Origin of the sequence: Hyunsoonleella jejuensis (genome assembly GCF_900111025.1) — a bacterium.
Taxonomy (GTDB): Bacteria; Bacteroidota; Bacteroidia; order Flavobacteriales; family Flavobacteriaceae; genus Jejuia; species Jejuia jejuensis.
In genome coordinates, this window is record NZ_FOFN01000001.1 from 288,358 (window position 1) to 403,700 (window position 115,343).

At 35.4% G+C, this 115,343-nt stretch carries 95 protein-coding genes and 3 tRNA genes (2 of these 98 only partly in view); 62 read left to right on the forward strand and 36 right to left on the reverse strand.

The annotated features are described in order from the left end of the window. From BMY39_RS01255 to BMY39_RS01285, 8 genes are all read left to right on the forward strand, one after another. Positions 1-32, forward strand: the end of a protein-coding gene (locus tag BMY39_RS01255) for an AraC family transcriptional regulator (RefSeq protein ID WP_092574397.1). The gene continues 865 nt to the left of window position 1, outside the view; only the last 32 of its 897 coding nucleotides appear in the window; its start codon lies off the left edge, out of view; it ends in the stop codon at positions 30-32. Between the two features lie 51 nt (positions 33-83). Next, positions 84-239 carry a hypothetical protein gene (locus tag BMY39_RS15005; RefSeq protein ID WP_177176516.1) on the forward strand — a complete coding sequence of 52 codons (156 nt, stop codon included), beginning with the start codon at positions 84-86 and terminating at the stop codon, positions 237-239. A 147-nt stretch (positions 240-386) separates the two neighbouring features. Then, the gene (locus tag BMY39_RS01260) at positions 387-986 is read left to right on the forward strand and encodes a hypothetical protein (RefSeq protein ID WP_143064726.1); all 600 of its coding nucleotides are present in this window, start codon (positions 387-389) and stop codon (positions 984-986) included. A gap of 40 nt (positions 987-1,026) precedes the next feature. After that, positions 1,027-2,064: a ferrochelatase gene (gene hemH / locus BMY39_RS01265; RefSeq protein WP_092574401.1), complete on the forward strand. Its 1,038-nt coding sequence runs from the start codon at positions 1,027-1,029 to the stop codon at positions 2,062-2,064. Continuing rightward, positions 2,064-3,416, forward strand: coding sequence for an MATE family efflux transporter (locus BMY39_RS01270; protein WP_092574403.1), 1,353 nt, complete (start codon positions 2,064-2,066; stop codon positions 3,414-3,416). The genes hemH and BMY39_RS01270 overlap by 1 nt, the downstream gene beginning before the upstream one ends. A gap of 44 nt (positions 3,417-3,460) precedes the next feature. Further along, positions 3,461-4,006, forward strand: coding sequence for a CopD family protein (locus BMY39_RS01275; RefSeq protein ID WP_092574405.1), 546 nt, complete (start codon positions 3,461-3,463; stop codon positions 4,004-4,006). A gap of 184 nt (positions 4,007-4,190) precedes the next feature. Next, positions 4,191-5,654 carry a sensor histidine kinase gene (locus tag BMY39_RS01280; RefSeq protein WP_092574407.1) on the forward strand — a complete coding sequence of 488 codons (1,464 nt, stop codon included), beginning with the start codon at positions 4,191-4,193 and terminating at the stop codon, positions 5,652-5,654. A gap of 15 nt (positions 5,655-5,669) precedes the next feature. Continuing rightward, positions 5,670-6,449, forward strand: coding sequence for an enoyl-CoA hydratase/isomerase family protein (locus tag BMY39_RS01285; RefSeq protein WP_092574409.1), 780 nt, complete (start codon positions 5,670-5,672; stop codon positions 6,447-6,449). Between the two features lie 168 nt (positions 6,450-6,617). Here BMY39_RS01285 and BMY39_RS01290 read toward each other — a convergent pair whose 3' ends face one another. After that, a complete protein-coding gene (locus BMY39_RS01290) occupies positions 6,618-7,196 on the reverse strand; it encodes an outer membrane beta-barrel protein (RefSeq protein ID WP_092574411.1) in 579 nt (192 codons plus the stop codon). A 191-nt stretch (positions 7,197-7,387) separates the two neighbouring features. On the opposite strand from BMY39_RS01290, the gene BMY39_RS01295 reads away from it, so the two are divergent. Next, positions 7,388-8,461: a PA0069 family radical SAM protein gene (locus BMY39_RS01295; protein WP_092574413.1), complete on the forward strand. Its 1,074-nt coding sequence runs from the start codon at positions 7,388-7,390 to the stop codon at positions 8,459-8,461. 58 nt (positions 8,462-8,519) lie between these two features. Here the strand turns inward: BMY39_RS01295 and BMY39_RS01300 are convergent, their stop codons facing one another. Beyond that, a complete protein-coding gene (locus tag BMY39_RS01300; RefSeq protein WP_092574415.1) occupies positions 8,520-9,128 on the reverse strand; it encodes a hypothetical protein in 609 nt (202 codons plus the stop codon). A 207-nt stretch (positions 9,129-9,335) separates the two neighbouring features. On the opposite strand from BMY39_RS01300, the gene BMY39_RS01305 reads away from it, so the two are divergent. Next, positions 9,336-11,276, forward strand: a complete 1,941-nt coding sequence (locus tag BMY39_RS01305) for a YgiQ family radical SAM protein (protein ID WP_092574417.1) — start codon at positions 9,336-9,338, stop codon at positions 11,274-11,276. Between the two features lie 53 nt (positions 11,277-11,329). Here the strand turns inward: BMY39_RS01305 and BMY39_RS01310 are convergent, their stop codons facing one another. Beyond that, positions 11,330-12,484, reverse strand: a complete 1,155-nt coding sequence (locus BMY39_RS01310) for an iron-containing alcohol dehydrogenase (protein WP_092574419.1) — start codon at positions 12,482-12,484, stop codon at positions 11,330-11,332. 208 nt (positions 12,485-12,692) lie between these two features. Here BMY39_RS01310 and BMY39_RS01315 point away from each other — a divergent pair, with 208 nt between their 5' ends. Together BMY39_RS01315 and BMY39_RS01320 are read left to right on the forward strand one after the other, a co-directional pair. Further along, the gene (locus BMY39_RS01315) at positions 12,693-12,962 is read left to right on the forward strand and encodes a hypothetical protein (protein WP_092574421.1); all 270 of its coding nucleotides are present in this window, start codon (positions 12,693-12,695) and stop codon (positions 12,960-12,962) included. Positions 12,963-13,210: 248 nt separating this feature from the next. Then, complete coding sequence (locus BMY39_RS01320) at positions 13,211-13,735, forward strand: hypothetical protein (protein ID WP_092574423.1); 525 nt, start codon at positions 13,211-13,213, stop codon at positions 13,733-13,735. Positions 13,736-13,870: 135 nt separating this feature from the next. On the opposite strand, the gene BMY39_RS01325 is transcribed toward BMY39_RS01320, so the two are convergent. After that, the gene (locus tag BMY39_RS01325; RefSeq protein ID WP_092574425.1) at positions 13,871-14,884 is read right to left on the reverse strand and encodes a PliI family lysozyme inhibitor of I-type lysozyme; all 1,014 of its coding nucleotides are present in this window, start codon (positions 14,882-14,884) and stop codon (positions 13,871-13,873) included. 371 nt (positions 14,885-15,255) lie between these two features. Between BMY39_RS01325 and BMY39_RS01330 the strand changes: the two genes are divergently transcribed. Further along, positions 15,256-25,521, forward strand: a complete 10,266-nt coding sequence (locus tag BMY39_RS01330) for a DUF8202 domain-containing protein (RefSeq protein ID WP_092574427.1) — start codon at positions 15,256-15,258, stop codon at positions 25,519-25,521. A gap of 45 nt (positions 25,522-25,566) precedes the next feature. Here BMY39_RS01330 and polA read toward each other — a convergent pair whose 3' ends face one another. Next, positions 25,567-28,416 carry a DNA polymerase I gene (gene polA, locus BMY39_RS01335; RefSeq protein WP_092574429.1) on the reverse strand — a complete coding sequence of 950 codons (2,850 nt, stop codon included), beginning with the start codon at positions 28,414-28,416 and terminating at the stop codon, positions 25,567-25,569. 168 nt (positions 28,417-28,584) lie between these two features. Here polA and BMY39_RS01340 point away from each other — a divergent pair, with 168 nt between their 5' ends. Further along, positions 28,585-29,814 (forward strand): metallophosphoesterase, encoded by a 1,230-nt coding sequence (locus tag BMY39_RS01340; protein WP_092577506.1) that lies wholly within the window; start codon positions 28,585-28,587, stop codon positions 29,812-29,814. Positions 29,815-29,960: 146 nt separating this feature from the next. Beyond that, on the forward strand, positions 29,961-30,257 hold the full coding sequence (locus BMY39_RS01345; RefSeq protein ID WP_092574431.1) for a thioredoxin family protein: 297 nt from the start codon (positions 29,961-29,963) through the stop codon (positions 30,255-30,257). Here the strand turns inward: BMY39_RS01345 and BMY39_RS01350 are convergent. Both BMY39_RS01350 and BMY39_RS01355 read right to left on the reverse strand, forming a co-directional pair. Continuing rightward, on the reverse strand, positions 30,254-30,907 hold the full coding sequence (locus BMY39_RS01350; RefSeq protein WP_092574433.1) for a polysaccharide deacetylase family protein: 654 nt from the start codon (positions 30,905-30,907) through the stop codon (positions 30,254-30,256). The genes BMY39_RS01345 and BMY39_RS01350 overlap by 4 nt on opposite strands. A 12-nt stretch (positions 30,908-30,919) precedes the next feature. After that, positions 30,920-34,258 carry a DUF2723 domain-containing protein gene (locus BMY39_RS01355; protein ID WP_092574435.1) on the reverse strand — a complete coding sequence of 1,113 codons (3,339 nt, stop codon included), beginning with the start codon at positions 34,256-34,258 and terminating at the stop codon, positions 30,920-30,922. Positions 34,259-34,459: 201 nt separating this feature from the next. On the opposite strand from BMY39_RS01355, the gene BMY39_RS01360 reads away from it, so the two are divergent. From BMY39_RS01360 to BMY39_RS01420, 13 genes are all read left to right on the forward strand, one after another. Further along, positions 34,460-34,532 (forward strand) — tRNA-Gln (locus BMY39_RS01360). Between the two features lie 149 nt (positions 34,533-34,681). Then, complete coding sequence (locus tag BMY39_RS01365) at positions 34,682-35,641, forward strand: L-threonylcarbamoyladenylate synthase (protein WP_092574437.1); 960 nt, start codon at positions 34,682-34,684, stop codon at positions 35,639-35,641. Between the two features lie 205 nt (positions 35,642-35,846). After that, the gene (gene rplM / locus BMY39_RS01370; protein ID WP_092574438.1) at positions 35,847-36,302 is read left to right on the forward strand and encodes a 50S ribosomal protein L13; all 456 of its coding nucleotides are present in this window, start codon (positions 35,847-35,849) and stop codon (positions 36,300-36,302) included. After that, entirely contained in the window at positions 36,303-36,689 is a 387-nt protein-coding gene (rpsI, locus tag BMY39_RS01375; RefSeq protein WP_042245326.1) for a 30S ribosomal protein S9, read from the forward strand. It begins immediately after the preceding gene. A 221-nt stretch (positions 36,690-36,910) separates the two neighbouring features. Next, positions 36,911-37,684 carry a 30S ribosomal protein S2 gene (gene rpsB / locus BMY39_RS01380; protein WP_092574440.1) on the forward strand — a complete coding sequence of 258 codons (774 nt, stop codon included), beginning with the start codon at positions 36,911-36,913 and terminating at the stop codon, positions 37,682-37,684. 82 nt (positions 37,685-37,766) lie between these two features. Continuing rightward, a complete protein-coding gene (gene tsf, locus BMY39_RS01385) occupies positions 37,767-38,741 on the forward strand; it encodes a translation elongation factor Ts (protein ID WP_092574444.1) in 975 nt (324 codons plus the stop codon). Positions 38,742-38,873: 132 nt separating this feature from the next. Next, entirely contained in the window at positions 38,874-39,581 is a 708-nt protein-coding gene (pyrH, locus tag BMY39_RS01390; RefSeq protein ID WP_092574450.1) for a UMP kinase, read from the forward strand. A gap of 71 nt (positions 39,582-39,652) precedes the next feature. After that, complete coding sequence (gene frr, locus BMY39_RS01395; RefSeq protein WP_092574455.1) at positions 39,653-40,210, forward strand: ribosome recycling factor; 558 nt, start codon at positions 39,653-39,655, stop codon at positions 40,208-40,210. A 57-nt stretch (positions 40,211-40,267) separates the two neighbouring features. After that, the gene (locus BMY39_RS01400) at positions 40,268-41,536 is read left to right on the forward strand and encodes a hypothetical protein (RefSeq protein ID WP_245738123.1); all 1,269 of its coding nucleotides are present in this window, start codon (positions 40,268-40,270) and stop codon (positions 41,534-41,536) included. Between the two features lie 59 nt (positions 41,537-41,595). Then, positions 41,596-44,007 carry an efflux RND transporter permease subunit gene (locus BMY39_RS01405; protein WP_092574463.1) on the forward strand — a complete coding sequence of 804 codons (2,412 nt, stop codon included), beginning with the start codon at positions 41,596-41,598 and terminating at the stop codon, positions 44,005-44,007. A gap of 115 nt (positions 44,008-44,122) precedes the next feature. Next, positions 44,123-45,556, forward strand: coding sequence for an asparagine--tRNA ligase (gene asnS / locus BMY39_RS01410; RefSeq protein WP_092574466.1), 1,434 nt, complete (start codon positions 44,123-44,125; stop codon positions 45,554-45,556). Positions 45,557-45,635: 79 nt separating this feature from the next. Beyond that, complete coding sequence (gene rpoN, locus BMY39_RS01415) at positions 45,636-47,096, forward strand: RNA polymerase factor sigma-54 (protein WP_092574468.1); 1,461 nt, start codon at positions 45,636-45,638, stop codon at positions 47,094-47,096. Further along, complete coding sequence (locus BMY39_RS01420; protein WP_092574470.1) at positions 47,093-47,701, forward strand: hypothetical protein; 609 nt, start codon at positions 47,093-47,095, stop codon at positions 47,699-47,701. Before rpoN ends, BMY39_RS01420 begins: the two co-directional genes overlap by 4 nt. Here BMY39_RS01420 and BMY39_RS01425 read toward each other — a convergent pair. Together BMY39_RS01425 and BMY39_RS01430 are read right to left on the reverse strand one after the other, a co-directional pair. Next, positions 47,698-48,393 (reverse strand): porin family protein, encoded by a 696-nt coding sequence (locus BMY39_RS01425; protein WP_092574472.1) that lies wholly within the window; start codon positions 48,391-48,393, stop codon positions 47,698-47,700. The genes BMY39_RS01420 and BMY39_RS01425 overlap by 4 nt on opposite strands. 38 nt (positions 48,394-48,431) lie before the next feature. Continuing rightward, a complete protein-coding gene (locus tag BMY39_RS01430; RefSeq protein ID WP_092577508.1) occupies positions 48,432-49,199 on the reverse strand; it encodes an XRE family transcriptional regulator in 768 nt (255 codons plus the stop codon). 79 nt (positions 49,200-49,278) lie between these two features. Here BMY39_RS01430 and BMY39_RS01435 point away from each other — a divergent pair, with 79 nt between their 5' ends. Continuing rightward, positions 49,279-52,293, forward strand: coding sequence for a DNA polymerase III subunit alpha (locus BMY39_RS01435; RefSeq protein WP_092574474.1), 3,015 nt, complete (start codon positions 49,279-49,281; stop codon positions 52,291-52,293). Continuing rightward, positions 52,286-53,503 (forward strand): DNA polymerase IV, encoded by a 1,218-nt coding sequence (dinB, locus tag BMY39_RS01440; protein ID WP_092574476.1) that lies wholly within the window; start codon positions 52,286-52,288, stop codon positions 53,501-53,503. Before BMY39_RS01435 ends, dinB begins: the two co-directional genes overlap by 8 nt. A 132-nt stretch (positions 53,504-53,635) precedes the next feature. Here dinB and BMY39_RS01445 read toward each other — a convergent pair whose 3' ends face one another. The 4 genes from BMY39_RS01445 to BMY39_RS01460 are packed head-to-tail and all read right to left on the reverse strand — an operon-like array spanning position 53,636 to position 55,409. Next, entirely contained in the window at positions 53,636-54,076 is a 441-nt protein-coding gene (locus tag BMY39_RS01445) for a DUF3157 family protein (RefSeq protein WP_092574478.1), read from the reverse strand. 42 nt (positions 54,077-54,118) lie between these two features. After that, complete coding sequence (locus BMY39_RS01450; protein ID WP_092574480.1) at positions 54,119-54,325, reverse strand: helix-turn-helix domain-containing protein; 207 nt, start codon at positions 54,323-54,325, stop codon at positions 54,119-54,121. Between the two features lie 2 nt (positions 54,326-54,327). Beyond that, positions 54,328-54,903 (reverse strand): DUF2975 domain-containing protein, encoded by a 576-nt coding sequence (locus BMY39_RS01455; protein WP_092574482.1) that lies wholly within the window; start codon positions 54,901-54,903, stop codon positions 54,328-54,330. A gap of 2 nt (positions 54,904-54,905) precedes the next feature. Further along, positions 54,906-55,409 (reverse strand): DUF2975 domain-containing protein, encoded by a 504-nt coding sequence (locus BMY39_RS01460; RefSeq protein WP_092574484.1) that lies wholly within the window; start codon positions 55,407-55,409, stop codon positions 54,906-54,908. Between the two features lie 130 nt (positions 55,410-55,539). Between BMY39_RS01460 and BMY39_RS01465 the strand changes: the two genes are divergently transcribed. Beyond that, entirely contained in the window at positions 55,540-55,971 is a 432-nt protein-coding gene (locus BMY39_RS01465) for a hypothetical protein (RefSeq protein WP_092574486.1), read from the forward strand. An 18-nt stretch (positions 55,972-55,989) separates the two neighbouring features. Here the strand turns inward: BMY39_RS01465 and BMY39_RS01470 are convergent, their stop codons facing one another. Then, positions 55,990-57,483: an aminotransferase-like domain-containing protein gene (locus tag BMY39_RS01470; protein ID WP_092574488.1), complete on the reverse strand. Its 1,494-nt coding sequence runs from the start codon at positions 57,481-57,483 to the stop codon at positions 55,990-55,992. A gap of 73 nt (positions 57,484-57,556) precedes the next feature. Between BMY39_RS01470 and BMY39_RS01475 the strand changes: the two genes are divergently transcribed. The 3 genes from BMY39_RS01475 (at position 57,557) to BMY39_RS01485 (ending at position 61,022) form a co-directional block, all read left to right on the forward strand. Further along, complete coding sequence (locus BMY39_RS01475; protein ID WP_092574490.1) at positions 57,557-59,374, forward strand: TonB-dependent receptor plug domain-containing protein; 1,818 nt, start codon at positions 57,557-57,559, stop codon at positions 59,372-59,374. Between the two features lie 220 nt (positions 59,375-59,594). Beyond that, complete coding sequence (locus BMY39_RS01480; protein WP_092574492.1) at positions 59,595-60,455, forward strand: cupin-like domain-containing protein; 861 nt, start codon at positions 59,595-59,597, stop codon at positions 60,453-60,455. Between the two features lie 75 nt (positions 60,456-60,530). Further along, positions 60,531-61,022: a DUF6646 family protein gene (locus BMY39_RS01485; RefSeq protein WP_092574494.1), complete on the forward strand. Its 492-nt coding sequence runs from the start codon at positions 60,531-60,533 to the stop codon at positions 61,020-61,022. Between the two features lie 266 nt (positions 61,023-61,288). Here the strand turns inward: BMY39_RS01485 and BMY39_RS01490 are convergent, their stop codons facing one another. Next, positions 61,289-61,762, reverse strand: coding sequence for a regulatory protein RecX (locus tag BMY39_RS01490; protein WP_092574496.1), 474 nt, complete (start codon positions 61,760-61,762; stop codon positions 61,289-61,291). A 106-nt stretch (positions 61,763-61,868) separates the two neighbouring features. Here BMY39_RS01490 and BMY39_RS01495 point away from each other — a divergent pair, with 106 nt between their 5' ends. Continuing rightward, entirely contained in the window at positions 61,869-64,301 is a 2,433-nt protein-coding gene (locus BMY39_RS01495) for a T9SS type A sorting domain-containing protein (protein ID WP_177176518.1), read from the forward strand. Positions 64,302-64,366: 65 nt separating this feature from the next. Here the strand turns inward: BMY39_RS01495 and BMY39_RS01500 are convergent, their stop codons facing one another. From BMY39_RS01500 to gdhA, 4 genes are all read right to left on the reverse strand, one after another. Further along, complete coding sequence (locus BMY39_RS01500) at positions 64,367-66,778, reverse strand: TonB-dependent receptor plug domain-containing protein (RefSeq protein ID WP_177176519.1); 2,412 nt, start codon at positions 66,776-66,778, stop codon at positions 64,367-64,369. A 3-nt stretch (positions 66,779-66,781) separates the two neighbouring features. Beyond that, positions 66,782-67,501 carry a DNA repair protein RecO gene (gene recO, locus BMY39_RS15010; protein ID WP_177176520.1) on the reverse strand — a complete coding sequence of 240 codons (720 nt, stop codon included), beginning with the start codon at positions 67,499-67,501 and terminating at the stop codon, positions 66,782-66,784. Continuing rightward, positions 67,501-69,846 carry a type IX secretion system anionic LPS delivery protein PorZ gene (gene porZ / locus BMY39_RS01505; RefSeq protein ID WP_092574501.1) on the reverse strand — a complete coding sequence of 782 codons (2,346 nt, stop codon included), beginning with the start codon at positions 69,844-69,846 and terminating at the stop codon, positions 67,501-67,503. Before porZ ends, recO begins: the two co-directional genes overlap by 1 nt. Positions 69,847-69,965: 119 nt before the next feature. After that, the gene (gdhA, locus tag BMY39_RS01510; RefSeq protein ID WP_092574506.1) at positions 69,966-71,309 is read right to left on the reverse strand and encodes an NADP-specific glutamate dehydrogenase; all 1,344 of its coding nucleotides are present in this window, start codon (positions 71,307-71,309) and stop codon (positions 69,966-69,968) included. 193 nt (positions 71,310-71,502) lie between these two features. Here gdhA and BMY39_RS01515 point away from each other — a divergent pair, with 193 nt between their 5' ends. Then, the gene (locus tag BMY39_RS01515; protein WP_092574510.1) at positions 71,503-72,309 is read left to right on the forward strand and encodes a THC0290_0291 family protein; all 807 of its coding nucleotides are present in this window, start codon (positions 71,503-71,505) and stop codon (positions 72,307-72,309) included. Between the two features lie 42 nt (positions 72,310-72,351). Continuing rightward, positions 72,352-73,053: a DUF3298 and DUF4163 domain-containing protein gene (locus BMY39_RS01520; protein ID WP_245738125.1), complete on the forward strand. Its 702-nt coding sequence runs from the start codon at positions 72,352-72,354 to the stop codon at positions 73,051-73,053. On the opposite strand, the gene BMY39_RS01525 is transcribed toward BMY39_RS01520, so the two are convergent. Next, positions 73,033-73,497 (reverse strand): DinB family protein, encoded by a 465-nt coding sequence (locus BMY39_RS01525; RefSeq protein WP_092574519.1) that lies wholly within the window; start codon positions 73,495-73,497, stop codon positions 73,033-73,035. The two genes, BMY39_RS01520 and BMY39_RS01525, sit on opposite strands and share 21 nt — an antisense overlap. Before the next feature lie 57 nt (positions 73,498-73,554). Here BMY39_RS01525 and BMY39_RS01530 point away from each other — a divergent pair, with 57 nt between their 5' ends. Further along, positions 73,555-73,908 (forward strand): arsenate reductase family protein, encoded by a 354-nt coding sequence (locus tag BMY39_RS01530; protein WP_092577511.1) that lies wholly within the window; start codon positions 73,555-73,557, stop codon positions 73,906-73,908. Here BMY39_RS01530 and BMY39_RS01535 read toward each other — a convergent pair. The 3 genes from BMY39_RS01535 to rseP form a co-directional block, all read right to left on the reverse strand. Further along, positions 73,909-73,980 (reverse strand) — tRNA-Arg (locus BMY39_RS01535). Positions 73,981-74,019: 39 nt separating this feature from the next. After that, a tRNA-Asn gene (locus BMY39_RS01540) sits at positions 74,020-74,093 on the reverse strand. A 73-nt stretch (positions 74,094-74,166) separates the two neighbouring features. Next, positions 74,167-75,513, reverse strand: a complete 1,347-nt coding sequence (gene rseP, locus BMY39_RS01545) for an RIP metalloprotease RseP (protein WP_092574521.1) — start codon at positions 75,511-75,513, stop codon at positions 74,167-74,169. 172 nt (positions 75,514-75,685) lie between these two features. On the opposite strand from rseP, the gene BMY39_RS01550 reads away from it, so the two are divergent. The 7 genes from BMY39_RS01550 (at position 75,686) to BMY39_RS01580 (ending at position 85,094) form a co-directional block, all read left to right on the forward strand. Beyond that, on the forward strand, positions 75,686-76,357 hold the full coding sequence (locus BMY39_RS01550) for an SCO family protein (protein ID WP_092574524.1): 672 nt from the start codon (positions 75,686-75,688) through the stop codon (positions 76,355-76,357). 250 nt (positions 76,358-76,607) lie between these two features. Then, complete coding sequence (locus tag BMY39_RS01555) at positions 76,608-76,844, forward strand: FeoA family protein (protein WP_092574526.1); 237 nt, start codon at positions 76,608-76,610, stop codon at positions 76,842-76,844. Next, positions 76,837-78,936: a ferrous iron transport protein B gene (gene feoB / locus BMY39_RS01560; protein ID WP_092574528.1), complete on the forward strand. Its 2,100-nt coding sequence runs from the start codon at positions 76,837-76,839 to the stop codon at positions 78,934-78,936. Before BMY39_RS01555 ends, feoB begins: the two co-directional genes overlap by 8 nt. Further along, positions 78,937-79,074 carry a FeoB-associated Cys-rich membrane protein gene (locus BMY39_RS01565; RefSeq protein WP_092574530.1) on the forward strand — a complete coding sequence of 46 codons (138 nt, stop codon included), beginning with the start codon at positions 78,937-78,939 and terminating at the stop codon, positions 79,072-79,074. A 72-nt stretch (positions 79,075-79,146) separates the two neighbouring features. Beyond that, a complete protein-coding gene (locus tag BMY39_RS01570) occupies positions 79,147-79,545 on the forward strand; it encodes a hypothetical protein (RefSeq protein ID WP_092574532.1) in 399 nt (132 codons plus the stop codon). A gap of 73 nt (positions 79,546-79,618) precedes the next feature. Beyond that, positions 79,619-83,956 carry a CusA/CzcA family heavy metal efflux RND transporter gene (locus BMY39_RS01575; RefSeq protein WP_092574533.1) on the forward strand — a complete coding sequence of 1,446 codons (4,338 nt, stop codon included), beginning with the start codon at positions 79,619-79,621 and terminating at the stop codon, positions 83,954-83,956. Between the two features lie 10 nt (positions 83,957-83,966). Beyond that, complete coding sequence (locus tag BMY39_RS01580; protein WP_092574535.1) at positions 83,967-85,094, forward strand: efflux RND transporter periplasmic adaptor subunit; 1,128 nt, start codon at positions 83,967-83,969, stop codon at positions 85,092-85,094. Positions 85,095-85,184: 90 nt separating this feature from the next. On the opposite strand, the gene BMY39_RS01585 is transcribed toward BMY39_RS01580, so the two are convergent. Then, a complete protein-coding gene (locus tag BMY39_RS01585) occupies positions 85,185-85,838 on the reverse strand; it encodes a metal-dependent transcriptional regulator (protein WP_177176558.1) in 654 nt (217 codons plus the stop codon). Between the two features lie 104 nt (positions 85,839-85,942). Between BMY39_RS01585 and BMY39_RS01590 the strand changes: the two genes are divergently transcribed. The 6 genes from BMY39_RS01590 to BMY39_RS01615 all read left to right on the forward strand — a co-directional run bounded on the left by BMY39_RS01590 (position 85,943) and on the right by BMY39_RS01615 (position 92,988). Beyond that, positions 85,943-88,189, forward strand: coding sequence for a TonB-dependent receptor (locus BMY39_RS01590; RefSeq protein ID WP_092574539.1), 2,247 nt, complete (start codon positions 85,943-85,945; stop codon positions 88,187-88,189). Between the two features lie 26 nt (positions 88,190-88,215). Continuing rightward, a complete protein-coding gene (locus tag BMY39_RS01595; RefSeq protein WP_092574541.1) occupies positions 88,216-89,121 on the forward strand; it encodes a metal ABC transporter solute-binding protein, Zn/Mn family in 906 nt (301 codons plus the stop codon). A gap of 378 nt (positions 89,122-89,499) precedes the next feature. Further along, entirely contained in the window at positions 89,500-90,237 is a 738-nt protein-coding gene (locus BMY39_RS01600; RefSeq protein WP_092574543.1) for a metal ABC transporter ATP-binding protein, read from the forward strand. A 108-nt stretch (positions 90,238-90,345) separates the two neighbouring features. Continuing rightward, complete coding sequence (locus BMY39_RS01605) at positions 90,346-91,473, forward strand: metal ABC transporter permease (RefSeq protein ID WP_092574545.1); 1,128 nt, start codon at positions 90,346-90,348, stop codon at positions 91,471-91,473. Next, a complete protein-coding gene (locus BMY39_RS01610) occupies positions 91,466-92,626 on the forward strand; it encodes a metal ABC transporter permease (RefSeq protein ID WP_092574547.1) in 1,161 nt (386 codons plus the stop codon). Before BMY39_RS01605 ends, BMY39_RS01610 begins: the two co-directional genes overlap by 8 nt. A 2-nt stretch (positions 92,627-92,628) precedes the next feature. Then, positions 92,629-92,988, forward strand: coding sequence for a YraN family protein (locus BMY39_RS01615; protein ID WP_092574552.1), 360 nt, complete (start codon positions 92,629-92,631; stop codon positions 92,986-92,988). Between the two features lie 43 nt (positions 92,989-93,031). Here the strand turns inward: BMY39_RS01615 and BMY39_RS01620 are convergent, their stop codons facing one another. Continuing rightward, positions 93,032-94,399: a TlpA family protein disulfide reductase gene (locus tag BMY39_RS01620; RefSeq protein ID WP_092574557.1), complete on the reverse strand. Its 1,368-nt coding sequence runs from the start codon at positions 94,397-94,399 to the stop codon at positions 93,032-93,034. A gap of 87 nt (positions 94,400-94,486) precedes the next feature. Further along, positions 94,487-97,900, reverse strand: a complete 3,414-nt coding sequence (gene mfd, locus BMY39_RS01625) for a transcription-repair coupling factor (RefSeq protein ID WP_092574562.1) — start codon at positions 97,898-97,900, stop codon at positions 94,487-94,489. Between the two features lie 309 nt (positions 97,901-98,209). Here mfd and BMY39_RS01630 point away from each other — a divergent pair, with 309 nt between their 5' ends. From BMY39_RS01630 to BMY39_RS01640, 3 genes are all read left to right on the forward strand, one after another. Next, the gene (locus BMY39_RS01630) at positions 98,210-98,641 is read left to right on the forward strand and encodes a tellurite resistance TerB family protein (RefSeq protein WP_092574565.1); all 432 of its coding nucleotides are present in this window, start codon (positions 98,210-98,212) and stop codon (positions 98,639-98,641) included. Between the two features lie 142 nt (positions 98,642-98,783). Beyond that, a complete protein-coding gene (locus BMY39_RS01635) occupies positions 98,784-99,731 on the forward strand; it encodes an oxidoreductase family protein (protein ID WP_092574567.1) in 948 nt (315 codons plus the stop codon). After that, the gene (locus BMY39_RS01640) at positions 99,728-100,555 is read left to right on the forward strand and encodes a 3'(2'),5'-bisphosphate nucleotidase CysQ family protein (protein WP_245738127.1); all 828 of its coding nucleotides are present in this window, start codon (positions 99,728-99,730) and stop codon (positions 100,553-100,555) included. Before BMY39_RS01635 ends, BMY39_RS01640 begins: the two co-directional genes overlap by 4 nt. Before the next feature lie 50 nt (positions 100,556-100,605). Here the strand turns inward: BMY39_RS01640 and BMY39_RS15305 are convergent, their stop codons facing one another. Together BMY39_RS15305 and BMY39_RS01645 are read right to left on the reverse strand one after the other, a co-directional pair. Further along, the gene (locus BMY39_RS15305; RefSeq protein ID WP_262490326.1) at positions 100,606-100,731 is read right to left on the reverse strand and encodes a hypothetical protein; all 126 of its coding nucleotides are present in this window, start codon (positions 100,729-100,731) and stop codon (positions 100,606-100,608) included. Between the two features lie 197 nt (positions 100,732-100,928). Then, a complete protein-coding gene (locus BMY39_RS01645; protein ID WP_092574570.1) occupies positions 100,929-101,831 on the reverse strand; it encodes a histone deacetylase family protein in 903 nt (300 codons plus the stop codon). A gap of 100 nt (positions 101,832-101,931) precedes the next feature. On the opposite strand from BMY39_RS01645, the gene BMY39_RS01650 reads away from it, so the two are divergent. Further along, positions 101,932-102,405 carry a nuclear transport factor 2 family protein gene (locus BMY39_RS01650; protein WP_245738128.1) on the forward strand — a complete coding sequence of 158 codons (474 nt, stop codon included), beginning with the start codon at positions 101,932-101,934 and terminating at the stop codon, positions 102,403-102,405. 235 nt (positions 102,406-102,640) lie between these two features. Here BMY39_RS01650 and BMY39_RS01655 read toward each other — a convergent pair whose 3' ends face one another. The 7 genes from BMY39_RS01655 to metG form a co-directional block, all read right to left on the reverse strand. Next, a complete protein-coding gene (locus tag BMY39_RS01655) occupies positions 102,641-103,159 on the reverse strand; it encodes a ferritin (RefSeq protein WP_092574572.1) in 519 nt (172 codons plus the stop codon). 116 nt (positions 103,160-103,275) lie between these two features. Continuing rightward, positions 103,276-103,665 carry a hypothetical protein gene (locus BMY39_RS01660; protein ID WP_092574574.1) on the reverse strand — a complete coding sequence of 130 codons (390 nt, stop codon included), beginning with the start codon at positions 103,663-103,665 and terminating at the stop codon, positions 103,276-103,278. Positions 103,666-103,732: 67 nt separating this feature from the next. Then, the gene (locus BMY39_RS01665; RefSeq protein ID WP_092574575.1) at positions 103,733-104,281 is read right to left on the reverse strand and encodes a carboxymuconolactone decarboxylase family protein; all 549 of its coding nucleotides are present in this window, start codon (positions 104,279-104,281) and stop codon (positions 103,733-103,735) included. Between the two features lie 122 nt (positions 104,282-104,403). Next, a complete protein-coding gene (locus tag BMY39_RS15015; protein ID WP_177176521.1) occupies positions 104,404-104,580 on the reverse strand; it encodes a hypothetical protein in 177 nt (58 codons plus the stop codon). Between the two features lie 91 nt (positions 104,581-104,671). Further along, positions 104,672-105,514 carry an AraC family transcriptional regulator gene (locus BMY39_RS01670; RefSeq protein WP_092574577.1) on the reverse strand — a complete coding sequence of 281 codons (843 nt, stop codon included), beginning with the start codon at positions 105,512-105,514 and terminating at the stop codon, positions 104,672-104,674. Positions 105,515-105,587: 73 nt separating this feature from the next. Beyond that, positions 105,588-107,987 carry a hypothetical protein gene (locus tag BMY39_RS01675; protein WP_143064727.1) on the reverse strand — a complete coding sequence of 800 codons (2,400 nt, stop codon included), beginning with the start codon at positions 107,985-107,987 and terminating at the stop codon, positions 105,588-105,590. A gap of 84 nt (positions 107,988-108,071) precedes the next feature. Further along, positions 108,072-110,138 carry a methionine--tRNA ligase gene (gene metG / locus BMY39_RS01680; protein WP_092574581.1) on the reverse strand — a complete coding sequence of 689 codons (2,067 nt, stop codon included), beginning with the start codon at positions 110,136-110,138 and terminating at the stop codon, positions 108,072-108,074. Positions 110,139-110,279: 141 nt separating this feature from the next. Here metG and BMY39_RS01685 point away from each other — a divergent pair, with 141 nt between their 5' ends. From BMY39_RS01685 to BMY39_RS15020, 4 genes are all read left to right on the forward strand, one after another. Continuing rightward, positions 110,280-110,906, forward strand: a complete 627-nt coding sequence (locus BMY39_RS01685) for a hypothetical protein (protein ID WP_092574583.1) — start codon at positions 110,280-110,282, stop codon at positions 110,904-110,906. 58 nt (positions 110,907-110,964) lie between these two features. Beyond that, entirely contained in the window at positions 110,965-111,984 is a 1,020-nt protein-coding gene (locus BMY39_RS01690) for a S66 peptidase family protein (RefSeq protein ID WP_092574585.1), read from the forward strand. A gap of 158 nt (positions 111,985-112,142) precedes the next feature. Further along, positions 112,143-112,373: a hypothetical protein gene (locus BMY39_RS01695; protein ID WP_143064728.1), complete on the forward strand. Its 231-nt coding sequence runs from the start codon at positions 112,143-112,145 to the stop codon at positions 112,371-112,373. Between the two features lie 389 nt (positions 112,374-112,762). Continuing rightward, the gene (locus BMY39_RS15020) at positions 112,763-112,939 is read left to right on the forward strand and encodes a hypothetical protein (protein ID WP_177176522.1); all 177 of its coding nucleotides are present in this window, start codon (positions 112,763-112,765) and stop codon (positions 112,937-112,939) included. On the opposite strand, the gene BMY39_RS01700 is transcribed toward BMY39_RS15020, so the two are convergent. After that, positions 112,936-113,712 carry a TerB family tellurite resistance protein gene (locus tag BMY39_RS01700; RefSeq protein WP_092574590.1) on the reverse strand — a complete coding sequence of 259 codons (777 nt, stop codon included), beginning with the start codon at positions 113,710-113,712 and terminating at the stop codon, positions 112,936-112,938. The genes BMY39_RS15020 and BMY39_RS01700 overlap by 4 nt on opposite strands. 120 nt (positions 113,713-113,832) lie before the next feature. Here BMY39_RS01700 and BMY39_RS01705 point away from each other — a divergent pair, with 120 nt between their 5' ends. From BMY39_RS01705 to BMY39_RS01715, 3 genes are all read left to right on the forward strand, one after another. Next, positions 113,833-114,243 carry a BrxA/BrxB family bacilliredoxin gene (locus tag BMY39_RS01705; protein WP_092574592.1) on the forward strand — a complete coding sequence of 137 codons (411 nt, stop codon included), beginning with the start codon at positions 113,833-113,835 and terminating at the stop codon, positions 114,241-114,243. A gap of 123 nt (positions 114,244-114,366) precedes the next feature. Beyond that, a complete protein-coding gene (locus BMY39_RS01710; protein ID WP_092574594.1) occupies positions 114,367-115,104 on the forward strand; it encodes a lysophospholipid acyltransferase family protein in 738 nt (245 codons plus the stop codon). A 10-nt stretch (positions 115,105-115,114) separates the two neighbouring features. Beyond that, positions 115,115-115,343: the beginning of an acyl-ACP desaturase gene (locus tag BMY39_RS01715; RefSeq protein WP_092574596.1), read on the forward strand. It continues 767 nt past the right edge of the window; only the first 229 of its 996 coding nucleotides appear in the window; it begins with the start codon at positions 115,115-115,117; the stop codon falls past the right edge of the window.

Genomic DNA, 115,343 nt, shown 5'->3' on the forward strand with positions numbered 1-115,343 from the left:
CGCCTAAAAAATACGTGATGTCGCTAAATTAAAAATATTAATATTTATATTTTATTTTTGACTATACCCCAAAACTAGTAATTATGAAGTTTTTATCCCCAGAAATAGAAGCACTCTCAAAACAATTTATAGAAGGTAAATCGCTAGCCAGAACTAACGTGTCTTGTGGTATTTTTCAAGATTGCGACCCTTCCGAAGATCGCCCTAAGCTAAAACACCTGCAAAATATAAAAAGCTAACGGTAGGTCTTTTAAAAATTTCCAGCTATTTAAAAACACAAAAGCATTACGCTTTCAGAATACTTTAATAGATTTTATCAATTAGCGATGATTTAATTCATTCTATTTTGTGGATTATCTATCGTATTTTTGCTACAAACAAATATTATGATGAAATTATTTACAACGTTGGTTATTGCCTTTTTAATTACAATATCTGGTTTTTCTCAAACGCACACCGCTACCATAAAAACCGAGGCAGAAACATACTATAACCATATGACCGCCATGAATCTTGATGGCGTTTTAGATTACATGCACCCAAAAATGTTTGAAATGGCTTCTAGAGAGCAAATGAAGGCGGGCATGGAACAAATGTTTAATTCGCCACAAATGAAGATTGAGTTTATATCTAACGATGTTACAAGCATTAGTGACGATATGGAAGAAGAGGGTATTACTTATGCTGTTGTGTTTTATAACAGTAAAATGCGAATGACGTTTTTAACCGAAAAAGATAAGCCTGCAGAGGAGCAAAAAGCCTATTTAGAATTAATGAAATCCACAATGGCTTCTCAGTTTGGCGCAGAAAACGTATCTGTAGATGAAGATACCTTATCTTTAGTAATAAACAACAATTCTAGCATGTTCGCTATTAAAGACCCTAGTTTTAATGGGTGGAAGTTTTTAGGAAACGAAGAAAATATGACGGCTTTTGTAAATTCAGTTGTACCAGAAACAGTTAGAACTGCTTTATTAAAGTCTTAAAAGACAGCAAAACCTTCTCAATAAAGAATAAAAAATAGTTATGAAAGGAATTCTTTTAGTTAACTTAGGTTCACCTGACAGTCCAGAACCTAAAGATGTTAAAAAATATCTAGGTGAGTTTTTAATGGACGAACGTGTGATTGATGTACCCTTATGGGCGAGAAACTTGCTTGTAAAAGGCATCATACTAAACACCCGTCCAAAAGCTTCGGCTAAGGCTTACAAAAAAATTTGGTGGGAAGAAGGGTCGCCATTAATTGTAATTTCAGAAAGACTTCAGAAAAAAGTACAAGAAAAGGTTAAATACCCTGTTGCCCTAGCCATGAGGTATGGGAGCATGACCATTAAAAAAGGGCTGCAAGAATTAGTGGATAAAGGTTGTACCGAAATAAAAACGATACCGCTATATCCGCAATTTGCAATGGCCACTACCGAGACTATCGATGTTAAGGTAGATGAATTAGTTACTAAATATTTTCCGCAAGTAGAAATCACGAGCACGCCGGCCTTTTACTGGCGAGAAGATTATATCGATTTGCTTTCAAAAAGTATCAGTGAAACACTTGATGGATTAGATTATGAGCACATCCTTTTTAGTTATCACGGTGTTCCGGAACGTCATATTCGCAAAAGCGATGTTACCAATGGCAACTGCAAGATGGACGGCAAATGTTGTTTTAAAAAAGGAAGTCCTCAACACGAGTTTTGTTACCGTCACCAATGTGAAATCACCACGGTTAACGTCGCAAAAAAACTAGGTTTGAAAAATGGCACCTATTCAACATCATTTCAATCCCGACTCGGATTTGATCCATGGCTAAAGCCTTATACAGACCGAACTATTGAACGCATGGGTAAAGCAGGCATTAAAAAAATGGCCATTGTAACTCCAGCATTTGTAAGCGATTGTTTAGAGACGTTGGAAGAGATAGCCATGGAAGGGGAAGAAATATTCCATGAAGTTGGAGGCAAAGAGTTTACAGTTATTCCATGCTTAAATGAACGTGAAGATTTTGCCCAAGTTTTAGCCAATATAGCCGAAGAATGGGCCACCGTTAAAAAGCCTAAAATTGCTTAATGGCTAAGGTATCATCACAAGATTTAGGCACACAACCCATAGGCAAGCTTCTGGTAATGCAGGCTGTTCCTGCATCTATTGGTATTTTGGTGATGTCCTTAAACATCTTGGTAGATACTATTTTTGTAGGGCAATGGATTGGCGCTACGGCTATTGCAGCCATTAATGTAGTTTTACCGGTATCCTTCTTTATTGCAGCTCTAGGAATGGCAATTGGTATCGGCGGTTCGTCCATAATTTCACGTGCGCTTGGAGCTGACAATATTAAAAAAGCACGCATAACTTTCGGCAATCAAATTACCCTTACCCTTTTGGTAACCATTGTTATGGTGATATTCGGGTTATGGTTTATAGATGGTATCATTCCTGCATTTGGTGGTAAAGGCGCTATTTTAGAGCCTGCAACTATTTATTATAGAATTGTTTTGTACGGGGTGCCCTTTTTGGCCTTGTGTATGATGGGAAATACGGTAATTCGCGCAGAAGGCAAACCAAAATTTGCCATGTATGCCATGATGATCCCTTCGGTTGGCAATCTGCTTCTAGACTATATTTTTATCAATGTTTTAGATTGGGGTATGATGGGAGCCGCTTGGGCAACTACAGGTTCTTACCTGTTGTGTTTTGGATTTATTTTTTGGTTTTTCTTATCGAAACACTCAGAGCTTAAATTATTAAAATGTCATTTTGGACTACAAAGACGTATCGTTTCAGAAATAGGATCTTTAGGTTTTGTAACGCTTTCCCGACAAGCCGTGGTGAGTATCACCTATTTATTTATGAATAATATTTTATTCGATTTAGGAGGCGAAACCTCGGTTACAGCTTACGCTATCGTTGGGCGCATGCTTATGTTTGCATTGTTTCCTGTATATGGTATTACACAAGGGTTTTTACCCATTGCCGGTTTTAATTATGGTGCATCCAAATTCCAGCGTGTACAAAAAACAATAATAACCGCCATATTATATGCGTCTGGGTTGGCAACTCTGGTATTTATAATGCTAATGGTGTTTCCAGAAGCCATCACCCGTTTATTCACCAAAGACCAAAACGTGATTTTAGAAACACCGTCTGCAATGCGATGGGTGTTTGCAGCAACACCAATTATTGCCATTCAACTTATTGGAGCAGCCTATTTTCAAGCTGTGGGTAAAGCTATTCCAGCGTTATTGCTTACCTTAACGCGTCAAGGGTTTTTCTTTATTCCATTAATATTAATTTTACCGAAATTTTACGGAGAAATTGGGGTTTGGATGTCCTTCCCGATTGCCGATGTACTTTCTACCATCGTAACCGCTATTTTTTTACATAGAGAAGTGAAACAGAATCTTTTGCCGAATACAGCATAATATGTTTAACTTTAAACACTGAAAACACCTCTTATAAACAACCAATGGCATATTTCTATTTAAAAGCATTTCATCTCATTTTTGTTATTACTTGGTTTGCGGGTTTGTTTTACATTCCAAGGCTTTTTGTGTACCAAATAGAAGCCTTTCATAAACCATCTCCCGATAAAGAGATTTTGGGCAAACAGCTTAAACTTATGGCAAAACGCCTGTGGTTTATCATTACATGGCCGTCCGCTATTTTAGCATTACTTTTTGGTTTAGCATTATTTCACCTCAACCCAACATTGTTGTATCAGCCATGGATGCAAGTGAAACTCGCTTTTATTTTACTGCTGTTTATTTATCATATAAAAACACATAAATACTACCAACAACTACAAAACGATGTGGTTAAAAAATCATCAAGCTACATGCGTATCTGGAACGAGGGTGCTACATTTATCCTTTTTGCAGTCATCTTTTTAGTGATTCTAAAAAGTGCTATTAATTGGATTTGGGGTGTTATCGGAATTCTTGTTTTGGGCATGCTCATCATGCTTGGTTTTAAACTTTACAAAAACATCAGAGAAAAAAACCCAGACGCTTAAAACTTTTGGTGCTGTGGGAGTTTTGTTTCATAACGACTATAATTTTAGGCAGAATTTGTTTTCATAGAAAAAAGCCTTCTTAATATTGAAATGTTCCTAACGCTCTTTGGTGCGATTATTGTTATCTTTAGTCCATCAACATTTTCAAAACAATAGCTTAATATTACCTGTGGGCATCTTGCAAATGAAATTAAAAAAACTCTCTTTACGTACCCGTATTTTTATAGTAATGATCGTGCTGGTATTAATCGCATCGGTATTTATAGCCGCCGTCGCTATCTACCAATACAACGAAGAAACGACCGATTACCATACACAACGGCTAGAACGCAAGGAACAAAACATTAAAACCCATTTAAAGCGGGTTTTAAATGGCAGACAAAATACTTGGGAAGTAAAGACCAGAAATATTCCGTTAATCTTTAAAGACGAAATAAGCAACATAGCCGATATACATAAACTACAAATTAATCTTTACGATTTAGAAGGCAACCTACTTATTACATCGAAGGCTGATTTAAAGCCAGACGAAGAAGACAAGTCTATCGAACCACATATTTTAGAGGCTATTGCAAATACTGCTGCCCATAGATATGTGGATAAGCTTACCGAAAATGGCTTAACCTACCAATCGTCTTACTTTTTTATTTACGACAACAAGTCTAAACCATTGGCCATACTAAATTTACCTTATTTAGAGCGTGATGACTTTTTAGCAAAAGAACTCAACGAATTTTTAGGAAGATTGGGTATTGCCTACCTCTTTGTGCTCATTATTGCCATTGCCATTGCTTTTTTACTTTCTAAATACATCACAAAATCGCTAAAAACCATTAGTGAAAAAATTATTGCGACACGTTTGGAAAAGCGCAACGAAAAAATAATGATAGAAGATTCCAGTCAAGAGATTTCTACCTTGATAGACTCTTACAATAGCATGATTGATGAGTTGGAAGATAGTGCTATAAAACTAGCAAGAAGTGAGCGCGAACAAGCGTGGAGGGAAATGGCAAAACAAGTGGCACACGAGATTAAAAACCCCTTAACGCCTATGCGATTAACGGTGCAAAACTTCCAAAGGAAATTTGATCCGAACGATGAAAACATTCACGCCAAATTAGAAGAATATAGCAAAACACTCATTCAACAAATAGATACCATGAGCTCTATTGCCTCGGCATTTTCAAACTTTGCAAAAATGCCTGCGCAACAAAATGAAACCCTTAATGTGGTGAACATTACAAAATTAGCGCTTGATATTTTTAATGAAAACTATATAATATTTACATCGGATGCTGAAGAAATTATTGCAGAGTTCGATAGAACACAACTGATTAGAGTGGTAACCAATTTGGTGAAAAATGGCATACAAGCCATCCCTAAAGATAAAACACCACAAGTTTTGGTTAATGTTGGGCAAGATGATGATAATGTGATTATTACTGTGGCCGATAACGGAGCAGGAATCTCAGAAGAGAATACAAACAAAATATTCGAACCAAAATTCACCACCAAAACCAGTGGTATGGGGCTAGGGTTGGCCATGGTAAAAAATATTGTAGAAAACTATAAAGGCACTATTTCCTTTACTACAGAAGCCGATAAAGGCACAGTATTTAAAGTGGTGTTTCCAAAAGATAAATCTTGATAAAAACAAAAAGTGATGTATACTAACTTAATTGTAGATTCAAAACAACATATCACGACGATTACCATAAATCGTCCTAAAAAATTAAATGCCTTAAATCAGGAAACCATACAAGAACTGCATGAGGCGTTTAAAGCTGCGGATGCTAACGAAAACACAAAAGTAATTATAGTTACCGGTAGTGGCGAAAAGGCATTTGTTGCAGGAGCCGATATTAGCGAATTTGCCGATTTTAGTGTTGAAGAAGGCATGCACTTAGCTGCAAACGGACAAAGAATACTCTTCGATTTTGTAGAAAACTTATCTACACCAGTAATTGCTGCTGTAAATGGTTTTGCTCTTGGTGGCGGTTTAGAGCTCGCCATGGCCTGCCATTTTAGAGTGGCTAGTGATAATGCCAAAATGGGTTTGCCCGAAGTGTCTCTGGGTGTTATTCCAGGATACGGTGGCACACAACGCCTAACGCAATTGGTGGGGAAAGGGCGCGCCTTAGAAATGATTATGACGGCAGGCATGATTGATGCCAACAAAGCTTTAAGCTATGGTTTGGTAAACCATGTAGTGCCACAAGACCAATTGTTGGAGTTATGCGACACACTTGCCGCAAAAATAATAAAGAACTCCTCAGTAGCTATTAGTGCTGCCATTAGAGCCGTAAATGCTAATTTTAAAGAAGGGGTTAACGGTTACCAAGCCGAAATTACCGAATTTGGAAATTGCTTCGGTACCGAAGATTTCGAGGAAGGTACAACGGCATTTTTAGAAAAACGAAAAGCGGAGTTTCCGGGGAGGTAGGTTTTTTAGTTTCGTTTAGCGGTTACTTAAATTAAATGTTGCGTGTTTGTGTGCTAGGATTTTCCGAAGGAAAATAAGAAACTAGCAAACAAAGCAACTAACATTGGTTAAGAACAAAATAGAAATTTTTACTTGTTTTTTACCTCAGTTCCTTGTTGTAGGTAGTTTTTATATTTTAAGTCCGATTCCAATTTTCAGTAAATTCACATTAGTGTTAAATTTTATGTCAGGAACATCGTCTGCATTTAGCTTTGTGAAATCATATTGAACTTGGACGAAAATTTTATTGCTGATATCATAAGCAACACCAAAATTGAATCCAAATCCACTTAAATTGTCAGATTCACCAGATACATTCATTCCGTTGTTAGAACCTGACAGTTGAAAATTCATGAATGTATATCCTAAACCTAAAAAAGGGTGGAGTTTTTCTACAGATTCGACATTAAGTTCAGCAAAAACTTTGGGTTGAATTATATATATAGTTACCAAAAAGTCTTGAGGTGAATTATTTTGATTAGAATTGTCTATCAGAACACCACCATTTAAACTAACTCCAATTTTTATAGGATTTAATTCTGTAAATCTGTATTTCAATCCAAGGTCTATGATTCCGTATGAGTCGTCTCCTAAAAAATTGTTGTCAATGGTTATTGGATAGTTAGCTTCGATGCTAAATTTTGAATTTTGAGAAAAACTACTAAATGTAAAAATCAGTAAAAAACCAAATAATAAATTTTGTTTCATAGTTCTGTTCTTAAATTATCTACAATGGGTTGACGGATATGCGCCTTTAAACGAAGGTAGAGGAAAATTTCTACAAAGTCAAGACGTAAGTCAAATTGTTAACAACCCATTTTTACTTTAACAGTTTTCAAAAGAAATTATATCTAATTTTAGAGAGCTTCTCAAAGCATTTCAACCTATATTTTTTTAGAATGAACCCAAAATCTGCCATAAAAGGACGTGGCGCGCAGCTAAACGCCCCTAATCGTTTCTTCGAATTACACCACGAAATGCGTGATGATTTCTTGGAGTTTTGCCAAAAAGAAGGCGAAAACCACGATAACAATAAAACCCAATATTTAGAAGCATTTCCTAAAACTATAGTCAATAAAGTTACAAGTCCCGATGTTGGTATGCAATATTCTATGAACCCTTACCAAGGGTGCGAACATGGTTGTGTATACTGTTACGCCAGAAACACCCATGAGTTTTGGGGTTATAGTGCGGGATTAGATTTTGAGCGCCGCATTCTAGTAAAAAAAGATGCGCCTAAACTTTTAGAGCAGCATTTGAAAAAGAAAAATTGGAAAGCCCAAACTATTGTAATGTCTGGAAATACCGATTGCTACCAACCTGCCGAACAAAAGTTTAGAATTACCAGGCAGTGTTTAGAGGTGTTTTTAAAATACAAGCATCCTGTGGGTATTATCACTAAAAATTCTAGAATTTTAGAAGATTTAGACCTGCTAAAAGCACTTGCTGAAGACCATTTAATTGCTGTTAACATATCCATCACCTCACTATCTGAAAACACAAGACGTCTTTTAGAACCTAGAACCGCAACCACAAAAAAGCGCTTAGAAACCGTTAAGGTATTAACTGAACATGGTATTCCTGTAAATGTGATGTTAGCACCAATTATTCCTTCAATAAACAGCCATGAGATTTTACCTTTAGCAAAGGCTGCATCAGAGCATGGAGCTGTATCCATAGGGCATACCATTGTGAGACTAAATGGCGCAATAGGTGAAATTTTTACCGATTGGATTAAAAAAAGCATGCCCGATCGGGCAGAAAAAGTGTTACGCCAAATTGAAAATTGCCATGGCGGCACTTTAAAAGATTCTCGCTATGGCGCACGAATGCGAGGTGAAGGAAAAATAGCGGAACAGCTTAATGATTTGGTGAAATTGGCACGACAAAAATATTTTAAGAACAAAGGCATGCCAACCCTAAACTGCAAACTTCATGATACTTATAAAAACGGACAGTTTAAATTATTTTAATAAAAAAGCGGGCAAATTGCCCGCTCTTTCAAAAATAATTGAGTTAGTCTTGAAGTAATTAAATAAATTCTACAAAAGTTTTACCTTCTGTCTTGTATACTATCTTATAATCTCCTTTAGTAAAATCCTTTATCTTATATACCTTTCTGATATAATTCCCTTCACTAGTTAAAATTTCAGAGTGAATTAATTCATAGCTAGTAAAAGCACCTCCGCTGTTAAAATAAATTCTTATTTCTACAGGCGCTTGATTCATTGATAAGCGGTTTACAAAAACCATATCGTCTTTTACACGTGTTGAAGGTTTAAAAATAGTTTTGCTATTTTCTTTTTCAAAAGTAACCTTGTTTGAATAAACTGTAAACGGCATGATTGTGATTTCCATGTCTTTATCCAGTTCAAAAAAGTAATCACCATCTGGAAGTGCTGTTAGATCAAATCCCTGTGTATAGATACCTGTTTGCTCTATAAAGTCCTTATAAAGGATAATTCCGTTTTCATCTTTAATTGTAAAGAGGTTACCTTCTTTAACATCTATAGAGAGCAACGTTTTGTTAGCCTCTCCTTTTCTAATAAAGAATGTGTTGTCGTTCGCGTATCCAATAACCGTAGCAAGTAAAGCTACCATTAATAATACTTTTTTAGAGTTGTTCATTGCGTTTTTCATGATTTGGATTTATTAACGTTTAACACTCCAAAAGTATAGCAACTCACCGACGTGCAAAACATTGATATTGACTAATTTATATGCAAAATTACCTGTTAATTCTATGTTATCATTTTGTAAAGTCAATATGGTATATTATAAGGGTAATATTACATAATTAGCCCTATGTGATGCGATTTAATGTACATTGACTATTTTTGCAACGCTATGCAGGAGTTAAAACTTTCAAATTGGTTACCTACCACAAACAAAGAGGTGAAAATTCGCGGATGGGATACGCTAGACGTTATTCTATTCAGTGGTGACGCCTATGTAGATCATCCCACATTTGGTCCTGCCGTTATTGGACGTTTACTAGAAAGTTTTGGGTTGCGCGTAGCTATTGTGCCTCAGCCTAATGTAAATGACAACCTTCAGGATTTTGTAAAGCTAGGAAAGCCCAGGTTGTTCTTTGGCGTTACTGGTGGATGTATGGACCCAATGGTGAGCAACTACAACGCCAATAAAAAACGACGCGACAAGGATGCTTACACACCTAATGGCGATATTGGTTTTAGGCCAGATTATGCCTCAACAGTTTACAGTAAAATTTTAAAAGAAAAGTGGCCTGAGGTTCCTGTGTTAATTGGCGGTATTGAGGGCTCTTTAAGACGCGTAACCCATTACGATTACTGGAGCGACACACTAATGCCTACCATTTTAGAAACTTCTAAAGCGGATATGTTGGTGTATGGTATGGGCGAGCAACCGCTTCGGGAAATTGTTAGATTGCTAGAAAAGGGTGTACCCTTTAGTAGCATAAACACCGTAAACCAAACGGCAGTATTGTTAGATGCCACAGATAAAATCCCCAAAAATAGTAATTGGGAAGATGTAGAGATTGCGTCCCACGACGTTTGCTTGAAGGACAAAAAAGCCTACGCATCTAATTTTAAGATTATCGAACAAGAGAGCAATAAGCTGGCAGCACGACGGATTTTTCAAAAGGTGGGAGATAAAACCTTGATGATTAATCCACCATATCCAACCATGACAGAAGAAGAGATTGATGCTTCTTTTGATTTGCCTTATACCAGATTGCCTCATCCTAAATATAATAAGCGCGGGCCCATACCTGCTTTTGAAATGATTAAGTTCTCTATAAACATTCACCGCGGGTGTTTTGGAGGTTGTAGCTTTTGTACCATTTCTGCGCACCAAGGAAAATTTATTGCATCTAGAAGTAAAGCGTCTATTTTAAAGGAAGTAGATACTGTGGCAAACATGCCGGATTTTAAAGGCTATTTATCTGATATAGGTGGCCCTAGTGCCAATATGTATAAAATGAAAGGCAAGGTGCAGGAAATTTGTGATAAATGTGTGGCACCATCTTGCATTTCTCCAGTAATTTGTAGCAATTTAGACACATCTCACAAACCACTTACAGAATTATACCAGGCAGTAGACAGTCACCCAAAAGTAAAAAAATCATTTATTGGTAGTGGTATTCGCCATGATATGTTGGTGCCTGAGTTCAATAAAAATGCTGACGCTAAAGAACTTGACGATTATACGGAAGAGGTAATGACAAAACATGTGTCTGGTCGTTTAAAAGTAGCTCCAGAGCATACCAGTGACCCCGTATTAAAGTTAATGCGAAAGCCGTCGTTTAGCTATTTTCACAAGTTTAAGGAGCGCTTTGACAAAATTAATGTTAAGCATAAACTGAAGTTACAACTCATCCCCTATTTTATTTCGAATCATCCAGCTTGTGAAGCTGAGGACATGGCAAATTTAGCTGCCGAAACTAAAGATATGGGCTTTCAATTGGAACAAGTACAAGGCTTTACACCAACACCAATGACAGTGGCTACTGTGATTTACTACAGCGGTTACCATCCATATACGCTTAAAAAAGTAAAAACACCTAAAACCAGAAAAGAAAAGGATGAACAACACCGCTTTTTCTTTTGGTATAAGGATGAAAACAAAGCATGGATTAAAAACACCTTGAATAAACTGGGGCGCCAAGATTTATTGGACGTATTACTTCCTAAAAAAGAAGAAAAATGGCGTAAAAACAAACCAGGAAAACCTAAGCATACCTTTGATGATGCGGTGCCTTTTAATAAAAGGAAAAGAAAGGCTAAGTTTAGACCAAAAAAATAAAACCCCAAAAACTTAAACGTATTCGGGGTTTTTAAACATTCTAAAAAATATATTTACATAGCAGCTTCGTAGATACCAATTGTATCACTTAAAGTTACCTCTCTAGGATTTCCTCCAGTACAAACATCATCTAATGCATTTTTTGACATTAATTCAAAATCTTTTTCTTTAACACCAAGTTCTTTTAACCCTGACGGAATGCCAACTGCTTTAGATAGATTTTTAATAGCTTCAATAGCTGCATTTGCCCCTTCGGTATCATTCATTTCTGAAACATCAACACCCATAGCTTCTGCCACTTTTTTTAATTTAGGTGCACATTCTGGAATATTAAATTTTTCGACATGAGGCAACAAAACGGCATTAGCAACCCCATGAGGTAAATCGTAAACACCTCCTAATTGATGTGCCATAGAGTGTACATAACCTAAACCTGCATTTGAAAATGCTTGACCTGCAATAAACTGCCCCCACGCCATTTGATTTCGAGCTTCTAAATCTTGCCCATTATGAACTGCTTTTTCTAAACTTTTAGAAATTAGCTTAATAGCTTCTAAGGCTAAAACATCGGACCATTCGAATGCACCTTTTGTTACATAAGTTTCAATAGCATGCGTTAAAGCATCCATTCCTGTAGCAGCAGTTAAATCGGCAGGTTTACCTAACATCAATTCAGGATCGTTCACAGCGATAGACACTAAACAATTCTTGTCTACCATTACCATTTTTTTATGTAGTTTTTCGTCGGTAATAACATAGTTTATTGTTACTTCACTAGCTGTACCTGCTGTAGTATTTATTGCTATGATAGGTAGTGATACATGCTTTGACAAATGAATGCCCTCGTAATCTTCTATATTTCCACCATTCGTTGCAAGAATACCAATAGCTTTACCACAATCTTGCGGAGATCCTCCTCCAAGGGTTATAATAAAATCACAATCGTTTTCCTTTAGTAATTCAAGTCCGTTGTTAACATTTTTAACTGTTGGATTCGGTTTTACATCATCAAATACTATTGTTTTAATATTTGATGATTCTAGAACTTTAAGTACGCTTTCCGCAACGCCAATTTGCATCAAGACTTTATCTGTAACAAAAAGTGCTTTTTTGTAAGGAAGACTTTTAAGTTCTTCTGCTAAATCATTTAAAGCTCCAGGACCTATCATACTAAGAGGTGGCAGGTATATTCTTCTATTCTGTAACATGTTTAGATTATTTAATTATTTTCATGCAAAATTGAAGAATATTTTAACCCTATTAAATGACTTTTATCACTTAATGATGAGAAGTTATATATTTTAAGCTTTCTTTTTTATAACTACTACCATTCTCTTTGGACTTATTTTCATTATTCAGTCTTTATTAGCGCCAAAACACACTAGTGGTCCTTTATTTAAATTAATACGCAAGCCATTGTTTAGTTATTTCCACAGGTTTAAGGAGCGCTTTGATAGCATTAATGTAAAACACAAACTGAAGTTACAACTCATTTCCTATTTAATTTCGAATCATCCAGCTTGTGAAGCTGAGGACATAGCAAATTTAGTTGCTGAAACGAATGATATGGGCTTTCAACTTGGAACAAGTACAGGGCTTTATACCAACCCTATAAAATTGGCTAACGCAATTTGCTACAGCGGTTACCATCCATATGCGCTTAAAAAACAAAAACACCTTGAGTAAACTAGGACGCCAAGACTTGCTTGTCTTACTTCTTATTACGGAAGATAAATGGCCTAAAAACAAACCAAGAAAACCTAAAATACACTTTTAATGAAACAGTGCCTTTTAACGAACGAAAGAATAAGGCTAAGTTTAGGAAAAAGAAACGTAGGTAATTCGCTTTCTACAAGGCCTTGAAATTTTTCATAAACTTTTATGATGACATTTTTTAATTGAACCGATGGGATATAAACTTTAAAATATATCACATGAAAACTATTAAAATTGTTGCCCTATTAATATTGTTAATTACACTATCATGTTCAAAATCATCAGATGAGGAAGAAATACAAGACAAAGAAGCAGCTATTGAAGGGGTTTGGTTGTTAAGGGATATTACCGAAATTAATTTGGAGGGTAATGCTGTTCCTGCTGAACTTTCTCGAGAAATATGTGCTGTTGTAGAATTGATAATAATTGAGGGCTGCGAATTAATGGCTTTTGAATTTAAACCTGATCAATCATTTATACTAGAACAATATGATGTAAATGATTACAACCCTTCAGAAGATGAAGTAGAGTATGTGGTAAATTGTGAAAATATAGACCTATTTATTGGTACATGGGGCTTGCAGGATGGTCAACTTGTTCTTTCAGGAGAAGAGAATGAGTCCAACTCTTTTTCCATTAAATTAGAATCTAGCTTAATGATTTGGGAAGATGTTCCACTTGGAGCAATTTTACCTATAGATGGACAAGGAGATTTTGTTTTTGAAAAACTGGGTAACGGGTAAATAAATTTATACAGAACCCACCTTTTTAAAATCAGAAGGTGGATGGATTCTAATAATTTACTGCGCACTCTAATTAAAAATAAGTCTTACGCATAAATAATATCTGTTTAAATTGTGTAGCAATTTTATTTTGGTTTAGTATTCAGAAATCTTGTCTACTTCTAACTGTCTCAAGGCTTCACCCTCAACCAGTTTATAGGTTATTTGTCTTGTACCTCCTGTTGGATTCGAATCCGCATCGCCTTCCTTATAAATAGGGAAGCGTTGGCCTAATCTGTTTTCTATAAGCGTAAAAGTGTCGTTCCCACGATAGCCATTGTTTATGCTCTTGTTTTCTGATGTTGGTTGAAAATAAACCTCGCTCATTGATTTTTTATTATTTACAGAAAACGCATAAACATTCCCGTACTTTTGTTTAGCACTAGATTGTGTAAACACAAAAAGTTCTGGGGAGCCATCGCTATTCAAGTCTTCTACTGCTGCGTCAACGACTTCCTCGTTGTTAATATTTAACGTTTCGTTGTATTCGCGTTCTTCTAAACCGAATGTGAAAATCGTTAAGGTGTTCTTGCCGTCTTTTTCTATAGACGACACATTAAACCCTACGCCTTGCAAGTTTAAAACTTTTATAAACTTTGTTAAATCTACTTGATTTTGGTCTAGTTCTGTATCAATTTTTTGGTACGTTCCGGCAATGGATGCACCGCCACTGCAAAAGTAGTATAGTATATTTGAGTTTTCTGGGGTTTCACCCGAAATGGTAATAGTTCCTTTTGCAAATAAAAACCTGATGGGCTTACCATCAAAAATTGATTCATAAAGATTTTCATCTTTTTTATAGGCTTTTGTATCATAGGTGCAGGTTGGCGATTTCTTGTCGGCACGAGACCTAATAGAAACAAAAATTGATTCTTCCTCAAGTTTTTCTACTATTACTCCTATCCAATCGTAGCCTTGGTTTCTGTCTTTATAACTAGAATCAACATAATTCCCGTAAATTGAAGCATCTAACTGTGCAGCTTCTTCTTGTTTGGGAGTACCTTCAGGCTGCTCTCCTCTGTTTGTTTTTGAATTATTTTTACAGGCTAATAAGGATACGCTTATAAACGTAATTACAACAATTCTAATAATTCCTTTATTTATGTTCATCTAATTGAGTTTTAGCTATTAAACTGTGTTTTTATTTATCGTTGCTTTCGTGAATGTTATCCTGATTTGGTTAAATTTAGGTTTTAAATTAATATTTATACTGCTCCCTCAATTAAGATTTCGTCATCTCATCATTTAAAGCTGCTAACTTATCTGAAAAAAAACGGAATTCATGTCACCATATCCAAGAATTATTACAGCTTCAGTTCAATAAAATCCAGTTAATTTTTCTTAAATTGCTATTTCCTTTAAAGGGATATTAAACAGGAAACTACGAAACTGTAATTCTTAACTAGATAAAGTTATACATTCTGAATTATTCTAAATTTCCTTAAATTTACAAAAAACGCTATAATCATATTTTCTTATTGATGAAATTTATACCCTCTATCTTTCGTTTTTGTGCAACTGTTATTTTAAAAAACAGATTTACCGCACTAGTCTTTCTGAGTTCTTTTGCATTACTAAATGCCCAAAACCTGGTTCATAATTTTGAATTCAATGGAAATTTAAATGATACAAAGGCTACTGGCATCACTCTTGCCACGTTTAATATAGCCAGTTCTAGTTATGGCACTAATCCCAATCGGTTTAATTGGTCCCAACCTGCAAGTCCGGGAGGTGGTTTGGTTTTGGAGACCGACCAACTGACTAATCCCGGAAGTTATTCTGTAGGCTTTAGAATTTCATTTAATGAAACAGGACCAGGTTATAAAAAAATATTGTCGTTTTTAGGGCAATCAAGTGATAATGGTTTTTACTATTTTAATAATGGCTTGGTGCTTTATCCTTTTACGGGGAATCAAAATGTCGCATATCAACCGAACACAATTTACGATTTTGTTCTTACAAGAAATGCAGCCGACAAAAAAATTATTGTGTTTGTTGTAGAAGCTAACGGCACAGTAAATAAAGTTTATGAGGAAACAGATAGTTCAGATTCATCCATCCCCCAAGCATTAAACGGCAAACGTGAGTTTCGTTTTTTCATGAATGATAATGCCGCTACCGAACACACAACAGGCGGCTCGGTCTATGGGATTCGTATGTGGGATCGTCCTTTAACGCAATCTCAAGTAGGTGCTGCTTTATCTTCTGTAACAACGGGAGATGCTACAAACGTTACCGTTACAAGTGCTTTACTCACGGGTGAAGTTAACCCTCAGGGTTCAGCTTCTTCATTTGAATTTGAGTATGGCACAGATACCAATTATGGGCAAACCATTACATCTGTACCTTCTACAAGCTCCGCCAGTAGTGCAGTTAGTGTGCAAGCGCAACTAAACAACTTAAAAGCAGAAACTACTTATCATTACCGATTAAAATCTTCTAACCCTGCAGGTGATGCTTTTGGTTCCGATAAAACATTTACAACGAACGCTGTTGGTGGTGTGCCAGGAATAAAACTTTGGTTAAAAGGTGATTCTGGGGTATTGAATGGATCTTCCTCAGCATCAGATGGTCAGGCAGTTAATAGCTGGGTTGATCAATCTGGCGTGAGAACAAACGATGCCACAGATGCACAACTAGCCCCACCTACTTATAAATCTACTGGTACCGATATTATCAACTTTAACCCAGTAGTTGATTTTGATGGAACAGATGACGGTCTCGATTTCGGGAATGATTATATTTTTGCCGAAGCCGCAGATGGTGGTATGACGTGGTTTACGGTTTCCATGCCAGATGATAATTTAAATAAGCAAGATCCTTTTATTTTTGATTTTGGGCTGTATTCTAATAGTGGTTATGGTCTTGTTTATGGAAACAATACATATGGTATTTATTCTGCACCAGGCAGTGGTGGTGCACAAGATATTAGGAAATCCCATACTAAAGGTACATCCGCTGCCCTAAATAGATTTACGATAGATTTTGGGACAAATCATGCGCTTTACTTCAATGGAGCCACTTCAGCTGTTGTGACCGCTAATATAACTTTGCCTAAACTTACAGCAGCAGAAATCCAAGAGAGTTCCAATCACACAACAGGCTCAGGACCTTTCACCATTGGTCAACAAAGTAAAACAGACCAAGCTTCCGCTCGAATTCAAGATGGAAGTATTGCCGAAATCTTAGGGTATAAAGGTGTTTTATCCAGTAACGATTACAAAAAAATAGAATCTTACTTAGCCATAAAATATGGAATCTCCTTGGGCGATAATAAAGAAGCTGTTTCTTACGTATCCTCATCAGGAGCACCTATTTGGGAGGCTAACACCACTTATAAATATGACATTTTTGGTATTGGTAAAGATGATGCATTTTTTCTAAACCAGACCCAAAGTAACAGTATGAATACTGGTAGCGGCGATGGCACTGGTCAAACAGGTAAAGGTAATATCATAATTAGCAATCCGGCTCTTTTAGATGATGGTGATTTTTTAATTATAGGAAATGATGGTGGAGCTTTGAATGAGCAATTGAACGATTTGCCGGCAGGTTTGTCAGTGTATCGGTTAGGAAGGGAATGGAAAGTGAAGCGTACTGGAGATCCAGGTTCTGTAGATTTGGAATTTGATTTTAATGGTTTGATTACTTCAGGAGGAACCACTGATGTTAACAATTACCTTCTCTTGATCGATGGAGATGGAGATGGAGATTTTAGCACAGGAACAGTCCAGCAAATTGTCCCAAATGCATTTGGTAGCTCCAAACTAATTTTTAATGGGATAAATCTACCAGATGGTGCAGTATTCACTTTTGCCACAGGCAAAGCTACTGGTCCTGGTGTTGTAGGTGCGAATCTTTGGCTTAAAGCCGATGATGGTGCATCAAACAGTGGAAACAACCTGACTGGGTGGACCGACCAAACCGGGATCAACACTTTTACACTAAATGGCACTCCAGCCTTTGCGACAGACCAAATTAATTTCAATCCAACAGTAAATTTTGATAACGCTGAAGCTTCCACTGCCTTGCCTGGAGATTATTTGGCAGGTGATGAACAAATCACTTTTATTGAAGGTTTTGCAGTTTATCTTAAATCAGATGCAACTTCAGGTGCGCTCATTGGTGGGGCAAATCCAGCATCCATATATGGAAAGCAGATTTTTGGTGGGTTTAGTGGTAATGAGGCTTATTTTGCGGAAGGCAATGCGTTCCATCAGGTCAATGATGGCAGATTAGCGGCAAACCAGCCAGCAGCTATAGTAAATTATAGCATTAAGGCATCTAATACCTATTTTTCTATAAACGGTGAAAGTCTAACACCCGCAAACGTGCCTCTTTCTTCAATTAGTCTTACACCATGGATTGGAGGTACCAATAATATTGGAGGTGCCCAACCCCAATCTGGTTGGCGTCACTTTAGAGGCCAGGTGGCTGAAATGGTATTATACCCCGATGAAGTTACACCCACAGATCGACTAAAGATTCAATCTTACTTCGCCATAAAATACGGAATAACCCTCGATCCTTCTCTGACGAATTATGTGGACTCAGACGGAAATGTAGTCTGGAATGATACTAATTATTGGAATGATGTATTTGGAATTGGTCGGGACGATGCCAGCAGTTTAAATCAAACCCAATCGAATAGTATCAATACTGGAAGTGGAGACGGTACAGGTAAGTCAGGAGCCGGTAATATTAGCTTTTTTACCCCTTCATCAATGGATGATGGGGATTTTCTGATGATCGGTCACGATAATGGCGGGCTTACAGAGCAGGCGACAGATTTGCCAGCCGGATTGGACTTTTTCAGACTGGGAAGAGAATGGAAAGTGAAGCGTACGAATGACGTAGGAACGATAAGTCTTTCTTTTGATCTGGAGGGGATCGCAGTAAGCGGAAATGAGGCCTCAGATTTTCGCCTAATTATCGATACGGATGGAGATGGTGATTTTTCTAATAGTACAACAGTCATTACACCAGATTTTTTGCTAAACGATGTTATCGCCTTCACCAATGTAACCCTTCCTGATGGAGCTGTTATCGCCTTCGCCACTGGACAACAGATTGGCCCAGGAGTTCTTGGTGCCAATCTTTGGCTTAAGGGTGATGCCGGCTTAAGCCCTGCTACCGGTACACTAACGGGCTGGATCGATCAAACTGGAAACAATTCATTTACTGTGAATGGTGGTTTTATTGGGATTGTTCCTCTTGGTTTTAATTTTAACCCATCGGTGCGCTTTAATGGAATAAATGATTACTTGCAAGGTGATAACTCGATTAAATTTCAGACTGTTTATGCAGTCTACAAAATAGACGATAGTAATTCCGGCACTGTAATCGGGATTGATCCAGCTGTAGAATTATTCAGTGGAGCCATGTTGACAGGTTCCGACTTGCTAACCACCAGCGATGTTACCGGCAATGCATCAGTCTTTATTTCCACAGGTCAACTGGGTACAGAGAAAGCCAGAATAGCCATTACCCAAATAAACCCTGGAGGGGATCTTAGTAGCCAATATACCTCTATCGATGGGAAAGTTTTTGCCACTCAGGGAATAACAGGGTCTACTTTCCAACCCTTTAACGGTATCCCGATTGTCGGTAGCACTCTTGCTGTAGGTGGTCCTTCTTATTTTGATGGAGAGCTTGCGGAACTGATCATGTATCCGGTAGAACATAGTGACTCAGAAAGGGCAAGTATACAATCTTATCTTGCTATTAAATATGGTATCACTCTAGACCCATCTGTAGGGAGCTATGTCAATTCATCTGGAGCCACAATTTGGAATGATGCCACATATTGGAATGATGTATTTGGAATAGGGAAAGATGATGCTAGTAGCTTAAATCAAACCCAATCCAATAGTATCAATACAGGTAGCGGTCCTGGGACCGGCCAAAGCGGAGAAGCAAATATTTTGGTTTCGAACCCATCTAGTCTGGATGACGGGGATTTTTTGATGACAGGTAATGATGGTGGAGCATTGAATGAGCAATTGAATGATTTACCGGCAGATTTGTCAGTGTATCGGTTAGGGAGGGAATGGAAAGTGAAACGTACTGGGGATCCAGGAACTGTAGATTTAGAATTTGATTTCAATGGTTTGATTACTTCAGGAGGAACCACTGATGTTAATAATTACCTACTTTTGATCGATGTAGATGGGGACGGAGATTTTACCACAGGAACAATCCAGCAAATTATCCCAAATGCATTTGGCAGCTCCAAACTAATTTTTAATGGGGTAAATCTAACGGATGGGGCGGTATTTACTTTTGCTACAGGCAAAGCTATTGGTCCTGGTGTCGCAGGTGCGAATCTATGGTTGAAATCTACAAACCCTGCTTTAAATAATCAAAACGACTTATCAGCTTGGGAAGACGTAACTGGAACCAACACTTTTACTATCAATGGAGATCCAAAAAATAGGGTAAAGAAAGTAAACTTTAATCCGGTTTTAGAACTAGATGGAGCGGGGGATTATTTAGAGGGAAATTCTCCAATTACTTTTCAAACCTTATATGCAGTTGTTAAGAAAAATATTGATCAGAATACTGATCCGCTTATTTCTGTAAATTCTCCTTTTACAGGGTTTATGATGTCAGGAGTCAGAATGCTCACATCATCAAGCGAGTCTGGTCAGGCAAATTCTTTCAGATCAACAGGCAATTTAGGCACACAAAAGGTAAGGATTGGAACACTTGAAATTATACCCAATAATTCTTTGACAAATCAAAAGTCTTTTATTGATGGGAAGTCTTTTCCGACAGCAGCGGTAACAGGCACAACCATCAACCCATTTCAGGGAATACCTTTTATAGGAAGTAGTCAAGAGGCAGTGCCTAGATATTTTAATGGTCAAATTGCTGAATTGATCATGTATCCTGCAAGCCATACTGATGACGAGCGAAATAAAATCCAGTCTTATTTAGCTCTTAAATATGGCATCAGTTTAGATCCTTCTGTTGGAAATTATGTCAATTCATCTGGAACCACAATTTGGGATGATACTGCCTTTTGGAACGATGTATTTGGTATAGGTAAAGATGATGGTTCAAGCTTAAACCAAGTCGAATCAAATAGTATTAATACGGGTGATGGAGTCGGTCAGAGCCAACCAAACAAACTAAATTTGACGATCAGAAATCCATCTTCCTTAGATGATGGAGATTATTTGCTATTAGGACATAATAATGATGCTGTAGCAGAACAAAATACGGATTTACCTGCGAATTTACCTCTGGCAAGAAGGTTAAGTAGAGAATGGAGAGTAAAACGAACCGGGGATGTAGGTACGGTTACCTTAGCGATCGATTTTTTTAGTTTTTCGTTGCTAGGTGCTGCTGCTGAAGATTTCAAATTATTGGTAGATACCGATGGCGATGGAGATTTTACCACAGGTAGTCCAATAGTAGTGGATGCTACCTCTTATAGTTCTTTCTTAAAAATCTTAACTTTTCAAGGGCTCAATTTACCAGATAATGCAGTTTTTACCCTGATCACCGGATTCCTAAAACCTGGAGGAGTACCAGGAGGAAAAATGTGGCTATGGACAGAGTCTGGAATTACATCTTCAGGTTCAGATATCAATACCTGGACTGATCAAATCTCAAAAAATTCTTTTTCAGCATCTGGTAACCCTCAATTGATCCAGAATGGAATTAATTTTAATAATACAGTTGATTTTAATGGGACCTCAAATTATTTCATTGGTACTGACCCGGTACTTTTCCAAACCTTATATGCTGTTGTAAAACGAGATGTAGCCGATGATGAAGGTACTATCATTTCGGTTTCTACACCTGATAATAGCGCTTCAGGAAATACTGGTTATATGATGAAAGGGCAGTCCATGTGGACTGGAAACAATCTGATTAACCCCAACTCATTATTTGCAGGTTCGTCTGGGAGTTTAGGAGCAGATAAAGCCAGAATTGGCGTATATGAGGTGGTTGCGGGACAGCCTGCAACGGCACAAAAATCCTTTATTGATGGCCTATTTTTCCCTACTGTTCAAATAAGTGGTTCGGGTACTACTATGGAGACATATAGTGATATCCCTTATGTAGGAAGAAGCCAAAGGACAGGAGAGGAGAGTTATTTCGATGGCCAAATTGCAGAACTACTTATGTATGAGCAACCTCATACAGATACTGAAAGAATAAAAGTTCAAACTTACTTGGCATTAAAATTTGGAATCACATTAGACCAATCAGTTTCCAATTATCTATCGTCTGCAGGTACAATAATTTGGTCTGATCCAACTAATTTTTATTGGAATGACATTTTTGGAATTGGAAGAGACGACGTCAGTGGTTTGAACCAAGAAAAATCAAATAGCATCAATACTGGTAGCGGAGATGGAACAGGACAAACTGGAGCGGGTAATTTGGTGATTTCAAATCCTTCCAATCTTGATAATAATGAATTTTTAATTATTGGTCATGATAATGCAGTTTTATCAGAAACGACTGATAGGCTTCCAGCGTCTCTGGCTGGGTTAAGGCGCTTGGGAAGACAATGGTTTGCCGAACATACAGGAGATGTTGGTACGCTAGATTTGAGTTTTGACTTAAATGGATTAACAGTTTCAGGGACAGAACCTACTCAATTTAGGCTTTTGATTGATGGCGATGGTGATGGAGATTTGACTACAGGACAACCAATTTTGATAGAGCCAAATAATTTGACCTCGAATATTATATCCTTCATCGGAATTTCTTTCCCTGCAAATGAAAAAAGATCTTTTGCACTAATAACGGAAGTTCCTACTCCTGGAGGTGTTGCTAATGAAAGTTTATGGCTTGAAGCCAATGCTGGAGTAAGTCAAACTGGTGGTGTAATTACCTCATGGGCAGATCAGACTGCTATAAACTTCTTTACAGTGGTTGGTACTGGTCCAACTTTCAATTCCAATGCGATCAATTTTAATCCATCAGTTTCTTTCTCAAATACTGACAACCCAGAAGACATCCCATCCTCCAATATAACTGGAAATACTGCGATTCCTTCAGTTTCTGGATTTGCTGTGATGCGGAGCAATACAAATACTTCGACCCTTTTGGGCAGTAATTTGGCCGGAAATGATTATGGTCCAGCATTTTTTGGATATCGTGGCGATGATAATTTAAGTGCTGGCACAGGAACCACTGGAGAAATTAAATATTTTGCCAATTCTGAAAGAGATAATTTTTCTATAGTTCATTTTGATATTGGTTCAAGCCCTGGAAATTATACCTTAAATGGTTTTGAAGGTTCTCTTATCCAAAGCGGGGGTGACTTTCTCAGCATGCCACTCGTCCCTATGATTGGTGGGACAATTAACGGAGCAGGGACAAATAGTGTAGGTTGGGCTCCATTTAATGGAGATGTTGCGGAAATCATCGTTTATCCGACCTCTCTAACTTCTGGAGACAGAATAGAGGTTGAATCTTATTTAGCGGTTAAATATGGAATTACCTTAGATCTCTCAGCAGTAAATTACGTAGACTCTAATAGTAACCCTATTTGGAATGATGTAACCTATTGGAACGATGTGTTTGGAATTGGTCGTGATGACGCAAGTGGTTTATTACAAACTGTATCTAATAGCATTAATACGGGTTCTGGAGATGGAACAGGTCAATCTGGTCTTGGTAATATTGTTATTCTTAATAAAGAAAAATTAGACGATGGCGATTATCTCATGATTGGCAATGATAGCGCTGTTCTTTCTGAAACCGAGCTAGGACTGCCTTCGGCCTATAGTTGCTATTCAAGGATTGTACGTGAATGGAAGGTACAACATACAGGCGATGTGGGAACTATAGATTTATCTTTTGACATTTCTGGTTTGAGCTTAAGTGGATCCGTATTAGCCGATTTTAAACTTTTAATAGATACAGATGGCAATAGTGATTTTACTGATGGCCTTATAACTGAGGTAAACGCCACGGGGCTTAATGGTAGTTTAGTTGAATTTGAAGATGTGACACTTTCAGACCAGGTGGTCTTCACCTTTATAACAGGTCCTGAGAACACTGCACCGACAGCAATATGTCAACCTTTTACAGTACAACTTGATGCCTCTGGTAGCGCTACTATTACAGCTGCAGATATTGATGATGGTTCTACAGATAATTGTGGTATTGCTTCTTTAAGTCTTGATGTTACAGATTTCGATTGTTCTAATGTTGGAGCCAATAGTGTAACTTTAACCGTTACGGATGATAACGGTAATACTGCAACCTGTAGTGCTGTAGTCACCGTAGAAGATAATATAGATCCAATAGCATTGTGTAAAGACATTACTGTACAACTTGATGCCTCTGGTAATGCTACAATTACAGCCGCCGATATTGATAATGGTTCTTCCGATAATTGTGGAAATATTTCCTTTGGCTTATCTCAAACTTCTTTTGATTGTGACAGTGCGTTGTTAAGTCCATTAACAGTTACGCTTACCGTACTAGATGATAATGGAAATAGCTCTCAATGTGACGCTCAGGTAACCATTGAAGATAATATAAACCCAACTATAGCAACCCTAGGCCCAATAAATGTAGATGCCGATGCTGGCAGCTGTACTTATGATGCAACTCAACTACCGCCACCACTTAATGACGATAATTGTGGCGTGGCCAGTGTTGTAGCCTCACCTGCTAGTTTGGTATTGGGTGCTAATACCGTAACATGGACCGTGACAGATGATAGTGGCAATACCGAAAGTTCAGTTCAAACGGTTACAGTTGTAGATAATGAAGACCCGACCATTGCAACGTTGGGTGTTATAAATGTAGATGCCGATGCTGGAGTTTGTACCTATGATGCATCTCAACTACCGCCTCCAAATACCAACGATAATTGTGGTGTGGCCAGTGTTGTAGCCTCTCCTGCTAGTTTGGTATTGGGTGCTAATACCGTAACATGGACCGTGACAGATGATAGTGGCAATACCGAAAGTTCAGTTCAAACGGTTACAGTTGTAGATAATGAAGACCCGACCATTGCAACATTGGGCGCTATAAATGTAGATGCCGATGCTGGAGTTTGTACCTATGATGCATCTCAATTACCACCTCCAAATACAAACGATAATTGTGGCGTGGCCAGTGTTGTAGCCTCTCCTGCTAGTTTGGTATTGGGTGCTAATACAGTAACATGGACCGTGACAGATGATAGTGGCAATACCGAAAGTTCAGTTCAAACCGTTACGGTTGTAGATAATGAAGATCCATCTATTTCATGTCCAACTGACCAAAACGTAGATATTGGGTCACAAACAGAATACACAGTGCCCGATTATTTTTCAACTAATGTAGTGATAGCGTCTGACAACTGTGCTAGCCCTGTAACCAATACAACTCAGAACCCAGTAGCAGGTACCACTTTACCACCTGGTACACATACTATTAGTTTTACAGCAGAGGATGCTAATGGCAATATGAGTAGCTGTTTATTTACACTCACCATCACCAGTACGTTAAGCGCAAATACACCTGAATTTAGCTTAAGTACACTTACAGTATTCCCTAACCCTACTAATGGAGAGTTTACACTTAATAACCCAAATAACTTAGATCTCCAAAAAGCTGTGCTATATGATTTAAGAGGAAGAAAGATATTAGAAAAAGACTTGAAGAATATGGGCTATAAATATAAATTTAATCTTGTAGGATTAGAAGAGGCGCTTTACTTCATGATTATAACTTCTGAAGTCGGCACGAAAGAATTTAGACTCATCGTAGAGGGGAACAATTAAAACAAAAAGGCGAGTCTTAAGAATCGCCTTTTAATTTTAGCATATTTAGTGCGCTTCCAACCAATTGTCGCCAACATCTAAATCTACATCCAATGGCACTTCAAGTTTGTAAGCAGTTTCCATTTCGGTCTTCACCAAAGTTTTAATAGGTTCTAATTCTGGTTTATACACATCAAACACCAATTCATCATGTACTTGTAATAACATTTTGGTTTTAAACTTGCCTTCATTTAGCTTGTTGTAGATATTAATCATGGCAATTTTAATGATGTCGGCTGCACTTCCTTGTATAGGTGCATTCACTGCGTTACGCTCTGCAGCGCCTCTAACCACCGCATTGCGGGAATTGATATCTTTTAAATAGCGACGACGCCCTAAAACAGTTTGCACATAACCGTTATCGCGCGCAAAATCGACCTGCTCGTGTATAAAACTTCTCAATTTCGGGTAAGTGGCATAATAGGTATCTATTAATTCTTTAGATTCTGCTCTAGATAAGTTGGTTTGATTGCTTAACCCGAATGCAGATACACCGTAGATAATCCCAAAGTTAACGGTTTTAGCGTTACTACGTTGTTCCCTTGTTACCTCATTAATTGGTACATTAAACACTTTTGAAGCGGTAGACGCATGAATATCCTCTCCATTTTTAAAAGCTTCAATCATGGTTTCTTCTTTACTTAATGCAGCGATGATGCGCAGTTCTATTTGGGAATAATCTGCAGCTAGCAATGTATAATCGTCGTTTCTTGGAATAAAGGCTTTGCGTACTTGTCGCCCACGTTCTGTTCTTATGGGGATATTCTGTAAATTAGGGTTATTACTACTTAAACGTCCTGTTGCAGCAACGGTTTGCATATAATCTGTATGGACACGACCTGTAGCGGGTTCAACTTGGTTTGGTAAGGCATCAACATAAGTGCTTTTTAATTTTGATAATCCTCTAAACTCTAGTATATTTTGAATAATCTCATGGTCTTTTGCTAAATAGCTCAATACATCCTCGGCTGTAGAATATTGCCCTGATTTTGTTTTTTTAGGCTTATCTACCAATTTTAGTTTTTCAAATAAAATAACACCCAGTTGCTTTGGTGAGGCAATATTGAACTCCTCCCCAGCAGCTTCGTAAATTTTCTGCTCCAAAGCCTTGATGTCTTTATCTAATTTCTCTGATAAACTATTTAAAAATTCTTTATCCAGGTTTATCCCTTCTAATTCCATCGCCGCCAAAACACGTAGCAACGGAATTTCTATATCATCAAATAATTCTTGGGTATTGGCCTCACCTAATTCATTTTTAAAATGTTCCTTGAGTTGTAAGGTTATATCAGCGTCCTCAACAGCATATTCGGTTTGCTTGTCTAAAGCCACTTCTCTCATCGAGAGTTGATTTTTTCCTTTTTTCCCAATTAAAGTTTCAATAGAAATTGGGGTATAATTTAAATATGTTTCTGCGAGCACATCCATATTATGGCGCATATCTGGATTGATAAGGTAATGTGCCAACATAGTATCGAACAATTTACCTTTTACGGCAACATTGTACTTCGCCAAAACTTTGATGTCGTATTTTAAGTTCTGACCCACTTTTTCGATAGTTTCACTCTCAAAAAACGGACGTAACTGTTCTATTAGGTCTTGCGCCTCTTCTTTATTTTCTGGAAATGGCAAATAAAAGCCTTTACCAACTTCCCAAGAAAAGGCAATACCTACCAATTCCGCCGTTAACGGGTTTAAGCCTGTGGTCTCAGTATCGAAGCATACCGAAGTTTGATTTAAGAGGTTTTTAATGAACAATTTTGTAGCCATACCAGAAGCTACACTTTGATAAAAATGCGATGTGGTTTCGGCTGTTTTCCTAGTGAACTCATTAACCGTTTCGGCTTCGTTAGAAGGGTCTGCCCCGAATAAAGAAAACTGTCCTGCACCAGCAGATTTTGTTTCTTTCGCTGTTGGCTTATGCTCTGGTTTAGGTTTTGAATTCTCTTCCGTACTGGCTGTGGTTGAAGTATCCGTTGCAAATGTTTTTAAGAAGTTTTCAGTTAAGCGCCTAAACTCTAAATCTTGAAAAATTTCCTTTACTTTTTCTATGTCTGGATGATCCAGTTCAAAGTCTTTCGCATTAAATTCAACCGGAACATCAAGCATTATGGTTGCCAATTTTTTTGAAAGCAACCCCAATTCGCCATTAGCCTCAACTTTTTCCTTCATTTTTCCCTTTAGCTGATCGGTATTTGCTAACAAGCCCTCCATACTTCCAAATTGGGCAATGAACTTTTTAGCAGTTTTTTCACCAACACCAGGAAGTCCAGGGATATTATCACTACTATCACCCATCATACCTAAGAAGTCAATTACTTGCAATGGATCTTCCACTTCAAATTTTTTCTGAACTTCAGGAATCCCCCAGGTTTCGTAACCTCCGCCAAAAACTGGACGATACATAAATACATTTTCTGTTACCAATTGCGCAAAATCCTTGTCAGGTGTTACCATATAAGTTTTATAACCCTCTTTTTCTGCTTGACGGGATAGCGTTCCAATAACATCATCTGCTTCGTAACCTTCCTTCACCATAATAGGAATGTGCATTGCTTTTAAAATATCGCAAATGTATGGTATAGCTGTTTTAATACCTTCGGGCGTTTCATCTCTATTAGCTTTGTATTCTTCATACATTTCTACCCTATCGGAGCTACCGCCTTTATCAAAACAAACCGCCAAATGGTCGGGACGCTCACGTTTTATAACGTCTAAAAGCGAATTCATAAACCCCATAATTGCTGAGGTATCTTCACCTTTAGAGTTAATTCTTGGGTTTTTTATAAAAGCGTAATATCCACGAAAAATAAGTGCGTAGGCATCTACTAGAAAAAGACGTTTTTGGTCTGACATTTTGATAGTTTTGATAGAAACTCAAAGCTACAAAAAGTTAATTGGATATTGTAAGGTTACGAATTGCCTTTTATAGATTGAAGATGATTTCTTAACTATACGTTAAAATATACAGTGCTATTAAAGAGCTAGTTTAGAATAGCTTTATCTTTGATGAAAAAGAAAACTATGTTGCGCTGGATTATTTTTATCCTATTCTACCTTTTCATTAGTTTTTATGGCTTTCAGGCTATAAAAACTGTGACCAAAAGTGCTTGGGTTCATTATATTTTTATTGCTCTGGCTCTTATTATAGCCGGAAATTTCATTATTCAATTTACAGTTTACTCAGAGGGTCGCGTTTTAAACCCTGCTAAAAGCTACGCTTTTGGCTTCCTATTAGCTTTTATTTCGCTAGGTCTCATAATTATACCTATTCTGTTAGGTGAAGATGTTATTCGTTTTATTTACGGTGTTTACGAAAAACTAGTAACAAAAAACGATAGCTTTTATTTGCCCTCTCGCAGAAAGTTTATCAGCCAAATAGCTTTAGGTATAGCAGCAGTTCCGTTTGCTTCAATTCTATATGGTATGTATAGAGGTAAATACCGATTTAGAGTTTTGAACTACACATTGCATTTTGAGGATTTACCAGAGGCTTTTGATGGCTACAGAATTACACAAATAAGCGATATACATTCTGGAAGTTTTGACAATAAGGAAAAGATTGAATATGGTGTAAACCTTATAAATGAACAAAAATCGGATATGATATTGTTTACTGGCGATATGGTGAATAACAAATCATCTGAAATGGAGCCTTGGAAACAATTATTTGGAAAATTAAGTGCACAGGATGGTGTTTACTCAGTTTTAGGCAATCACGATTATGGCGATTATGTGAGATGGGAAACACCTGAAGCTAAAGCGCAAAATTTGCAAGACTTAGTTGATATACAAAAAGAAATGGGCTACGATTTGCTAAGGAATGAAAGTAGGTTTATTGAAAAAAACGGAGCGCGTATTGCGCTTATAGGGGTTGAAAATTGGGGCGCAGGTGGTTTTAAAAAAGCTGGAGATTTAAAAAAAGCAGTAAAACATATTGATAAGAATGATTTTAAGATTTTAATGAGTCACGACCCTTCACACTGGGAAAAAGAGGTAATTAATGACGACTACCATTATCACCTAACACTTAGTGGGCATACTCATGGCATGCAATTTGGAATTGAAATTCCTGGTTGGATAAAATGGAGTCCGGCAAAATGGCGTTATAAATATTGGGCAGGCATTTACCAAGAGTTAGGCCAATACATTAATGTGAACAGAGGATTTGGATATTTAGGTTACCCTGGTCGTGTAGGGATTTGGCCAGAGATAACCGTAATAGAGCTTAAAAAAGGTGCACCTAGTGCGTAATTGCGTGGAAATGTTATATTTACTATAATAAAATTCCTTATTTTTATAAGAGCGTTAGATTGAACCTAGTAAAATGATAGATGTTCAAGAACTATTTAAAATTTATGTAGGTTTGTGTAAGATGCTTGAACTAAAACATTAAGAGTATGTCAAAATTTGGGGAACTAATTGATGTCGATGTTCCGGTTCTGTTTGATTTCTATGCAGAATGGAACGAGCAATCTACTGCAATGCATCCTATACTGCGTGATGTAGCTGCTGCCCTTGGTGATAAAGCTAAAGTGATTAAAATTGATGTTGAAAAAAATCAAGAGCTAGCTGATGCGCTTCGTGTAAAAGGCTTACCAACATTAATTATCTACAAAGATGGCGAAATGAAATGGCGCCAAAGCGGAGAACAAGACGCTAGTACTTTGATTGGAATTGTACAAGAGTACATTTAAACATCTAAAGATTTAAAACAATACCCTTGCTGGTTGAAATGCTCCAAGACTTTGGGTAGTGCATATTGCATATTCTTTGATGCCTTAACACTATCGTGAAATACAATAATGCTGCCGCTCTTTGCTTTTGAAATGACTTTGGTAAAGCATTCGTCTTTCGTAACAGTATTATCCCAATCAAAAGATAACACATCCCACATTATAATGTTGAAGCCTAAAGCTATTAAACGTTTACCTTGCTTGGGCGTAATTTTACCGTAAGGCGGACGAAATAAATTCTGAATTCTGAATTCCGAATTCTGAATATTTGATTCAAATACCTTTTGAGCTATCCCAACATTTTTTAAATAGGTTTCAGTTGGGGTTTTCCAACCTTTCATATGGTCTTGAGTGTGGTTGCCAACAGCGTGCCCATTTTTTAAAATATTTTTAAAAATACCAGGATGCTTTTCAACGTTAGATCCTATACAAAAAAAGGTGGCTTTTGCATCGTACTGTTTTAAAACATCTAAGGTCCATGCCGTGATTTCAGGTGTAGGACCATCATCAAACGTTAAGTAAATCTCCTTTTCGGTGGTCTCTATATCCCAAGTATAATCTGGGAATAGCGATTTTACGACTCTAGGTGTTTTTACAGGAGTTATAGGCATAAATAGCCAGTGTTATTCGTTAACTTCAATAGCAGTAGCACCACTATCAGAAGGAATATCAACATCTGTTCTTTCTAAATCATCCTCATCGTCGTCACCATAGAAATATTTAAACAGCCTTAAATAGTTATTAAAGGTGTCACCCTCTTTTTCGGCCAAATCTATATCATAGCGTACCAAGACATCAACTAATCCTTTATAACGTTGAATATCTACATAAATATCCTCAAACAAGCGTTCTTGACTATCTTGTGTTAAACCACTATAATATGTGAGATTCTCTTGATATTTTTTGCTCACCTTAAAGTATAAGTCTCGTGCTTTTCCTTTAGCATCTACCTCGTAATAAGCACCAATATAAGGCTCTAGCAAGGTATAATAGCCATAATATTCTACAGGCATATTCTCCATAGCGATATCGGCGATTTCTTCTGCTTTTTCAAGTTTTTCTTCATTAATTAATTCCTCAACCAATCGCGCTAGATTACCTCTGTAGGTGATGGCATTTTTACGTGTTTCAGGATCGTGATAAATATTTGGACTGCCACTATTGCCCCAATTCCACGATTTTACCTTTTCATACATTAAATCAGTATCTATACGACCCATATCAAAAGGATTAGCTCTGTCCACCTCGGTTTTAATAGGTACTAATTTATAGCACATGCCATCGAGCTGTAGATAATCTTTCATCCATAAATAATCATCGTCACCAAAACTTCCACCTGTAAAATAAATAGGACGCTTCCATTCGTTATTCGCTACAACATCTAGCATTAACAAGCGATTTTTATAAATAGCCCCACCTTTTATTTCAATATCAATATGTGACACAATTTTATCTGCATCTTCCGGTTTTACAATACCACTTTCAAGAGCATTTTGCTTATTGACATCTATACGAACATTTCTAGTGAATAGATAATTGGCATTTAGGTCTTGGTTTCTAAGACCTGAAATGTCGTACCCTTGCTTTTGCATAAAGTATTTATATTTTGATTTTTCATCATCTCTTTGAATAAAATCAAGTGCTTGTTTTAACGCAATAGTATCTTTTGTAAGCGGTTCTATCCTCACATAATCATTGGTGCCATATTGGTAATCCTTGTGGTTTAATTGTGATGGAATAGGATCACTCTCATATGCTTTGCGTTTCATTTGGTCAATGTACCAATCGGTTTGGAATAAACTAGTGTTTACCACCCGTACATCTGTTCTATACCCTTCAATTTCTTGCGCATACCACAATGCGAATGTATCATTATCGCCAATGGTAAATAGTATGGCGTTTTCTGCACAGGAGTCAAGATATTTTCTTGCCATAGCTTGTGCTGTATATTTTCCAGAACGGTCATGATCGTCCCAGTTGTTGGCTACCAAAATACCAGGAACAAGAATTAAGCACAAAATAGTAATTACAGGTGCTGCTAATGTTTTGGGAAGTTTGTCTTTTAATGTATGATAAATACCATAAACCCCAATACCTATCCAAAGGGCAAAAACATAAAAAGACCCTACTACAGAATAATCACGTTCACGAGGTTCAAACGGTCGTACATTGGTATATACTTGTATAGCAAGCCCTGTAAAAAGGAAAAATACAAGCATTACCCAAAACAGTTTTCTGTCCGTATTCAATACGAAAAACATACCTATTAAACCAAGAATAAGTGGTAGAAAATAATAGGTGTTTCTGGCTTTATTGTTTATTACATCACTTGGCAAATTATCTTGTGAATAGCCTAAATGCCATTCGTCTATAGGCTTTATACCGCTTATCCAATTACCGTGGTTGTCATATTTCCCTTGAATATCATCTTGTCGCCCGGTGAAATTCCACATAAAATAACGCCAATACATATAACCTAGCTGGTATTCAAACAAATATCTAATATTACTTGCTAAATCTGGTTTTTCGATATCTAAATAGCTTTGATAACGCTTTAAAAACGCATTGTAATCTTCATAATCCACATTACCACGTGCCACATCACTTCTAAAATCTGAAACAAGTTGCCGTAATTTGTTTTCCATTTGATAATCGGGCTTTAGTTTAAAATTTAAAAACCCGGTAAACATCATATAATTCTCGGCATGTTCGCCGCTCCACATACGCGGTAGAATAGATGCATGATCTGAATTATAATTTTGTTTAGCATTTTTATAATCGTTAACAACGACATATTCCCCCTTTTCTTCATCCTTTTCGTATTTAGGCTTATCATCAATGTATGGGTTGTTTTTATCTAAATACGCATACATATCAGTAAACTGCGGGCCGTAAAACAAATGTGTTTCAGGATACTGCTCCAAATTATAATAGGCAAGAAGTTCGCGTGCACTAGACGGGTTATTTTCATTAATTACCACATTAGCATTAGCGCGAATAGGTAGCATTAACCAAGTTGAAAAGCCAATAATAACAAACGTTAAACACAGAATACCCGTATTTAAATACACATAACTTTTTTGTCTGGTATATCGTAATGCGTAAAAAATTACTGCTACTAAAAGTAAACCAGCAATAATAGAACCTGAGTTGAATGGTAGCCCAACACTATTTACAAAGAAAATCTCAAAAGCACTAAAAATCTTAAGAATGTTGGGCGCTAATAATTTAAAAACAAACAATAAAATAGCTACCGAAACAGTATTTGCAATAATGAAATTTTTTATGGTAACAGTTTTATAATTTTTAAAATAGTAAATAAGCCCAATAACTGGTATAGTAAGCAATCCCATAAAATGAACCCCAAAAGACAAACCGATTACAAACGCGATAAGGATTAGCCAACGATTTCCACGAGGTTTGTCCATATCTTGTTCCCAACGAAGTGCTAACCAAAATAAAGCGGACATAATTAAGGTCGCCATGGCATACACCTCGGTTTCAACAGCGTTGAACCAAAACGAATCTGTAAATGCAAAGGCTAAACTACCTACTAAACCACTACCTAAAATAGCCGTGTATTGCGGTTTGGAAAGCGTTGATGTACTATCCTTTTCTTTTTCAGAATTTAAATGTGATAAAAGTTTTGCTAACAATAGCGTAATCGTCCAAAACATAAATAAAATGGTAAACGCACTGGCTACGGCACTCATCATATTCATCATCCAACCAATAAGTTCATTATTTCCAAACGTGAACGTTGAGAAAAAAGCCCCAAGCATTTGGAATAATGGCGCCCCAGGAGGGTGACCCACTTGAAGTTTTGAAGACGTTAAAATATACTCTCCCGCATCCCAAAAACTAACTGTTGGTTCTACCGTTAGGCTATAGGTAATTAAAGCAATTAAAAAAGAGAACCACCCTAAAATGGTGTTCCATTTTTTAAAATTAAAATCCATCATTTAAATCTGTGTTTGTTAGCTGTGGCGAATTTAACAATAAATATGAAACGAGAATAAATATTATACTAGCCTTAACATTAACGTTTTTAGCCTTTAGAGACAGAAATAAAGTATGATTTTTTAGAAATACTATGCCTTACCGGTATTTTTCTAAAAAAATTCTTGTTCAAATAAAACTTTGTGCTAAATTTGCACCCGCATTGGCCTATGGTGTAACTGGCAACACGTCTGGTTTTGGTCCAGAAGAGTCTAGGTTCGAGCCCTAGTAGGCCAACAGTACTTAGAAAGTCTTAACTGCTCTAGTTAAGGCTTTTTTGTTTTTTAAATATTACTGTAACAAGTATTGTTTAGTTAACAGAAACTACAAAACTCAATTCATATTTTCGCAAAACAATGTACTTTTGCAGCGCTTAAATTATGTTAATGCCTATTATTTCAAAAGACATATCAAAAGCTATTGCTTTACTTAATGACGACAAGCTCGTTGCTATCCCCACTGAAACAGTTTATGGTTTAGCAGGAAATATTTATAGTGAAACTGCTGTAAAAGCTATTTTTGAAACCAAGAAACGCCCATTGTTTAATCCGCTTATTGTGCATATTCCTAATTTGGATTATATCGAAAATATTGTTAGCTACATGCCAGAAAAAGCACGAGCATTAGCCAAAGCTTTCTGGCCGGGGCCTTTAACTTTAGTGCTGCCTAAAAAAGACACTATTCCAGATCTAATTACAGCAGGAAAAGCTACTGTTGCAGTTCGTGTTCCAAATCACCCTGTGACTTTAGAGTTATTAGGTAAACTACAATTCCCCCTTGCCGCGCCAAGCGCCAATCCTTTCAACAGAATTAGCCCAACTACCGCACAACATGTTGAAGACTATTTTAAAGATAAGATAGATATGATTTTAGATGGTGGCGCTTGCAAAAACGGAATTGAATCTACTATTATTGGTTTTGAAGATGACCACCCTATTATCTATCGTTTGGGCTCTATCTCTACTGAAGATATTGAAGCTGTTGTTGGCAAAATTCCAATTAAGAATAAAAAAGAAAGCAGCCCTAATGCTCCTGGCATGTTGAATAAACATTATGCGCCTTCAACGCCAACAGTTTTATCTGCAAACATTTTAGAAGACATTAAAAAATACACTGATAAACGTGTAGGCCTATTAGCTTTCAATAAATCTATTGAAGACGCTAGTATTTATCACCAAATAATTTTGTCAGAAAAAGGAGATTTGGCAGAAGCTACCGCAAAATTGTATGATGCGCTACATCAATTAGACCATCTAAATTTAGATATTATTATTGCCGAAATTTTTCCTGATTATGGTTTAGGCAAGTCTATAAACGACAGATTGCAGCGTGCTGCTTATAATTAGCGCTTTTCTTTTCAAAAAAAAATTGACTCAAACCTTAATCATTTTACTTAAAACATATGCGTCTTTACTTTATAAATAGCTCATTTTTATTTTGTGCATTTAAACTCTAAAATAATAGTCTTCACTATTTGCTAATCAAATATTTAATCGTAAATTTGCAAACTCTTTTTGAGAGAGGAATGTTTAATCAGAAAAATAAATAAGTGTGGACACATTAAGCTACAAAACGATTTCTGCCAACAAAGCTACTGTAGATAAGCAGTGGGTTGTTGTTGATGCTGAAAATCAAACGCTTGGTCGTTTAGCTTCCAAAGTTGCAAAACTTTTAAGAGGTAAGCACAAGCCAAACTTCACACCACACGTTGATTGCGGCGATAACGTAATTGTTATTAATGCAGAAAAAATCAACTTATCTGGAAACAAGTGGAACGATAAAACATACATTCGTCACACAGGTTACCCAGGAGGTCAAAGAAGTTTAACTGCTAACGAGTTGTTTGGAAAAAACCCTACTCGTATAGTAGAAAAGTCAGTAAAAGGAATGCTACCTAAAAACAAACTAGGTTCAGCGTTATTCCGTAACCTAACAGTTGTTGTTGGTACTGAGCACAAACACGAAGCTCAAAAACCAAAAGCAATTAATTTAAATGAATTTAATTAAATGGATGTAATTCACAAAATCGGCCGTAGAAAGACGGCTGTTGCTCGTGCCTATGTTTCTAAAGGAAAAGGAAACATTACGATTAACAAAAAAGACTTAACCGATTACTTTACTACTGGTACATTGCAGTACAAAGTAAAGCAACCTTTGGTTTTGACTAACAATGACGGCAACTTTGATATTACAGTAAATGTATATGGCGGTGGAATCACTGGTCAAGCAGAAGCTGTACGTTTAGCATTATCTCGCGCAATGTGTGAGGTGGATGCTGAAAACAGAGGTATCCTAAAGCCAGAAGGTTTATTAACAAGAGATCCAAGAATGGTGGAGCGCAAGAAATTCGGTCAGAAGAAAGCGCGTAAGAAATTCCAGTTCTCTAAACGTTAATAGTATCCTCAACTTGATTGGGAATCTTTTTAAAAGCTATCCAATCAAGTTGAAATTTAAATCGAAAGTTTCTGAAATAATTTCAGAATTAATTAAAAACCAGTTATTGTTGCCCATGACGGTAAACGTCAGGGTTTAGTTTAGCATCTAAATGGTTAAGGCGAATTGAAAAATGACCACTTAATCATTGCTAATTCAACAGAACGTAAACTATTACAAAAATGGCAGTAGAAGTAAAAGAACTACTAGAAGCAGGTGTACATTTTGGACACCTTACACGTAAGTGGGACCCTAACATGGCACCTTACGTTTATATGGAGCGTAACGGCATCCATATCATCAACCTTTACAAAACAGCAGCTAAAATTGACGAAGCTGGCGCAGCATTAGCAAAAATTGCAGCATCAGGTCGTAAAATTTTATTTGTTGCTACCAAAAAACAAGCGAAAGATATTGTTGCTGAAAAAGCAAGTGCTATCAATATGCCTTACATCACAGAAAGATGGCCAGGTGGTATGTTAACCAACTTTGTTACTATTAGAAAAGCTGTTAAGAAAATGGCTTCTATTGATAGAATGAAGAAAGATGGAACTTTTAACACATTATCTAAAAAAGAGCGTTTACAAGTAGATCGTTTAAGAGCTAAGCTAGAAAAGAACTTAGGTTCTATTAGCGACATGACACGTTTACCTGGTGCTTTGTTTGTTGTGGATATTAAGCGTGAGCACATCGCGATTAAAGAAGCTCAAAAATTAAACATTCCAATTTTTGCAATGGTAGATACAAACTCAGATCCTCGTCAAGTGGATTATGTGATACCTGCAAATGATGATGCTTCTAAATCGATAAACAAAATTTTAACTCATGTTACTGATGCAGTAGCTGGAGGTTTGGCTGAGCGTAAAGCTGAAAAAGAAGCTGTCGCAGCTGAAAAAGAAGCACCTAAAGCAGAAGCTAAAAAAGCAGCACCTGCAGTAAAAGAAGAGGAAGAATAAACATTATTATTACAACATAAATAAGTCGTTTGGTTCTTTTCTTCACAGAAATAAATTAAACGACTTTTTAAATTATAAAACTATGAGTACTACAGTAAAAGTAACAGCCCAAGAAGTTAATAAACTAAGACAAGCTACTGGTGCAGGTATGATGGACTGCAAAAAGGCTTTGGTTGAGGCTGAAGGAGATTTTGATAAAGCTATCGAAATCTTACGCAAAAAAGGTCAAAAAGTTGCAGCAAAAAGAGCCGACAGAGAATCTAGCGAAGGTGCTGCTGTAGCAAAAGTAAATGCTGACAATACCGTTGGCGTTGCTATTGTTTTAGGATGTGAAACTGACTTTGTTGGTAAAAACGAAAACTTTTTAGCATTAGCTAGCCAATTAGGGGAAATCGCTCTTAACTGTGCATCTAAAGATGAGTTTTTAGCTGCTGATTTCGATGGAATGACTGTTGCAGATAAATTGGTAGAACAAACTGGTGTAATTGGTGAAAAATTAGACATTAATGCATTTGAGAAAGTAGAAGCTGCTTATGTTGGTTCTTACGTTCACATTAATAAAATTGCTGCTATCGTTGGTTTTTCTAGCGTTGTAGATAACGTTGAAACTTTAGGTAAGGATGTTGCAATGCAAATTGCATCAATGGGAGCAACTACATTATCTTATAAAGATTTCGATCCTGCATTCATCGCTTCTGAAACTGAAGCTAGAATCGCAGTAATTGAAAAAGAAAATATAGAATTAGGACGTTTGGGTAAGACACTTAAAAATGTACCTCAATATATTTCTCAAGCACAATTAACGCCAGAAGTTATGGCAAAAGCTGAAGAAGCTGCTAAAGCAGAATTGAAAGCTGAAGGTAAGCCAGAACAAATTTGGGATAGAATATTGCCAGGTAAAATGCAACGTTTTGTTTCTGATAACACTACTTTAGACCAAGAGCAGTGTTTATTGAACCAAAATTTCATCAAAGACGAAAAGAAAACTGTAGAACAATACGTTGCTTCTTACGGCGATGTTGAAATTACAGGATTTAAACGTGTAACTTTAGGATAAGATTCCAAAATACCACAATAAAAAAACCACCATTCTTAACAGAATGGTGGTTTTTTTATGCTTAAATTCAAAACAACAATAGATTTCAGAAATAAAAATTTTATGTAGTTTTGTTAAACTTCAAAAGATACCATGAAATACAAAAGAATACTGCTTAAACTATCGGGTGAAGCCTTAATGGGCAACCGCCAATATGGAATAGACCCAGAACGTTTGGCCGAATATGCACAAGACATAAAAACCATTACCGACAAAGGTGTGCAAGTAGCCATTGTTATTGGTGGTGGTAATATTTTTAGAGGTGTTGCAGGTGCAAGTAACGGTATGGACCGCGTACAGGGAGACCATATGGGTATGCTGGCAACAGTAATAAATGGTTTGGCTTTACAAAGTGCTTTAGAAGATGCTCAAATTCCAACGCGTTTACAAACTGCCATAAAAATAAATGAAGTTGCAGAACCATTTATCAGAAGAAAAGCAATGCGTCATTTAGAAAAAGGTCGTGTTGTTATTTTTGGTGGTGGTACTGGAAATCCCTATTTTACAACTGATTCGGCCGCTGTATTGCGTGCTATTGAAATCGAGGCTGATGTAATTTTAAAAGGTACACGGGTTGATGGTATTTACAATACAGACCCTGAAAAAGATAGTAGCGCCATAAAATTCAACTCTATTTCCTTTGATGACGTATTGAAAAAAGGATTAAAGGTAATGGATACAACAGCATTTACTTTAAGTCAGGAAAACAATTTACCAATTATTGTTTTTGATATGAATAAACCAGGTAACTTATTAAAAGTAGTTTCTGGAGAAGCAATTGGCACAGAAGTTAACATTTAAAATGTGGCGCAATTTTTGAATCTTTTGTTACTGAGCACAGTCGAATGTATTGATAATTAAATTTTTAAAAAATGAACGACGAGTTACAATTTATATTAGATACCGCTAAAGAAGCTATGGATGCTGCTTTAAAGCATTTAGAAAAACAATTAGTAAACATCAGGGCAGGAAAAGCATCTCCTGCTATGCTAGGGAGCGTAATGGTAGATTATTATGGATCTCAAACACCACTAAACCAAGTAGCTAACGTTAATACTCCTGATGGTAGAACCATTACCGTACAGCCATGGGAAAAAAGCATGTTGCAGGAAATAGAGCGTAGCATTATGATAGCCAATCTTGGTTTTAACCCTATGAATAATGGGGAAAGCATCATTATTAACGTACCGCCACTAACTGAAGAACGCAGAAAAGTACTAGCAAAACAAGCTAAAAGTGAAGCAGAAGACGCTAAGGTTGGTGTAAGAAATGCACGAAGAGAAGCTAATAACGATATCAAAAAGTTAGACGATGTTTCAGAAGACCTTCAAAATAATGCTGAACTTGATATACAAGAAATGACAGATAAATACGTTAAGAAAATAGATGATATCTTTGATAACAAGGAAAAAGAAATCATGACCGTATAAAAAAGAGCGACAAAACGTCGCTTTTTTTTCTTTAATCCCTAGCTTTCATTCTTAATAATGCTAAAACTTTGTGCCTTTATTTTTTGTTTTTCATTTATGGCGGCACAAGCTCAAAATTCCGCTATTAGCCTTTTTGAAATAGAACAGGATTCTATCAATAAAAACTTTTTTCTCAAACAACTTGGAAATGGCTATTTCCCTACCAAATACTTTGATTTTGATTTAAGGTATTTAGTAAAATACAATCAATACGAAGGCTTAAGAACTGGACTAGGAGGTGTTACCAATAAAAACTTTTCAGAAAAATTTAGAATTAATGGATACACGGTTTATGGCTTTAGAGATGATGCCTACAAATACAGTATTGGCGGTAGCGTTCGGTTGTCAGAAAGCACAAAAACATGGTTATCGTTATCCTATACGGATGATTTACAAGAAACGGGAAGCTCTAAATTTTTAACTGATACACGCTTCTTTCAATTTTTTGAACCCCGTTTGTTGAATATAGATTTGTTCCATAGGCACATTACACAAACCATCGCTGTTGCGCATCAAATACATCCAAAATTATCATCGGTTTTACAATTTGCTAGTAGTAATGTAGATCCTACATATAACTATCAATATGTGATTGATGGCAACACGTTTAGTAAATTTCAATTTAGTACTGCAACAGCGTCTTTGGAATGGAGCCCATTTAACAGATTTAAAGACGTAGAGAACCTACCAAGGGAAATGAAGGAGGGCTTTCCTAAATTCACGGTTCAATACACAAAAGGTATTAAAGACGTGTTTAAAAGCGACTTCACTTTTTCTAAGCTAGATTTTAAGACAATTCATCGTATCAATCATAAAAATGATAATCTATCAGAAATCACCTTAGTCTCAGGAATTGCAAGAGGCAATGTTCCGCTAACGCACTTATACCACGCCTACCCCAATAATATTAATAAGGAAACCATTCTACAACGATTTTCAGTAGCTGGTATTACGAGTTTTGAGACTATGTTTTTTAACGAATTCTTTTCAGATAAGTTTACAACCGTTCAATTTAAACATTTTTTAAAACCTTTTAATGTCTCGCAACGCTATAAACCTCAGCTTGTATTAATTTCCCGTTTTGCTATTGGTGATATGAACAACCCAGAACGCCACCAAAACATCAACTTTGGTTCTCTTAGAAAAGGCTATACCGAATCTGGTTTTGAAATCAATAAATTACTCTTTGGCTTTGGCTTAAGTTTTACCTATCGCTATGGTGGTTATCATTTACCAAACTTTGAAGACAATATTGCGTTTAAGTTCACTTTTAACCTAACATTATAGTGATTTTCAGCACTTAATACATTGTTTTTTCTACCTTTGCGCATCTTTTAGAAAACGCCATGTTTAAATTGCTTACCAAGAATTTTTGGGACGTTACAGCACGATTAATTCTTAGGAATAAAATCATTATTCTTATTGCAATTATTATTGCTACCTATCTGTTCAGTACCCAATGGGATTACATGCGTTTTAGCAATACAGAAGCGAATTTATTGCCCGATGACCATGAAGCCAACATTACCTACAATAATTTTTTGGACACTTTTGGTGAAGAAGGGAATTTAATTGTTATTGGTGTTAAGGACTCTACGCTTTTTACCGTTGAAAAACTTAATGCTTGGAACAGATTTTCTTCTGAATTTAAAAAGTATGATGCGGTAGAAACGGTTATTTCTATAAAAGATCTTCAGAAATTAATTAAGAATACCAATGCACAAAAATTTACCTTAGAACCTTTTATTAAAGATTCAGTTTCAAGTATTTCTGAGGTTGAACAATTGCAAAAAGAGCTGTTCAACACCTATCCGTTCTACGATAATTTTTTGTTCAATAAAGAAACTAAAACGGTACGCAGCGCCATTTATTTAAAGAAATCCCTAGTAAACACTTCTGTACGAAAAGAGTTTGTACTCAATATATTAGAACCCGAAATTGCTGCTTTTGAAAACGATTATAATTTAGATGTCCGCGTTTCTGGCATGCCCTACATTCGCACCAAAAATGCTGAAAATATTATTAGCGAAATAGGTAAATTTGTAGTTGCCGCTCTTGTAGTAACTTCATTAATCTTCTTTTTCTTTTTTAGGTCGTTCAGGGCAACATTTATATCATTAATCGTAGTGTGCATTGGTGTAATGTGGACTTTGGGAATCATTGGTTTATTGCGCTATGAAATTACTGTACTTACAGCGTTAATTCCGCCGTTAATTATCGTGATTGGTATTCCCAATTGTATTTTCCTAATCAACAAATACCAGCACGAAGTTAAATTACATGGCAATAAAGTAAAATCGCTGCAACGTGTTATCACAAAAATTGGTAATGCTACGTTAATGACTAACGTTACCACAGCATCGGGGTTCGCCACGTTTATTTTAACTGAAAGTACACTCTTAAAGGAATTTGGTATTGTAGCATCGCTTAGTATTTTGGCCATTTTTATACTGTGCCTGCTTATAATTCCTATTATTTATACATTTTTGCCATTTCCAAAAGACCGCCATTTAGAGCATTTAAATAAAAGGTGGATTGGCGGTTTTGTAAACTGGATGGAACATATGGTGCGCCAAAAACGTATCGCTATTTATGCTATTTCTGTTTTGCTATTGATTATAAGCATGATCGGGATGTATCAAATTAAAATTTCTGGGAGTTTGATTGAAGACATGCCCCAAGAATCTGAATTTGTAAACGATATACGCTTTTTTGAAGAAGAATTTGATGGAATTTTACCCGTTGAAATTATGGTAGATACCAAGCGGAAAAAAGGGGTTATGAAACTCTCCACCCTTAAGCGTATGGATGAAATCGAAGAATTTATTGAAGAAACACCAGAGCTTTCTAAGCCAATTTCGGTGGTTGGTTTAGTAAAATATTCTAAACAAGCCTATTACAACGGTAATCCTAAGTATTATCAGTTGCCAACATCACAGGAAAATAGTTTTATTCTGTCCTATGCTAAAAATTCATCTTCGGATGTCGATTTACTAAAGAATTTTGTCGATAGTACTGGCCAATATGCCCGTATCACAACGTTTATGAAAGATATTGGTACCGACAAAATGGAACGAATTCAAGAAAATTTGGGAGATGAAATTGATAAAGTGTTTCCAAAAGAACGCTATAATGTTACCATGACGGGCAAAGCACTAGTATTTCAAAAAGGCACAAAATACTTGGTAAAAAACTTGGCTATTTCGCTATCTCTTGCCATTTTCTTAATATCACTTTTTATGGCATATATGTTTCGCTCTGGAAGAATGATTATTGTGTCCTTAATTCCAAATTTACTACCATTGCTAGTAACAGCTGGTGTTATGGGCTATATTGGAGTTCCCATAAAGCCTTCAACCATTTTGGTGTTTAGCATAGCATTTGGCATTTCGGTGGATGATACCATTCACTTTTTAGCAAAATACAGGCAAGAATTGCAAGCTCATAAATGGAAAATTAAGCCTTCAGTTTACGGCGCTTTACGAGAAACTGGTGTAAGCATGTTTTACACATCAATAGTGTTGTTCTTTGGTTTCTCGGTATTTACTATCTCAAGTTTTGGTGGTACTGTAGCTCTGGGCGCTTTGGTTTCGGCAACACTACTATTCGCCATGTTATCTAATTTGTTGCTATTGCCTTCATTGCTATTATCCCTTGAAAGAAGTATTGCAAACAAACAAGTTTTAAGGGAACCTCCTATAAATATTATACCTGAAGAAGACGAAGATGAGCCGGAACTTCCTGAAAATCAATCTTAATTACAGATTAAAACCTTTTTGAAGCATATAATCTAAATTTTATTGAATTTTTAGATTTTATTATTTGAATTTTCAACATTGAATCTATTATATTTACTGTTCAAAATTCTCATACATGCAGTTATATTCCGTTTCACAATTATTAAAACAGGAAAACACATTACCAGAAGTAGAAGTAAAAGGTTGGGTAAGAACCTTTAGAGCTAATAGATTTATTGCTTTAAATGATGGCTCTACCTTAAAAAATATACAGTGTGTTGTAGATTTCGAAAATACAGATGAGGACCTACTAAAGCGTATAACAACAGGTGCTGCATTGCATATTAAAGGAGAATTAGTAGAAAGCCAAGGGAAAGGGCAAACTGTAGAAATTCTTGTAAACGACCTAGAAGTTTTAGGCGATTCTGATCCTGAGGCATACCCCATTCAACCCAAAAAACATTCGTTTGAGTTTTTACGGGAAAACGCGCACTTACGCACCCGTACAAACACATTTAGCGCCGTAATGCGTTTGCGTTCTACATTGTCTTACGCCATTCATAAATATTTTAATGATAACGGCTTTTACTACATGCATACGCCAATTATAACGGGCAGTGATGCTGAAGGTGCAGGCGAAATGTTTAAAGTGACTAAACTTGATGATAAAAACCCGCCGCTTGATGAACATGGCAATGTAGATTATTCAAAAGATTTCTTTGGGAAAGAAACTAACTTAACCGTTTCTGGACAATTAGAAGCAGAAACCTACGCCATGTCCTTAGGTAAAGTTTACACCTTTGGCCCGACGTTTAGAGCTGAGAACTCGAACACTTCAAGACACTTATCAGAGTTTTGGATGATTGAGCCCGAAGTTGCTTTTATGGATTTACCAGGGAATATGGATTTGGCCGAAGATTTTCTAAAATATGTGCTCAACTACATTTTAGAAAACAACAAAGACGATTTAGACTTCTTGGAGCAGCGTTTGATAAATGAGGAAAAAACCAAACCTCAAGCAGAACGCAGCGACATGACGTTGATAGAGAAATTAAAGTTCGTAATTGACAATAATTTTAAGCGTGTAAGCTATACTGAAGCCATTGATATTCTTAGAAATAGTAAACCTAACAAAAAGAAAAAATTCAAATTCCCCATAAACGAATGGGGTTCAGATTTGCAAAGTGAACACGAACGCTTTTTAGTGGAAAAGCACTTTAAATGCCCTGTAATCTTGTTCGATTATCCAGCAAACATCAAAGCTTTTTATATGCGATTGAATGAGGATGGGAAAACAGTTCGCGCTATGGATATACTCTTTCCTGGTATTGGCGAAATGGTGGGCGGTTCGCAACGTGAAGAACGCTTAGAGGTGCTTAAGGAAAAAATGGCTGCTTTAGATATTCCTGAAGATGAATTGTGGTGGTATTTAGATTTACGTAAATACGGTACTGCAGTACATTCTGGTTTTGGCTTAGGTTTTGAGCGTTTAGTGATGTTTGTCACGGGCATGGGTAATATTAGAGATGTGATTCCTTACCCGAGAACGCCTCAAAACGCAGAATTTTAAATCGACTTTGGCATAACTTTTTCATATAAGCGTTTAACTAGAAGAATTTTTATACTTTTATCTTAAACCAAATCCAAATATGCTCAAGCAACATTTACAGTTTAAATTATCACAAAAGTTATCGCCGCAACAAATTCAATTAATGAAATTGATACAGTTGCCTACACAAGCTTTTGAGCAACGCATAAAACAAGAGTTAGAAGAAAATCCCGCGCTTGAAGGTGGTAAAGAGGAAAAAGACACAGATTTAGATGCTGATTTTGAAAATAGTACAGATGATTTTGATGATAATGAAACTATAAATGCCGAGGATATTAATGTTGACGAGTATTTGAGTGATGACGAAATACCTGATTATCGCACGCAAGCCAATAATTACAGTAGCGATGATGATGAAAAATCTATACCTTATGCCGCGGGCACCTCGTTTACACAACATTTAATTAATCAGTTAAATACGTATAGACTTTCAGATGAAGAACGCGATATTGCAGAGTTTTTAGTAGGTAGTGTTGATGAAAGTGGTTATATAAGACGTTCGCTTTCTGATATTACTGATGATTTGGCATTTACCCAGAATGTATATACCACTGAAGACAAAATTGAATCTGTCTTAAAAATTGTACATCAGTTAGATCCTGCTGGTGTTGGTGCACGAAATCTTCAGGAATGTTTAAGCATTCAATTACACAGAAAAGAAAAAACGGCAGATACCGATTTAGCTATCGCAATTATTGACAATGCCTTTGATGCCTTTACTAAAAAGCATTACAAAAAGCTACTTCAAAAGTTTGATATTTCTGAAATACAACTCAAAGATGCCATTACTGAAATTGAGCATTTGAATCCTAAACCAGGTGGTTCCTACGCTGGTAACAATCGTATTGTAGAACACGTAGTGCCTGATTTTGCCATTAAAATCGTAGATGGTGAATTAGAATTAACATTGAATGGTAGAAATGCGCCCGAGCTTCATGTATCGCGAGAGTACAATAATATGCTAAAAGGTTATAAAGACGCTAAAAACAAAAGCAAATCGCAAAAAGATGCGGTGCTCTTTATTAAGCAGAAATTAGATGCTGCAAAGTGGTTTATAGAGGCTATAAAACAGCGCCAACAAACATTATTTGTTACCATGAGTGCCATTATGCATTACCAAAAAGACTATTTTTTAACAGGTGATGAACGCCAATTAAAGCCTATGATTCTAAAGGATATTGCAGATGAAATTGATATGGATGTTTCCACAGTATCTCGTGTTGCCAATAGCAAGTATGTAGATACACCTTATGGTACAAAATTAATAAAGGAATTCTTTTCGGAATCGATGAAAAACGACCAAGGTGAGGATGTTTCCACTAGAGAAATTAAAAAAATACTGGAGACCGTTATAGAAGAAGAAAACAAAAGAAAACCACTTACAGATGAAGCTTTAGCCAAAATATTAAAGGAAAAAGGCTACCCTATTGCACGACGTACTGTTGCAAAATATAGGGAACAATTGGATATTCCAGTAGCACGTTTAAGAAAAAAGATATGATACATCGTATCTTAAAGAGTATTTCGATTATTTTTCATCCATTAATAATGCCAATAGCTGGTGTTATTTTTTATTTTGCCAAAACACCGCGTTTCATTGACAGGGAAGTGATTTGGGCTAAACTTGTTTCGCTTTCAATACTCACCATCATTTTACCCATTCTTTTATATTTTTTGCTTAAAACATTAGGTAGGGTAAAGTCTATTTATTTAAGAAGCACCAAAGAGCGCATTATTCCATTAATTTTAAATATAATAGTTGTTACGCTGGTCATCCAAAGGATATTAAGACCCGATCCCTACATTGAGTTGTATTATTTTTTTGTGGGCATTTTAATTTCAACACTTGCTTGTTTAATATTGGTTCTATTTAAGTTTAAAGCAAGTATACACATGATTGCCATTTCTGGAGTGTTTATGTTCTTTATTGCATTAAGCATTCACTTCAGCATTAATATTAATGGTACTTTGGCTTTAATGTGTATTGTTATGGGTGCAGTAGCCACCTCTCGCTTGCATTTAAAAGCGCACTCATATCCCGAACTGATTATGGGTATTGTAATTGGTGTATTTCCCCAACTTATTTTGGTAACCAATTGGCTTTAGAGTACATAGAACATCAATCCTATTTTAACAGCATTCATCTCTAACGCTTCACCATTTAATTGTGCGCTATCAGAAAAAATAGGATTTAAACCATAATATACAAACACATTCCACGTATTGTACCCAACGCTTAGGGTAAGTCCGTATTGAACGTTATTAAAATCTTCATTATTGCTGTATTTTAATTCCCCTAAACTACCTTTAAACTTACTTCTATTAGCAAACACATACCCTAATTTAAATCCTGTATAAATACGCCAAAATTTATACGTGGTAGTAGTTGATGTTCGCCATCTGTATTCAATAGGTAATTCTATAACATGTTCTGAAAACTTGTTTTTAGTAAAGCTTACGGTTTCGCCATCTATAATACTATAGTTGAAATTTCCAGAATTATCCTGTTGGATCAACATATTCTGAATATAAGAGTTTGTAGAGTACCCCAAACCTATACCAATAGCTTTGTTGCGGCGTTTATTTATGGGCATATCCTTAACAAAACCCAAATGAAACCCAAGTGAAAAACTATTCTGCTTCAAATCATTAGGCTTCCCTCCTAATACGTTGTATGTTGTTCCTATGTAAAACTGATCTTCTTTGTATAATGAATCTACAACTTTACTTGTGATTTCTTGAGAAAACATCAAGGTTGCAAAAAAGGTAAAAACCAGAGCTATTAACGGCTGTTTCATTAGATTATCGTAGCGTTATTTCAAAGATAACTTGAAAATTAATTTTTCAAACCTTTAATTGCTTTTAATTCAACATTAAGCTCCTGAAATAAGGTTGCAATACTACTTAACTTTAATTCATCTGCATCGTACTCTTGGGTATTAATACAGCAGGTAAATTCCCATAGTTCTAAGATGCTTTCCTTTTTAACATCATACGGGTTATAAAACCTATTATCACTACTTAACGTTAAGGTGTCATCATCCTTTACATAAATACGTTTATATACTAGACCATCATCTTTCGTTAGCACAATATAAGTGCGCCCATTTTTTACCTCATTAATATCATCCATAAATTTTGCTACAATAAAAGCCCCATCTTTCACGGGTAACATAGAATCGCCGCTAATGGGAAATGCCCTGTGCGTGCCTGTAGGTAAAAACGGGAGCTTTATTTTTTGAAGCTGCTCAATATACTCAGGATCTTCATACCCTTGTAGATAGCCTGCTGATGCTTTTGCTGGTATAATTTCAATTAAATCTTCATTAGCTTCATTTACGGTTATGGGGAATAGCACACGTTTGTTACCCACTTCAATAAAAGAGGTGTCTTTGGCTTTCCGCAAATCGTTCTTTACCAAAATATCTATAGGGATATCAAAGTAATTTGAAAGCTCTATCAGGCGATCAATTGGTGGTTCCGAACGTCCTTCTTCATACGAGCCTACCATGGAACGCGACCACCCCAACTCATCAGCAAATCGCTCCTGTGAAAACCCTTTAAGATTTCGTAAATGCTTAATGTTAGATTGAATATACTTCATCCCAAAAATAAATTTTAACATTATTTGCTACAAATATAAGCAACAAAAACTACATATAGTAGCTAATTTTGCTAATCCCATGTATTTAAACTGTCACACATACTACAGCTTGCGCTATGGCACTATTAAGCCCGAAAAACTGCTCGCCATTGCCTCAAAAAATGGGGTACAGACATTGGCATTGACCGATATTAACAATACATCGGTATGTTTAGATTTTGTGCGGCTTTCTGAAAAGTATGATGTAAAACCTGTATTGGGTATTGATTTTAGAAATGGTGCACAACAACAATTTGTGCTATTGGCAAAAAACAATGAAGGATTTCAGAATATAAACAGTTACTTATCGCAATTTCTACACAACCATAATCTCGACATCCCTGAAAAAGCACCTGAGCTAGAGCACACGTATGTTATTTACCCTTATCAACATCATAAAAATTTCAACCTAAAAGCACATGAGTTTTTGGGTATTGCACCAGAGGACCTCAATAAACTTAAATTCTCGAAATGGAATAACTTCCGCAGTAAATTAGTAGTCCTAAAAACCGTTTCTTTTGAAACAAAAAAGGACTTTAACACGCACCGCTTGTTACGCGCCATTGATAATAATACCTTACTGAGCAAACTTCCTAAAAGCGAAGAAGGCAAACCCACAGATAGAATGTTGCCTTATGATGAACTGTGTGAAACCTACCAAGAATTTCCAGAGCTTTTGGAGAATACCTCAGCTATTTTAAACAATTGCTCGATTACATTCGATTTTTCCCAAAGCACTCCAAACAACCAAAAATCGTTTACCAAAAGTGAGGATTCCGATTATAAATTATTGAAAAAACTAACTTATGAAGGACTAGCATATCGTTATGAGATCCTTAACGACACCATTTATAACCGTATAAAAAAGGAATTAAAAATCATTAAGAGTCAGAATTTTGTATCCTACTTTTTAATTAATCATCATATTTTAGAATATGCCCGAAGCAAGGGTTATTATTACGTTGGTCGTGGTAGTGGTGCCAATAGTATCGTAGCTTACTTATTGAGAATTACGGATGTGGACCCCATAGAATTAGACCTGTATTTTGAACGTTTTATTAATCTATACCGAAAAAATCCACCCGATTTTGATATTGATTTTTCATGGACCGATAGGGACGATATTACCGATTTCATTTTTAAAACCTTTAGGCATACAGCACTTTTAACAGTGTATAATACCTTTAAATTTAAGGCCTCGGTGCGCGAATTGGGAAAAGTTTTTGGGTTGCCAAAAGCCGAAATGGATGTGCTTACCCGAGGGCGTTACAACATAAATGCTTTGGATAAGCTGTCGCGCTTGGTCTTAACCTATAGTGAGTACATTCAAGGATTCCCCAATTACCTGGGTATTCATGCCAGTGGCATTATCATTTCAGAAAAACCCATACATTATTATACCGCCACATTTTTGCCCCCAAAAGGCTATGCCACTACGCATTTTGATATGGTTGTTGCTGAGGATATCGGACTTTACAAATTCGATATCCTTAGTCAGCGGGGTTTGGGCAAAATAAAGGACGCCGTTGAAATTGTAGCGTATAATCATCCTGAAAAACCACCTATTGATATTCACGACATCAAACGTTTTAAACAGGACGAGCGCATCAAATATTTATTGCGAAATGCAAAAGCTATTGGCTGCTTTTACGTAGAATCTCCCGCGATGCGCATGTTACTGAAAAAATTACAGGTAGATGATTATTTAGGTTTAGTGGCAGCAAGCTCTATTATCCGCCCCGGCGTTGCCAAATCCGGCATGATGCGTGAGTATATTTTAAGGCATCGCTATCCTGAGCGCATTAAAAAAGCCCATCCTGTTTTATTGAATATTATGCCAGAAACCTATGGTGTAATGGTTTATCAAGAAGATGTGATTAAGGTTGCCCATATTTTTGGAGGGTTGGATTTGGGGCAAGCCGATAAACTGCGCCGTGGTATGTCGGGGAAATTTCGTTCTCGTGAAGAGTTTTTAGCTGTAAAACAACAGTTTTTTGATAATTGCAAAAAAAGCGGAAAACCCGAAGCACTTACCGCAGAAGTATGGCGACAAACTGAGAGTTTTGCAGGGTATGCCTTTGCAAAAGGGCATTCAGCATCATACGCTGTGGAGAGCTACCAAAGTTTATTTTTAAAAGCCTACTATCCGTTAGAGTATATGGTGGCTACCATTAATAATTTTGGAGGGTTTTACAGAACTGAATTGTATGTTCACGAAGCCAGAATGCACGGTGGTATGATAGAAGCACCTTGTATCAATACTAGTTTTAATCAAGCAATTATTAAGGACAAAACCATTTATTTAGGCTTTATGTTTTTACACGCTTTAGAAGCTAGGACCATTAAAAATTTACTTGAAGAACGTTGCCAAAATGGAGTATTCAAAAGTCTGGATGATTTTATAGACCGTGTACCTATTTCTGTTGAACAGATTTCTATTCTTATAAAAATTAACGCTTTTAGGTTTACGGGGGTCAATAAACGGGAATTGCTTTGGGAGGCCCACTTAAAGATTAGTAAAACCACTTTTGAAACACATATTAATACATTGTTTGAAACTGAAAAAATCAATTATAAAACGCCCGAACTACCAAGTACAGCCTTAGAAAATGCCTTTGATGAAATAGAACTTTTAGGATTCCCACTATGTAATCCCTTTAAGCTTTTAGAAAAACCGTTTGAGACCAAACTGAAAGCCACTGATTTACCCAACCATATTGGAAAAACAATATCTATTAAAGGCTATTTAATTACCACAAAAAACACCTCTACCTCAAATGGCAAACGGATGTATTTTGGAACTTTTTTGGATTATGATGGTAATTTTATAGATTCTGTCCATTTCCCACCAATTGCAGCAAAGTATCCATTTACGGGAAAAGGGATTTATGAGATTATAGGAAAGGTAATATCGGAGTTTGATTGTATTAATATAGAGGTTTCTAAACTAGAACGTTTGACAATTATTGAAGACCCTCGTTATAAAATTGATTCCAATAATCCCACATTTCAAAAGAAAAGAAGTTTTGAAGACCTAAAAATGCATTATGGTTAACGATCGTTCTATTGTACACATGGATTTAGATACATTTTTTGTATCCTGTGAACGCTTACTCGATAGCCGCCTTAACGGAAAACCTATTCTTATTGGTGGCACAAGCGACCGTGGTGTGGTAGCTTCCTGTAGCTACGAAGCACGCAAATTTGGCATCCACTCTGCTATGCCCATGCGAATGGCGAAGCAACTTTGTCCAGAAGCAATTGTACTTAGAGGGAATTCTGGTATCTACACGAAGTTTTCGCAGAACGTTACCGAAGTTATAAAAGACAGTGTTCCGCTTTACGAAAAAACATCTATTGACGAGTTTTATTTGGACCTCACGGGAATGGATAAATTTTTTGGTTGCCATAAACTCGCCTCCGAACTACGGCAACGTATCATAAGGGAGACTGGACTACCTATTTCCTTTGGATTGTCTATTAATAAAACCGTTTCAAAAATTGCTACAGGCGAAGCAAAACCCAACAACCAAATACGCGTACTAAAAGGTACAGAAAAGCCATTTTTAGCGCCACTTTCGGTAAAAAAAATCCCCATGGTGGGGAATGTTACCTATAAATCCTTATGTGATTTAGGCATCAAACGTATAAAAACGGTACAGGACATGCCCATGCAGCTCATGCATCGGGTATTGGGAAAAAACGGTTTGAGCATTTGGAAAAAAGCCAGCGGTATCGATAACAGCCCCGTTATACAATACCATGAACGTAAATCTATTTCCACAGAACGCACATTTAATAAAGATACTACCGATGTTACAAAACTAAGGGGCATCATCATCGCTATGGCCGAAAATTTGGCGTACCAGTTACGTCGTGGCAATAAATTAACAGCTTGCATTACCTTTAAAATAAGGTATTCTGATTTTCAAACCTATACCCAGCAACAACGCATTCCATACAGTGCACTGGACCAAAACATTATTCCTGTGGTTTTAGATTTGTTTAAAAAACTATACAACAGGCGATTATTAGTACGACTTATTGGTGTAAAGTTTAGTCATTTAGTTGAAGGCGGCCATCAAATTAATCTCTTTGAAGACAATGAAAAGCATTTGCACCTAAGTATGGCCATCGATAAAATGCGGGAACGTTACGGAGACAGGGCAGTAATTAATGCGGCAGGAATGGAAGCCAAAAGTATTAGCCGATGGAACCCGTTTACTGGGGAACCACCACCACTTTTAGCGAATAGGCGGCAGTAAACAGTTTTAACTTTTATAGTTCCAATCATGAATGAAATTGATTTGCTTGATGCAACAAAAAGAGACACCACAAGCGGATAGACAAAAAACCCTCAAAAGAAAAAGATAAAATAATATATGTGCAATAGTACCTTAAAACAACTTCCCCTTTTCCATAATCTTAAAGCCAGTACGTTTATAAAACACGCGCTTTCCATTGGCGCAAAATGTGTAATTCCCACTTGCTTTTTTTTCAAAAGCAGATAACAGCACCACGTCGTCTACCGTACAATCATAATCTTTCGCTACCTTCGTTTTTATATGGCTAATCGTAGCTCTACCTTTTTTAAGTTGCGCTTGCACTTTACCATTTAGTTTTGGTTCTTTAAAATCCTTGGGGAGGTCACATGTTTTATCAGTAGTTTTTGGTGTTACTATTTTTTCGTCCGAGGGTTTTTCTAAATCAATATATTCCCAAGTAAAATCTGCTTTAAGCAGTACACGACGGCCATCATCGGTTTTTACTATGTGATTGTCTTGTGAAAAACCAATGGAAGAAACGAGTAACAGAAGAAAAAAAACAAATGATTTCATAGCAAAAAATGTAAAGTTGAAAACGTTTCTCAAAAATACAATTTAATCTTCAACATACTCTAAAATATCAGCAGGTTGGCAATCCAACGCTTTACAAATAGCTTCTAAAGTTGAAAAGCGAACAGCTTTGGCTTTACCAGATTTTAATATTGATAGATTCGCTTCAGTGATACCAATAATTTCTGCCAATTCTTTACTTTTCATGTTTCGCTTGGTAAGCATGATGTCTAGGTTTACAATTATTGGCATATTTATATGGTTAAGTCGTTTTCTTGTTTTAGATAATGACCTTGTTTTATCAATTGAGAAATAATCATTAAAAAGAGAGATACGATAAATATTGGAAAACCAACTGATACAATAAATAGAAATAGGTTACTCATAGTAAAACCTAATGCATAACCAAATTCGTAGGTTAGTGTTTTCGAAACGTCTTCAAATGGTTTATAATAAAAAACAATACTAATTGTTATCTTAAAGATTAGTAAAATGATTCCGAAAACTAAAAGACCTTTCCCAATTTTAAATAGTTGAATTCCGTTCTCTTCATTAAATATTAAGTTGTTTGATAAATCTCTAGTTGTCTTTCTAAAAATATTTAGCAAATAGAATAGATAAATCAAGAGAGTAAAACTTAAAATTGATGCAATTATGTAAAATGAATGGTTAACATCATCGGGAATCTTAATTCCAAGAAAAATTTCTCTTTTAGATTGATTATTAACAACAAAATGATAAAAACCATTCAGTTGCTTTAATGCGAAATATATAACCCCAAAAGAAAGAAGAATATTTAACCATTTTAGAGATAAGACTAATTTTTTCATAATTAAATTGTTAAATCGTTTTCTTCTTGTGTTTTTCTTGCCTTTGTAAAAACTTCACTTAAAAACATAAAAAACAGACCAATTATTATAGGCGTAATTAAAGAAAAATCTATTCCAAACCTAATATCTCCCAATAGTAGTAACCTTATAACGAATTTAAAAACCGCATAGGAAACTCCACAAATTAATATAAGCTTGCCTCCCATTTTAAAATTTTCAGTTATCAATTCAGAAAAATAGTTGCCTTCAGATAACTCTTTTAAAGTTCCCTTTAATAAATAAATAGCCCTAACAAACAGTATATAAATAACAACTAGTACCGCTGTAATAACTATCAGTTTTTGAGTACTTAAGCTTGAAGTATTATACCCTTCAATAACTTTTAAATCGACCGTTTCACCCTGCTGGAATATAGTTACAATGAAAATAACTATTCCAACAAGCACTAATAGCAATAAATAATAATAAATGTTTATTAGTTTTCTTAAAACTTCAATAGTGTTCATTATACATAAAATTATTGTTTAACAATAACAAAAATATAAAAAATTATTGAAAAACAATAATTCTTATTTAAAAAGTGTACTTAGATAAACCGCTTATATTATTTATCTTTACCTATATTATATACTATTTATGCCACAAACCTTCACTACAATTGCCAAATACCAATATTCAAGCGAAGCTCAAATTATAAAAGGTCGCCTGGAGGCTGATGGTATTCAAGTTTTTCTTTCAGATAATTTAACTATCGATACCGATCCGTTAGTAAGTAACGCTATTGGTGGTGTGAAGCTTAAAGTATTGACACATCAAGCTTCAGAAGCACAAGACATTTTAAAATCTATTGAGAAATATTCTGTTGATGATAACGGCAATACTATTATTTGCCCAAATTGTAAAAGCGAAAAAATAGAACTGTTTTCAACTATAAAAAATGTTAAATCATTTTTTGCATTTATTTTTGCTCTTGTTTTAAACATTTTTGTAAATGTACTTCCGCTTTACGAAAAACACAGATATAAATGTGAAGATTGTAATACTGAATTTGATATGAAAAAATCCTAAATATAAAACACCCGAAGGCTAACCCAAAGACACAGCTTTATAAGCTTTCTTTAACTTTTTAATTACACGCTCTATTTCTTCTTCATTTAAATGCCCAAATCCAAAACGAATAGCGCACGTATTTTTATCTTGATAAAGTATCGTTTTTGGAATATATAAATCATTTTTATCAGCCTCTTCTACTAATTTAATCAATGAAATTTTAGGATTAAACTGCAACCAAATTGCTAATCCTCCAGAAGGTATTTTCCAACTTAAAACCCCTTTAAAGTTAATTTCTAAACACTTATATAAACAATCGCGTCGTTCCTTGTAGGTAATAATGTTTTTTTTCATGAGACGATATATTTCGCCTTCAGAAATTAGCTCCGTAAGCATTTGTTCTTGAATAACATCGCCTTGTCTATCTAGTAGTTGCAAATAGTTTTTTGCTTCAGAAATTAAATTCTCGGGAGCTACAACAAATCCCGTTTGAAAACTAGGAAATAACGATTGCCCAAACTTTCCTAAATAAATTACCACGCCATTTGCATCGGCACTAGCCATAGGCAACATTGCCGAACCATTAAATTGAAAATCGTAATCATAATCATCTTCAATTATCGCAAACTCGTACGCTTTTGCCAATTCTAATAATTCCAGCCTTCTTTCGGCACTTAAGGTTTGCGTGGTTGGATAATGCCTATGCGCACAAACATACACACTTCGAATACTGCCCTTAACAAAATGTCTCTTAATGTATTGAACATCCAAACCATTGGCATCAACAGGAACCGTTTTTATAGCGGCGCCCGCTTGTTGAAAAATCATATTAGCCGCGTAATTACTAAGATTACCCACCAAAACCACATCACCCTGCTTGACTAATAGCTGTGAAACAATATAAAGACTCATTTCGGTACTTCGCGTACTAATTAAATTATAGGGCTTGATATGAAATCCTCTTGTCGCATTCAAGTAATTACAAAGCTGTGTTTCAAAAGTAGAGACATATTGTGGAGTTGTATTCCATTTAGAAACTAAAGACTTGCGTTTCATTACAGCACTATACCATCTAGAAAACTCATGCACGGGATGTAATCTTAAATCTGGTTTGCCATCATTTATGCTATATCGCGCCTTGGTAGCCTGTGATGTAGAGGCCAAATTAAGTGATGACTGAAAAGGAAATCCTGTTTGTTTAGAATACGCATAAGCTTGTTTTACGTGATGGGAAGTCGCTTTAATGGCTACTGTTGTTTGTTCTGGCACCAACACGAATGTGCCCTTGTTTGGGATAATTTCTACCCAACCTTGAGATGCCAATTCATCGTAAACCGCTACAACCGTATTACGATGAATATGTAATGTCTTACTTAAAACCCTAGAACCAGGCAATACTACCCCTTTTTGTAAATACCCACGCTGAATCGCATTAATAACCTGTTGTGCTATCTGTATATAAACAGGTTTGGTATCTGATTTATCAAAATGAATTAACTGCTCTAAAATGTCAACAACCGGACTATTCATTGTTTTAAAACTGGACTATTTAAATCGTCCGGAAAGTTACGATTTTTGCAGCGTTTTTAAATCATACATTTTTATGAGAACCAAACTTACTTTTCTGGCAATTATATCTGCTTTTGTTATAGGCTATTCACAGGAAAAACCTCAGAAACAAAAGCTTGATACAGTAGTAATCTCCTCTACAAGAATTGATTTACCGTTTAAGGAAAATTCTAGAACTATTGATGTCATTACTTCAGAAGATATTAAAAACAGTGGCACAAACAATATTGCCGATTTATTACAACAGGTGGCTGGTGTTGATATAAGACGTCGCGGAACCGCTGGAAGTCAAGCCGATTTGTATATTCGTGGTGGAAGTTTCGACCAAACACTATTGCTAATTGACGGTATTAAAATGGATGATGCACAAACGGGCCACCACACCATGAATGCAGCATTACCCATTGAAGTTATTGAGCGTATAGAAATTATAAAAGGACCTGCAGCACGAGTATTTGGACAAAATGCATTTACTGGAGCCATAAATATTGTAACCAAAAAGCAATTGAAAAATACGGTATCTACGAACTTAGAAACTGGTTCTTTTGGGCAATTGAATGGGTCCGTTACCGTTGGTTCAGAGTTAGAGCATTCCTCTCATATTATTCATGCGGGGAAACTAACTTCGGAGGGTTACAGAAATAATTCAGATTATAACAACTCTAACTATTTCATTAAAAGTATATTTAATAAAAAGGCACAGGCCATCGAGATGATTGCTACGTTTTTCGATAGAAAATTTGGGGCGGAAAACTTTTATACTACAAACCCAGATTGGAACGAATATGAAGAAACACAAAACAGTTTAATTGGATTTACCACAACCTTTACATCTGAAAATTTAAAAATAAGACCTCGCGTGTATTGGAAACGCAATCAGGATATGTTTCTTTTAAAGCGCAACGAACCAAACTTTTTTAGAAACCTACATATTACAGATAAAATAGGAGCAGAAGCAAATGCATCATACAATTCAAACCTTGGTGTAACGGGTTTCGGAATCGATATGTCAAAAATCTATATAAGGAGTAATAACCTTGGGAATAGAAACCGATTTATGACAAATTTGTTCTTAGAGCACCAATTCAAATTATTCAATGATAAATTGGATGTTACGCCAGGTATAGCTGTGACGTATTTTTCAGATTTTAAATTTCATGCCTTTCCGGGTTTAGACGTTGGTTATAGATTAAACGACAGCTTTAAAATTTACGCAAACACAGGTAACACCTATCGTATTCCAACGTATACTGATTTATTTTACAGCGATCCTGCAACTGTTGGTAACGAAAACCTAGAACCAGAAGAAGCACTTTCGTTTGAATTTGGAGGGAAATACTTTTCAACAAAATTCAATGGTTCGTTCGCAGTGTTTTATAGAGACGCCAGTAAATTAATAGATTATGTAAAGGAGAATGCAGCAGACCGTTTTATGGCCACTAACCTTCGTGATTTATATACCAAAGGGTTTGAAGCAAATGCAAGCTATAACTTTAAAATAGGCCGTATGCCTCAAAACTTAGCAATGGGTTATACCTTTATTGAAGACGAGGTGGGCGATTTAAATATCAATTTTTCTAGATATTCGATTAATTCATTAAAACATCATTTCACCTCGCGTTTGAGTTCGCAACTCTCTAAAACCATCAATTTTAACGTCATCTACAAACATGCGGAGCGCACCGCAGGCCTAAGCTATAATGTTTGGGATGCTTCAGCTGTAATCACAGTTAAACAGTTTGAGTTTACCCTTACCGCAGCTAATATTTTTGATGCGGAATATATTGAGACAGGCTTTGTACCAATGCCACCTAGCAATGTGCTGTTTGGCTTACGCTATGGTTTTAATTAAAAACTATTTTGAATAAAACTTTCTAAAGCTTCGCGTTAGGGATTGTGCTTCGAGTACCTCAGCAACCATAGTAGCAGCTTTTGTTCCCACTATTTGGGAAATAAAATGATTAACGGAAAGCCCTATCTACAGTAATACGCTTGCGGTAGAAAGGCGCCCAAAATACTATTTAGTAATTAGTAACGTTTTGTTAACTTTGTAATAGTAAACTAAACTAAATTTGGCGTTGAACCTACAGGATATTCCGCGTGTAAAAACGATTACGAAAGCTGAGTTCTTAAAGGACTATTTTAAACCTCAAAAACCTGTGGTTATAGAGCGTTTTATTGAGGATTGGCCTGCGTACAAAACATGGAATTTAGAGTATTTTAAAGACATTGGTGGCGATTTAACGGTGCCTTTATACGACGATAGGCCGGTAGATTATAAAGATGGTTTTAACGAACCGCATGCTAAAATGAAGCTTAGTGCATATATAGATTTACTAAAGCGCGAGCCTACCAAATACCGTATTTTTCTTTGGAATGCCCTTAAGGAAATTCCGCAATTGCAAAACGATTTTACGTTTCCTGATTTTGGGTTGCGCCTTATGAAAGGTATTCCTATGTTATTTTTTGGGGGGCGCGATTCATATACATTTATGCACTATGATATTGATTTGGCCAATATTTTTCACTTTCATTTTGAAGGTAAAAAAGAGTGTATTTTGTTTGACCAAGAACAGAACGATTACTTGTATAAAATTCCGCATTCCTTAATTACAAGAGAGGATATCGACTTTAAAAATCCTGATTTTGAAAAATGGCCCATGCTAAAAAGGGCCAAAGGCTATAGAACAGAGCTTAACCATGGTGAAGTATTATACATGCCCGAAGGCTATTGGCATTACATGCGCTATGTAACTCCAGGATTTTCCATGAGTTTACGCGCCATTGCTAGAAACCCTAAAAACCTTGGTAAAGCCGTTTATAACGTTTTTGTAATGCGAAGTTTTGATAATGTAATGCGGCGTATTAAAGGCCAGAAATGGATAGATTGGAAGAACGAACAAGCCATTATTAGAACGCACAAACACTTATAAAACCTTTGCAGTTATAAAACTTGTAATATCTTTGCGCTCTTAAAACAAAAACTCAAATCAACAAATTATAGTAAAATGAAAAAACTAATCTTAGTAATAGCAATTTTAAGTGTTTCGTTTATTGATGCACAGGCATACACTGGCAAAAACGATAATAAGTTTCAAGTTGGTTTAAATGCCCAAGATAATGGCACGGGTATTAATGTAAGTTATGATTACGGTTTTGGTGACAATATCTCTTTTGGATTTTCATCAACCTACCTTTTAGGTGTTGAAGAAGCCATAAATGCTGATTTTGGAGACCGTTTTGATGTAAGAGTTCGCTTTAATGCCAACTTAGGCAACGTTATTAATGCCGGAGAAAATTTTGATGTGTATCCGGGTTTAAGTTTAGGCTTGAAGAATTTTGGTGGCCATTTGGGTGCGCGTTATTTCTTTTCGGAAGGCTTTGGTATTTATACTGAATTTAACACGCCATTGGCAAAATTTAATTCAGATGGGTTAACACCAGCTGAAATGCTGCACAACCAATTCACGTTTAACTTTGGGGCAAGTTTCAATTTATAGAATCCATTAGGCTCTGACAATTTGAGTGAATTTTACTCCCGAAACCTCGGGAGAAATGAGTAAAATTTGCACTTCGACTTGGCTTATTAGAACTATAAAAAATATGAAATATGATTTAAAAGTTTTAGCTGTTTAAAAATTGTTCTCGATACGATTTTTTAAACAAAAAATCACTCGAACTGACACTTTTGGCTTTTTTTTTAAATATTTAGAAAAAACATTGTAAAGCGGATAAGTTTAAACACGTTATCCGCTTTTTTATGGATTTACCCGAAAAGTTCCCTAGCCTTTTCATACACTAAGTGCGATTCCCAGCCTCTATACAGCAGATAATCGATTATTTTTTGCTTTTTTTTGTACTTGTTAGTTTCGGTAATAGAATTCGCCTTTTTTTCGGCTAAATTATTGAAAACCTCGATGTACTCCGATTCTTCTATTTCTGCAAGTGCTTGATTTATATTAACTTTGCTAATGTCTTTTTGCTGCAATTCAGCAGTTAATCGGCGTCGGCCCCAAGCCTTAATTCTAAACTTACCACTTACATATGTTTTGGCGAACCGTGTTTCGTTAAGATAGTTATGCTGCAAAAGATGTACTATAATCACATCGATAGCCTCGGGTATCATGTGCATAGACTTTAGCTTTCGCCTAACTTCTTGATGACAACGTTCTTGATAGGCGCAATAGTGCTCTAGTTTTTTAGTAGCCTCTTGTACGGTATATGTTTTTTTGGTTTGCATTTTACAACATCAAAAATAACAATTGAAAATGATTAAAATAGTATAATTAATAGATCCAAATCTGCTATACTGCGTTTTTTATCGAAGTATGGTTTTAAAACTTAACATGATGAAAAAAATTACCTCAATATTACTATTGCTTTTAGCTTTTAGTTTTGGTTATGGGCAGACGACTTTGTCTGTAGGCGATATTGCCATTACTGGAGTTAATACTCAAAACCCTGACCAGTTTTCTTTTGTTTTATTGACAGATGTAACTGCTGGCACTACTATAAATTTTACAGATTTCGGGTGGCTAAGTAGTGGCTCTTTTAACACTTCCTTTAACGAAGGAGTAGTTACGTGGACCGCTTCTCTTGCTACAAGTTGTGGTACAGAAATAATAATAACAGATATTGGTGGCAATAACTATTCCTCGCTTAATTTTTCTGGAAGCGCAATTGGTTCAGCAGCTGAAACGGATGCTGGATTTGCTCTATCTGGAGGAGGGGATCAAGTCATTGCTTACCAGGGCACGCTGGCAGCTCCAACACTTTTATATGCGGTGCATGTTGCTAACAATAATGGTTGGACAGATGCAACGGATACTTCGAACAGTGCTGTTCCAGGGGGATTAACCGATAGTGTAAACGCTATGACCTTCAATAGAGATAACTGTATTTATAACCGTTCGGTATTAGCGAATCAAGCCTTAATTATTAATGCGGTAGCCGATGCAACTAATTGGTCTGGTGCTAATGGTGGTGGCCCTAATCGTCAAACACTTGGTGGTGCTGCTCCTTATACTTGTGTTGCCCCAGGAACATGCTCATCAACTGTAACATGGAATGGTACCTGGGTTGGTGGTACGCCAGATTTATCTACTGAAGTTATAATTAACGATAACTACGATACAACTACAGATGGAAGTTTTAGTGCTTGTACCCTAACCGTAAATGGTGGTTTCAACCTAAATATTAATGATGGCGATTATGTTGAAGTTGAAAACGATGTTACTGTAGATGGTCAATTATTTGTTCAATCTCAAGGTAATTTTATTCAAAATAATGATACTGCTACTTTTACAGATAACTCTACAAATGGTGTTTTAATGAATAAAACTAAAACAGTGGCTAATAAGTTTGTGTATACGTACTGGAGTTCTCCTATAAATAATGGACTTATTGAAAACGTATTTAGTACGGTACCAGTTGACAAACGCTTTGAGTTTATTGCTGCAAACTTTGTAGACTTAGAAGAGGAAATAGGAAATACGGGTACTTTTCTCCCCAATGCTGGAGTAGATGATATTGATGATAACGGCGACGATTGGAATTTCGCTTCTGGTGCTTTAGTGCCTGGTGTAGGTTATGCCATGAGAACAAATGAATTTGGACCAGCATTCCCTCGTCCAGAAACTTTTTCATTTATCGGTGAATTTAATAATGGGGTAATTACACAACCTTTGGTTAACAACAGTGGAGGTGCTTATAACGATTGGAATTTAATAGGAAATCCATACCCCTGTGCTATTAATGCAGACCGCTTTTTTGCCGTAAATACTGGAGTTGTTGATGCTATATACTTATGGGATCAATTTACTGCGCCAAGTGAAACTGCTAGCGGCAACGAAGGTTATAATTTTTCAGGTGCTGATTATGCCATGATTAATGGATCAGGATCTGTATCTAATGGAGCCTCTGGAACGATTCCTAATAGATTTGTCCCTTCTGGTCAAGGCTTTTTTGTCGAAGCCTTAAGTGCAAGTAATGTTACTTTTAACAATTCCATGCGATTAATTACCAATGATAACAGTCAATTTTTTAAGGGTAAAAGTTCAAAAAGTAATTCATCAGAAAACGAAAATAAACTTTGGATTAATTTAAGTTCGGATAATGGTGCTGCTAATCAAATACTGGTTAGTTATTTAGATGGTGCAACCAATAATAATGATGGTTCTTTTTATGATTTAAAACGTCCTGTATCCACAGGTAATAAAGCCTTACTCTATTCGTTTATTGAAAATGATAATGGTAAATTCGCCATTCAAGGTAAAGCAAGCAATAGCTTGGATACTGATGAAGTAGTGAAACTCGGTTTTAAAACCTCGATCGATGTAGCAACTATTTATACCTTATCTATTGCACAACTACAAGGCGACTTTTTATCAAATAATTCAATATACCTAAAGGACAACTTAACTAATACTGTTCATAATTTATCTGATAGCGATTATAGTTTCACTTCAGACGCAGGTGAATTTAATGAGCGTTTTGAAATCGTATTTAGTGCCGCTGCATTGTCTAATGATGCGTTTGTGTTAGATGCTAATACCATTAAAATTGTGCAATTAGATAACGAAACTATTCAATTTACTACAGAAGTATCAAACTTTACATCAATTAGCATTTTTGATCTTTTAGGTAGAAATTTATACGATTTAAAAAGCGAAACCAATACCGAAACTTATAACTTAAGCTCATTAAAAAATTCTGTTTACATTGCCTCTATGGAGCTAGCAAACGGTGCCACGGTTAGTAAAAAGTTCGTTAAGAAATAATAAAGTAACTGTTTTTAAGAAGTTGCAAAAAGCACGTCATTCCCTAGTAAGAATGGCGTCTTTTTTTACAAGCTATATTTTAGTGCAACAACAAGATTGCGCCCAGGGCCTGCAATACCAGAAGAGTAAGGCCTGTAACGTTGATTTGTTATGTTTTCTAAAGCAGCGGTTAATGTGGTGCTATAGTTTACTTTGTACTGCGTTCTAAAATTTAAAGTGTACCAAGACGGTGAATATGGATTTCCGTTGCGATCAGCTTTATAAATAAAATCCTTTTCAATTTCAGAAGGCGCCAATTGGTTAAACGATAATTCCCCGTTATAATTTGCAAAGGCATCTAACGTGAGCTTCTTATGCTTCCACAGCACATGCATATTACCAAAATTGGGGGCAACATGACGAATGGGCACCTCAATATTGTCGTTCTCTTCTGTACCTCCTGTAGCACTATACTGGGAGGTAAATTGTAAGGTGTTTGTAAGTGCTATTTTCAAACCTACTTCAAAACCATAAATCCATGCTTTTGATGCATTTTGTATGGCTTGCACATTACTCAATTCACCATCATACATAATTTCGGTTGCTCCGTTTAGTGTATAATCACGTCGCACGAGTGCATTGTCTAAATATGTATAGTATGTACTTAAATCTAATATTAGTTTTTTATTAAAATCGAGTTTTAAGCCTATTTCACCACCATAGGCATACTCAGGCCTAAGGAATTCATTTGGTACTACAACCGAACCTGGTTCAGAATCGAACACCTTCCCTATATCATCAATATTTGGTGCTCTAAATGCTGATGCTGCGTTTAATTTCCATTGTATGGTTTCACTCGGAGACCACGTTAAACCAGCTGTTCCTGTTAGCGCACCTGCGGTATTTTTTGAACTTTGAAACGGTAAGTTTAAAAAACGATTGTTCTCGGTAAAATCTGCTTCTGAACCTACATGATTGAAACGTAACCCTGATTGAAATACAAACTTGGTGTTGGGTTTATACTTTAAACTGGTATAAATTGCTGCAGAAGACCATGTTGCACCGTTTGGATACCGAGATACTGTATTTGTAATGTTTCCCGTTTCGATATCTTCTGAAGTACCTACAGATGATACCTTATTAAACACATACTCTGCACCATAAAACAGGCTTGTTTTTTCGCTTAATCGTTTTTCAAAATCTAAGTTAAACGAATAGGCATCAACTGCTTCCTCTCTAATGCGTCTATCCGTTGATTGAAAATCCCTGTCGATCCTGCTTTCTTGGAAGTTTTGATACGCCACTGTTGCCTTAATCTTATCATACAAATTAGAGCGACTACTGAGCCTTGTTACTTGAAGGTTGGACATAAACCATTTTTGTGGGCCATAATACCATTCTGCAGACCTTAAATCGTCTCCTTGATAGCGGATAAGCCGGTCGTATCTTGGAATATCCGAAGATGTTGAATAATGCATTCCAAAATCAAAACTCAAGTTTTTATAAGGCTCAAACCTTACTTTTTGCATGAGGTTTAACTGGTTATACCCCGAAAATTTCTGAACTCTTGGGTTTGGATTATCAACTATAACATCGTTGCCATTAGTTGAGCTCACAAATTCTGGCCGTAAATAATCTTCTGGTCCATGTAAACCCATTTCTAAATCGTTAAAATCGGTATAACTAGCACTTGTTAAAAAGCCCCATTTTTTATAGCCTAAATTCAAATCTAAATGTCCTGTCTTTTCATCACTGGCAGAAGCATATCGCACTACAGCATTTGCCTTTACCATCAAAGTATCCACATAGGACAATTGAGGATTCTTAGTGTAGAAACTCATTACACCACCTATGGCATCACTACCATAAATTACAGAACCCGAACCCAAAGTAACCTCTGTACTTTGTATAGACAAGGGATCTACAGCTATAACGTTGTGCACATTACCACCTCTAAAAATAGCATTATTCATACGTACACCATCAACTGTAATGAGCAATCGGTTTGTAGAAAACCCCCGAATCATTGGGCTTCCACCTCCTAATTGACTTTTTTGCACAAAAACCGATCCTGTATTTTGCAATGCATCGGCCGTGGTTTGTGGATTGGTAAACTCAATAATTTCAGCATTACTGTTTACAATCTTTTGGGGTATGTCTCTTTTATGCTGTTCGAATTTAGATGCAGAAATAACGATTTCATTTAAACCTTGTGTATTGGCATCTAAAAATACAATGTTGGTTTTTATGATTTCAGATTTTCTTAAGGCTTTCGTGATGTGCGACAAATGTTGAAAATACAGGGTATCCGTCAACGCGAATTTACTTATGTTGGCAACACCCTTAAAATTAGTGATAACGCTTTTAGTTTTATTCGCATCAAAAATGGCAACACCAAAAATAGGCGCTTCGGTAATTGTATTTAGTATTTTTATGTCTTGCGCATTTACTACTTTAAGCAGTAGTAAAAACAGCAAAAGCATATAATGGCGCTTCATCTTCTAATTAAAAACCTGATTAAAAATTTGCAGTGATTTTGGGGTTTTAAAACTGCCCAAATGTAATTCAAAATAAAGCAAAATCATATTTAAAAACGATTGTCTTTTTTGTGCATTTATCTTTATGGTTTGTAATGCATCAAATTTTATACCTAAAAGCTGCTTTAACAGTGTTAAATTTTCACCTGAAACACAATATTTTCCGTAATCTCTCATTTGAAAACTACCATCTTCTAAATTGAAAAAATTACTGTTTAGTTGCGTTGTATCGGGATAGAAACCCAAATATTTTGTGAGTTTTAATAAAAATAATAAATGAAAATTGGCATCATCTGTTTTTGCATCAAACCAAAGTAAAGTAGTTTCTAAATAACTGTATAGCGCTTCGTTTTTTTCTTCTTCCTGCAACGTTGTTGCCAGTATTTCTGAAAGAAACATCACCACAGAACTTTTTAAAATATGCGAGTGCAACGTTGCATATACTGCATTAGATTTAACGTCTTTTAACGTATAAAGCGAGCGGTTTTTTGTATAGTTGAAAACAACCTGTATTTGCGATAGAAGTTGAAAATAGGCCGTTTTTGCAGCAGATTTTTTAGATTTTAGTACACCAAGAACCAAAAAGCTAATAACGCCATGTTCCTGCGTGTAGCATTTTACGATTAAATCGTTATCTCGATACTTTAATTTTGATAATACAATGGCGTTTGTAGTGCTTAACATTACCTTACAACCATTAGTTTAATAACTTTAGTTTCAAAACTATCTAAATCTGAAAGCATAATAAGATATACTCCAGAAGCTACAATATTATTAGCTAGGTTTTTTCCATTCCAATAGGCAATACCTCCATCTACTTCCAAATTATAGCCTTGATATCTTTGATTGGTTCTCGATTGAGCTTCTGCCACCAAATTTCCCTCAATATCTGTAATCTTTATATTAACGTTTTCAGGTAAATCTCTAATTTTAACTTTTTCTTCAACTATATCAAAACCTGGCCTTACTGGGTTTGGGTATGCATAAGATTTTGAAAAGTCTTCTTTAGTAGAGGCACTCCCTGTTTTGTATGACACCAATCCTTTTTCTGTTCCTATATAGAGTATACCGTTTGATTCATCAAAAGACAAATCTGAAATATTATCAGAAGGTAGTGGAGAGTTTTCTTTTGTAAAATGAAAAATAGTTTGTTGTCCATCTGCAGAGAAATAAAACAAACCTGCCCCTATTGTTCCAATCCACTTATTATTAGAACCATCAACAACTATTTTGGAAATAAATTGTTGAAAAAGTAACTCCTTGGCAACACCATCTTCCGAGATAATTATTTCATCAACTCTTACATTATCATTTTCAAAAAAACCAGAAGTATTATATAAAACCCTCAATCCTCTGAAGGTTCCTATCCACAGTTGATCTCGTTTATCAATAGCTAGCGCAGTTGCAAATATAGAAGGCATATTCTCATCTTCTTCACTTATTTTTTTAATCTTTTGTGTACCGCCTTCATTGTTAAAACCAATAACACCAAAATTGAAACTTGATACCCATTTGGTGCCGTCTCTACCCAACACCAAATCTCTATATCCCAAATTGATACCAAACTCATCTGGGACAATGGCAGTAAAATCGTATGAGCGCCATTCTCCATTTGAAGGATTATATGATTTAAGAGGCTTGGGTATATAACTAGTTACTGTCCATAGCACCCCATCTTCATCGAATATTGAGGGGCCTACCCTAATATCAACATAATTGGGGTTTGTTGGTAACACCAAAGACTCTAGACCACTATTTTCATTATTATATAAAAACGTGGGTACGCCCTCATTAACCTCCAATAAACCATTAAAAAAGGAACTTATAAAAACTTGATTTACATTAAATGGGTTAATTGCAATGCTATTTAAACATTTTGCTTCTAAAGCGTCACTGTAAGGGATATTTAACCAACTGGTACCATCATAATAGCTAAAGCCTCTGCTATTAAGCGGATAAGGGTTAAAAAAAACTGAATACTCCCCAAAGGTCACCCATAAGGTATTAGCAAAAGCTTCTAAGGAAAACGGTGTGTTTAACAGAGGCCCATCTGGATGTATCTCTTCAAAACTATCAGTAGCTGATATTGATGTTTTTAAAACACCAAAATCTCTAGTACCTACATATATATCGTTAACACTTATGGTGGCCGACGTATATCTTGTATTAAATTCTTCAGTAAGATTTACTTGGGCCAACAAGTTAAAGCCTTCACCATATACAAAAACATTTCTATCTGTACTTAATACAAGATTATTATCTACCGCTGTAATGCCTAAAGGCGCACTACTGTATTGAAAAAGGTTTGTTAGCGAGGTGTTTTCAACTTCATAAATTACTCGGTTACTTGCAGTGGCATACAAGGTATTTGTGAGTGCCTCGATACCTAAAAAATCGCCTGATGTTATGACTTCCCAATTTTGAAAATCAATTAAGTTTGGATTATTTATGAGGGCTCTTCTTATACCTCCACCTCTACAAGCAGCATAAATGTAATTGTTAAAAATTGTAGTTTGCGCTACTTTTATTTGACTGCCTTGGTCTCCTATAAAAAAGGTATCTCCAAACTCAAGACGTTCTAAATCGAAAACAGAAATACCATAATCTGTGGCTATAAAAACTGAGTTTTCAAAAACATTAAAATGGTTTATTCTTTTGTTAGAAGCCGGAATAGTTACTTTATCTAGAATATCAACTACGGTTAATACATTATCATCATTATCTAAAACCACCTCAATTAAACCATTCTCATAGCCTATTAGCAACAGCTCGTAGGTATTGTTGTAGTGTATTGTAGAAATATTGTCTCCAGATAAACCGTTAACGGTGGTTATTTGTTTTATATCTTGGGTGTTAATTTCGTAAGTAAAAACTGCATTTTCAGTGGCTGCATAAATTTTATTATTCCCTTTTACTACAGAATTAATATTATTATATGAAAAGTGTCCTTTCCAAAGTGCCGAAAAGTCTTGAGCAAATTGTAAAGATGGTAGCAAGAAAACCAATAAAACAAAAATATTTTTTAACATAGCTCCTTTTTCTGCTTCAAATATATTTATAAGTAACGAGTTTTACTTTAAAATAATATACTTAAAACAAAAAAGCTCCTCTTAAAATGAGAAGCTTTTAAAATGTTTTACATTACATATTACACAACACCTTGTGCCAACATTGCATCGGCTACTTTCACAAACCCTGCAATATTTGCACCTCTAACATAATCTATATAACCATCCTCGTCTTCGCCATATTCCTTACAAGACTGATGAATATCTGCCATAATTTCCTTTAGCTTTTTATCCACCTCTTCTCTTGTCCATTTATAGCGTAATGAGTTTTGCGTCATTTCTAAACCAGATGTTGCAACCCCTCCTGCATTAGATGCTTTTCCGGGAGCAAATAAAATTTTGGCTTTATGAAATTCTGCAATAGCCTCTTTAGTCGATGGCATATTAGCACCCTCGCTTATGCACATGCATCCATTTTGTAACAATGCTTTAGCATCGTTACCATCCAACTCATTTTGAGTTGCACACGGTAGCGCAATGTCGCACTTCTCGTTCCACGGTGTTTTACCTTCATGGAACTTCGCATTTGGATATTCTTCCAAATATTCACTTATTCTACCTCTTTTCTCGTTTTTAAGATGCATTACAAACTTTAGCTTTTCTGCATCAATACCGTCCTCATCAAAAATATATCCAGAAGAATCTGATAGTGTTAAAACCTTAGCTCCTAATTGAATGGATTTTTCAGCCGCATATTGTGCTACGTTTCCAGATCCAGATATCACCACCGTTTTTCCATCAAAATTATCATCTTTTGTTTTTAACATGTTTTCAGCAAAATATACTGTACCGTAACCTGTAGCTTCTGGTCTAATTAAAGACCCCCCCCAAGTCATACCCTTTCCTGTTAAAACCCCAGTAAATTCGTTTCTTAACTTTCTGTACATTCCAAACAGAAACCCTATTTCTCTTTGGCCAACACCAATATCTCCTGCTGGTATATCCGTATTAGGACCAATATGTCTAAACAACTCACTCATAAATGCATGACAAAATCTCATTATCTCATTGTCGCTCTTTCCTTTAGGGTCGAAATCACTACCACCTTTGCCGCCACCCATTGGTAATGTTGTTAGACTATTTTTAAACACCTGTTCGAAGGCTAAAAATTTTAAAATACTTGCATTAACGGTTGGATGAAAACGCAACCCTCCCTTGTAAGGGCCAATAGCAGAATTCATTTGAATTCTGTATCCTCTGTTTACTTGAATTTCGCCATCATCATCAACCCAGCATACTCTAAATGACACCAAGCGTTCTGGTTCTACCATTCTAAGTAATACATTTTTTCCATAGTAAATATCGTGTTTAACGATATAAGGGATAACGGTTTCTGCCACTTCCTCAACCGCTTGTAAAAATTCTGGCTCATGAGCGTTACGCTCTTTTACCAAATCCAAAAACTCTGAAATTATTTCTTTCATCGATTAACAAATGTTTAAATTTTAATGAAAATACAATTTTGAAGCGCAAATATACGTTATCTTTAAAAATAATGCGTTTCTTTTTAATATTTCGCAATACAAAGTAAAAGCCAAATGCAGTTTATCAGAAAAATTTGGTGGTTCATCGAGTTTTTATATATTTGTTGCGTTAACGCCTCGAAAACATAATCCTATGACGCTTAACTTAACACGTTTAGCTCTTTCTCTCTGTGTGTTTGCTATTTGGCAAACATCACATGCCCAATTGGGCTTCTCTCATGAAATCGGCGTTATTGCAGGCCCTTTAAAGATGAAGTCGGACTACGGTAGTAGAAATGATCTGAAAACAAATTTTGGTAACACGGGGTTTGGTATCGGTATCGTGCATTATATCAATTTCGCTTATCGTGCTGATTGTAACTGTTATACAACAGATACTTATTTTAACGATCATTTTAAATTACGAAATGAAATTTCTTGGAATAGAACTAAACTCGATCATCATGGAGAATGGGTGGATGGTTCTAGAACTTCCGCAGATGCAGACAAATTGAGAGCCCATACAGGTTATGCTAACAATCTTGATATAGGAACACAGTTGGAGTTTTTTCCATTAAGTATACGTTCCTTCCAAGCCTACGGGTATAGAGTTGCTCCTTTTATAAGCTTAGGAGTGCATTACACACATTATACACCAGAGGTAAGCACTACTTACAACAACCCCAATCCTTTAGCAATTGGAGACATTACTGATCCATCCAATTTTTATTCTGGATGGGACCCAGGAGATGTAGATGCTAATCCTGGAAATACCTGGTCTGTTGTAGCTAGTGTGGGGTTTAGGTATAAAATTGGAAAATTATCAGATTTAATGCTAGATCTAAGATGGCAACATTACTTTGATGACCGTGTAGATGGACTCGATCACGTATTGGAATACAATAAACATAACGATTGGCTACTTTGGCTTAACGTGGGGTATATTTATTATCTAGATTAAAATACATTTTATACATTTTCCTTGGCCAAAAGAACCTTTTTTTTGCTTTCAATTATCCTTTTAGTCCTTTCTTGTAAAAAAGAGGTTGGGAAACTTTCGTTTTCTGAAGTTGAAATCACAACTAAAAATAATAGTATAGTTGAAGTTTTTATTCCTAAAGCTTTAGGAAATACACGCATAGGTAAATCTATAAACCTAAATGTTGAGAATTATGTAGCATCATTACTTACCATTGGAGAACTTGAAGTTAGTGATGAATCGTTATCTATAACTACTCAAATTGATGCGTTTAATACTGAATACCGGAATTTCAAAAAAGACTTTCCAGAAATACCACAATATTGGGATGCACAAATAGACGGGGAGGTAAGTTTTCAATCTGCTGAAATAATAAGTATAGCTATAACTGCATACTTAAATACTGGAGGCGCTCATGGTAATACCACAATTTCCTTTTTAAATTTTGATGCTGCAACAGGTAAAGAAATTTCAAAAGAAAAGTTGTTTACCGATATGGAATCGTTTAAAACTATTGCCAAGTTATATTTCGACGAAGAAATCACAGATAAATCTATACTTTTTGAGCCAGATAATTTCGAACTCCCTGTAAATATAGGATTTTCAGAAGATGGCGTTATTCTTTTATACAACGCTTATGAAATAGCACCTTATGCCACAGGTATCATAGAATTTAAAATACCTTTTGAAAAAGTAAATGACTATTTAGTTTTTAATAGCCTTTAAAAGCGCCAATATATAGCCATAATGCAAACCTTCATGTATGGCCACAAATTGTAACGCCTCATCAATATTAGTTAACGTATTACCTGTTGTGGAAACCGTGTAAGCATTGTAGTTTTCAAAAACATCATCGTAATAATCTTCCTTTGTTTTTTCCAAGGTTGATAATAATAAGTCTTTAATTTCATCAACCTCAGCTTGAGACACATCACCATTTGGCTTAGTATCCTTTCTATATGTATTTATCATGTCATCTGATAATGTAGAATCTAAACCTGATAATTTATAGGCCAACAATTGCTCTGAAACCACAACGTGTGCAATATTCCAAATAATATTATTATTAAAACCTTTTGGTATTTTATTTAGGTTTTCTAACGTATTGTTTTCAATAATTTTTTTTAAAATACCTCGTGTATTTTCTAAAACCTTAAATGTAAAATCCATATCGTTTATTTTTTTGCTAAATATAGTTTTAATTTGCTTTTTGAAATAGATAAAACCATGAAAAAAGTATATTATTTAAAGACGTGTGATACGTGTAGAAGAATTTTAAAAGAGCTGAATTTACCTTCGGAATTTGAGCTACAAGACATAAAAACTGAAGCTATTACCGTTAATGAATTAGAAGAAATGAAAGCTCTTGCAGGTAGTTATGAATCGCTTTTTAGTAAACGGTCCCAACTCTACAAGAAAATGGATTTAAAGCATCAAGAATTAACTGAAAAAGATTATAAACATTACATCCTAGAACACTACACATTTTTAAAAAGACCGGTAATTATAATTGATAACAACATTTTCGTTGGGAATTCTAAGCAAACTTTAACAGCAATAAAAGACATTTTAAATTCTTAGTGACTCCACCAGGACTCGAACCTGGATCTAAAGTTTAGGAAACTCTTGTTCTATCCCTTGAACTATGGAGCCAAAAACTAAAAAGCCTTAACGTAACGTTAAGGCTTTTTGCTCCTCAGGCTGGGCTCGAACCAGCGACCCTCTGATTAACAGTCAGATGCTCTAACCAACTGAGCTACTGAGGAAGGTTATATTTCGCTTTTGCGAGCGCAAATATATATTAATTTTTATTTACAACAAATATAATAACTAAAAAAGTTAGTCAAAAATTGCCTTGTAAATATCGTTACCATTAGCAAATAAAACTAACGCTATCAAAATAAAGAAACCTACCATTTGTGCATACTCCATAAACTTGTCTCCTGGTTTTCTTCCTGATATCATTTCATAAAGCAAAAACATTACATGCCCCCCATCTAAAGCTGGGATTGGTAATAAATTTAATACTGCCAACATAATAGATAAAAATGCTGTAATACTCCAAAATGCTTGCCAGCTCCAAAAACTTGGAAATATGTCGTATATAGCTTTAAATCCACCAACACCCTTGTAGGCTCCAGTACTTGGTGTAAAAATCGCTTCTAGTTGCCCCCAGTACGAAGACAACCTATCTTTTGCTTTATTTAAGCCTACGGGGAAAGACTCAAAAAAACCATATTTTTTAATATCATAATCGTAATACCCTAGAGCTTCTAGGGTTTCAGGAGTAGACTGTGGTGCATACACCATGCCTAATTTTCCGTTGTCACTAATTGTTAAAGATGTTGGGAAATTTTCTCCTTCTCGTAGAATATTAGCAGGAACTTTTTGCCCTTTAAATTGATCTAAAGCCAGCATTACTTGATCAGCATATTTGGTTTCCACCCCATTTATGCCAACTATAATGTCGCCTTTTTTTATACCGCTACCAGCATTATAAGAGGTGTCTGGAACTTTAACCACAACAAAAGGCTGCCTTAAGCTTATTAATCCTCTCTCCTTAGAATCCATTAATTGCGCAAGAAAATCCTGAGGCATGATAATAGTGGATTGTTCTCCTGATCTTTCTATTAAAACTTCTTTACCAAAAAGTAGTTTTTCAGATATTTCAGAATAGGTTTCAATCTTTTCTCCGTCAACGGCTAAAATTTTATCTCCTGTTTGTAATCCAACTTTATTCGCAACGGAATTTTCAATAACCAACCCATCCTTAATGTTTTCATTCGGTAAAAACGTATCTCCATAAAAATAACTCATTCCTATGTAGATAAATATTGCCAAAACAAAGTTAACCGTAACCCCTCCTAACATTATAATTAACCGTTGCCATGCAGGTTTAGAGCGGAACTCCCAGGGTTTAGGTTCCTCTTTCATAGCTTCAGTATCCATACTTTCATCTATCATTCCAGATATTTTTACATATCCGCCTAAAGGCAACCATCCTATACCGTAAACAGTTTCTCCTATTTTTTTCTTGAACAATGAAAACTTCACATCAAAAAATAAATAGAATTTTTCTACTCTTGTTTTAAAAGCTTTTGCTGGAATAAAATGCCCTAATTCGTGCAGAACGATAAGCAATGATAAACTCAGTAAAAACTGTGATATTTTTATAACAAACTCCATATAATCTTCAATCAGATTTAAAATAACCGCACAAAAGTAAGGTTTTAAACCAAGTTTAAAAAGCAATTAAACAATTGCACCATGTTTTAACAGTAATTTAAGTGAACTCTAGCTTTTACACGATTTTAAAAGAACGTATTTTTGCATGAATTCTAAATTTTAAACCTGTAAAATGTTATCGTTTTTTAAGGATTATAAACTGTTTGCCATAGTATTTGGCATTATTTCGGTAATTATCATTTCAATTATTTACAATACCTTGAATGTGTACCAACCCTTACCAATTTATCAGCCCTCGATGGTAAGTACCGAATTGGTTGATAGCACGTTGCAATACAAAAAGAAATACCATAAAATTGCTGATTTTAGTTTGACAAACCAAAATGGACAAACGATAACCCAAGACAGCTATAAAGATAAAATATACGTGGCCGACTTCTTTTTTACGACTTGCCAAACTATTTGTCCTATTATGACGGATTATATGGCTGAAATACAAAAAGAAATTATAAACGATACGGAAGTGATGTTGTTATCGCATACAGTAACTCCTGAAATTGACACTGTAGCGCAATTGAAACGCTACGCCGAAAAAAAAGGAGTAAATGACAAAAAATGGAATTTAGTCACTGGTAACAAAAAAGAGATTTATAAACTAGCGCGTAAAAGTTATTTGGCGGTTAAGGAAAATGGTGATAGTGGCCCTTTTGATATGATACACACTGAAAATTTTATGCTGATTGACAAAAAGCAACAAATACGAGGGTTTTATGATGGCACTAACCAGGAGGACATTGATCGTTTACTTGACGATATTGCAATTTTAAAAGAAGAATATAAATAGAGAAAGCCTAATTGTGCTTTGCGTTAGGGATTGCAGCCCTTCGACTATGCTCAGGATAAACTCTGGCTTTTGGTCCCGCCAATGCGGGAAGCCAAAACTATTAACGGAAAGCCCGACCCGACACCTGCATTGAGCTTGTCGAAGTGTCAGGAAGGGAACGCCCAAATAAAATAAAACTTTAACCGCTATAACTTTTATACTTCTAAACAATTGTATTATTTTTGCTTCTTTAAAATCAATCTAAATAAGCTTGAAGGATACTTTGGCACATCTAAAACGCGGAGAACATGCTATAATTGCTGATGTTTCGTCTATTCATATTCCTTTAAAACTCTTAGAAATGGGATGTCTCCCCGGGAATTCTGTAGAGTTGGTTCAAGTTGCCCCTTTTCAAGACCCAATGTATTTAAATGTAAATGGCACGCACCTAGCCATTAGAAAAGAAACTGCTGCTCATATTTTAATAGAAAAAGTAACGCATGAGTAAACAAATAAATGTTGCTTTAATTGGAAATCCAAACACTGGAAAAACTTCGGTATTTAATGCGCTTACTGGTTTAAACCAAAAAGTGGGAAACTACCCAGGCATTACGGTTGAGAAAAAACAGGGCATTTGTAAATTACCTCGTGGGGTTAAAGCTCATATTATTGATTTACCGGGAACATATAGTTTAAACGCTTCTTCTCTTGATGAAAATGTGGTTATTGAGCTTTTGCTGAATAAAAACGATAAGGATTTCCCTGATATCGCTGTGGTGGTTACCGATGTTGAGAACTTAAAACGCAACCTCCTACTCTTTACACAAATTAAGGATTTAGAGATACCTACTGTATTGGTAATTAACATGGCAGATAGGATGAGGTACAAAGGGATTTCCTTAGATATCGACTATTTAGAAGAGAAGCTTCATACTAAAATAGCTTTAGTAAGTACGCGTAAAAATGAGGGTATCGATAAATTAAAACACCTTATTGCACATCATAAAGAGGTTTCGGTTAAACCTTGTTTAGATACCACTACTATAGACCCTACTTACTTTGGCAATCTAAAAAAGGCTTTTCCTAATCAACTATTATATAAACTTTGGTTGGTAATTACACAAGATGTGAATTTTGGCAAAACCAATAGGAAAGATTTTGATGCAGTTGCTGATTTTAAAACGAAAAGCAAAGGCGATTTAAAACGTTTACAGCAAAAAGAAACGATAAAAAGGTATCAATTTATCAACGAAGCTCTGGCAAAAGGGCAAACCATAGACTTAAGTCAAGCTAAAGATTTGCGTATTAAACTTGATAGAATTCTCACCCATAAAGTTTGGGGGTATTTAATTTTTGCCGTTATTCTACTTACTATTTTTCAAGCTATTTATGATTGGGCAGAGGTGCCCATGGACTTTATTGATAGCACCTTTGCCAGTTTAAGTGAATGGGTAAAAAACACATTACCACAAGGCGCATTTACCAATTTAATTGCTGAAGGTATTATTCCTGGACTAGGCGGTATTGTTATTTTTATTCCGCAAATTGCTTTTCTGTTTCTATTTATCGCTGTACTTGAGGAAAGTGGTTATATGAGTCGCGTAGTGTTTTTAATGGACCGTATTATGCGTCGTTTTGGTTTAAGCGGAAAAAGTGTTGTGCCTTTAATTTCTGGAACTGCCTGTGCAATTCCTGCTATTATGGCTACACGTAATATTGAAAGTTGGAAAGAACGTTTAATTACCATTTTAGTTACGCCTTTTACCACGTGTTCTGCAAGATTGCCTGTGTATTTAATTATTATTGCCCTTGTAATTCCTGAAGGACGCTTTTTTGGTTTAAGCTACCAAGCATTAACACTTATGCTTTTGTATTTAATAGGATTTGGAACTGCAATTCTATCGGCTTACATTCTCAATAAAGTTTTAAAAATTAAAAGCAAAACATTTTTTGTAATTGAAATGCCTAATTACAAATTACCACTTTTTAAAAATGTGGTTTTAACGGTGGTTGAAAAAACGAAATCGTTTGTTTTTGGAGCAGGAAAAATTATTCTAGCTATATCAATTGTGCTTTGGTTTTTGGCGTCTTATGGTCCTGGAAAAACGTTTAACAATGCTGAAAATATAGTAAAAACAGAATATGCTTCACAAAACTTGAGTGAAGAAGACTTACAGCAAAAAATAGCCTCACATAAATTAGAACATTCCTTTATTGGTATCGCAGGACACGCCATTGAACCCGTGATAAGACCTCTTGGATATGATTGGAAAATAGGCATTGCCATTGTAAGTTCATTTGCCGCAAGAGAGGTTTTTGTTGGTACTTTGGCAACAATTTACAGCGTTGGAAGCGATGAAGAAGAGACTATTAAAAACCGAATGGCGGGAGAGGTAAATCCTATTTTGGGTGGGCCGTTGTTTAATTTTGCTTCAGGAATTTCATTATTGCTGTTTTATGCTTTTGCTATGCAATGTATGAGCACCCTAGCCATTGTAAAACGCGAAACAAATTCATGGAAATGGCCTGTATATCAACTGGTTATTATGAGTACTTTTGCGTATATTGTAGCGTTAATTGCATTTCAATTACTTAAATAAATGAATGTAGTGGTACAAAACATATTAGTCTTTTCAGCATTAGCTATAGCTATTGTTTTTTTGGTTAAAAAATTCGTTTGGTCTCCAAAAAAGAAGTCTTCAAAAAGCTGTGGTATTGATGATTGTGGCTGCCATTAAGAATTATACCAAAAATTTTATATACTAATACTCATTTAACGTCCTATTTTAAAATTTACTAACTTTGTTTGAGTGAGTAGGTTAATTGCCATAGCATTATCAGGATTTATTCTAATCCAAAGCTTTCATATAGGTGCAGAAGACATTTTGCAAATAGATGAACTCATAGAGCACGCCCAATTCCATAAACAAGAATACGGTGATAGTTTTTTTGTGTTCGTATCTAAACACTACGGCGAACTAAAAGGTGAGCATAGCAAAAATCATCAAGAAGAACAGAGCGACCATGAGCAATTACCGTTTCAATGCCAAGGACACGGCATTACCATAACTGCGTTTTTGCCTTTTTACACATCAAATTCTTTTAATGATTATGAAGGTTTTAAATCTGTGGAATCAAATTTTCATTATCTAAACTCATACTCATCGCTTCACAAGGAAAAGCTCCTTCAGCCACCTAAACACGCATAATTCCTTTTACTTTTAAAATTTTCTGCTTCAACTTGTTACAATAAGGGTTGAGCATACTTTTTACCTATGAATTATGCTATCACACATTATAAAATTTAGCCTAAAGAATAAGTTTATTATTCTAATCTTTACACTGTTCGTCATCGGATTTGGGTTGTATTCATTATCTCAAATTTCAATTGGCGCTGTACCAGATGTAACTAACAATCAAGTACAAGTCATCACTACTTCTCGAAACCTTTCTACACAAGATATGGAACAGTTTATCACCTATCCTGTAGAATTAGAAATGGCTAATCTTCCTGGTGTAGTAGAAATTCGCTCTGTATCTAAGTTTGGTTTATCTGTAGTTACTATAGTTTTTAATGACGATATAGGCACTTATTTGCCGCGACAACTCATTGCAGAAAAAATAGAATCTGCTTCTGAAAAAATACCAAATGGTTTTGGCAAGCCCGAAATGGGACCAATAACAACAGGTTTAGGAGAAATCTACCAATATATTCTTGATGTAGAACCTGATTATAAGGATTCTTATACACCACAAGACTTAAGAACTATCCAGGACTGGATAGTGAAAAGGCAACTCTCTGGAATACCCGGAGTTGTAGAAGTAAATACTTGGGGAGGCTTTTTAAAGCAATATGAAGTTGCTTTAAATACGGATAAACTCAATGCCATGAACATTTCTGCACAAGAAGTGTTTGCAGCCCTAGAACTAAATAATAGTGTTGCCGGTGGGGGTTATATTGAAAAAGTAAATCAGGCCTATTTTATTCGAGGTGATGGATTAGTGTCTTCCTTAGAGGATATTGGCAATATAGTTGTAAAAAATGCCGACGGTGTACCTATTTACATTAAGAATATTGCTAAAGTTGGCTTTGGTAACGCCACACGTTTTGGCGCCATAACAGGAAATGGAGAAGGCGAAAAAGTACTTGGGCAGGTTATGATGCTCAAAGGCGCTAATTCTAAAGAAGTGATTGAAGCCGTAAAAGAACGTGTTGCATCTATATCAAAGTCATTGCCAAAAGGCGTTTATATCAATGCTTTTCTAGACCGCAGCGAGCTCATTGCTAAAACCACTTTTACAGTTACCGAAAATTTAGTTTTAGGCTGTCTTATTGTGGTATTTGTGGTGGTTTTGCTCTTAGGGAATTTGCGCTCAGGTCTGGTGGTAGCTTCTGTTATTCCGCTATGTTTATTATTTGCCATATCCTTAATGTACGTTTTTGGCGTAGACGCTAATTTAATGAGTCTTGGAGCTATTGACTTTGGAATTATAATTGATGGAGCCGTCATTATAGTAGAATTTATTGCTTTTCAGATTACACGAAATCAAGTTGAAATGGCGGCTTTACCACAACAAGACGTTCAGTCCTTTAAAGATAAAATTACCTTTAATGGCGCATCTAAAATGATGAATTCTGCCATATTTGGTCAGCTTATTATTCTTATTGTTTTTATTCCAATATTATCTTTGAGTGGCGTTGAAGGTAAAATGTTTAAACCAATGGCGTTAACCTTTAGTTTTGCGCTAATTGGTGCTATGATTTTTTGTTTTACTTATGTGCCAGTTGCGGCTTCTTTATTTCTAAAACCAACCAAACTATCGGATAAAAATATTTCTATTCGCATAATGCGTTGGTTGCACAATTTGTACAGTCCAACAATTGATTTGGCGCTAAAGAGCAAAAAACTTGTGCTTAGCATAGCAACAGTTTTATTGGCTATTTCAATTTACATCTTTACAACTATGGGTGGAGAATTTGTTCCCACCTTAGATGAAGGTGATTTTGTAATTCAACCTGTACTCAAAACAGGTACATCCTTAAAAAAGACCGTTGAAATAACTACTGAAATCGAAAAGATATTATTAGAAGAGTTTCCAGAAGTAAAACAAGTAGTTACCAGAATTGGTGCTGCAGAGGTACCAACAGACCCAATGTCTATGGAGGAGAGCGATGTTATCATCGTATTAAAGCCCAAGAAGGAATGGGTATCTGCTTCTTCAAAAGATGAACTTGCCGATAAATTTAAGGAAGCATTAGCCATAATTCCAGGTATGGAAGTAGAATTTACTCAACCTATTGAAATGCGTTTTAATGAACTTATTACAGGTGTTAGGGCAGATATTGCAATTAAAATATTTGGTGAAGATTTAGAAGTGCTTTCAAAAAAAGGAAGCGAAATAAAATCCTTAATAGAAAACGTTGAAGGAGCGGCAGATATTACTGTAGAGAAAATTGATGGTTTGCCTCAAATGAGTGTTGCATACAATCGTGAAAAAATAGCACGATACGGCCTAAATATTGAGCACCTCAACACTATGCTTTCTATGGGATTTGCAGGCAAAACTGTAGGTAGTGTTTTTGAAGGCGAAAAACGCTTTGATCTTGTGGTACGATTAGATGAAGCTAAACGCACTGATATTGAAAACATAAAAAACTTGTATGTGGATTTACCAAATGGTGGAAAAGTACCACTGCAAGAGTTAGCGGAAATAAGCTATAAAAAAGGAGCTGCAAAAATTTCTAGAGATGATACAAAACGACGAATTGTTGTTGGTATTAATGTTAGAAACCGTGATTTGGAATCTGTTGTAAATGATGTTCAATCCTTAATTGAGAAAAATATCAGTCTTCCTGCAGGTTATAGCATTACCTATGGTGGTCAATTTGAAAACTTACAAACTGCAAAATCCAGATTATTAATTGCTGTACCTATTGCACTTATACTCATTTTTATTTTGCTCTATTTTGCGTTCAACTCTATTAAAGAGGCGCTTCTAATATTTTCTGCTATTCCATTAGCTGCAGTTGGTGGCGTTCTACTGCTGTGGCTAAGGGATATGCCGTTTAGTATTTCGGCTGGTGTAGGTTTTATTGCATTATTTGGTATTGCTGTACTCAACGGCATTGTACTTATCGAGCACTTTAAAGAATTAAAAAATAAAGACTTTGATAATATGGAAACATTAATAAAACAGGGTGCTAAAAATCGATTACGTGCAGTGTTATTAACGGCTTCTGCCGCTGCATTAGGGTTTTTACCCATGGCTATTTCTACAAGTGCTGGTGCAGAAGTTCAAAGGCCACTTGCCACAGTTGTTATTGGTGGTTTAGTTACTGCAACACTACTTACATTGGTAGTTTTACCTGTACTTTATGCTTTATTTAGTAAGTATAGAAAAAATGGAACTACATTAAAAAACAATAAAGTGAATTTACCTATGATACTGTTACTTTTCGGACTGTTTTCAAGCCATAGTTTCGGTCAAAACAATAAAAAATCGCTTGAAGATCTTATCCTTATCGGAATAGAAAACAATGCTGGCCTAAAAGCAGGTCGCTTAAAAGTGAGCGAATCTGACGCGTTGATTAATAGTGCTTTCGATTTTGATAAAACCGAAATCTATTATGGTTACGACCAAAATAACTTAGCAATCAATGAACAGCCAATAGGTGTTTTTGGCATTCAACAACAATTTTTATTCCCAACCGTGTATGGGTCTCAAAAAAAATTAAATCGTGCTATTTACAGCAAAGAAACCTCACACTATAAGATACAAGAAAAAGCACTAAAGCACAACATCACATCCGGATACTACCAATACCTCTATGCTAAAGAAAAAGAACGTATCCATGAAATGTTAGATAGTTTGTATCAAAATTTTTCTAATACTGCACATAGGCGATTTGAGCTTGGTGAAACCAACTATTTGGAAAAAATAACTGCCAAAGCCAAACATAAACAGGTAAATCTTAATTACATAAAAGCCAAAGAAGAGGTTATTATTGCTTACCAAAAACTTTTAAGTATTATACAAAGCGATGATAGTTTAGATATTTTGATTCGTCCTCTACAAAAGAAACCATTGAAACTAATTAATATAAATGAAAGCCCTGAGTTATCCTTTTACTCAAACACTGTTTCGGTTGCAGAGCGATTAAAGAAATTAGAAAAACAACAATTAATGCCTGATATAACACTTAATTATTTTCAGGGCAGTAACGCTGGCATCAATACCAATCTTTATGGTTACCAAATAGGATTAAAGATTCCTTTATTTTTTTCAGGTACGGCTTCAAAAATAAAAGCTTCAAAAATTTCAGAACAAATCGCTAACGAAAGGTTGCGAGATTACACGATTCAACTAAATATAAAAAATAAAGTGTTATTGTCGCAACTACAACAACAACAAAAAGCATTGGATTTTTACGAAGAAGAAGGCGCGGTACTTTCAAAAGAAATTTTAAAAACTGCCAACGGTAGCTTTAAAAACGGCGAAATAAACTTTTACCAGTACATTTTGAGTTTAGAAAACGCATATGAGATTCAGCTCAATTATCTGGAAAACCTTAATGCCTACAACCAAACGGTAATAGCCATAAACTATTTAACATTATAAAGTTAGTTCTATGAAAAACATATATAAAACATCAATACTTATCCTCTTAATCATGATTTCTGGTTGTAAAAAATCAGAAAACACAGCTAAAATTGAGACTGATACAACTGAAGATCAGCGCATTGAAATTGCTAAAGCGCAGTTTCAACAAAACAATATGGTTATGGGGAATATTGAGACCAAGCCATTCCCTGTAAGCATAAAAGTAAATGGTGTAATAGATGTTCCGCCGGAGAACAAGGCCATAGTAAATGCCATTATTGGTGGTTATGTAAAAACTATTCCGTTATTAGTTGGCGACATGGTTAAAAAAGGACAGGTTTTGGTGTCACTAAAAAATCCGGAGTTTGTAGCACTACAGCAAAATTATCTGGAAGTAAAGGAACAGCTCAACTACCTAAAAACGGAATTTGAAAGACAGCGCACCATGTTTGAAGAAAACATCATTTCTAAAAAAGTGTTTTTAAAATCAGAAAGCGCATACAAAACGGCCAATGCGAGATATAAAGGCCTAAAAAAACAATTGTTACTACTCAATATCGATCCGTTACGAGCTGAACAAGGCAACTTCACTTCAGTAGTTAATATCTATGCGCCAATAAACGGAAGCATTACCAAGGTACATGTGTCCAAAGGTTCTTATGTTTCACCAACCACAGCAATATTAGAAATTGTTGATAACAGCCATATTCACTTAGAATTATCGGTTTTTGAAAAAGACATCATGAATATTAAAAAAGCACAAAATATTTTGTTTAAAATTCCTGAAGCATCTAATGATTTTTACGAAGCTAGTGTATATTTAGTAGGCTCGTCTATTGAAGATAACAGAACTATTAAAGTACATGCACATCCAAAAAACGAGTCGCATCAGTTTTTAACTGGTATGTTTGTTAATGCTGAAATTATAACCGAAGAACGTACGGCAAACGCTTTACCAGAAACTGCTGTTATAGAAGTAGACGGCAATTATTTTATATTGGTTTTAGATGAGCAAACTGATGGCAGTTATTTTTTTAATCAAGTTAAAATTGATGTTGGCAGAACATATAATGGCTATGTAGAACTTAAAAATTCGGAAGCATTGCCAAATAACAACAAGTTATTGACAAGAGGAGGTTTTAGTTTAATAAACTAACATGAGTTTAAAGTATTAAATTTTCTTAAATGTTAACCTCATAGTTAGAGTTTGCCAAAATGCATCAACTATTATACCAGCAATAGCTAACTAAGTGACTTTAACAAACAAATTATTTGCTATTACATTAGATATCACCAATTCTCTATCCTTCAATTTTATGGTTATAGAATTATCAAAAGGTTCGCGTTGCAATACTTTTAAGTGAACCCCTAAAGCTATATTGTTCTTGTCTAAATATTTTAAAAATTCGGTAGAAGAATCCTGAACGCCAACACAAATACAATGATCGCCTTCTTTTGCTTCCGAAAGTAGAATTTTGTCAATTTTTTTAATATTTCCGGTTTCATCAGGTATAGGATCGCCATGAGGATCATGCGTTGGATAACCTAAAAATGCATCTAGCTGGCTAATTAACTTTTTCGATTTAATATGCTCTAATTGTTCTGCTACTTCGTGAATTTCATCCCAAGAAAAATTTAATTTTTCAGCTAAAAACACTTCCCACAATCTGTGCTTACGCACAATATTTATGGCAATAGTCTTTCCTTTTTCAGTTAAAGAAACACCTTGATATTTTTTATAATCTGCATACCCTTTTTCCGATAGTTTTTTCACCATATCGGTAACAGACGATGCCTTTGTTTCCATATCTTGAGCAATAGCGTTGGTACTTACATTAGTAGCGCCTTGCTTTCCTAAATGGTAAATAGATTTGATATAATTTTCTTCGGTAAGCGTAATCACATTACAATTTTAAACAAAACAAAGATATAGTATTTTTTGCACTAAAAATAATTTTTTAGATTAGTCTAAAAATATATTTATATTTGCATAAAAATTAATTAGTGAAGTACCTTACCCTTTTAATAATCATTCTATCTAGCACATCCTTTTATGCTCAAAACGTAAAAGGAAAAGTTATATCTAATGGTGAAAGTTTACCATACGTAAACATATTCTTAAAAGGCACTACAAAAGGAGCGATTTCAAAAGAAGATGGCTCGTACAGTATAGCAAACGTAAAAGCTGGCACCTATACTGTTGTGGCTTCGTTTACAGGTTATCGAACCCAAAAAAAAGTAATCACTATAACTACTGAAAATAGTATTGTGAATTTTGATTTATTTGAATCTGAAATTCTCGATGAAGTTATTGTCACAGGAACACTAAAAGCAGTTTCTAGATTGGAAAGCCCTGTTCCTGTTGAAGTTTACTCTCCTACATTTTTCAAAAAAAACCCTACACCTAATATTTTTGATGCTTTGCAAAATATAAATGGTGTAAGACCTCAACTTAATTGTAACGTTTGTAATACAGGCGATATTCACATTAACGGTTTAGAAGGGCCTTACACTTTGGTAATGATTGATGGTATGCCCATTGTTAGTGGTTTATCTACAGTTTATGGTTTATCAGGGATTCCCAATTCTTTAATTGAACAGGTTGAAGTAGTAAAAGGTCCAGCTTCCTCGCTTTATGGTAGCGAAGCAGTTGGTGGTTTAATCAATATCATTACAAAACTTCCAGAGCATACACCATTAGTTTTTGCTGATGGATTTGTAAGTAGTTGGGGAGAAGCTAACTTAGATGTAGGTCTTAAAGCGAACATAAACAACAAAGCTAATATGCTTCTAGGTGTAAATTATTTTAATTATTCCAACCCTATTGATAATAATAGCGATAATTTCACTGACGTAACGCTTCAAGATAGAATTTCAGTGTTTCAAAAGTGGAGCTTTAAGCGTAAAAACAATAGATTGCTGTACTTGGCTGGTCGTTATTTTTATGAAGACCGATGGGGTGGAGAAATGCAATGGAATCCATCATTTAGAGGAAGCACCGAAGTGTATGGAGAAAGTATCTATACATCGCGCTTTGAGATTATTGGAAATTATCAATTACCCATTTCTGAAAAAGTGAATTTTCAATTTTCATATTCCGATCATGATCAAGATTCGTTTTACGGTGATACTGAGTATAAAGCACAACAGCGTATTGGGTTTGGCCAATTAATTTGGGATAAACCACTTAAACATCATGATTTATTATTTGGTTTAGCCGCTAGATATAATTTTTATAATGATAATACTGCGGCCACAGTTCAGGCAGATGAAGTTACTATACCTTCAATTTTTGTTCAAGACGAAATAACTTTATCCAAGAAACAGCGAGTTTTATTAGGCTTACGTTATGATTATGACAATAGGCACGGTTCAATCTTAACACCTCGAATCGCATACAGATTTAAACCCACTGAACATGATATCTTTAGAATAAACGCAGGAACTGGTTTTAGAGTTGTTAATTTGTTTACCGAAGACCATGCTGCATTAACGGGCGCAAGAGATGTTGTAATCACCGAAGCTCTCGAACCTGAACAGTCGTACAACATCAATCTCAATTATTTAAAGAAGTTTTATACTAAAAGCGGATTTTTAATTACCCTAGACGCTTCAGCTTGGTACACCTATTTTACCAATGCTATTATTCCAGATTACGACACTAATCCAAATCAGATTATTTATGATAATCTAGACGGCAACTCAATCTCAAAAGGATTTAGCCTAAATTTAGATGCTGTTTTCGCTAGTGGAATTAGCGCCTCTGTAGGTGCTACATTTCAAGATGTATCCCAAAAAGAAAACGGCATAAGAACAAGACAAATTTTAACCGAACGCTTCACAGGGGTTTGGTCGCTTTCCTATAAAAATTTTCCAACACATCTTACTTTCGATTATACCGGAAATATTTATGGCCCTATGCGATTGCCTTTATTGGGAGAGTTAGATCCAAGACGTGAATACTCACCAACATGGAGCATTCAAAACATTCAATTGACATATGATGGTATCAGTAATTTTGAAATCTATGGCGGCGTAAAAAATATTTTAGATTGGACGCCAAATAGAGGCAATCCTTTTATCATTGCTAGGGCAAACGATCCATTTGATAAAGATGTTACGTTTGATGCTGATGGCAATGCTATTGCCACAGCTGACAATCCTTACGCCTTAACTTTCGATCCTACCTATGTTTACGGCCCAAACCAGGGCCGACGTCTGTTTTTTGGATTACGGTTTACTTTAAATTAAATTAGCACAAAATAGGCATCATAAATATGAAAAAAGCACTACTCCTAATTATCTTAAGCATTATCATTATCAACTGTAAAAATGTTAAAGACAACAATGGAAAACTTAATGTTGTTACCACCACCACAATGATTACCGATTTGGTTAAAAACATTGGTGGCGCACACATTAATTTACAAGGTTTAATGGGTAGTGGTGTAGATCCGCACCTCTACAAAGCAAGTGAAGGCGATGTTACTAAGCTATCAAATGCTGATATCATTTTTTATAACGGCTTACATTTAGAGGGAAAACTAGTAGAAGTTTTCGAGAAAATGAAAAATAAGAAAACCATTGCAATATCTGATGCTTTAGACAAAAACACATTGATTGGTTCAGAATACTTTGCTTCAAATTATGATCCTCATATTTGGTTTGATATAGAATATTGGAAACAAGCCACAAATTTTGTGGTAAAGACACTTTCTGAGGCTATTCCAGAGCAAAAATTAGCCTTTGAAGAAAATGGCAAAACATATATTGATAAATTAAACAATTTAAAAGCTGAAATAGATAATACAATTTCAGCTATTCCAGAAGAACAGCGAATTTTAGTAACAGCACATGACGCTTTTAATTATTTCGGTAAAGCTTTTAATTTTCAAGTAGTTGGTTTACAAGGCTTATCAACAGCGACAGAAGCGGGTGTAAAAGATGTTCAAAAATTATCTACATTCATCATAGAAAACAAAGTAAAATCTATTTTTGTAGAAAGCTCTGTACCTAAACGCACTATTGAAGCACTTCAAGCAGCGGTAAAATCAAAAGGTCATGAAGTTTCTATTGGAGGGACTCTATATTCTGATGCACTAGGAAATGCAGGAACTGTTGAAGGGACTTATATTGGAATGTTTGAATATAATGTGAATACGATTGTAAATGCTTTAAAATAAAAGCCCCTCCTAACCTCCCCGATGGGGAGGAACTTTACTCATACTTTGTAAGTTTAGAGTTTAGAGTTTAGAGTTTAGAGTTTAGAGTTTAGAGTTTAGAAAGTTGAAAAATAGTTTTGAATTAAATAATGGTTAGGCAAAAGAGCCAACACCCGAGTTCTGATGTAATCGGAATCATCAATCTGCAGAAATAATGAGAGAAGGAATGAAGTCGCGAAGCGCAGCTTCAGGCGCGTAATTCCGAGAGCGAATGGTGCTTTAGCAATTTTCTCAGATTGATATGATTTTTTGGTTCATGGTATTTAGCTAGAAACGTCCACTGGACCTTTCAAACTAAATAGTGTATCAAGACAAAATGAACATTCAAACACGAAAGAAATGAAAGATAAAATAGCCGTAAAAGTAGATGACCTCACCGTAGCCTACAACTACAAACCCGTATTATGGGATATTGATTTAGAAATCCCAGAAGGCGTACTTATGGCTATTGTAGGTCCCAATGGCGCTGGTAAATCAACCCTAATAAAATCTATTTTAGGTATTCTTAAGCCAATTGCTGGAAGCGTTAGCATTTATGACAAACCCTATGAAAAACAGCGGCAACTCGTTGCATATGTGCCCCAAAAAGGCAGTGTAGATTGGGATTTCCCTACTACGGCCTTAGATGTTGTTATGATGGGAACATATGGCAGTTTAGGTTGGATAAAACGCCCTGGGCAAAAACAAAAGAAAGCAGCTTTAGAAGCTTTAGAAAAAGTGGGCATGTTGCCTTTTAAGGGCCGACAGATTAGTCAACTTTCTGGTGGCCAACAGCAACGTATATTTTTGGCGAGAGCCTTGGTACAAAACGCCTCCATCTATTTTATGGACGAGCCTTTTCAAGGTGTAGATGCTACAACAGAAATAGCAATTATTAATATTTTAAAAGAACTTAGAAAAGCAGGAAAAACAGTTATTGTAGTACATCACGATTTACAAACTGTCCCTGAATATTTTGATTGGGTTACGTTCTTAAATGTAAAAAAGATTGCTACTGGTCCGGTTAAGGATATTTTTAATGATGATAATTTAACTAAGACCTATGGTATTAATTATAAAGTAAGCATTCAGGAGTAAAAAAAGTTTACAGTATTCAGTCGCAGTAAACAGTGCTTACTCGACTGGAAAAAATAGAATAAGAAATAAAGCGAAACAAAGGAAGAGATTCCTGATTTCGCAGAAATTATGGACATAACAGAATACATAAAACTCGTTTTCACCGACTATACCCTAAGAACCATAACCCTAGGTACTGCTATACTAGGCGCAGTAACTGGTATGTTAGGGAGTTTTGCTGTTTTGCGAAAACAAAGTTTATTAGGTGATGCTATTTCCCACGCAGCTTTACCAGGAATTGCCATAGCCTTTTTACTAACTGGTGCAAAAAACAGCAATGTTTTGCTTTTGGGCGCGTTAGTAAGCGGACTCATTGGCACGTTTTGGATTCGTGGTATTATTAAAAAAACACATTTAAAATCAGATACTGCTTTAGGCTTAATTCTATCCTTATTTTTTGGTTTTGGGATGTTATTACTCACATTTATTCAAAAACAACCCAATGCTAATCAGGCAGGATTGGATAAATATTTATTCGGACAAGCGGCAACATTACTTGAAAGTGACGTATGGATGATGGCTATTGTAACTGGAATATGTTTACTTGTATTGTTGCTATTTTGGAAAGAATTTAAAATTCTTCTATTTGATGCTGACTACACCAAAACGCTAGGGTTCAACACAAAAAATATAGATATTTTAATTACCTCTTTTATCGTGCTTGCTATTGTATTAGGCTTGCAAACTGTTGGCGTAGTGTTAATGAGCGCCATGCTATTAGCGCCCGCAGCGGCAGCCAGACAATGGACAAACAGCTTAGGCGTTATGGTATTTCTAGCCGCCATTTTTGGTGCGTTTTCTGGTGTGTTTGGAACGGCCATAAGCGCAAGTCAAGACAACCTATCTACTGGTCCTGTTATTGTAATTATTGCAGGTGTTTTTGTATTGTTTTCGTTTATATTTTCACCAAGTAGAGGCTTATTGTTTAAGCAAATTCGATTTATAAAAAACCGTCGCGATTTACAATTACACAAAACCTTAGCCTTTATGTACAATATCGTTGAAAGTCATGAAGACGTTTCACATCCACATGCTATTAAAATCCTTAATAATTTTCAAGGATATACCAAAAGTACACTTCAGAAGTTGGTAAGTAAAAATTACGTAACCCTTGAAGGTAATATGTGGAGTTTAACCGAAGAAGGCTTTAAAGCAGCATCAAATTTATACAATCAACAAAACGACAACAATGAGTAGCGCACAAATTGAAATACAGCTGATTGCAAGTTTGGTTGCCATAGCCTGCGCTATTCCAGGGACTTTTTTAGTGCTTCGGAAAATGGCTATGATTAGTGATGCTATTAGTCATTCTATTTTACCAGGAATCGTTATTGGTTTCTTTATTACTCAAGATTTGAACTCACCACTGTTAATCCTTTTAGCTGCATTGACCGGAATTTTAACCGTTGTTTTAGTGGAATATATCCAAAAAACTGGACTTGTTAAAGAAGATACTGCTATTGGCTTAGTGTTTCCTGCGCTATTTAGTATTGGTGTGATTATGATAGCCAAAAATGCTAATGATGTACATTTAGATGTGGATGCCGTATTATTGGGAGAACTTGCTTTTGCTCCTTTTGATAGATTAATTATTTCTGGAGTTGATGTAGGCCCGAAATCATTGTGGATTATTGGAACTATTTTAATCATAACCATCGGGCTATTATTCGCCTTTTTTAAAGAACTAAAAGTAAGCACCTTTGATGCTGGTTTAGCTGCGTCTTTAGGATTTTCTCCTGCCATAATTCATTATGGATTAATGACTGTTTCTTCCGTTACAACCGTTGGTGCTTTTGATGCTGTGGGCGCCATTTTAGTAGTTGCGTTAATGATAGCACCCGCCGCAACCGCTTATTTATTGACCAACGAATTAAAACGCATGGTCATTTATGCTGTTTGTTTTGGCGTTTTTAGTGCGATTTCTGGATATTGGGTAGCACATTGGTTGGACGCTTCTATTGCAGGATCTATCACCACAATGCTCGGAATAATATTTTTAATAGTGTACTTGTTTGCACCAAGTCGTGGTATTATCGCTGTTCTTTATAGAGAAAAACAACAACGTACAGAGGTGTCTCTCCTCACCTTTCTTCTGCATTTAAAAAATCATACAGAAGAACGTGAGCGTCATGTAAATCACCTCAACGAACATATTAATTGGCAAAAGGTACGCTCAAAATCAGTATTAGATTTAGCTTTGAAGAATAACATGATTCAGTTAGATAAAAACATTGTGTCCTTAACTGAAAAAGGAGATGAATTCACTTCAAAAGCTATTGATTACATCATCACCAACAAGGATGCACAGATTGAGGATATGAAAGATGACTTCTTTTTGTTTAGGGGGTAATTATGGCACAACATAACGAACTTGGTAAAAAAGGTGAACAAATAGCTGTAGATTTTCTTTTGAAAACCGGTTATGATATTATTGAACGTAATTACCGTTTTGATAAGGCAGAAGTTGATATTATTGCCAAAAAAAGTGGCATTCTAGCCATTGTTGAAGTGAAAACACGTTCTACTGCCGATTTTGGAGACCCTCAAGACTTTGTAAAGCCAAAGCAAATAAAAAACTTGGTTAAAGCTGTTGATGAATACGTTACGGTTAACGAATTAGATGTTGAAGTGCGCTTCGATATTATAGCGATTGTAAAAGAAACTAATGGTTATAATATTGAACATTTAGAGAATGCTTTTTATCATTTTTGATATTAGATTCTTCGGTCGTACCTCCCTCTGAACGACAAAAAAACTACTCTTTTTCTTCTTCAGTTTGTGAGTTTGAAATTTCAAAAAAGGCTTTCAACTCTTCTAAATCCTCAGGTTTTGAAACTATTTTTTTATCTATATCTAAAATAAAATACGTTGGTGTACCAGTGACACCATAGCTATTTCCAATTTCGTTATCCCATTTCCCTTCACCATAAACATGTATAAAGTTAGCATAATCATAGGTTAAATTTTTCCATGCATAATGTTCATCTTCCAAACCTATAGCAATAACTTTTAACTTTTTATCTTCAAATGTTTTTGAAAAATCGTGCAGTTGTGGAATTTCGACTAAACAATGAGAACACGTGCTACTCCAAAACGCTACAATATAATATTCAGCAATATCTAGTTTGCTTAACAACGTTTTTGTAGTTTCTTCTTTTTTTTCGATTTCAATTGCAAAATCTGGAGCTTCGGTTCCAATAGACGTATTTTGATATAATATCAACGCTTGTAAAAGTTGTTGATCGTTTAGCTTAACCGATAAGTCCATGAGAAAGTTTTCGGCTATAAAATTAGCAACAGACTCTATTTTTAAATCTACCATCTGCTCCCATAAATCAGTATACAACGATTTTTTGATGTCATCAGGAGCATCAGTCATCGCTTTACTAAATACCTTTATATTTCTTTTATAGTCTGCTTCCTCATTCCCATTTTGCGAAGACATGCCAAACACGTAATTCAACATACGCTCTGTTAAAAATTTGGAACGCTGCAATACCTCGTTATTAAAATCTACATGATCAAAATAATGGGTTTCTAGACCTTTTATGTAGGTTTTAACATCAACTATCTTCTCTGGAATATATGGGCTATTCGCCTTTATAAAATTAAATGCTAATGTTCCTTTAGAAGCTTCTTCAAAACCCTGTTGTGTTTCGTGTTGTGTTTTAAAAATTGCTCCTAAAGCCAGCGAATCCCTTGTTTCACTTTTATCTCTGAAATAGTTACCTATACTATTCGTAATCATCAACATGCTCTTCGTATAAGATTCTAATAACTTGTTTTCTCTTGATGCTAAAAATTCAACACCTGTTTCAGGATTAAAAGCTAACTCCACATCTTCTTCACCATTGTAAATCACATCAAAATTATATTCTTCCTGAGGAACGGCATAGGTTATTCGATACATGCCTTTTGTAATGGTTGAATCTAATTTTATTTCGAAACTACCATCAGCAGCAATAGGTGCGTTTGTAACGTAATTTGAATGTGTAGGAGTAACTTTATATAGCAATGCAATTTCAAATTCTCCTGCAGGTGTAAATGTGCCTTTTATACTATGTTGCCCCAAGCAAATTACTGGGATGAAAAGAAGCGAAAAAATTAAATTCTTTAAATTCATTGTAATATTTAAATTCTGAAACAATGCACAGATTCTGAAACGAGTTCAGAATGACAATTCTTTTTATGGGTTTACTTAGAACAACAATTAAGCCACAATAGGTTGTAATGCTTCCCAAGCTTGTTTTACCGATTTTATATTGTCAAAGGTTAATAATAATCGTAATCCATTTCGGGTTTGCTTTTCCTTCATTTTACATGCTTGCGGATGTGTTTGTACAAACTGCAACACTTTTGTAAAGTTAGCACTTTGATAGAAACTACTTTGCTGATCATTAATAAAATAACCAATCAGTTTATGTTTCTTCATCACCACTTTTTCAAAACCAGCTTTGGTTGCCAACCACTTTATTTGGACACTATTTAATAAATCGGTCACTTGTTGTGGTAATTCCCCAAAACGGTCAATTAACTCCATCTTAAATTTCGCTAACTCTTCTTCAGTCTTTAAATTATTGAGTTGCGTGTACAAATTTAAGCGCTCTGCAATGTTATTAACGTAACTATCTGGAAATAAAAGCTCAAAATCGGTGTCAATCGTAACATCTTTAACATACACTTTATCCTCGTTATCATCTTGATACAAGTCCTTAAACTCGTTCTCTTTCAGTTCTTCTATAGCTTCATTTAGAATTTTTTGATAGGTATCAAAACCTATTTCATTAATAAACCCACTTTGCTCGCCACCTAACAAATCTCCTGCACCTCGAATTTCTAAATCTTTCATGGCAATATTGAAGCCGCTTCCCAATTCAGTGAATTGTTCTAAGGCTGTGATGCGTTTTCGGGCATCTTCCGTCATGGCAGAATATTCTGGTGTAATGAAATAACAGAATGCTTTTTTATTGCTCCGCCCTACGCGACCACGCATTTGATGTAAATCGCTCAACCCAAAATTATTGGCGTTATTAATAAAAATAGTATTGGCATTTGGCACATCTAAACCGCTTTCTACTATAGTTGTACTGACCAAAACATCAAAGCCTCCTTCCATAAATTGTAACATTAAGGATTCTAACTTCCTGCCTTCCATTTGCCCGTGACCAATACCAATCTTCGCATCTGGCACTAAACGTTGTAACATTCCTGCTACTTCTTTTATATTTTCGATACGGTTATGTATGAAGAAAATCTGGCCGCCACGTTGAATTTCATAACTTATAGCATCACGAATAGTTTCCTCATTAAAACGAATCACATGACTTTCAATAGGGTATCGGTTAGGTGGCGGTGTGGTTATTACCGATAAATCCCTTGCCGCCATTAAACTAAATTGCAATGTTCTTGGTATTGGTGTTGCGGTAAGCGTTAACACATCAACATTTTCCTTTAAGGTTTTTAGTTTTTCTTTTACGGCTACACCAAATTTCTGCTCTTCATCAACAATCAACAATCCTAAATCTTTAAACTTTACATTTTTATTAACAAGTTGGTGCGTGCCAATAATAATATCAACCTTCCCCTCTGCCAAAGCCTCTAAGGTTTCTCGTTTTTGTTTTGCGGTTCTAAAGCGGTTTACATAATCTACAACCACAGGAAAATCCTTTAAGCGCTGTTTAAAAGTTCTAGAATGTTGATACGCTAAAATAGTAGTTGGTACCAAAACCGCTACTTGCTTTCCGTTATCCACCGCTTTAAACGCTGCTCTAATAGCCACTTCGGTTTTACCAAAACCAACGTCGCCACAAATCAATCTGTCCATGGGGCGTTCACTTTCCATATCGGCTTTAATATCGGCTGTTGCAGTACTTTGGTCGGGTGTATCTTCGTAAATAAAAGACGCTTCCAATTCATGCTGCATATAACTGTCAGGATTGTACTGAAAGCCTTTTTGGGTTTTACGTTTTGCGTAAAGTTTAATAAGATTAAAAGCCACGTGTTTTACACGTGCTTTTGTTTTTTGTTTTAAGGTTTTCCAAGCGCTACTGCCGAGTTTGTATATTTTAGGTGGCTTTCCATCCTTTCCGTTAAACTTAGTGATTTTATGAAGCGAATGAATACTTAAATACAGCACATCGCGTTCACCGTAAATCAATTTTATGGCTTCTTGCTTTTTACCTTCAACATCGATTTTCTGAAGACCTCCAAAACGTCCGATACCATGGTCTATATGCGTAACGTAATCTCCAATATCCAAATTGGTGAGTTCTTTTAACGTGATGGCTTGCTTTTTGGCATAGCCATTCTTTAATTGGAATTTATGATACCGTTCAAAAATTTGATGGTCTGTATAGCATACAATTTTATTATCGTGGTCTACAAACCCTTGGTGTAGCGATAGAATTACTGTTTGATATTCTTTTACATCTAGCTTTGCATCATCAAAAATATCATGGAATCGTTTGGCTTGTTGTTCGCTTACGCAAGCAATATAGTTTGCATATCCTTTTTCGTGATTGGCGTTTAAATCTTCTATCAACAAATTGAATTGCTTGTTGAAGGTAGGTTGTGGGGTGGTGTTAAAATGAATTGTGGACACTGAGGCTCTCGAAGTGTCTGTTTTGCTTATTGTGCCTTCGAGAACCTGAGGCACCAAGACACTCTGTGTTCCAAACTCTATAATTGAAAAATCGAGAAGTTGTTTTTTTAGTAGTTCTGAATTACAAAATAGTTCCTGAGGTTCTGCATGTTTAATATCGTTCGAAAGTTCCTTAAAAGCTTCTTCCGCTTTGGTATAAAAATCATCGATTCTTGAAAATAGCAAGTCGGCATTCTTTAGACCGATTACCGTTTTTTGAGCAATATATTTAAGGAAACTTTGCCGTTTTTCCTCAATCATTTTATTCGCCACATTGGGAATAATATTGATTTTTTTTATTTGCTCTACGGATAGTTGCGTTTCAACATCAAACGTTCTAATAGAATCTACCTCATCACCAAAAAACTCGATACGGTAGGGTTCATCATGCGAAAATGAAAATACATCTACAATACCACCACGTACTGAAAACTCACCAGGTTCGGTTACAAAATCCACTCGTTTAAATTTGTATTCGAAGAGAACTTCGTTTACAAAATCAATAGATACCTTATCATTCACACCTACTTTAAGCGTATTGCGCTCCAGTTCTTTTCGGGTTACCACCTGTTCAAACAATGCATCAGGATAAGTGACAATTATCGCTGGTTTCTTTTGAGAATTGATACGGTTTAACACCTCGGCCCGAAGCAACACATTAGCATTATCGGTCTCCTCGATATCGTAAGGTCTTCGGTAACTTCCTGGATAGAACAACACATCTTTTTCACTTAATAGTTGTTCCAAATCATTAAGGTAATGTGCCGCTTCTTCTTTATCGTTAAAAATTAAAAGAAATGGTTTTTGTACTTCTTTGTAAACACTTGAAAGCATAAACGAAAATGCTGAACCTACTAAGCCTTTTATATAAGTTTTAGGCTTATCTTGAGCGGAGTCGAAAGGTTCGGATTGCGCAATAGCATTCTGCAGATTTTGCGTTTGCAAAGCCTGTGCATAGGTTTGAGAGATACGAGATTTACTCACCTAATTTTGTTTTGAGGTGCAAATATAAGGTTTAGATATGTTTTAATTTATCGTGAATTCACAAATATTTATTTACAATGTAAAAAAAGTTCTCAACCCGCGCTAGGGATTGAAGGATACTTCGACTGCGCTCAGTACAGGTTTGTTGATGCTCCCCGACGCAGGAGGAAGTCCTTCGCCCACGCTCATGATAAACTCTAGCCGAAAGCCCAACCTGACCCAAGGAGGGTAGCGCCCAAAAAAGTGAAAATTTCAATTTAAAATCTTAAAAAAAATATGTACGTTTGCAGCACTAAAAAAGAAGTATATATGTCGTTTTCAGATTTATTTGATAGTGGTTTTAAGAAGCGTAATGAGAATCATTTTGCTGCAATTGTTCGTGTGGCAATGGCCGATGGTGTGATTACTGATGATGAAAAAGCTTTTTTAGATAGGTTGGCGCAGCGTTTGGAAATTGGTGAAAACGATTATAAAGCGATTTTGAAAAATTATCAATCGCACCCGATTAACCCCCCTGTTTCCTACGATCAGCGTTTAGAGCGCTTATACGATTTAGTACGTATGATTCATGTAGATACCATTACTGGCGAACCAGAAATGATGTTGTTGAAGAAAATTGCTGTGGGGCTTGGGTTTCATGCGGTGAACGTAAAATACATTATCGATAAAGCATTAACACTTGTAAATAACGGTGCCGATTTGGATGATTTTGTGGACCAAATAAAGAATATGAATAGATAATAAGTTGAATTATTATATTCTAAAAGCGTCCAAAAATATTGGACGCTTTTTTTTTAAAAAAAACAGAACAGGGAACAAAACCGAAATTCATTTAACCTTCTAATTTACTAGTTATATCGCATTTTCCTAACTTTGGCCTGATATGAACAACCATTTCAAGTCCATCATTCTACAGAACACAGGAGCTTCTTCTTTAGTTGAAAAAGAAATCATTCAGGAACTTTGGAGCGGTTATGGTAAAATTATTCGCGTTGGATTAGAAAATACTACTTTTGAAAGCGTTGTGGTGAAGCATGTGCAATTACCCAAAAGTCAAAATCATCCGAGAGGTTGGCATACAGATATTGGTCATCAAAGAAAATTGAAATCTTATAAGGTAGAAACTAAGTGGTATCAAACCTATAGTAAACATAGTAAGGCACGTTTGCCAAAGTGTTTTGGTGTTGAAAGCTACCAAGACGAGACCCTTATCATTCTCGAAGATTTAGATGCAGTAGGTTTCCCATTACGAAAACAAAACGTAGAATGGCAAGATATTGATGCCTGTTTAGAATGGTTGGCGCAATTTCATGCAAGTTTTTTGGGGGAAGCCCCTAACGGACTTTGGGACGTAGGCACCTATTGGCATTTGAACACTAGACCTCAAGAATTAGAGGTTTTGGACGATACAGCACTAAAAAACGCCGCTGATGCCATTGACAAAAAATTGAACAGCTGTAACTTTAAAACCTTTGTACATGGCGATGCAAAATTGGCTAACTTTTGTTTTTCGAAAGATGGACAAGTTGCTGGCGTAGATTTTCAATATGTAGGTGGTGGTTGTGGTATGAAAGATGTCGCCTATTTTATAGGCAGTTGCCTCAATGAAAGCGATTGTGAACATTTGGAATTGAAAATTTTGGAAACTTATTTTAATCATCTGCATAACGCACTTGGTGAAACAAATGAAGCTCTTGAAAACGAATGGCGCCCTTTATATCGTGTTGCATGGGCAGATTTTCATCGGTTTTTAAAAGGTTGGAGCCCTGGCCATTGGAAAATTAATAGTTATAGTGAACGCATCACTGCTGAAGTAATTAAAAAACTATGAAAATAGACTTACAATATTTAGCGTTCATCGCCATTGAAGCTACACTTTCTGCTGGAAAAGTCATCCAAAAATACATGAATGCTGATATTATCGTGGAGCAAAAAGACGGAGGTTCTACCTATGCCTCTCAAGTCGTTACAAAAGTAGATCTTGAATGTGAACGTATTATTTTGTCGCATTTGCAACCCACTTGTGAAGCTTCTGATATTGGTCTATTATCTGAAGAATCAAATGATGACGGCAGCAGATTTGAGAAAGATTACTTCTGGTGTATAGACCCCATGGACGGTACATTGGCATTCATCAATAAACAACCTGGGTTTTCAGTTTCGATTGCTTTAATTGCCAAAGATGGAACGCCTGTAATTGGCGTTGTATTTGATCCAAGTACAGAAACGTTATACCATGCTATAAAAGGACACGGTGCTTATAAAAACAGAACCTCTTGGAATATTAAAAATACCAACGATTATTTGACTTACGCAACAGATAAAACATTAAATAATACCGCAAATTCTGCTGAAATACAACAAATACTAAATAAACATAAAACTACTTTAGGATTAAAGGGTATTAAAGAGCTTTCTGGAGCAGGTGCAGTAATGTGCGCTATTTTAGCATTAGAAAACGGACCTGCTTGCTTTTTCAAACTCCCGAAAAAAGAAATTGGCGGTGGTAGTATTTGGGATTATGCCGCTACAGCTTGCATCTATCAAGAGTTTGGCTTACAAGCAACAACCTTTAGCGGTGAAACATTAGACTTAAATAAAAGAGATAGTACTTTTATGAATGATGAGGGGGTGTGTTATGCTAACTTAGCTTAATTATAGTATTGCTTCATTAAAAATATTACAATTCCGAACGGTGAATAATATCAAGATAATGAGATATCTCTATCACCATCACAATCTGAAAATGCCGCATAACTACTAATATTACCAACAGTAATACCTCCTTCACTATAAATATACAAATAGTTTAAGAAGTTAAAATCGGGCATTTCTATATTCGAAAATTAATATTGGAATGGCTAGAAGGAATATTAGTAAACATAATGTTTTTACCATCTTCATATGGCGATGGTAAATCATCTTTACAAGACGAATGAAGTACTACAATGAGAAGACATAAAACCGTTCTAAGAGCCATTAATTTTTCAACTTTTAAAGCAATATAATAAAATCCTTTTGGATTTATCTAAAAGAAAACCTCCTGAGCCAACCGAAAGGTATTGGCGTGTGCTTCAATAATAATTTTAATCTCTGGAGAATAACCGCCTCCCATAGAACACATTACAGGAATTTGATGCTTTTTACAGGTTTCTAGCACAAAACGATCTCGTGATTTACAACCATCTAAAGTCATACCTAACTTCCCTAATTTATCAGAAGCTACAACATCTACACCGCATAAATAGTATATAAAATCCGGCTTTTGTGCATCGATTAGTTTAGGTAATGTGTTTTTCAAAATCCTTAAATACGTATCATCATCTGTACCATTTTCTAAAGCAATATCTAAATCGCTTTGTTCTTTTTTAAAAGGATAATTACCTTTTCCATGCATTGAAAATGTAAAGACGCTATCATCGTTTTGAAAAATTTCAGCGGTTCCATTGCCTTGGTGTACATCTAAGTCAACGATTAACACTTTTGACGCTAGATTTTTATTCAGCAAATATCGTGCACCAATAGCTTGGTCGTTCAACAAACAAAATGCTTCTCCTCTATTAGAATAGGCGTGGTGCGTACCTCCGGCAATATTCATAGCAACACCATATTTTAAGGCAAATTCACTTGCTTTTATGGTGCCGTCTGCAATAATAACTTCACGCTCTACCAAAACTGCACTTAAAGGAAAGCCTATTTTTCTAGCGGCTCTGGCATCTAAAGTTTGATTGATTAAATCTAGGTAATAGTCTCTCGTATGGGCTCGTAAAATATGTGTCTCATCAGGAATAGTGGGTTGAAAAAAATTATCTTTAACACAGGTGCCTTCATGCAATAGTTGTTGGGGCAATAGTTCATACTTTATCATAGGAAATCTATGCCCTTCTGGTAATGGGTGTTTATAGATAGAATGGTAGGCTATTTTAAGCATGATGAATAAAAAAATTACCTCCTTTAAAAGGCACTGTACGACAATGATAATTATTTTGCTAAATTAGGCCTTACACTATATGCTTTAAAATAAAATTTCTATGAAATACCGCTGCTCATTATTTTTCATCATCATAGTTACATTATATGGATGTAAAAATCCGACATCTACCAATTATGATAACACACAAGATTTTAAAGCTGTAGAGCATCTAATACAAAACATTTTTGATGATATTTGGAGTGATAAAAAAGCTGAGCTTCTTACAAAATACCATACCGAAGACTTTATTCTATTGGAACACGGAGAAATATGGACCAAAGATACTATTGCCGATTGGTGCGAACGCGCTAAAAAAAGAGATCAGGGTATAAAGCGCATTAATAGCTTTGATTTTTTCGAAGCTAAAAGAGAAGGTAATCGTATTTGGATGGCATATCATAATTATGCAACTATTAAAAAAGATACTTTAGAAAGAAAATTACAATGGTTGGAGAGTATTGTAGCAATAAAAAAAGATAGCATTTGGAAATTGGAGATGATGCATTCTACTAGAGTTCCAGTAGAAAATTAGGCCACCTTCTTAATCAAATCAAAGCAAGGGCATTTTTTGCAGCGTTTGTTTTCACCCTTCTTAAACTTTTTACAGCAACTAGATTTTACTTTTTCAGGAAGTTCTATTCCTAATTTTCTTAATTTTTTAATTGCCTTTTTTTGTTTCTTTTTTTTGCCCACAGAAAATGAAAATTCAATTCTGCGGACAAAAATAAGTTATTTTTATTAAATCTAAATAAGCTTAAATGTTAAAATTATTCTGGATTATCAATAGCAGCCGTAGTAACTGTTAAGTTTTCAATATCTCTATCAAATAGATACAGACCGCCTTTATCATCACCAATCATATTAATTTTGTCAAGAATAGTACGGGCTACAGCTTCTTCTTCAATTTGTTCAGCTACATACCATTGTAAAAAGTTATGTGTCGCATAATCGCGCTCTTCAAGCGAAATATGCACTAACTCATTAATACTCTGTGATACAAACACCTCATGGTCAAATAATTTTTCAAACATTTCTTTAAAGGACTTAAATGTTACATTAGGTGCTTTTAGTTGAGATATTTTCGCATGTCCGCCACGTTCATTTACAAATTTCACCAACTTCAACATGTGCTCCCGCTCTTCATCGCTTTGCGCATACATAAAATTCGCAACGCCTTCCAACCCCTTAACTTCGGCCCAACATGCCATAGCTAAATATATTTGTGAGGATTCTGCTTCTACACGTATTTGATTATTTAAAGCTTCTTCTATAGTTTTTGATAACATAATTTCTAGTTTTTTGTAAAGTTAAAAATTTCTGTTGGCTCATTTAATTTCTAATCATAAAAAAAGGTTATTCTTTAATTAGAATAACCTTTCTCCATTATTAATCAAACTTCACTTTACTGAACAGTAAGTGTATATTGTGGTGTAGGGTTTAATGGGCAGAAATACACATATTCTCCTTTTGTTAATTTTGTGGCTTTAGATGTTTCAACTGTTCCATCTTTTACAACAGAAGTTACATAAGCCGTTTGAATATGGTTTTCTGGTTTACTTGCATCTTTTCCTTTTGGCACTAAAACCAAACCTACATCTTTCCCCACATGGTTGTTAGATACAGCAAATACATAAGTGCCTTCACTAACCGTTACCGATTTTTGTGTAAACTCACCTGCGGTTTGTTCTAATGCAATGGTTTTAACTGCGTCTTTTTTCATCATTTTATCCTGTGCATTACCGTTTAATGCGAAACCTAATACTACTACTAAAATTGCTATTACTTTTTTCATTGTTTTAATTATTTTGAGCTTTTTGCTCTGGTTATTGATTTAATTATTATTGATTTATTATTATTTACTATACTGTTGCAGCTTCTAAAGATTGAGCTAAAGGAAAATCCACTGGAACTTGTGTTGTATTATGTATGTAATTTGAAATGGTTTTATCACCAACCAATGAAATCACATCAATTAAATTTCCTTTGGTATATCCAGCATTAAAGAAGTTTTCTAAAACCGCTTCATCTGTTTTCCCTCTGTTTTCTGTTACATTTTTAGCTAATCGCGCTAAAGCATCCAATTTGTTATTGAAAGAAGCTTCTCCGGCTCTTAATTCCAGAATTTGTTCGTCTGTAAATCCATTCATTTTTCCAATAGCAGTATGTGCAGATAAACAGTAAACACAGCTATTTACTTCACTTACAGCTAAGTTTACAACTTCCTTTTCTTTTGCTGATAATGATGTTTTTGCATTGGCAAAATTTAAATAATTTTCTAAAGCTGTATCGCTATGCGCATAGGTTGCATATAAGTTTGGTACAAATCCTAAGGCTTTATTTAAATTATCGAAAATCGCTTGATTGTTTTCGCTTACTTGATCTCTTGTTGGTACATTAAATGTGCTCATTATTTTAATTTTAAATTGTTATTATTTTTAATTTTTACTGTTTTATTTTGTTGGTACAAAGGTGCAACCGTTATAAAGGTTATACCATGATAGTATTTCCTTTTAGATTGTCAATTTTTCCTTTATAAGTTTGAAGCTATAGTATTTGCCTGAACATAAGGTCTTTCAGCATCACAATAATAATCGTGAATATATTTTTGCTCACAATGTGTTTTAGGCGAAATGGTATTAACAATGTTTCTTCTTTTTCCTCTGAATATTTCAATTAAATTGAAAATTGATATGTGTTTTAAATTCATGACTTTGTTGTTTTAATTATACAGTACAAAGATGAATCAAAAGGAAAGGTGATAAAATGTTAGGAATGCCCTATGGGTTGTCAATTTTTCCCTATACCACTTTTTGAAGTTGCTTTTTAAAGTCTGAAGGCGATAAAGAGGTGTGTTTTTTAAACAATCGGCTTAAATGTGAGGCATCGTCAAAACCAACTTCGTATGCAATTTCCTTTGCTGTTTTATCTGTGTAGATGAGTAAACGTTTCGCTTCAAGAACAATGCGCTCGTGAATAATTTGTAACGGACTCGTATTTAATTTAGCAAAGTTATTAGATAAAGTTTTAGGCGATTTAAAGAGTTTATCGGCATAAAATGACACACTATGTTCCGTTTTAAAAAACGATTCTACTAACAAGTTAAACTCACGTAATAAATCAATTTTAGTGTTTTTGGTAGTCTCTACAAAACCTTCTTTAGCCTTTAGCAAACGTGTACTAATAATGATGAATCGTGCCATAAGCATTCGCAACATTTCTGCTTGAATGGTATCTTCAGTTTCTAATTCATCTAAAAAAACCTCATGAAGAATGTTGAGTTTTTTTAGTTCTTTTGTGTTTAGCTCAATAATTGGGATATGTACATTCCCAAAGAACAACAGTCCCGCACAACTCACTTCTTGGTCGTGGTCTTTGATGCAATAAAACTCTCTGTTGAATTGATACACCACCAAATCTTCCCCAGAACTATATTGAAAATATTGTACTGTGGTTAAGGCAAAAATACTATTAGCTTCAATGGTATATGGAATGCTATCAACTACAATTTCAGCCTTAGAATTAGTTGTTCTTACGAATATATATAATTCTGGCTGTTTTGCAGTTGTATAAGATTCCAGAAGGGTTTCATCCCCTATTTTAAGAATGGCGTTGGTAGAAAACTCGGTGAATGTTTTTTGCATTGTAGGTATGTCTCAATTATTCTGAAAACATTACAAGTGCGCTAATTAAAATAGATTACAAAAAATAAAATTGTTAATTAGATTCCTTAACATTGAGCAAAGTATTATTTGATAATACTATTCCTTTATTGGAAATGCCCTCAATATAAATTTTCATATTAGTGCCTGCGGGGTTGAATATTGTAAAATTCAAATTCTCATCATTGTCTATTTTTGCATTCGGAATCCAATCAACAACGCCATATTCTTTATAAAAATCCGTATTGTAATATTCATACTTAGGCACATAATATGTTTTAGGTTCTGAAAACGCTAAAGGAAAATCAAATTTTCTGAAGTACTCACTTTGTTTTTTCCCTGGGAAAACATTAGATGTATAAATCTTAATTACGCCGCCAGAACCTCTCAACCCTTCACCAAAACCATGTCGGTCGTAAGCAATATAATCTACACGACTCATATCAAAATTTACAAGAAACTCTAAACTATTCAATTGTACGTCATCTAGAAACACCAAAGGGGCTACATTGTTATTGTTAAAAGATTGTACATTTCTATTTGTTATTGTTAACACACCTCTTTGTTCATTTGCAAAAAAACCAGGCATATAAGTATTGATGTAAGTTGGCAATGATAAATTAAGCATGCGTTTTATGTCGTCAAAAACATCTATTTTCATGTAAGAGCTTCCTTTAATTCTCGCAATTCTAGTTTCTCTAGAGGTAGCTTTAACAATAACTTCCTTTAAATTTTGGGCCATACTAAGATCAAGTTCATCAAAAGGTTTAGAAGTTTTGAGTTCTGTAATTGTTTCTTTCTTTGGCGGTATAGGCTCAAACATATTCGTATTAAATTCAGGAATCTTTGTTGGTGAAAACTGTATGTATAGATTTGCTTTTTTTGCTTTTCCTTTATTGTTTAAAATACTAAGGTTTAACGTTTCTTTTTGTTGAGGGTAAAACCCTGCTTTTAAAAAACTAGGTTCATTTGCAGGAAGATCTATCATATATCCATCTGTATTCTTTAAAGGATAGATTATAAAACTCTTATCTTCTTTGTCAGGACTGTTCCCTTTAATTACAATGCCATCCTCAAAAACATAATTATTATTACCATCGTAATTGAATATATTATTCCAATTGTAACTACTCCAACCTTGCGTAATCAGCAAATTATCCAACTCATATTCTTTTTGTCTTGTAATGTCGGTAAAATAATAAGCTGCATGTTCTACGTATCCCTTTAAATATGGTTGCAGGTAAGTATATGAGATTATATTTTGATGTTTATTGTATGATTTTGTGCCTTCTGGAAGAATTGATACACTTAAGTGAAATATATCATCTTTATCGTGTGAATGTATTATAGGTATAGTGATATTTAATGAATCCCTTTTGGGGATAAATTGTGGATTCTTTAAATTAACCATATTAATTCCTTCATAATTAAAAAATAGTCGTTCTAAAATTGGTTGATTAACCTCATTAAATAGTGTTATGGTATTAATTCCAGAAAACAAATCCTTAAAGTCTATTAACTGAATTAGCTCTATATTATCAAAATTTATATTGATGACTTTAATAGATTTTCCATTATGAACAGTTAATTTATAAGGCTTGCCTTGAATATTTTCTAATGTTTCGGGATTCGTTTTAAGTTCAATAGCTAATTTCTCTCTTGATTTATTTACGTGAATAGCAATACCTCGTGCTTCAATATCCCGAATGGTATACTCAAAGGGGCTATTGAGATAATTAAATTTTACGGTATAGGTTTTATCAGAATCAGGATATAATAGAAAACGCCCTGTGCCTAATGTATTTGTTTGAAAATTTGTAATAAACTTGTTATCAGAATCAAATACACTTGCAGATATATTTGGAACACCATAGCCTTGTGCATTCTTTATGGTTACACCAACGTTGGTTTTTACGTTATGAACAAAATGACCACCTTCTGGTAAGAATTGTGCATCTAACTCATTTGCGACTTTTTGGCGTTTTACAGTTTTTGTTTGTTCCGGGTCTATCACACGAAAACGTTCAATAAAGGCACTAGGTTCATCAAAATTTTTCATCCAATTAGTATAGGCCTTAAACGTGTATTTACCTGTTTTAAATACGCTATCTAAACTAAAGGTATTATGAGCAATACCTCGATCAATTTTTATGAGTTTTTGTTTTACAATGTTATCTAAACTATCTAAAATAACACAGTATAAATTTTTAGTTAAAACCGATGGTGTTTTCGTGTGTTTATCTAAAACATAAGCTTTGAATCCTAGAGGTTCCCCTTTAATATAGGTAGATTTATTAAGATGACAATATGCCGTTTCCCGATAAGGAGAAGTGAAGTTTTCAAAGCTGCTTACTAAACTTTTAATTGCGTTTTCTTGCGCACTAAGCACACTTGAAAATTGTAAAACACAAGTTATACAAACAAGCCTAAGGCAATAAAAAAAAAGTTTATTCATCTTTAATGTTTGATTTCCATGACTTGTTGAAGTTACTCAAAAAAAAAGATGTGAGGTAAGAAAATAACCCGTTTTTTTATTTTGTTAACTAATCTGCAATCCATTACCCACCTTAGCATCATCAGGATTTACAAATACCAACTTACCCTCAGGTGTCTCCGTCATTAAAATCATCCCTTGGCTTTCCACGCCTCTTAAAGCTCTTGGGGCTAGATTTACCAAAACAGTAACACGTTTACCTATAACTTCTTCAGCAGTAAAACTTTCAGCAATTCCAGAAACTATGGTTCGCGTGTCAATACCAGTGTCCACTTTAAGCTTTAATAGCTTTTTGGTTTTTGGCATTTTTTCAGCTTCTAAAATAGTACCTACTCTAATATCTAATTTTGTAAAATCTTCAAAAGTTATGGTATCCTTTTGTGGCTCTACTGTTTTGTTTGCTGCTTCATTTGCTTTTTTACTAGCTTCTAATTTATCCAATTGTTTTTGGATGGTAGCGTCTTCTATTTTTGAGAATAGTAATTCGGCCTTTCCTATTTGATGGTTGGCAGGTAGTAGTACTTTTTTAGTAGATACGTCGTTCCAAGACGTCTCGACTACGCTCGACGTGACATTAAGAATCTTTTTCAGTCTTTCAGATGTAAACGGTAAAAACGGCTCACTCAATGTTGCTAAAGCTGATGCTATTTGAAGTGCCACATACATTATGGTTTTTGTACGTTCCTCGTCCTCTTTAATTACCTTCCAAGGTTCAGCATCGGCTAAATATTTGTTTCCTAAGCGCGCCAAATTCATCAACTCTTGTCCTGCTTCTCTAAAACGGTATCGCTCAATAGAACTGGCAATCACATCTGGATATGCTTTTACTGCCGCAAGTATTTCTTCATCAACTTTATTAAATTCTGAAGGTTGTGGAACAATACCATCGTAATATTTATTCGTTAGCACTACAACTCTATTAATAAAGTTCCCAAAAATAGCTACCAACTCATTGTTATTTCTCGCTTGAAAATCTTTCCAGGTAAAGTCGTTATCCTTAGTTTCAGGTGCATTGGCATTCAACGCATAACGCAATACGTCTTGTTGCCCAGGAAATTCTTCCAAATATTCTGGCAACCAAACTGCCCAATTTTTTGATGTGGATAATTTATTGCCTTCTAAATTTAAAAACTCGTTTGCTGGTACATTATCTGGTAGGATGTAACTGCCTTCAGCTTTTAGCATCGCAGGGAAAATGATACAGTGAAATACAATATTATCCTTACCAATAAAGTGCACCAATTTAGTATCTTTATCTTTCCAATACGGCTCCCAATCTTTACCTACTCTTTCGGCCCATTCTTTAGTAGACGAGATATAGCCAATAGGCGCATCAAACCATACATACAACACTTTACCTTCACCACCTTCGGCAGGCACGGGAATGCCCCAATCTAAATCTCGTGTTACAGCTCTAGGGCGCAGTCCATCGTCAATCCAAGATTTACATTGCCCGTATACATTGGGTTTCCAATCTTTTTTATGACCTTCTAGAATCCATTCTTTTAAAAACGCTTCGTGTTTATCTAACGGTAAAAACCAGTGTTTTGTTTGTTTTAAGGTTGGCGTATTTCCGGTAATTGCCGATTTGGGGTTAATCAAATCCGTTGCATTGTGGCTTGTCCCGCAATTTTCACACTGGTCGCCATAACTTTCTTCATTTCCACATTTTGGGCATGTTCCAATAACAAATCTATCTGCTAAAAACTGGTTGGCTTCTTCGTCGTATAATTGCTCGGTAGTTTCTTCAATAAATTCACCTTTTGCATCAAGCGTTTTAAAAAATTCTGAAGCTGTTTTATGATGAATTGGTGCTGATGTACGCGAATAATTGTCGTATGTAATTCCAAAATCCTCAAATGATTTTTTAATAATGGCATGGTATTTATCTACAATGTCTTGAGGCGACACCCCTTCGTTTTTTGCTTTTATGGTAATAGGTACACCATGCTCATCACTTCCACCTATAAAGGCTACATCGTTGCCGGTTAATCGTAAATAGCGCGCATAAATATCTGCTGGCACGTAAACACCGGCTAAGTGTCCAATATGAATAGGGCCGTTAGTGTAAGGTAAAGCGGTAGTTATGGTGTATCGTTTTGGTTTGCTCATCAAATATGTCTTTACTTAAATAATCGCAAAAGTAAGTATTAAGTTTGTTTTTAATTAATTCTTCTATCGTAAAAAAACTATACCTACGGAAGCAACCTTTTCTGTTTTTTGTAATCTTTAAAATATACTAACAAGGCTTTAATGAATACTTTTTCAACCTATCTATTTACCTTCTTTTGCTTTTTTAAGTGTTTCTCGCAACAGCAAACAGATTCTACTAAACAAGATGTTAACCCAATTTCATACATTGAAGGTATGTTTGGGTATGCAGGTGGGAGCTCACACGGGGTAACACTTGGTGCTCAAATTAATTTTCAAAAAGACAAAAGTCTTTATACTTTTCGTTATCACAATCAAACAAGAGTAAACTACGATACCGCAGTTATTGGTTTTGTCGCAATTCCATACTTCTATTCAGATCTTAAAATTGATGAATATGCTTTTCTTTTTGGTAGACGTTTTATAGACAAAAACAAATCTTATAGTTTTTCTTTAGGGCTTTCTTCAAATTCACAAAGCCTCAAATCAACACTTAATGATGAAATCAATTGGACAACAAGCAATTACATTGGTGTTCCTTTTGAATTAAATATAAAATGGTTTAAACGAAAGAAAAAAAGATTTAGAGCTTATTATGGGCTAATTCCCATTGGTAAGGAAACTTCATTTGGTAGAAGCTTTGGTTTCAAGCTGTATGGTAATATTGGATCAATAAGTTATATTGGATTAGGAATTACCTTTGGTTATGGCTGGCATAAAATATATTGATTTTATATTTTCCAAAATAGACAGGTTTATCCTTTTTAAAAAAATGTAAATTTACATCATGAGGAAACCCCTTTTCACATTAGTTATATGCTGTACCTTTTTTTTCTTCGGAATTGAAACTGGCATAGCACAAGAAGAATCTACTGAAAAACTTAATAATACGTTGAAACAACCACTATATTTACAAAAAGGAGATACTGTTGCCATTGTGGCACCAGCCGGTATTTTGAAGAACAGAGAAGGCGAAATAAACAAAGCTAAAGCGCTTTTAAAAAATTGGGGGTTGCAGGTCGTTGTTGGAAACAATATTTTTAATCAAGGGCAACATTTTGCTGGTACAGATGACGAACGTTGCGAAGATTTTCAAAAGGCTTTGGATAACCCTAACGTAAAAGCCATTTGGTGCGCTAGAGGTGGTTATGGCAGTGTAAGAATTCTTGATAAATTAGATTGGACTACCTTTAAAAAACAACCTAAATGGATTATTGGTTACTCTGATATAACTGCCATTCATAATGAAGTGCATAATTTAGGTTTTCAGTCCATCCATGCCATGATGTGTACAAGTTTGCAGGATGATGCAGAAACTATCACAGAAACCATTTCAACATTTAAAGATGCCATTTTCGGTAAGCAGTTAAGTTACACTTTAGAAGGTTCTAGATACAACAAACCTGGATCAGCTTCCGCGCCATTGGTAGGCGGTAATTTAACTATCATGCACACCATGCTGGGTTCTAGAACAAGTATTGATCCTTCTGGAAAAATTCTGTTTATCGAAGAAATAGGTGAATATAAATATCATATAGACCGCATGTTACACAGCTTAAAACGTGCTGGATATTTTGATGATTGTAAAGGCGTGATTATCGGCAATATGACAAAAATAAAACGTAACACTACGCCTTGGGGCTCATCAATTCAACAACTAATTTTAGATGTATTGGCAGACTACAATTTTCCTATCGCTTTTAATATGAAAGCTGGTCATGAAAAAGACAACCGCGCACTGATTTTAGGTGAAATTGTTGATTTACAGGTGAAAAAAGAACAATCTACCCTTAAATTCACTCCTTAAGCTATTAAAACGCATTGTTTTTTATCGAATAAAAACGCATTTCGTGGAGATCTAGGTGTTTTTATCGTTTATAACTATACCGTCAGCCATTAATTTTAAGAATTCTTGATTTGTGCTGTAACTTGCAAGAAATTATTAACTATTTAAATAGTCCCAATATGAAAAAAATATTACTCGCAAGCGCAATGATTTTATTATCTTTTAGCATGAATGCTGAAGACATTATTATTTCTGATTTAAATCTTTACAACCCAGATGTAAGAAAATGCTTACTTGAAGCTTCTGCACAAGATGGTTGGGAATTAAAATCTGTTTACATGAACTCTAGTGACGAACTAGTAATGGTTTTTGATAAAGGAAATACTACTAAAATTTATAAAAGTAAATAACTATTATCAACAAAATTCCCTCATAACCAACTATTCAACTCTCGTTTAGTTGGTTTTTTTATGCCCTATACCGAGTTAGATAATAGACTTAGTACTAAAACATATGTTATTTCATTTTTATTTTTGACAATTTTCTAAAATTATGTATTCCCCACTAACAAATTAGTTGGCTCCCAAACTTTGGGTTTTCATAATAATCAATAAATCGTTTTTTCTCGACTTCAAAATTTTGGTATCAGTAAATACATTCCAAAAGGCAGTCATTTAAAGCAAGAGATAAATTACTCAACATAACGACCATTCATATGGTTTGCGTTAATATCCATTTGATTTCAACAAACATAAACACTTCATGATTATTAACTTTGACCGTACAAAAACAACTAATTATGGAGAAAGAAAAAGGAAATTTTGAATTTGTAAAAGACAGTGACGATAAAAAAAGAAATTATATCTTCCAGAAAGATGGTATCACCAAAACAGGTACTATAATTGTGGTTACCTCTTTAATAGTGCTTATTATTGCAGTAATAATGTCTGGTGTTTTAGTAGATTTCACCTCCTAAAAGCGCAATTCTTTCTGTAATTGCTCGTAAGCTTCCTGTACTTGCCTAAACTTCTCTTCTGCCCCTTCTTGATGCTCTTTACCTAAATGAATAACACGATCTGGATGGTACTTTTTTGCCATCTTTCGGTACGCTTTTTTAATTTCAACTACAGAAGCATTTTTATCTATTTCTAAAATTTTGTAGGCATTATCTTTACTGCTGTAAAACATTGCCTTTATGCTTTCATAATCTTTTGAACTAATCCCTAAATACCCAGTAATTGTGTAGATTTGACGTTCTTCATCTTGGGTAACTGTGCCATCTGCTTTTGCAATGCCAAATAAAAAATGAATAAGTTGCAAACGTGATGGATGATCCATCATTTGTCGTATTTGTAAACACACAGGGCGAACAGAAATATTTTGTCTGCTTATGCCCTTAAATAGCTTAAAAGCATGATTTGCCCGTTCTTTACCATACATGTTTACAAACTGCTGGCGTACAAAATCCAGTTCACGTTGGTCTTGTTTTCCATCGGCTTTTATAACTATAGAAGCTAGTATTAACAAGCTTACCTCAAAATCGCCAGACTGTGTTTGCGCGCGTTGTTTAGTTCGTGTGCTATAGGTTGTTCTTCTACCCCTAGTAGATGTACGCTCTCCAATAAGTGGATTATCACCTCCATTTGCCATAGCATCAATTACACTGCCAATGGCTAGCCCAATTATAGCCCCAATTGGCCCTCCGAAAGACCAACCTAATGCACCACCTATCCATTTTGAAAAACTCATGTAAGAAATAGATTTTAATTATGACCAAATATAATATTTGTTAGTTGATTGATTCACAATTTTGTTACACAATTGGTATCTTTGCAACTCAAAAATTGTTAATACTTAAAATTTAAAAATATGTATCCAGCAGAATTAGTAAAACCAATGCGCGAGGATTTAACCAATGTTGGTTTTGAAGAATTACAAACTGCCGAAGCTGTTGATGCTGCATTATCAAAAGAAGGCACCACACTTGTTGTGGTTAATTCGGTTTGTGGATGTGCTGCAGCCAATGCAAGACCAGGGGCTAGAATGAGTTTACAAAATGCAAAACGACCAGATAATATTGCTACCGTTTTTGCAGGAGTGGACAAAGAAGCTGTTGAAAGAGCAAGGGAATACATGATTCCATTTCCACCTAGTTCGCCAAGTATGGCTTTATTTAAAGATGGCGAATTGGTGCATATGCTAGAACGCCACCATATTGAAGGAAGGCCTGCAGAATTAATTGCAGAAAATTTAATGGATGCGTATAACGAGCACTGTTAAGTAGCTACCATTCCTTATCCTCTGTTCAATGGAAAAGGAAACTAGGAGGTAAAATAAAAATCAAACCACGACATTCTCGTGGTTTTTTTATGCCTTTACCTCATATTACATTAATTTTGATGCATGGAAAAATTGCTTTCATATCCAATATCGTTTATTTATTATGTGTTTTTCGGGTTAACATTAGTTGTTTTTCATCCTATCCAATGGATTTGTTTTAATCTTTTTGGCTATAAGGCACATAAATTAAGTGTGGATGCACTCCAATTCTGTCTTATGCGATGTGCAAATATTTTGGGTACACGATTTACGTTTAATAATCCGCATAGCATTCCAACAGATAGGCCTCTTATTATTGTTGCAAACCATCAAAGTTTATACGATATCTCACCAATTATGTGGTTTATGCGAAAACATCATACTAAATTTATAAGTAAAATTGAATTGGGTAAAGGCATCCCTAGTGTATCTTATAATTTACGTCATGGAGGATCTGTACTAATCGATAGAAAAAACCCAAGACAATCGCTTCCTGCAATTATGAAGTTTGGAGAATACATTGAAAACACTAAACGAGCCGCAGTAATTTTTCCCGAAGGAACACGTAGTAAAGATGGCACCCCAAAACCTTTTCAAACAAAAGGTTTAGAGATTATGTTTAAAAAAGTACCATCAGCTTTAATAGTGCCTATTTCTATAAATAACTCATGGAAAATGCAACGTTATGGGCAATTTCCTATGGGTTTGGGCACTCATATTAAATTTACAGTACATAAGCCTCTAGAATTAGCTACCTTTGATGATAAACAAGTCTTAATTAAAACAGTAGAACAAACTGTTAAGACTCATATTCACCCTTAAAAATTACAGTATGTCGTTGAAAAATGTAAGATTGGAAGTTATGCAGTTTTTAGAAAAAGACGTCGCATCTTTAATGGATAAATATTTAATGCCTATAGAAAAAATTTGGCAGCCAACCGATTTTTTACCAAATTCAGAAAAAGACTCCTTTTTTGAAGAAATTGAGGAAATACGTGAGCTGGCAAAAGAGTTACCTTACGATTTTTGGGTAGTTTTAGTTGGCGATATGATTACTGAAG

Excerpts from the sequence above, each read along its gene's own strand:
- BMY39_RS01280 (WP_092574407.1), top strand. The coding sequence starts at position 4,191 with ATGAAATTAAAAAAACTCTCTTTACGTACCCGTATTTTTATAGTAATG.
- BMY39_RS01425 (WP_092574472.1), bottom strand. The coding sequence starts at position 48,393 with ATGAAACAGCCGTTAATAGCTCTGGTTTTTACCTTTTTTGCAACCTTG.
- BMY39_RS01450 (WP_092574480.1), bottom strand. The coding sequence starts at position 54,325 with ATGCCAATAATTGTAAACCTAGACATCATGCTTACCAAGCGAAACATG.
- BMY39_RS01600 (WP_092574543.1), top strand. The coding sequence starts at position 89,500 with ATGAAAGATAAAATAGCCGTAAAAGTAGATGACCTCACCGTAGCCTAC.
- BMY39_RS01420 (WP_092574470.1), top strand. The coding sequence starts at position 47,093 with ATGATACATCGTATCTTAAAGAGTATTTCGATTATTTTTCATCCATTA.
- metG (WP_092574581.1), bottom strand. The coding sequence starts at position 110,138 with ATGAGCAAACCAAAACGATACACCATAACTACCGCTTTACCTTACACT.
- BMY39_RS15020 (WP_177176522.1), top strand. The coding sequence starts at position 112,763 with ATGGAGAAAGAAAAAGGAAATTTTGAATTTGTAAAAGACAGTGACGAT.
- BMY39_RS01650 (WP_245738128.1), top strand. The coding sequence starts at position 101,932 with ATGAAATACCGCTGCTCATTATTTTTCATCATCATAGTTACATTATAT.
- rpsB (WP_092574440.1), top strand. The coding sequence starts at position 36,911 with ATGGCAGTAGAAGTAAAAGAACTACTAGAAGCAGGTGTACATTTTGGA.
- BMY39_RS01565 (WP_092574530.1), top strand. The coding sequence starts at position 78,937 with ATGAATGTAGTGGTACAAAACATATTAGTCTTTTCAGCATTAGCTATA.
- BMY39_RS01665 (WP_092574575.1), bottom strand. The coding sequence starts at position 104,281 with ATGAGCACATTTAATGTACCAACAAGAGATCAAGTAAGCGAAAACAAT.
- BMY39_RS01445 (WP_092574478.1), bottom strand. The coding sequence starts at position 54,076 with ATGAAATCATTTGTTTTTTTTCTTCTGTTACTCGTTTCTTCCATTGGT.
- BMY39_RS01490 (WP_092574496.1), bottom strand. The coding sequence starts at position 61,762 with ATGCAAACCAAAAAAACATATACCGTACAAGAGGCTACTAAAAAACTA.
- rpoN (WP_092574468.1), top strand. The coding sequence starts at position 45,636 with ATGCTCAAGCAACATTTACAGTTTAAATTATCACAAAAGTTATCGCCG.
- BMY39_RS01685 (WP_092574583.1), top strand. The coding sequence starts at position 110,280 with ATGAATACTTTTTCAACCTATCTATTTACCTTCTTTTGCTTTTTTAAG.
- BMY39_RS01475 (WP_092574490.1), top strand. The coding sequence starts at position 57,557 with ATGAGAACCAAACTTACTTTTCTGGCAATTATATCTGCTTTTGTTATA.
- BMY39_RS01620 (WP_092574557.1), bottom strand. The coding sequence starts at position 94,399 with ATGAATTTAAAGAATTTAATTTTTTCGCTTCTTTTCATCCCAGTAATT.
- BMY39_RS01700 (WP_092574590.1), bottom strand. The coding sequence starts at position 113,712 with ATGAGTTTTTCAAAATGGATAGGTGGTGCATTAGGTTGGTCTTTCGGA.
- BMY39_RS01610 (WP_092574547.1), top strand. The coding sequence starts at position 91,466 with ATGAGTAGCGCACAAATTGAAATACAGCTGATTGCAAGTTTGGTTGCC.
- feoB (WP_092574528.1), top strand. The coding sequence starts at position 76,837 with ATGAGTAAACAAATAAATGTTGCTTTAATTGGAAATCCAAACACTGGA.
- BMY39_RS01460 (WP_092574484.1), bottom strand. The coding sequence starts at position 55,409 with ATGAACACTATTGAAGTTTTAAGAAAACTAATAAACATTTATTATTAT.
- BMY39_RS01355 (WP_092574435.1), bottom strand. The coding sequence starts at position 34,258 with ATGATGGATTTTAATTTTAAAAAATGGAACACCATTTTAGGGTGGTTC.
- porZ (WP_092574501.1), bottom strand. The coding sequence starts at position 69,846 with ATGTTAAAAAATATTTTTGTTTTATTGGTTTTCTTGCTACCATCTTTA.
- BMY39_RS01645 (WP_092574570.1), bottom strand. The coding sequence starts at position 101,831 with ATGCTTAAAATAGCCTACCATTCTATCTATAAACACCCATTACCAGAA.
- BMY39_RS01615 (WP_092574552.1), top strand. The coding sequence starts at position 92,629 with ATGGCACAACATAACGAACTTGGTAAAAAAGGTGAACAAATAGCTGTA.
- BMY39_RS01350 (WP_092574433.1), bottom strand. The coding sequence starts at position 30,907 with ATGCCTATAACTCCTGTAAAAACACCTAGAGTCGTAAAATCGCTATTC.
- BMY39_RS01345 (WP_092574431.1), top strand. The coding sequence starts at position 29,961 with ATGTCAAAATTTGGGGAACTAATTGATGTCGATGTTCCGGTTCTGTTT.
- BMY39_RS01630 (WP_092574565.1), top strand. The coding sequence starts at position 98,210 with ATGTCGTTTTCAGATTTATTTGATAGTGGTTTTAAGAAGCGTAATGAG.
- BMY39_RS01330 (WP_092574427.1), top strand. The coding sequence starts at position 15,256 with ATGAAATTTATACCCTCTATCTTTCGTTTTTGTGCAACTGTTATTTTA.
- BMY39_RS01340 (WP_092577506.1), top strand. The coding sequence starts at position 28,585 with ATGTTGCGCTGGATTATTTTTATCCTATTCTACCTTTTCATTAGTTTT.
- BMY39_RS01655 (WP_092574572.1), bottom strand. The coding sequence starts at position 103,159 with ATGTTATCAAAAACTATAGAAGAAGCTTTAAATAATCAAATACGTGTA.
- BMY39_RS01455 (WP_092574482.1), bottom strand. The coding sequence starts at position 54,903 with ATGAAAAAATTAGTCTTATCTCTAAAATGGTTAAATATTCTTCTTTCT.
- BMY39_RS01690 (WP_092574585.1), top strand. The coding sequence starts at position 110,965 with ATGAGGAAACCCCTTTTCACATTAGTTATATGCTGTACCTTTTTTTTC.
- BMY39_RS01705 (WP_092574592.1), top strand. The coding sequence starts at position 113,833 with ATGTATCCAGCAGAATTAGTAAAACCAATGCGCGAGGATTTAACCAAT.
- BMY39_RS01710 (WP_092574594.1), top strand. The coding sequence starts at position 114,367 with ATGGAAAAATTGCTTTCATATCCAATATCGTTTATTTATTATGTGTTT.
- BMY39_RS01675 (WP_143064727.1), bottom strand. The coding sequence starts at position 107,987 with ATGAATAAACTTTTTTTTTATTGCCTTAGGCTTGTTTGTATAACTTGT.
- BMY39_RS01500 (WP_177176519.1), bottom strand. The coding sequence starts at position 66,778 with ATGAAGCGCCATTATATGCTTTTGCTGTTTTTACTACTGCTTAAAGTA.
- BMY39_RS01530 (WP_092577511.1), top strand. The coding sequence starts at position 73,555 with ATGAAAAAAGTATATTATTTAAAGACGTGTGATACGTGTAGAAGAATT.
- BMY39_RS01670 (WP_092574577.1), bottom strand. The coding sequence starts at position 105,514 with ATGCAAAAAACATTCACCGAGTTTTCTACCAACGCCATTCTTAAAATA.
- BMY39_RS01435 (WP_092574474.1), top strand. The coding sequence starts at position 49,279 with ATGTATTTAAACTGTCACACATACTACAGCTTGCGCTATGGCACTATT.
- BMY39_RS01640 (WP_245738127.1), top strand. The coding sequence starts at position 99,728 with ATGAAAATAGACTTACAATATTTAGCGTTCATCGCCATTGAAGCTACA.
- BMY39_RS01270 (WP_092574403.1), top strand. The coding sequence starts at position 2,064 with ATGGCTAAGGTATCATCACAAGATTTAGGCACACAACCCATAGGCAAG.
- BMY39_RS01595 (WP_092574541.1), top strand. The coding sequence starts at position 88,216 with ATGAAAAAAGCACTACTCCTAATTATCTTAAGCATTATCATTATCAAC.
- rpsI (WP_042245326.1), top strand. The coding sequence starts at position 36,303 with ATGGATGTAATTCACAAAATCGGCCGTAGAAAGACGGCTGTTGCTCGT.
- BMY39_RS01525 (WP_092574519.1), bottom strand. The coding sequence starts at position 73,497 with ATGGATTTTACATTTAAGGTTTTAGAAAATACACGAGGTATTTTAAAA.
- tsf (WP_092574444.1), top strand. The coding sequence starts at position 37,767 with ATGAGTACTACAGTAAAAGTAACAGCCCAAGAAGTTAATAAACTAAGA.
- BMY39_RS01495 (WP_177176518.1), top strand. The coding sequence starts at position 61,869 with ATGATGAAAAAAATTACCTCAATATTACTATTGCTTTTAGCTTTTAGT.
- BMY39_RS01465 (WP_092574486.1), top strand. The coding sequence starts at position 55,540 with ATGCCACAAACCTTCACTACAATTGCCAAATACCAATATTCAAGCGAA.
- BMY39_RS01400 (WP_245738123.1), top strand. The coding sequence starts at position 40,268 with ATGCTAAAACTTTGTGCCTTTATTTTTTGTTTTTCATTTATGGCGGCA.
- pyrH (WP_092574450.1), top strand. The coding sequence starts at position 38,874 with ATGAAATACAAAAGAATACTGCTTAAACTATCGGGTGAAGCCTTAATG.
- BMY39_RS01295 (WP_092574413.1), top strand. The coding sequence starts at position 7,388 with ATGAACCCAAAATCTGCCATAAAAGGACGTGGCGCGCAGCTAAACGCC.
- BMY39_RS01550 (WP_092574524.1), top strand. The coding sequence starts at position 75,686 with ATGTTATCGTTTTTTAAGGATTATAAACTGTTTGCCATAGTATTTGGC.
- BMY39_RS01275 (WP_092574405.1), top strand. The coding sequence starts at position 3,461 with ATGGCATATTTCTATTTAAAAGCATTTCATCTCATTTTTGTTATTACT.
- asnS (WP_092574466.1), top strand. The coding sequence starts at position 44,123 with ATGCAGTTATATTCCGTTTCACAATTATTAAAACAGGAAAACACATTA.
- recO (WP_177176520.1), bottom strand. The coding sequence starts at position 67,501 with ATGTTAAGCACTACAAACGCCATTGTATTATCAAAATTAAAGTATCGA.
- BMY39_RS01305 (WP_092574417.1), top strand. The coding sequence starts at position 9,336 with ATGCAGGAGTTAAAACTTTCAAATTGGTTACCTACCACAAACAAAGAG.
- BMY39_RS01320 (WP_092574423.1), top strand. The coding sequence starts at position 13,211 with ATGAAAACTATTAAAATTGTTGCCCTATTAATATTGTTAATTACACTA.
- BMY39_RS01260 (WP_143064726.1), top strand. The coding sequence starts at position 387 with ATGATGAAATTATTTACAACGTTGGTTATTGCCTTTTTAATTACAATA.
- hemH (WP_092574401.1), top strand. The coding sequence starts at position 1,027 with ATGAAAGGAATTCTTTTAGTTAACTTAGGTTCACCTGACAGTCCAGAA.
- BMY39_RS15015 (WP_177176521.1), bottom strand. The coding sequence starts at position 104,580 with ATGAATTTAAAACACATATCAATTTTCAATTTAATTGAAATATTCAGA.
- BMY39_RS01310 (WP_092574419.1), bottom strand. The coding sequence starts at position 12,484 with ATGTTACAGAATAGAAGAATATACCTGCCACCTCTTAGTATGATAGGT.
- dinB (WP_092574476.1), top strand. The coding sequence starts at position 52,286 with ATGGTTAACGATCGTTCTATTGTACACATGGATTTAGATACATTTTTT.
- BMY39_RS15005 (WP_177176516.1), top strand. The coding sequence starts at position 84 with ATGAAGTTTTTATCCCCAGAAATAGAAGCACTCTCAAAACAATTTATA.
- BMY39_RS01485 (WP_092574494.1), top strand. The coding sequence starts at position 60,531 with ATGAAAAAACTAATCTTAGTAATAGCAATTTTAAGTGTTTCGTTTATT.
- BMY39_RS01695 (WP_143064728.1), top strand. The coding sequence starts at position 112,143 with ATGAAAAAAATATTACTCGCAAGCGCAATGATTTTATTATCTTTTAGC.
- frr (WP_092574455.1), top strand. The coding sequence starts at position 39,653 with ATGAACGACGAGTTACAATTTATATTAGATACCGCTAAAGAAGCTATG.
- BMY39_RS01515 (WP_092574510.1), top strand. The coding sequence starts at position 71,503 with ATGACGCTTAACTTAACACGTTTAGCTCTTTCTCTCTGTGTGTTTGCT.
- BMY39_RS01660 (WP_092574574.1), bottom strand. The coding sequence starts at position 103,665 with ATGAAAAAAGTAATAGCAATTTTAGTAGTAGTATTAGGTTTCGCATTA.
- gdhA (WP_092574506.1), bottom strand. The coding sequence starts at position 71,309 with ATGAAAGAAATAATTTCAGAGTTTTTGGATTTGGTAAAAGAGCGTAAC.
- BMY39_RS01575 (WP_092574533.1), top strand. The coding sequence starts at position 79,619 with ATGCTATCACACATTATAAAATTTAGCCTAAAGAATAAGTTTATTATT.
- BMY39_RS01470 (WP_092574488.1), bottom strand. The coding sequence starts at position 57,483 with ATGAATAGTCCGGTTGTTGACATTTTAGAGCAGTTAATTCATTTTGAT.
- BMY39_RS01580 (WP_092574535.1), top strand. The coding sequence starts at position 83,967 with ATGAAAAACATATATAAAACATCAATACTTATCCTCTTAATCATGATT.
- rseP (WP_092574521.1), bottom strand. The coding sequence starts at position 75,513 with ATGGAGTTTGTTATAAAAATATCACAGTTTTTACTGAGTTTATCATTG.
- BMY39_RS01430 (WP_092577508.1), bottom strand. The coding sequence starts at position 49,199 with ATGAAGTATATTCAATCTAACATTAAGCATTTACGAAATCTTAAAGGG.
- BMY39_RS01300 (WP_092574415.1), bottom strand. The coding sequence starts at position 9,128 with ATGAAAAACGCAATGAACAACTCTAAAAAAGTATTATTAATGGTAGCT.
- BMY39_RS01365 (WP_092574437.1), top strand. The coding sequence starts at position 34,682 with ATGCCTATTATTTCAAAAGACATATCAAAAGCTATTGCTTTACTTAAT.
- BMY39_RS15305 (WP_262490326.1), bottom strand. The coding sequence starts at position 100,731 with ATGCCCGATTTTAACTTCTTAAACTATTTGTATATTTATAGTGAAGGA.
- BMY39_RS01635 (WP_092574567.1), top strand. The coding sequence starts at position 98,784 with ATGAACAACCATTTCAAGTCCATCATTCTACAGAACACAGGAGCTTCT.
- BMY39_RS01290 (WP_092574411.1), bottom strand. The coding sequence starts at position 7,196 with ATGAAACAAAATTTATTATTTGGTTTTTTACTGATTTTTACATTTAGT.
- polA (WP_092574429.1), bottom strand. The coding sequence starts at position 28,416 with ATGTCAGACCAAAAACGTCTTTTTCTAGTAGATGCCTACGCACTTATT.
- BMY39_RS01605 (WP_092574545.1), top strand. The coding sequence starts at position 90,346 with ATGGACATAACAGAATACATAAAACTCGTTTTCACCGACTATACCCTA.
- BMY39_RS01405 (WP_092574463.1), top strand. The coding sequence starts at position 41,596 with ATGTTTAAATTGCTTACCAAGAATTTTTGGGACGTTACAGCACGATTA.
- BMY39_RS01285 (WP_092574409.1), top strand. The coding sequence starts at position 5,670 with ATGTATACTAACTTAATTGTAGATTCAAAACAACATATCACGACGATT.
- BMY39_RS01325 (WP_092574425.1), bottom strand. The coding sequence starts at position 14,884 with ATGAACATAAATAAAGGAATTATTAGAATTGTTGTAATTACGTTTATA.